The sequence below is a fragment of the Methylicorpusculum oleiharenae genome (genome assembly GCF_009828925.2).
Classification (GTDB): domain Bacteria; phylum Pseudomonadota; class Gammaproteobacteria; order Methylococcales; family Methylomonadaceae; genus Methylicorpusculum; species Methylicorpusculum oleiharenae.
This window is the reverse complement of record NZ_WUTY02000001.1, coordinates 3,343,466-3,458,808: the sequence shown is the minus strand read 5'-3', so window position 1 is coordinate 3,458,808 and position 115,343 is coordinate 3,343,466. Positions and strand designations below refer to the sequence as shown.

Below are 115,343 nucleotides of genomic sequence, written 5' to 3'. Positions count from 1 at the left end.
AAACAGAAGCGTTGTATCAAGATTTGCTGGCTGCGGGTATCGAAGTGCTGTTTGACGACCGTAAAGTGAGGGCCGGCTTTATGTTTTCGGATATGGAACTGATAGGGATACCGCATCGCATAGTCATCGGCGATCGCGGCCTGGATTCAGGACATGTCGAATATCAGGGCCGGACCGATCAGGCCAGTATCGAGGTACCGATGGAAGGTCTGGTCGACTGGCTTAAAAAGAAACTGGCCGATTAACTTGGAAGAGCATTGGGTCGGCGAACAACAAAAAGGATTTCGCCAAAAATCCCCCTTAAAAAAAGCTATTTTAGCGTTAGTAGTTGAAAGAACTTTAACGCCGTCATCCCGGCAGGGATTGCCGGGATCCAGGTCACAAGGATGTGAAAGTCCGACACCATCCATGGCTTCTGGCCCCCACCTTCTGCATTCATGCAGTCGTCTTTTATAAATGAGGGGGTGTCGATGACGACGTTTAGAGGTAATGTTTTTCCCGATATTTTTTCACTATCCAGCGATTAAACACAGTCTGTGCTAAATTTAGGACCATCAATCAATGAAGATACGGGTAATTGTTCTGACGGAGCAACAAAACAAAGGTGATGCAACGTGTAGGTTGCGGTTGGCGACAGCCAACCCAACATTTCACCTGATTAGCAAGCTGTTTCAGCTAAATCCATAAGCGCCCGTCATGCCCGTCGGGAAACGGGCATCCAGTGCCATGGATGGTAAGCTCCGAGCTATCCATGTGACCTGGATTCGCTAACGCGGTCTGACGGCTCCGGCAATCCCTGCCGGAATGACGCGTCCGAATAGTTAGCTGAAACAGCTTTATAATCAGGACATTTCAAGGCCATAGCGCTAATTGTTGGGTTGCGAAAAGCATTCAACCTACGCTGAATAATTACATGACAGGTAATATTCTTTTCGTATTTAACCAATAGAATAATTGATAGCTAACACAAACAGGTCGTTTATGATCACTGATACACAAATTTCTCTTAAATCTCAATACTCAAGTAGTGACCGGTGGTTATTAGGATTTGTAGCGATTCTCTTTATTTTAGTGTTTGCACCGACCCTGTCCTGGCTATGGGGTCGCTGGACAATGAGCGTCTGGCAAAATGGGCACGGCATACTCGTAACGCTGCTGGTGATTTATCTCGTCAGAGAGGAACTCATAAAACGCAAGGACTTACCCCAACATACCAGTGCCTGGGGGTTTGCCATACTGATTCCGGCCTTAATCATTCACATGCTGGATACTGGACTCAATTCACAATTGCTCTCGGCATTTGGGTTATTCATGTCACTGCCCGGATTGGCCTTGTTATTTCTGGGAATAGAGCGCAGCAAAGCGATTCTTTTCCCCCTGATCATCCTGATGATGACGCTGCCCATCCCGCTTGTTTTTACAGAGTCACTTCATATGGGACTGCGTATCATCGCCACCAAATCAGTCGCTTGGTTGCTTAAAACTCTGGGGGTTCCGGTTTATTCGACCGGCACCATACTTCAGGTAGAAAACGGGACTTTACAAGTCGCCGATGCCTGCAGTGGTTTTTCTACCCTGTACGCGGCGGTTACAATAGCGATTCTTACCGCCTATTTTTGCAACAGCACCAAACGCAGAATCCTTTTATTGATAATTGCCGCTCCGCTGGCTATCGCCGTGAATATTGCAAGAGTATTAATACTGACTCTACTGGTTAATTGGATAGGCCTGGATGTACTGGCCACAGCTGCCCACGAAATTTCAGGATTGATGACGTTCATGATCGCATTGCCGGTCATTTTCATGCTGGGCCAAAATCCCAAAGAACCCGAAAACCTGGCGAACGAGTCGCATCAATGATAGCTGCCCGATATTCAATACCCGTCATTGCGTTGTTGCTGGTAGCCTTGATCCCCACCGTGATTCACAATTACCTGGGACTTCAAGCAAAAGACGATGCACCTGTAGAGAGCATACCCATTACTTTAGATAACTTCGTTTCAAAGCCATCAAGCCGGCTTGCAATCTGGGGAAAGGAAACCTTTAATTGTCATGACTGGATGGAACGCATGTACACGGATGAGGACGGCCATGTAGTTCGCTTATTTGTCGGAAAATCGTTCGATCACAAACGCCTGTATCATCATCCGGAACTGGCGCTGTCTTACGGAAATAATATGGTGAGCGAGGGTATTCAATGGCTTCAAGAGAACCCAAAAATACCTGTCAATGTGTTGCGCAATAATAATAAGCCAGGCTTGGCGGCTTATGTGCTTTGGTATGACGGACAATTTATAGAAAACCCAATTCAACATCAGATACAGGATACTTTAAAGCTGCTGATCAGCCCAAAAAAGCCGCTGATTTTGTTTTATATTTCAGATAATCACAGCAAAAGCACATTAAACTTTAGGGAGACAAATACCGCTCAGCTTTTGTTGAAAGCCATACAAAATTTTGAACAAATCTGAGGATACCGCCAAGGAAATAGTTAGCTTAATTTATATAAAAATCTATCCTTTCATTAGAGAGAGCAGCATTTTAAAGCTTTTAAATGACGGATACTCAAATAGTGAAGGTAAAAAAACCTTCAAAGCCCCAAAGTAATTGCCGTTTTTAAGTAAAGATACAGACCAGTCATATCGATGATTCAATAAAACTTTCAAAAAACCTTCCTTAATTGGCGATGCAGCTTTATACATTTCTTGCTTTAGAGATAATAATGTATCAACGGCTTTAGATTGTGATTGAACGCCGATAGATCGCATTAATCCATTATCATGAATACAATAAAACGCCATGGGTTTGCATACTACACCAACCCTATTGCTTCTAGCACATAAACGAATTAACAAATGTAAATCTTCGCCTATGCTAAATGACTCTGAATATCCGCCTAAATCCATAAAGGTTTTTCGCGGAAGAGTAAAAGTTGTTGTGTGTCCAAAATAAGAGGGAATTAATGATCCTAAACCTGCTTTATCCAGGAAAATAGTCCCATTATTGTCAACAGCATCAAGTAATTGTTGTCCAAATGAAGTGTCATTCATAGATCGATTTATTACCTTGCCCTCTTCTGTTCCTAAATGATAGTCGCCAATCAGAAAGTCAACATCAGAGTTCGCAGAAATTATCTCGGCATGCCATTGCAGGCGATCAGGGTAGTACCAATCATCGGCATCAAGAAATGTAATCCAATTCCCGCTTGATTTCATCACGCCATGATTTCGAGCAGCAGACACCCCAGCGTTATCTTGAAAAAAATAGTGTACATTATCACCATATTGGGCCACTACCTTAGCAGTGTCATCCTTTGATCCGTCGTCGATTACAATTATTTCAAATCGAACATAAGTCTGTTTTTGAATTGAATCAATAGCTCTAGGAAGAGTTTTTGCACTATTAAAAGACGCAATAATCACAGAAAAAGTAGGTTCATTCAATAAATGCAACACATGACACTCCTAATTGAGTTAATTTTTTTACTTAATTTTAAGCTTTGTCTAAACTATATCCATATTACTTAAGTATCTAATTATTTTTAAATTGTCTTCAGTTCTGGGGCGCTGACAATTTTTGATATTATACGTTACTCGGGATCAACAGAATTTACATAGCGGGAATTTGAAAAAGAGCCGATGCAAGTTGAGCAACGATTGTCTGAAGAGCGCGTAGTGATGAAGTTGCAGTCTTATACCCATTAGGCAAGAGCTGAAAAATACGTAAAGCATGTCGTACATCAATGTAAACCATATAATGACTAAAACACTGAAAGCCAATTGAGCTTCATATAAAAATAGGTTATCGCTAAGTAAATATGCCAAATACCATATCAGACGTTATTCGCATCAGCAAAGCCATTGCAACAAATATTTTTGCTGGATTAGCACCCTATTCTTACGTGCGCTTTACGAATGAAACGGGCAGAGGATTAAAGGAAGAGCACTTTGGAGATGTTTCAGAATATTTTTTTGACTGCTATAGCGACTATTTGCAATATCTTAATATTTCAGAACAATATATAAATGATTACCTTAAAAATAAACTGTTATTGGAATATGGCCCCGGAGATCTTCCTGGCTTAGCATTAATCTTTTACGCTAAAGGCGCCAAAAAAGTTTTTTGTGTTGACAGATTTCCCCTTCTGTCCCTTTCTGAATTTAATATAAAAACGATTAATTCGATCATTGAAAAACTATCACCAGATGAGCAGCATCGAGCTAAAGAAAGCTTCAATAAATTTGGCGAACCTTCTTCAGGTTTTCGAACTGAATGTATTGAATATTTGATCACAAAAAAAGGCCTGTCTAATCTGAACAATACAATCGATTTTGTTTATTCACGAGCCGTTTTAGAACATGTTAATAATTTAAGGTCTACATTTGATGACATGTATCGTGCATTAAGAACATCTGGAATTGCTCTACACAAAGTAGATTTGAAAAGTCACGGTTTACATCAGGATAACCCACTCGATTTTCTGAAATGGCCTGATTATCTTTGGGCTGTTATGTATTGCAACAAAGGCGTTCCAAACAGATATCGACTCAATAAATACAAAGAAATAATAGAGTCAACAGCTTTTAAAATTGAACGATTAGATGTTGTGGAAGAATGTGAAGATATTGTCGTAGATCAAATAAGACCTAAGCTTAATCACAAATTTAGAGATATCAGAACTAAAGATTTAAAATGCCTTAGTTTCTGGGTAGTGTTAAAAAAATAGCAGTGACAAAAAATCAGTATCAAATCTAATATTGCCCAACACCACATAAACAAATACTACTTTTTATAAAATATATGCCCCCCCTTCCTGCTCAAAAACGTATTTTATATGTTGAAAATGGCATCGGCTACGGTGGTGCGATCATCTGCTTGCGACATTTAATTAGAAATCTGGACCGAAGTAAATTTACCCCGATGGTTGTTACAGGCAAAACTGGCGCCCACTATAAAGAAATAGCACAAGAGGCCCTTTGGCGGCACATACCCGATCGATATGTAAATGTGGTGGGTGCAAACCGAAAATTTGATCATATTAAATGGCTCAATAAAATTCCTGGATTACGTGTTGCAATTGACCAAATACTAGCTAGAACCGATGATATCGCTAACTTTTTGCCGTTTTTTATCAGACTGCTCTGGACTGCTTGGCGCTTTAAAGCTGATTTAATTCATGCCAATAATGAGCCTTTATGCAATCGTGCCGCCCTAATTGTCGGAAAGGTTTTAAAAATTCCTACGGTGTGTCATGTGCGTGGCGATCAAGATGGGTCTCACCTAATGAAATGGACCTATACTTTACCCAACCACTTCATATCAGTATCGCACTGGGTTGCCAAAAGTATGTCAAATAAACTCCAAGTGCCTGCTGAAAAAATAGACGTCATATACGATGGTATCGAACTCGAAAAACTGAATTTCAACGCTAATCCTCACGAATTTAGAAAAATATTTAATATTGATGAAAACGATTTTTCTGTAGGTCTCATCGGACTCTTGATTCCCTGGAAAGGCCAGGAGATTTTTCTGGATGCTGCAAAAACTTTAAGGGACAAAATACCTAACTTAAAAATGATGATTATTGGCGGAACTCCAGATGAATGCAAACCTTACGAAATAGCTTTACGGAAACGGGTAATAAACGAAAGACTTGAAAATATTATTATCTTAACAGGACATTTATCACAAATGGAGCCCGTTTATAACGGCTTGGATGTAGTCGTGTCAGCCTCAACCAGCCCCGAACCACTCGGGACTATGGTTATCGAATGCATGGCGATGGGCAGACCGCTAATCGGACCTAACCATGGAGGTGCGGCCGAAATGATGGAACACAATAAAACAGGGCTCCTTTTTACACCACAAGACGCGCTTTCATTGGCTGCGGAAATAGAGAAATACTATCAAAGCAAAGAACTTCGTCTGACAATGGGGAGAAACGCCCGCGCACATGCGCTAAAGACTTTTTCAGTAGAAACACACGCTAACAAAATTCAAGTTTTATACGAGCGCATGCTTTACTAATTAAACGACTCCATAATTCCATGCCATTCCATATAGATCATTTAGTTCAATCATGCTCAACTTTAGTAACTTGGAATAGAGAAAAAAACATAATCGAAAGATCTTTTTTATCTAACATAACACTCTGTAATTAAACAGCTAATCCTGTCTTAAAATTTAAGCTCTGATTAAACAATGATCACTTTTACAAAAAATTTATTTAAATACCGAGAACTCATCTCTGCTCTTGCCTGGAAGAATATAGTCATCCGCTACAAGCAAGCCTATCTTGGTATTTTGTGGGCAGTGCTCAAACCCGTCATGCTGATGCTAATTTTTACTTTAGTCAGAAGTTTTGTCGGCATCGAGAGCGGTGAGGTGCCCTACCCTATCCTTACTTTTGCAGCCTTGCTCCCTTGGGTATTCTTTCAGGAATCAGCGTCCGAAGGCGTCAACAGCGTCACTTCGAATGCCGCATTAATAAAAAAAATCTACTTTCCTCGTGAAGTATTCCCTCTGACAGCCATGGTTACCAAGTTAGTCGAATTGGCTATTAGTTTCGTAATACTGGCCGGCATGATGGTCTATTATAAGATGATGCCAACTATTTATGCTTTTTGGGTACCTGCCATTATCTTTTACACAATGATCGTAGCGCTGACGATCAGTTTTTTCGGAGCCGCGTTAAATGTTTATTACCGCGATGTATCCCAGGCTTTACCTGTTGCACTTTCGCTTTTAATGTACGGCTCACCCGTTATTTACCCGCTTAGCCTTGTACACAAAAAACTGATCGTAGAGCAAGCCGCTGGGGAATGGTCTGAAAGACTTTATACGCTTTACACATTGAATCCCATGGCAGGGATAATTGACGCATTTCAAAACGTCATGCTCAAAGGCCTGCCACCTGATTTCGATGCATTGTATCCCGGCGCCATCCTGACCCTCGTCATTCTGCCTTTTAGCTACTGGTATTTTAAACGCGCGGAAAACTGGTTTGCAGATGTTATTTGACAACACGAGCATTGTTTTCGAAAGATGAGAACAGACAGTCTCTTTTACCGGCTCTTTAAAAATGCGCCAGAACTGTTATTGGAGTTGGCAGGACTGGACTTTGATAGTACTCAGAAGTATGACTTCCGTTCCGAAGAAATCAAACAGACCGCTTTTCGCCTCGACGGCATTATGACGCCACCTGTTGAAAAGAACGAGTTGCCGTTTATTTTCGTAGAGGTACAATTCCAACGTGATCCGTATTTTTACAGCCGTTTCTTTTGTGAGATTTTTTTCTTTCTCCATCAGAACAAACCCCAGCACCCCTGGCAAGCAGTCGTTATTTATCCGGCTCGCCAAATAGAAACGGATGGCAGCTTGCATTATGCAAGCTTACTCGAAAGCAATAGCATCAAACGCATCTATTTAGAAGATTTTTCTAATCCACCCGAAGAGCGAATCGGGCTGCAATTAATATGAATAATAGTGATCGATGCAGAACAAGCCGTAAGTGCTGCCCAAAACCTAGTAAACCGTATTAAAATTCAAATCGATCAACAAACCGTAGCGCATTGGCTAGAATGGGTAGAAACGATTCTTGTTTATAAATTACCCAGTCTCAGCCGAGAGGAGATACAAAAAATGTTAGGCTACAACGATATAGAACTTAAACAATCACGTTTTTACCAAGATGTCTTCGCTGAAGGCTTACAAGAAGGCAGGCGAGATGGACTGCACGAAGGCGAAGCTAAGATCCTGATACGCCATTTCAAGCGATTGTTCGGCACACTTTCTGCTCAAACAATTGACAGCATTAAACAACTAAATAACGAACAACTTGAAAGCCGGGCCGACCATCTGTTCGAAATAAAAAAAACCAATGATCTGGAAGACTGGCTAACAAAGCATCTAAACGCTTAATTTTATTGAACGTAACCAGTATCTGATGCCATGAGGTTAGGCTCAATCTCTACGTTTATCTACCCATATGCCAAAACACTCAATAGCTAATAAACCATGCCGATTATAGAAGTTAATCATCTGACCAAAGAGTATCAGCTCGGCCACTTGACCAGCCTGAAAGAAACTGCGTTAAACGCTTTAAGACATCTGACATTTCGCCCCGTACAAGAGCGAGAGCGTTTTAAAGCGCTTGATGATGTTAATTTTTTTATTGAGGAAGGCGAAGTAGTTGGCATTATTGGTCATAACGGCGCAGGAAAAAGCACCTTGCTGAAACACTTGGCCAACATCAGTAAACCAACTGCAGGAAAAGTCATTGTGCGTGGCAGTATCGCGCCATTGATCGAAGTGGGCGCGGGGGTAAATCCGGAGCTTAGCGGACGGGAAAATATATTTTTAAATGGTGCCATACTTGGGATACCAAAAAAAATTATCCAACAAAAATTGGATGAAATTATTGAGTTTTCGGAATTGGAACAATTTATTGATACACCTGTAAAGCGCTATAGCTCAGGCATGACGGTTAAACTCGGTTTTTCCATTGCGACCAGCATGGATGCGGACATTTTGATTATTGATGAAGTGCTCTCTGTCGGTGATTTAGCATTTCAGCGGAAGTGTTTTGATAGGATGGAGAGATTGATTAAAAAACAAGGTAAAACTGTTTTAATAGTTAGTCACAATATTAGGCAAATGGAACGTATTTGCGAAAGACTCATTTGGCTTGACCATGGAAGAATTATGTCTGATGGAAGTCCTTCAACGATAGTAAATGAATTTATTTGCAAAAGTAATGAACAAATAAAAACCCAAGCGTCAAAGCGTGCAATTTGTCACCAAAAGCCTGATGAATTAACCAACATAAAAACAGCCTTATTTGATGAAATAGGCAATGAAGTTGAAAAAATTCGCTGCCTTTCTTCTTGTCGATTTCAAGTAACATTTAAAACAACTATCTTTTTAAAAAACATTACATTTTACTTTGGAATCCATTCAACAGACTTTGTATATATTACAGCAAACAACACTGCCTATAATGCTGTTAATATAGAGCCCGGTGAACATAAAGTTGAGCTAAATATTGAGCGCTTAACTTTATTACCTGGATCATTTAGTTTTTTAGTATGGATTGGCAATTCTGAAGGCTTTGCGTATTATCACGAGGAAGGAATTCATCCTTTTGTTATTTATTCAGAAGAATATGAAATAACTCGTCAAAGTGAACGGGGGCTTTTGTATTTAAACGGAACTTGGAAACTGGACAATCATTTTATAGTAAAAGAATTATGAACCATTTTAAAAACTTTATTAAAAATCTCCCATACTTAAAAGAAATTATCGAAGAGCGTGATAAACTTTTTCAATTAAATAATAAATTAACGATTGATCTTAATGTATGGAAAAAAGGGTTTGTTCCACCTGGTCATTTTTATTCCCCCTTACCTGACATTGATTTGATTAATCAATGTCAAAAGGAAGTTTTTAGTAAAACAGATTCAATACCATTGAGTATTAATTTAAATGAAAATGACCAATTAGATTTGCTCTCTAATTTTGCTGAATTTTACTCAGAATTTCCTTTTAAGAAATACTCAACAGATAACTACCGATACTATTTAGACAATGATTTTTATGCTTACTCAGATGGGGTATGCTTATATTCAATGATGAGATATCTAAAACCAAAGAAATTCATCGAAGTAGGATCTGGATTCTCATCTTGTGCGGCACTTGACACAGCTGAACTATTCTTCAAAGAATTACCTGAATTTACATTTATAGAACCATTTCCTGAGCGCCTGCTTGGGCTTCTAAAGCCTTCAGATTTGAATAATCAGAAAATAAATATTTGTCAGTCAATAGTACAGGACATATCATTAAAAACATTCGAGTCTCTTGAAAAAAACGACATTCTTTTTATTGATTCTAGCCATGTATGTAAAACAGGCAGTGATGTAAATTTTCTTTTTTTTGAAGTTTTCCCAAGATTGAAACCAGGTGTTCATATACACATACATGATATTTTCTTTCCCTTTGAATACCCTTTATCTTGGATGTTGGAAGGTAGATCATGGAATGAAATATACTTATTACGTTCTTTTCTTGAGTATAATGATAGTTTCAAAATAGTTTACTTCAATAATTATATGGAAGTTATACATAAAGATGAGGTTTTAGCTAATATACCTTTATGTTTAACTAACCCAACTAATAAGACTACCATACCAGGAAGTATATGGCTAAAAAAGGAATAAATTCCTATTATTAGGATGTTTAAAAGTAATATAATTGATAATAAATTACGCGCTAATTATGAAAATAATAATAATTTCTAGCCAACTTCCAATGCCAGATAGAGCCTCAGGCGACCTGCGTTTTTTTACCATTTTAAAAGTACTGGCAAAAAATAACGATATAACTATCGCAACGTATTCATCAGAGCATCAAAAAGTAACATTAGGCGATGAAGCTTATAAAACATATATTAATCAATTAGAAAACTTATCCATTACTGTATCCACAAACTGCATTGACATTATAAGAGAATCACAATTTGATGTTGTATGGTTCGAATTTTATGATTCAACTGATGGCTTGATTGATTTAGTACGCTTTCACCATCCAAATGCTTATATAATAATAGATTCGGTGGATGTGCATTTTAATCGTTTGGAGGCGAAAGCTAAACTAACACAATTAAAAGAAGACTTCATTCTTGCTGAAAATATCAAAAAAGAAGAATTACAAGCTTATAAAAATGCTGATATGGTAATTGCAGTCACTGAAGCTGACAAAAAGTTAATTAGCGAAACTTGCCCGGAAATTAAAATTAGTGTCATTCCAAATATCCATAATATACCTGACTTTATTGTCAAAGTACCAGGCAAAAAGATTAACTTACTTTTTGTTGGCTATTTTAAACATTCGCCTAACGTAGATGCTGTTTGTTTCTTTTGTACCGAGGTAATGCCTTTATTACGCAATAAATATCCCGATATACACTTAAATATAGTCGGCAGCTCACCTTCACAAGAAGTACTAGATCTTGCAAAAAATGATATTACTATATTTGGCTATGTACCTGACTTAGTGCCCTACTATAGAAATGCAGATATTGTTATTGCACCGCTACGTTATGGTGGCGGCATGAAGGGGAAAGTTGGTGAAGCTTTAAGTTTTAGCACGCCGATCGTAACAACGGACTTTGGTGCAGAGGGTTTTGGAATAAAACCCGATATACATTATTTGTTAGCCAATAAACCTGATGAGTTTGTCAATGAAATTCTTAAATTAATTAATGACAATGAGGCTTACAAAAGAATATCAGAAAATGGCTGGCAATTTATCAAAGACAATTATTCGTATAATGCTATTGAAACAGTAATAAATAATACCATTAATAATTTATATACTTTAAAAACAAAGAAGCTAAGCTTTTCCAAGTGGGTATATTTATCTATAAAACGATTTATAAACCGTAATATTTTATGGCGCCTTTCTATTTCATCTAATGCTTAATTTAGCAATGAGACCTTCTATTAGCGTTATAATCCCGACTTATAACGGCCAGAAATATATTAAACAAGCTATTGACAGCACATTAGTACAAACATTTCCTGCGCTTGAAATAATCATTGTAGATGATGACTCTAATGATGAAACGGAAAATATCATTAATCGTTACGGTGATCAGTTTTTTTACATGTGCCAAAATAATAAAGGACCTGCATGCGATTATAACACTGGAATATCACCAGCTAGTTATCGATACAACCAACTCTATTAAAAGAAAGAATTAAAGTAAAAATCCAATCTTTTTTAAATCGATATTTCTTATGGCGTTTTAATAAAAATTAGTTTAAGTTTTTCCATGGAAAAAATACACACAAAAACAGTTGTTTGCATGACCACCTATGACCGAATTGACTGCGCGCGAATCAATCAAGAAATAATAAAGCTAAATTATAAAAGGCCCCTTCCAATTGTGCACACTTGTTCGAGTAAAGCTTATCAAAAACATATAGAGGATGTTTTTTTAGCGCGAGAGCCATTATCTTTGCAATATGGTGCTCTAGATTTATTAAACCAATCGCTTAAATTAGCCCAGAGTACGTTTTCGCCGGAATATATTATTCATTTGGAGGGTGACACATGGATTATGAATGAACATGTCATTTATAATTTGATTACAAAGATGGAGCAAAATAAAGACTTGATGATATGCACATCTGCCTGGGACGAAGATTTACTCGCGTTTAAATATTTAAAAAAACCAAGCTTAAAATTAAAACTGCAACAATTGGTCGCTGCGACAGGGCGCAAATTTGGGTTTACATATCAACTAGCTTGCAGAGATAGTCTTGCAACCCAATTTTTTATTATAAGGGCTAAACAGGAGGTAATAGACTGTTTTTTGTCTTGCGAACCGATTCCAGGCATTGATCTGGAACAAGCGCTTTATCGTAATTTTTTAAAAAAATTTACAGAAAAAAATATATTACGAATGAAAGAGCGCGAGCCCATTCATCCATTCAACAGGTACGTTACTGAGAAGTTAACTCTTTTTTCTCAGCATTGGCCGGCTCGTGGCACTGCTAATGACCAACGAGAACCGACCCATCCACGTTATATTTCACCAAATTTTGATGGTAAACTCGAAACACTCCAACGTTTTCCCAACATGCGAAAAGGGGAATACTTACAAAAATTACTTAACGCGGAATCACTTGATTATTATAATCCTGGCGCCTCCCGCACCTAATTGATTGTTTAATCAATGTATTCTTAACCCATAAAATTGTTAATGATTATAGAAAATCTAAAATGCAATGACCACATTGAACCTCACAGACTTATTTAATCCTGCTGATCTTATTGAAGCCATAGAAATTGATCGGGCAAAAAGATTAATTTTCGAGACTGATAATGGACATTTTTTGATTGATCGCTTTAATGAGGTTGAATCGCTTTTTATCCGAATCCCAACTAACGCGACAATCAGCTTAGTATGTGAGCACGCCTATACGTTTGAACAAACAGACTACGGCGGTTATTTGGGCAAGCCATTTGATCCCCAGCACCCCCAACTGTGGGTACCTCTCCCACCCATTGAGCGTTGCATTAATTCAGATAGCCAAATTTTATCTGAACATACATCGTCTTTACTCAGTTTCTCATGGAATGAGCAGAATGGGGTCTTTAAATTAAAAGCTTCTAATAACGGATGCCTTGACTTAATTATTTGGCGTTTCCCAAATCGCTCATCTGATTTTTTTGATAAGCGGATAAGTAAAGACGACTCTTTTGAGTTACAAAACTGTTTTCTATGGGGCTCCCACAAAAGCATTAATAAACCCGCTGATTTATACCGCCATTTAATTAATGGCTACGTATATGATCTTCGTTATTCCTGGCCAAATAACAAAAAGTGCTTTTCCGAAAATGAGGCCCATGCCCTCTATACAGTTTATTCAGGGCTAGAAAAAGCAACTGGCAAAGCAATTTATAGGCATTTTCAGCTGCAACTGGTTCTGTCAATCGTGCAGCGTCAAGCTGAGGATGGCGGCTGGTATCACGGCATGTGGACGGATAGTTCAGAATGCCATTACCGTCTTCATACCAGTGGTGTGCATCTATTGATGGATGAATACGCCAGAACTGGCTGTCCCAATGTGAAAGTAGCGCTAGAAAAAGCGGTTGTATTTTTATCAAAAACAACCGATCAATTATCGTGTGGTGCTTGGTTTTTACATGATTCCCTGGAATTAAGCAAAGAGGCGATGGATAAGGGGCCGTTTAAATGGATACCTAATACAACGTTGGGTAAGCGGATCTCCAACATGCTGGTATTAAATACTCATTTGGATTCCACCATTGCAATGAATCGTTATGCTCAGTTAACAAAAGATCACCAGTTTGATGAATTGATTGTATCCGCTTTAAACAGTACCAAAGTCGTATTGTCATTAAAAAAAGCGGAATGGCTTTACAAACCACTTTTTTGGGCAATTGGATTGACTATGTTGCCGACGGAACAGGCTATGCGATTACCCTTAGCCCTTCGTGCAATAAAACGATTTGCTTCGGATTATTTAATAAAAAAAGTACCTGATATTAAGGCAAAGTTCCCCAGACTGGCCATGCCAAATGGCTATATAGATAGAGAATTATCTCTACGGACCTGGGCGATTGACTATCAAACCATTAATCTGATGGATTTAGCTAGACATGCTTATTCTTTTCCTCAAGCTTTTGACGAAATCATTCTGGATAAAGCCATGGAATTTACGCAAACGAGTGGTCTGATCAAACGTTATCGAGAGTTAACGCCCGATAAACGTTATTCTGTCGGATTTTGGTCTGAAGCCCTTTATTACCGGTGTTTAGCTAAACCTGATATCAAGTATCGTCAGTGGCTGGCTGAAGCCATTTTGGAATGTCATGATCTTGATTTTGGCCTTTCACCTTCACTGCTGGGCACCAATGGTGAAGCAATGCATTATGATCAACAGGTTAGCATGCCATTAACAGATAATCCGGAATTACTCATGGCTAATTTATCTGTTGGTCAGAATAAAGAATTTATTATGGTGAATTCAAGTGATTCTCCTGTAACCGTTGCTTGGACATCGAAACCTGATTTCGGCCTCACTTGGCTCGACTCTAAAGGAAAAAAGCTGAGCAATAGAGCATTGATTGTAAATAATCGCGATTGGATTATGGGTATTCATCAAAATCATCAAGGCTAATTATGCACATCGGTATTGTTACTTCTGAGTTCCCCCCAGATATTGGCGGCGTTGAAACGTATGCAGTTGAGTTTGCTCAAACACTAGTAAAATCAGGGCACCAGGTCAGTGTATTTGTGCATACTCAACACCAGATTGATTTATTAAGACATGGCATTACTTTATATCCGGTTTTAAAATTTTGTAGACGACTAGATCGGAATGTTTTGAAGCATTATGAGGTTGATGCCTGGCATGTCATGAATGCCGCTCACAGTTGGCTGTCACTGGAAACCGATAAACCAGTAGCGGTTTCCATACATGGAAATGATTTTCTAAATCCATATCCTTTGACTGGTACACCTGCCTTGGCTAACTGGGGTCCGCTCTGGCGTTGTTCAAGCATTTTAGACCCATTCGATCGCTGGCTAGGCAAGTGTTTAACACCACTTTTTATGCGCAGAGCTTTGCCTAAATCGCGCATTATTCTTGCTAATAGTCAGTATACTAAACAGGTGTTTTTAACAAATTTTCCTGAATGTAATGGCAAAACATTGGTTGCACAAGTTGGTGTCGGAGACATCTTTTTATCATCGTTACTAACTTCAAAGAAAAACCCTATACCTCAGTTGCTAACCGTTTCTCGTCTGTCAGAACCCAGAAAAAATGTCGACAGAGTTATCGAGGCATTGTCGCAGTTAAATCCTAGCACTGATTTTCGTTATACAATTATTGGGGACGGTACTTATAGGCAACAACTTGAAGCTCTGGTAAATAATCTGAACCTTGAAAACAAGATCAACTTTATGGGCCGACAGCCAACAGAGCAGGTAATCGAGGCTATGCATCAAGCGGATTTATTTGTCTTGCCGTCATCAACTTTGTCAGATAGCCACGAAGGCTTTGGCATCGTTTATCTGGAAGCGGCTGCCTGCGGCACACCTTCGTTAGCAACGCGACAAGCAGGTGCAATTGAGGCTATTAGCGATGGAGAAAGTGGCTTCTTTGTTGACGATCCCACTGTCGACAATATCAAAAATGCTTTGCAAAGCTTTCTTAATGGCCAAATTAGCTTTAATAATCAAGCTTGCAGAGCTTTTGCCAAACAATTTACTTGGCATAAAGTGGTTGAAAAAGCCCTGCCTTTCTATCTACAGGAAAAAAGCATATGAACAGACCAATTATCTCTGTCATCATGCCTTGTTATAATGCTGAGCATTATGTAGAACAAACTGTAGTCAATGTATTTGAGCAGTCATACGGCAACGTCGAACTGATTGTCGTTGATGACGGATCTACTGATAACAGTCAGACAATACTTAAGGAAGCAGCAGTAAAATTTCCAAATTTACTATTATTAAACCAGCATAATAAAGGCCCCTACCCTTCACGTAATCTGGCATTACAATATGCCAAAGGGGATTTCATTGCTTTTCTTGATGCCGATGATTATTGGTCTATTAACTGTTTGGAAAAACTCTATAACGCTTTAATAAAAGCCAATGCTGACTTAAGTTATTGTGGCTGGCAAAATATCGTTGAAAACGGACAAGATGGCCCCCTTTATTTACCCCCAGCCTACGAGAAAGGCAACATTCATGAAGTATTTTTAAGTGGATGTCCTTGGCCTATCCATGCGGCTTTAACTCGCAGATCGGTTGTCGATCAAGTTTGCGGATTTTCGACCCGCTGTTTTAGCGCAATGGATTATGACTTTTGGTTACGAATTTCTACCGTCACACAAAATATCGTTCTTGTTCCTGAAGTTTTGGCATTTTATCGTTGGCATAATCATGGTCAAATTTCTTCTGTGAAATGGCGTCAGGTATTAGATGCCTGGCAAGTAAGAAAGGATTTTATCGCGCAAAATCCTTCTTTTTTTAGTCAGCTTGAATCATCCGAGATAAGTGAATTGACCAATGGACAGGTTTTAAATCAAGCAATTGAAGCATTTTGGAAACGAGACTTGGTATCCGCGCAAAAATTATTTCGAGCTATACTGCTTACATCTTCCTGGCAGATAAACGATCTTAAATATTTACTGCCAGCGTTATTACCACTTGGTCTATATCGACAAGTAGTGCGTCTCTTAGAGAAAAGTTAAACCCAAGGTATTCATGAGTCGTTTTATTATTTTGATGTACCACATGATTTCTGAGCCCAAAACGGCAGCTGAAGTGCGATTTGCTTGCCCACCCAGGCAATTTGAAAAACATCTGCAATTACTTTTAAAAAAAGGATATACACCCGTCAGTATTAATCAAGTGAGCAATTACTATTCTCAAAACATACAACTGCCCGATAAGGCCGTTTTAATTACTTTGGATGATGGGTTTGAGGACAACTATTTAAACGCCTTACCTATTTTTGAACGTTACCAAATCCCTGCTGTAATTTATTTGGCGACGGGAGTTATGGCTAAGACTAATCAATGGATGGCCGTACCAACATTCTCTGAGCGTAAAATGCTATCTTGGCCGCAAATCCAGGAAATGGCTAATCATGGTATGGATTTTGGTTCGCACACAGTTTCACATCCGCGATTAAATGAGTTATCTAATGATAATGTTGAAGAAGAACTGATTGCGTCCAAAAAAACTATTGAAGATCATTTGGGTAAAGAATGTGCCCATTTCGCTTATCCTTACGGACTATTTACCCAAAGCACTCGGGATTTGGTAGAAAAAATAGGGTTTAAAACCGCATGCTCAACCCGTTCGGGATTTAATAATGCCGAGAGAGACCCGTTAATACTGCATCGCCTTGAAGTAAACGGTAATGATTCAACATGGAAATTAAACCAAAAAACAAAATTTGGAACCAACAATTCTAACTTATTATTTCCTCTGCAGTATTATTCTAAAAGGCTACTAGCAAGGTTGAGATAAACGTTATGGATATCAGTATTATTATTTGTACTTATAATCGTGCAGACAATCTACAAGACTGCTTAGATTGTCTTGACGCTCAGGAAATAAGCAGTGCATTTACATGGGAAGTTTTATTAATAGACAATAATTCCAGTGATCATACAAAAGAATTTATTGCTCAATATAAGGCGAACTGCCATTATCAACTACGTTATAGCTTTGAGAAAAAACAAGGGTTATCGCACGCAAGAAATAATGGAATAATAGAATCCAAAGGCAATATCTTGATTTTTATTGATGATGATATAAGAGTTAGCAAAAAATGGCTTCAGTCTATTTATCAAACGTTTATCACTTATCCTTGCGATGCAGTGGGAGGACGTATTCATATAGAAAGCCCGGCAAAATTACCCAAATGGATTACTCCTGACATGTACGGTTTCCTTGGGCATCAGGATTTTGGTGGCCAAACTCATCCTATGGATGGATATGAAGAATATCCATTTGGCGGCAATATGGCTGTCCGACGTTCAGTTTTTGAAAGAATTGGATTATTTGATACTGAACTAGGGCGTAAAGGCACCGGGTTAAAAAAAGAAGAATTATTCAAAGGTGAAGAAACTGATTTTTTTAATCGACTTGCGAATGTTGGAGGCAAGTTTTACTATCAGCCTGATGCATTAGTATTACACAAAATTTTACAACACCAATTAAAACCGGGTTTTTTTCTAACACTTCACAGCAATGCTGGAAAATTACAAGCTCAAAAAGATTCTTTAAATTATAAACGGACATTTGCAGGTATACCTTTATTTATTTTTATTCAATTTATTAATTCCATACATAAATATCTACATCAATCAATTAAATACGGTATTTATAATTCTTTTCGACAGTTAATGAACGTTTCATTTTTTTATGGAATGATTTGTGGTTATTATAAAAAGAAGGCTTAACTAAAATGAGAAAACCGGTGGATATTTTTCTAACTTTTTCTTTCCTGAAAATTTTTAATAAAGACCGATTATGAATGAAATCACATCAAAACAGCTATTACTAATATTAGTTATCTCATTACATTCTTCTGTTTCTTTTTCATTTGAACCCTATGAAATTTCTGCGAGCGAAGCCCAGCAATTACCTCCATTTTGCATGGGCTTATCAATAGGTAATTACCAAGATAATGCTAAATATTTAAGACGGGAAGTAAAATCACCAGCTGGCCACCATAATCAGCATTTTTGTCATGGCATGAAATCCATGATAAGAAAAGATTATAGTACGGCCATACAGGAATTTGAGTATGTTCAAACAAACAGTGGCGATCCTAAAAAACTACCTCAGACCTATTATTTAATACTAGCTGCGACCAGTCTCTATAAGGCAGAAGCCATGGCTAAACTAGGCAAACCAGGAGCTACTCAAGAATACAATAAAGCAATTAAACTAAGACCTAAATATCCACAGGCTTATTCTAAATTAGCGGATTATTACATCAAAAATAATATGAAAAGTGACGCTTTGGACACTCTTAAATTAGGCCTTAAATATTCACCTGATTCTAAGACTCTTAATAGAAAATTACAAAAGTTACAGTCTAAATAGATAATATTTTTAATATATAGTGTGTCATATTTATGAGTAATGTAACGGAAATATTCGATTTTATAAAAAAAAATATAAAAGAATTAATTTATTCAAATGGATATAGAATTGTTAAGGTAAAAAAAAGAAACTCAAAAAGAATTAAAACAGCTCTTGTCAATAAAAAACACCCAATACCTGCCAGATTTAATGATGAAAATGAATCTGAATTAGTTAAAATTAACAAATATTTCACTATAAATATAGAGGCAAAGCCAGGAATAAATCATTTGCGTGAGGCGTTGAATTGGTTAATAAGAGAGTCAGTTTCATTAAATAGAACGCCTATAGTATTTAAACCAGAATTCGATAGTTGCCATAATTATGGTATCGACGTTGATTCCACTTGGGACAAATATATTGATTTGGATAACATTAACATTAGCCATACGTCAGCTGGTAATAATATTATAATTCGCGCGATTAAAGAAAAAGATATCGGCAATTATGATGATTTATCTATTCTCTGGATTGAGCGTGATCACGTTATTACGGAGAAAGAAAATGAATACTTCGACCTTATTATAAGACATAATAGAACGGGGTTAGAAATTAACGGCATTCATAATGGTGTTAGAGGAATTATAGATTATTCGGTAAAGTTTTTGCCATCTAAGCTTGTTTTTGATATTTATACTCAAGTAAGTAATAAGATAGAAAACTATTGTGCAATACATGTAAGGCGCGGCGACATGTTGAAAATGGTAGATTTATATCCCAATCTAGATGATGACACCCAACCTGAAAAAATAAGATCTACCTTGTTAGATTTTCTACCTAAGCATTCTAAAATATACATACTTACCAACGAACAGGATAAAAACTATTTTAATCCATTAAAAACGGATTTTGAGGTCTTGCAGTATTTCGACTTTCCACAACTTAAAGATATAGTAGAAAACGAACAACCTGATAATTTTCTTTTATTTGAAATAGAAAAATTGTTATTTGATAATGCAAACACGAAGATTTATACCTTTACTCATCCTGAAGGCGGCATTCGAAAGAGCTTATCCCGAGATTTAGGATGGGCTTAAAACTTTTCTTTTAACGTCGGTAGTTAATAAAGCCATACAAAAGGCATATAAGCTCAAAGCCTCCAAGATTCTACGATATTTTAATAATGAAGGGCACTATGATTTTTGAAATAGGTAAGCAATGAAAAAAATAACTCTAATCACTACCGTTCTAAATGATGAAGAGGGCATTGTATATCTTTTTGATGCACTTCTCTGCCAAAGTCTACAACCCGATGAAGTTATCGTAGTGGATGGGGGATCAAAAGATAACACTCTAGCTAAACTCAAATCCTATCAGTCTAAATTCAACCAACTTAAAATTTTAGAAGCACTCAATACCAACATTTCAGAAGGCAGGAATATAGCTATTTTAAATGCTTCCAATCCAATTATTGCGGTCACTGATGCAGGTTGTAGGCCAGATCAAAACTGGTTATTCGAGATAACAAAAGCACTAAGAGACAATGATATTATTGATGCAGTTTCAGGAAAAGTAGTTCCAGAGACAAATACAGTTTTGGAACATTATAGTGGATTACTTTCTCTACCCGATCACTCTACAAAAGAACAAGAAAAATTATTTTACGGTCGTTGCTCGGCGTTCCGCAAATCTCTTTGGGAAAAAGTCGGTGGATACCCTGAATGGTTATATACTGCCGAGGACTCTTTGTTTGCTTTAGCTGCGAATAAACATGGATTTAATGTATCACATAATCCAAGCGCTATTATTTTTTGGCGTCCTCGTAGTAGTTTTCGAAAAATAGCTAAAATGTTTTATCTTTATGGCAAAGGAAATGGACGTATTAACTGGGGAGATATAAAAGGAACATTTTATTGGTTAAAATATCATGCATTATTTTGGCTAAGTATACTGTTGGGGTTTATTTATCCGCTAATATGGATAATAACATTTGTAATTGCTATATTTTTATATCAGCAAATTTCTTATCCTTCACTTGTCAAAATCCGCAAACTTGATAAGGATTGGCGAAGAGAGACTTTCGTTCCCCTTATCACTTATTTGCGCAACCTTTCTACTAATTTAGGTTTTTTGACCGGCTATCTTGAGTATAAAAAAAATCCAACTTTTAAAGATAAACTAGATAAATATCTTAATAATTAGTTTTATCGACTTTCTGAGTTTCTAGATTATACAAACAAAATGCGTGATATTGTCGTTCTAATTTTTCTAACTGGTTGCATCGTCGCCGCATTTAAAAAACCCTGGTGGGGAGTATTATCTCTCGCCATATTTAGTTATTTAAATCCTCATGCTTATGCTTGGGGATTCGTAAGAACTTTACCTGTATATTATATACTTTTTCTAATAGTAGCTTTTCGTACCTTCACAACTAAAGACAAACAGTCTATTCCTAAAGACTGGCGAGTTATATTTTTCGTATTCTTATGGTTATATTTCTTATTTACCACTACTCAAGCTTATATTCAAGATATTGCTTGGGATCGGTTTTGGTTTGTAACAAAAATTTACATACCGTTTTATTTTACTTTAGTACTAATCAATACGCGGCAAAAACTGTATTTGTTAATTGTTACTATCGGTATCGCCATTGGAATTGTTGCTCTGAAAGGTGGCATTTTTGCTTTATTATCAGGCTTTGGACACCGTGTTTATGGCCCTCCTCTTACTCAATTTGAAGATAATAATCAATTTGCTGTTGCCATGTTAATGATTATTCCGTTATTGCTTGTGTGGCAAAAAGGGTCTAATCATTTTTGGATTAAAAAGGGGGTTCTCTTATCTATACCGATTATTTTTGCGGCATCATTATCTTCTTGGTCAAGAGGAGCTTTATTAACTATGTCTGCGCTCATCTTAATGCTGATTTGGAATAGTAAGCATAAACTTTTGGCAATTCCATTAGTACTAGTGTCTGCTTTTTTTGTTGTCGATTATTTACCACAAGAATGGTTTGGTCGAATGGAAACACTAGAATCCTATCAAGAAGACGAATCTGCCATGGGACGAATAGAAGCTTGGACGGACGGTTGGCGTCATACTTTGGAACACCCTTTTACCGGGTCAGGATTTGAAGGCTGGATGTATGTTACTAATCGAGACTGGCACAGTTCTTATGTAGAAATGTTTGCTGAACATGGCTTTCTGGCCTTTGGAATTTGGATTTCGATGATCTTGGGCACAATTGTAAACCTAACATTTTTACCCAAAAAGACCAAAGAAATTGAAGGGATGGAATGGGTAGCCCATTATTGTTTTATGGTGAGAGCTTCACTGATTTGTTATATGCTTGGCACTGCATTTCTAGGCCTTGCTTATTGGGATTTACTTTATCATTTGATTTTTATTGCTGTTTTGATTAAAAAATTTGCAAATGAGGAATTAGCTATTAAACAGAAGCAAACGATTCCCAAAAGGCCTCTATCACCTATATTGAAGTAGTTACAAAAAGGCCAAGGTCATCTTCCAAACTAAAGTTCTTAGCAAAATGCACTATCTCATTTTTTTTCAAAGGAATGTTTACGATTCCGTTCACGAAAATCATATTCATGCCATTTCAAAGTTTCCCATTCGCTAATTAAATGTGTGATTCCGTCCTTTTGGTTTTTATCTGCCAATAATTCCTGCAGTGTTTTCCACTGTTTTAGCTCACTTAGATAAGCCTGCTCAGAACGAAAATCAAAAGTAATCCGCCCGCCACCGTATTTAACGTGTCCAATCAACGTTGGAAGCGACAAAGTACCCACTAATTGAAATACTGTTTTATCAGGTTTAAGCCATTGATTCGGCAACTCGAATGCGGAACGAATAGCCATTTCGGCAACATCGACCTGCCCTATTGCTTCTCGTATTTCTAAATTCGAGTCATTAAACACTAATGGAATGTGTGTTTGTGCTTCATTTATCGCGTGACCATGCCCCAAAAATCCATCTTCAAATAAGGACTCGCCATGGTCACCCAAAATGACGAGGGTTGTTTGATCATACAGATTATTTTTTTTGAGTGTATCTACCACTTGTCCGACAGCCCAATCGGCATTGGAGATTGCATTCCAATAGGAGGCGGCCACGCGATCCCGATTTTCTGGCACAATCTCGGAGCGAGGAATAAATTCTTTGATGAGCCTTTTTTGCATGTTCGGATGCGAATAAGGAAAATGAGCCGCCTGGAAATTTAAATACATAAATTGCGGCGTCTTTAGATCCAGTTCACTGAAGCGTTTTTGAAACTGCTCCACTACCCTTTCTTCGCTGAGTCTTAAACTTCCTGAATCTTTGCTCGGAAACACACGATCTTCAATCGCTGTGCGTGCATCAAAATAATTAACACCTTCTTTTGTCATACCGGTATTCAATGCTATATCACCGAAAGATTCGTCTTGCCCTGAAATAATTGATATGCCGTAACCTGAGGTCTGAAGAAAATCAATCAGCCTGATGCGATGATCATGTTGAATAAGTTCGCGGTTAAATAGCGCCATGAGGGAGGTTACAGTATACCCCGTATGACTATAAGCATATTCGGCTGAAGTCCCGGTTCGTGCAATTTCGCGCATAACCGGGGCAACATACTGACCGTTGATTTGTTGTTCTAACAAATCGACGCGTGCTGTTTCCAAAACGATCAAAATGATATGTTTGCCGGCACGCGGCTGAATTTCTTTCAAAGGATCGGGCGTGAGAGGCATTAATACCGCGTCACCTAATAAGCCATCTTCATCGATTTCATTACCGGGAATATCCAAAGCACCTGGGTAAATTCGATCATCAAATAAGGCTGAATCTTTTGGATAGCCAAATAAACCGTATCCATCGTCATCAAAGTCGGTCAGGGAGTCAAGCCCCGAGCTAATCAAACGGTAAGACGTTTTTTTTCTAGTCCGTAACGTAGAAAGTCGTTACCTGATACGGCATAGGTTAAAAATGGCGTGACGACTGACATGATAATCAGTGCCCACTTTAAGATCAGAGATTGAGGTAATTGTTGGTGATAATCTCTCGTGTACTCATGGTTTTTTAAATAACGGGCGATAAATATAAAAACGCCAATAATAATGACCATAATCCCGGTAAACAGCGCAATCTCATTAGATGCATAAAGTAATCCCTCCTTGATGCTACCGCCACCCAGATTGGCGATAATCTGATAATTGATGGTATCGTTAAAATAAGACAGTACTTTAAATTTTAGACCCAGCCAAATACCCATGACCAATAACATGAGTACAGTAAAACTGTAATAAGTCAGAATGCCGAATTTATTTAAACGATCGGCGAGACTAAACCAAAATATGCCTAAGATACCGAATAAAAGAAAGTCATACCATAGAGAAATCAGAATAAATAAAGCTCTTTCAGGGAATGACTTATATGCGTAAGGTTGTAAAAAACCACCTATAAAAATATCGTATTTGACCTGCAAAAGCGCGAGTTCAAATAATTGGACAGTTAATATTACGGCTAATACTGAAATAAGTCTCCGGTGATGCCATATGTATTTCTCCACTCTGGCGATCAGTAATTTTCCATTCACTAATTGTTTATATGAATTAATCACAAGATTTTAAGATTCCAGTTTTTTATAGCTAATTCTCAAATTAAAAAATTTGTAATTATTCAGCGTAGGTTGCATGCTTTTCGCAACCTAACAATTAACGTAATTGCCTTGAAATGTTGGGTTAGCTATCGCCAACCGCAACCTACTCGGTGCATCATCTTTGTTTTGCTGCTCTGCTCCGCAGAATAGTTACAAAAGGTTTTTATTTTTAATATCGTCTATCATCCAGGTGCTTTTTCTGGAAAATTGACGCGTTTTACCGCTTCTAGTTGCAGCGGAATCGGAGTTTTTCTCATATACAAGTGAGTTTTACCATTATGCTGGTGATGTAGATAAGTCTGTTTGAGTTGATAGGGAGAAGACGGATGCTTTAAAGCTGACAATATTAAGTCTGAATGGGCAAAATGAGGCTTAATAAATGGCCCTTCTGCGACAACTACAGCGCTGCTTGAGATATCATCCAACAAACTCAATACGGCTTCAGGTGTATTTACCCGAAGTGTGTAGCGATTGCCCATAAAATCTGATTTTGCCAACAGCTGCGAACTACGGACTACATAGCTTTTACGACCCAGATCACGTAACACAACTTCCGCCGTCAATGCGCCCTCCGCACCGGGGCTACCGTCTATGACAACAACCCGACTGCCAGACTGTTTATTTAACTGAGCGGCCACCAAATCCATGCGCAGATCAAATCTGTCGGGACGACTTTCTAGAAATAATAATCCAGGAATGCTAAATATGGCTATTGCAACCGTTAATACTGACCAAGGCCGACTATTAACCATCTGCCACCGCCGGACGCAAACCCAAACGCCAATAGCCATAAAAATAGCTAAAAAGGGAATGGCTGAAGACATATATCTCTGATCTAAATCGACCGGCACAATGGAATGAAACAGGAGGGTAGCAAGAACCATAGCAAGCCCTGTTCTTCCCATCTCTAATAATTCGGGCCGTTCCTTGACTGACAGACTCCCGGCAATGCCGACACATACCGCAATTACTCCAACAAGCCCCAAATTTGAATAAAGGGCTAACAGAAAAGTCGAGGTCGCCAAAATAAAATAATCAAGACCCCAAGCGTAGTTGAATCCATCACTAGATATTTTGAACGTGACTACTGTCCAGACACCAACAATTGATAATGCCAGAGTTCCTGCCACATAGGTTCTCCAATTAAAAAGTATCCGCCAATTTCCAGTCAATGCGATATGAAAAAATGGAAACACACCCAACAACCAGCCGTTCCCTTTGACCAGAATTGCGGTAGCGGTTATGGCTGCATAAGCCAAACCTCGCTTCAATGTGGGTTCCTTTGCGTAGGCACTCCATTGGAGCGCAGCAATTAGGCATAAGCATGTCAATGCCTGATCCAACATCAGGTATACCGTGTTATTTAGGGTGATGGGAATCAACACATATGTGAAAGCGGCTAATGCTGCCCATGGCAAACCAAGCGCTTGCCTTACCACCCTTGCAATCAGCAGGGCGGGAAGCGCTGCAACAAACAAATTGACGAGCATGAAGGGGAACGTAGCATGAGGAAGTAAAAAGAAGAAGCTAGCCAGAAATACATAATAAAGCGGGGGCCAATGCCCGATTGAAATTTTAGGGTAATGGATATAAAAGTCTGTAGCATAGGCCAATGGATTTTGTCCAAATGCCTCAGTCAAATAGGACCATATTAAGTAGCCATTGAGGAAATGAGATCCTTCGTCACTGCCAGAAAGCCCACTGTTTAGAGCGTTAAGAGAGATCATTGCCCCAGTCAAAACTGCTAACGCCGCAAGAAAAATACCTACGTCGTAGTACCAAGATTTACTCACAATTAATTCATTTGTTTCTGGGTTAATAGACTCTGGCTGTTGTGAATAGTCACTCGTCATTTTTATTTTGGCCACACTAAATACAAAATGGCGATAAGCGTGAAAACTAATTAAAGTCTGACCAGCAGTAGCCAAGGTTACAGCCGCTAGAGGCCACATTCCGAAACGTACAAGTAATAAATAAATTAAGTAGTTAATAATAGCCATCATCAACGCCACTATTGAATAATTCATGGCTTCACTAACTGTTCGGGCCTTATCAACTTTATATGTGAAGTACCTATTAGCGAGCCAAGTGAAGATCATGGCAAGTAATATGGCAGGAACACGAGCGAGCCAAGGTTTAATTGTCAGGTGAATCAAAAGATAGGTGAGGCCGGCATCGATGCAAAAACCGATCCCCCCGACCAGAATAAAGCGAATAAACATGTTTAGCAGCTTCTTATTTTTGAATATTTGTGTTGGCTACATACCACATACGCTTTTGCTCAAGACGACCTCGAGCGACACTATCAAGTATTAAGCCACTGATAGTGAATATACCCGCCATAAGAACAAGGCCCGTAGCCAAAATAGCCGTTGGAAACCTGGGTACCAAGCCTGTTTCCAAGTAGGTGAATAAGAGCGGTAAAGCCAGAGCTATTGCTAATACAAATAAACCGATAGCAAGCACGCCAAAAAAACGCGCAGGACGAATTTCTTTAAATAAAATCAAAAAGGTAAACATAATTCTAAGGGCATCACGAAATGTCCGAAGCTTGCTGACCGAACCTTCTTGTCTTGCGCCGTAGTCCGTTGCAATCTCAGCGATTGGCATACGAAGCTGACTTGCGTGGACTGACATTTCGGTCTCTATTTCAAAGCCACTGGATATGGCAGGAAAACTCTTTACAAACCGACGAGAAAATGCGCGATATCCCGAAAAAATGTCATTGAACAGTCGGCCAAAAAGGCTTCTATACATCCGGTTAAACAGACGATTACCTAAGCCGTGACCCATGCGGTGTGCATTTTGATAGACATTTCTTCGCGTACCCACAACCATGTCAAGATTTTCATTAATGAGGCATTGAATCATTTTTGGGGCAACGCTAGAGTCATAGGTTCCATCCCCGTCAGCCATGATGTAGATATCGGCGTCAATATCTGAAAACATTCGCCTGACAACATTTCCTTTCCCTGGCCATTGCTCAGTTCTTACTACTGCTCCTGCTGCTCGCGCCTCATCCTGAGTGTTGTCAGAAGAACGGTTATCATAGACATAAATTGTTGCATCAGGGAGTTCCTTTCGAAAATCCTCAACCACTTTTCGGATCGATAACCCCTCGTTGTAACAAGGTAAAAGTACTGCAATTTTTCCAATGTTGGGTTTATCTTGAAAGTTATCACTCATCATCGATTCCGTTTATTAATTTAATTTGTTCTGCCGGAGATTATCTACTTAAGCTCAAATCCACATAGAAATTCAGACCTTATATGTACTAATTGGATCATAGATAGAAAACAGGTCTTTATGTTCTGATTTTTCTTTATTACTGTAGTAAGCCTGAAATAACCGCTAATACTAAAATAAGTCTCCGGTGACACCATATAAATTTTTCAAATTTGACCGAAAACATTATCTAACCTAAGTAAATTAACTAGTTTTATTGTTATAATATAACAAATGCGCATTACAGGGCTTAAACTTCTTATTAACCAGCAAATGCGTTAGCTTAAAAACTCGAGCATATCTTCATTGTGTACACGGTAATAAATTGCCTCTACCGGTATCGTTAAGTTGATCGATTCAAAAGTTACCTGATCGCCTAAAAAATAATGTTTTGGCAGCCAGGCATCGCTTCGTCTTATGATCTGAATATCCACATAATCCTGCTCGATTAATACATATTCCTGCAAACTCGGAATGTTGAAATAGGACATCAACTTAATTGTTTCATCTGTTTTACGGGTTGTTTTTGATACTACTTCAACAATAATAATGGGTGTTTCAGTATAGTAAGGTTGCGCTTCATCAAAATTACAATCCACGATGACATCAGGATAAAAGTAATTAGAACCTGTTTTTACTTTCATATCCGAACCAAAAGGTTCGTAAGGTGAGCCTTCCAAATGATTTCCAAATTTTCTCGAAATATTTAAGCAAATTCGCTCGTGATTGGCAGACGCACCTGTCATCGCAAAAACAGAACCCTCGATAAGTTCATGCTTTACTTCGCTGGTTAATTCGCCCTGTAAATAATCTTCTTCACTTATATTTGAAGGCTTCGCTCTTAACACTTAAAAAAACTCCCGGCAGTGTTTTTTATACAAAAAAATGTAAGCGTACAGTCCCCCTCTTTCTCAAAGAGGGGTTAGGGGATATTTTTTAAAAAAATCCCCCTCAATCCCCCTTTTTCAAAGGGGGAGGCTAAAAATTACGCCTGAATTATGTCATCTGCCAACAGTAACTGAATGCTTACAAAAAATAGTGCTTCGGCTAAACTACTTTCTCGCACGTTCCCCACTATCGTTTTTTCGCTTGAAACCACTGCTCCAACATCATCAAAATCCAAATCAATTCACCGTAATACGCGGCATGGACGCTTTGATGCATCTTTATGGCATGATCAAGAAAATCACTGCGCAGATAGTCTCTTTTTTTTAGCGCGTTGATGCTGTCATAAGCCAGCTCTTTCAAGGGTTGATGGTCTTTTAACCAAATGCCGAAAGGAAGACCGAAGCCATGCTTTGATTTATTGATAATTTGATCAGGCAAATAATTGCGCATGGCTTCTTTATAAAACCATCTCAATTGCTGTCCTTTGAGTTTGTCGGATGAGGGTATTTGACACGACAAATCGATAATAGATTTATCCAATAATGGATAGCGAACTTCAACCCCCGCCATTTCGCACATCTTATTGACTTTAACCAGATCGTTATCATGTAAAGTCGTTTTCCAGTCCATATAAAGCATACGGTTTAACGCGCCAGCCTTGGCAGGCCGGTTATAACAATCGCGCAAGCTTTTTATCGGTGAATTGACATCAATAGCATCTAAAAAGTCGGCATTGAATATGTCATGCGCCGAATGCCGGTTCATGAAATTATAATCCTGCAGGCGATCGGGTAAGGGTATCTCGGCTTGTTCAACATAACGCTTGGCTTTAAAGATGATTTTATTCTTCAATAAAATCTGTGGCGCATGCGTTAAACCTGACTTAAGTAAGATTCTTGCCAAACCTGGAATTTGGTAATATTTATCGAAAAGTAACTGTTTTGCATAACGCTCATTACCTGCAAACAATTCATCACCACCATCTCCGGCCAACATGACATTTATTCCGCTATCTTTTGCCATTTTGGCGCAATAATAAGCAGCCAATGCGGATGAGTTACCGAAGGGTTCATCATAATAAGCTGCAATTTTAGGGATAGCCGCAACTGTGTCTTCGGGAGTCAGATAATATTCATTGGAACGGGTCTTGAATCGATCTACGGCGATGCGTGCATATTCGATTTCATCGTAACCCTCTACAGGAAAGCCCATCGTATAGGTTCTGGCCTGCCCCGGATAAACTTCCGATAAGGCGCCGGCGACACTGGAACTGTCCAACCCGCCGCTTAAAAAGGCCCCGGTTTGATCGGACCCTACCGCCGCCTGTCTAACCGCATCAATCAGTTTTTCTTTTAAAATCTTGCCGGCTTCTTCATTCGAAACTCGCCGGTTTTCTGAAAACTCCGGCACCCAGTAATAACTGAGTGTCACCTTGCCCTCTTTAAAAACCAGGAGTTGCCCGCCCTCTAATTTTTTAACCTGTTTGTAAATTGTATTGGGACTGGGACAGTGATGGAAATAAAGGTAATCATAGATCGTCTGTTGAGATACTTCATCACTCACCATGGGGTGAGCAATTACCGCATCAGCCGTTGATCCGAAAACGAGACCACCGGGTATTTGAGCGTAATAAAGATGAGTGAGCCCCAGAAAATCGGTCATCAACAGAAGTTCTTTTTTGGCTTGATTGAACATTAAGCCATTAAACGGGTATTCGGCTTGATTTAAAGATGAAGAACCTTTCTCGATAAAGCGTTCCGCCAGTTTTTGCAGTTGATCTTTAGCGAGATGATGACCGCCCTCATCCGCAATCACATAATGCGAACCGGCGATCAGGCTCTTATCGAAAGCCAAGTAAGATAACTCTCCAGCTTTGGACACATTCAGGTCATCACGAAAAAACTGCGGCGCCTGTTGTTTAATTCTTTGCAACCACTGTTCTGGTTGATTCTGGTTTGGCGTGTCCGTGAAACTACCGGCAATAAATCCCATATGCTTACCTATTCTTTTAATTCGACATGACTCACAACATAGCGGAATTTACCTGATTTTTCCTTCTCTATGTGGTCAACATAATCAATGTGTATCGCAACATCGCTACCCAAACGTTTTTTAAAGGTCTGTTGTATCGCTTCTTCGCAAGCAGGGTCATAACCCTGATCTCTTGCAATTTGAATACGGGTTTCGTCAAGACTGGTTTGTATAATCTTGAATCCTCCGATGCCCGGCAAATCTCGCAAAACATAGATTAAAGCCAAGCCATGTAAGACCGTGCCGTCTTTTGCGACGACAAAATCGGTAGTTCGTCCCTGAATATCTTTAAGCAAAGGTAACCCTCGCCCACAGACGCACAGATCATTACTCAGTTTGGCTATATCGCCGGTGCGGTAACGAATAAACGGAAAATCTGCAGTTGCCATATGCGTAATGACAATTTCCCCTTCTTCACCCACTGGCAATACCTGTCCCTGCTTATCGATGATTTCTACGATGATATCTTCAGCGGTTATGTGCATTCCTCCGGCCGGACATTGATGAGCAATAAATCCGGCATCCCTGCCACCATAACCATTGGCAACAGGGCAGCCAAAAGTTGTTTCAATCATCTCTCGCTGATGATCGTACAACCGTTCTGATGTCACGAAGGCGACTTTAATGCCAAGATCGTTCAGTTTTTTATTATGCTTTTGAGCGTGACGGGCAATGTGCGCGAGAGCTGAAGGATAGCCAAACAGCATTTTTGGCTTTAGCGTTTGTATGTGCTGAACAAATTCATCGAGTTTGGCTTCCGACATTTCAAATGCTGGCAACAAATGGGTTCTGAGCAGTTTGTCCCGGATTAATTTGATGCGGTCCTGTTTGCCTAATTCGATGGGTGATCCCCAAACGACTATTTCCGGATCACCGATATCGACGCCCCACCAGCGTGTTGCACGCCATTTTGCCGCCACATCGTGACTGACTCTGTTTTTTCCTATAAAGAAAACCAAAGGTTCACCGCTTGAACCTCCGGTATTAAAACGGCTGAGTCCGGTAGCATCGAGTGCCTTTAATTCGTTACTGTGCTGTCTGATAATTGATTTGTCAGTTAGCGGTAAATGACTTAATTCTTCAAGTGAATTTAAGTTATTCGGATCAAAGTTGAGCGTTTTGAATAAGTCCCGGTAATAAGGAACCCGCTGTTCAACTTCTTTTAAAAATGACTTGAGATTATCCAACTGGAGCTTTTTTAAATCAGATGCTGCTAGCCATTGAGTTTTTTCCATGTCTTTGCGAACAGCAACTGTCGTGTGTTTTTTCAACCATTCATGCACAGGAAAGACAACATGAGTCACCCACTTTGTATAACAATTCATTGTTTATCCTCAATCACACGTTGAAAAATAGTGACCAGTCGATCTACTCGCGTTTGCCACGCATTTTGTTTGGCGTAGTCGATGATTTTGTCTTTATTCCAGTTTTTGTTTAATGCCTTCGACAGCGCTTCTTGAAGTTCAGTCGGGTCACCAAAAGAAACTATCTCTCCCAGACTTTCGTCATTAACTACTTCCTTATTACCACCCACATCCGTTGTAACAACCGGAAGTCCACAGGCCATGGCTTCAAGAAAAACATTGGCCCAACCTTCGTTAGCGGTCGCCAAAACAAACACATCGGCAGCCGAGAGCGGATACTTGAGTTCATCCGAGGGCAAGGGACCTAAAAATCTGACGTGCTCAGACACATTCAACGAGGCGGCTTGCTGTTCCAAAAAGGGGCGATTATTCCCTTCTGGCGATGCGCCGCCGACAATGATATAGATCAAATCGGGAAACTCATTTAGTAAGGCGGGCAGAACTTCTATCACCCGATGATAGCCTTTTCTGTCAACCAAACCACCGACTGAAATAAGTACTTTAGCGTTTTCGGGCAACGCAAATCGCTCACGTGCTTTATGCCTGTCAACAGGGTGGAATTTATCCGTGTCGACACCGTTTCCTATCACTTCAATTTTATCGTTTTGAGCACCCAGTGAAACCACATGGCGCTTGAGCGAATCGGCAACCGAAAAAATTTTGGTTGCATTAGCCAACGCTTCAAGCAATCTCCTTTTCCTTCCGGGCATTTTAGATAAGGGAACTTCAGTGCCTCGCAACGTAATAGTCACCGGCACCTTAAACCATTTTCCCAACAAGGTTGCAGCATAGCCATCAGGATAAGCAAAATGCGCGTCAATGATATTAAACGTGAAGGATTTCTTCAGCTTATACAGAGTAAGCAGTGAACCCAATGCCATAAAAAAACCATCGAGATTTTTTAAGAACCCAGGCACGGAGAAGAAACGCGGGAAATAGACGTTTACACCTTGCTGATTTTCATAGCGCGGCGGTTGAGGTCTAAAACCCGGTTTAAAGCGACGCAGCAGCTGCTGAAAGGGAAACCAGGGAACCGGTGAAACCACCACAATCGGACAATGCTGACCGACTTTAAATAGCCGTTCTCGAATGAATACTCCGGCATTTGGCTGCACAGAACTCGGAAACAATGAACAATAAACTATCAGCCGCGGTTGCTGTGATTTCATGCGTTAACTCATTGACACAGCTTTGAATAAACGGCTTGATACCGGCCAACACTAGCCCCCCAATTTCTTTCCTGTTCAACAAAACGTCGTCCATTGACTCGTATTCTGTCCCAGTCAGCTCGATCATCAATGAGCGTAGTCAATGTCTGGGTCAAGTTATCGGCATTCCCCGCTTCGAATAAATAGCCTGTCTGACCCTTGTTAATGAGCTCCTTATGCCCGCCCACATCCGACGCGACAACCAACCTGCCCTGAGCCATTGCTTCCAGCGGTTTCAGCGGTGTGACCAATTCGGTCAAACGCATGGGCAAACGAGGGTAAACGAAAATATCAACCTGGTTATAATAATCCTGAACCTTATCATGCGGCACGCGCCCAGTAAAAATCACATGATCATTAAGATTCAGATCTTTTGTTTTTTGTTTGATTACACTTTCCTGTGGCCCCCCGCCTACCAGTAATAATCGGACATTGGGTCTTTTTTCAAGTAGGGCGGGCATCGCTTCCAGCAATAAAGGAATACCTTCGTATGCATAAAAAGAGCCGATAAAACCGAATACAATTTTATCGTTAAGTCCTAATTGGTCCCGTAAGTCCGGATCGGCTTTTGTATCAAAAGTGAATTTATCGATATCCACCGCATTGGGAATAACCGTAATTTTATCTTCGGCAATACCTCGGTCGATGATGTCTAGACGCAGTCCCTCGCAGATGGTGGTCACTGCATTTGCCCGTTTGAAAACATAGGTTTCCAGGGCATGGGTCAATCGGTAACGCAGACTTCCTTCTGTTGTACTGCCATGGTCGACAGCGGCATCTTCCCAGAATGCCCGGCATTCATAAACCAGGGGAATACCGAATTTCTTTGAGGCCTTTATTGCCGCCAAGCCATTTAAAGCCGGTGAATGTGCGTGCAGAATATCAGGTTTGATTTCAGGAATAATCTGATCCAGACGTTTAGCCAACGCATCAACAACAGCCCATTGGTTAACAATAGGTAATTGAGCCCTTAAACCCGTGACCGCCTGGGAGCGGTAAAACTTGAACCCATCCGCCCATTCGACCGGCTCTTTTACGCCTATCTGTTTTGGGGACGTAACATGATAAGTATCCCAGCCTAATAGCCGTTGCTGTTCCAAAATGGCTCTGGTCCGGAACGTATAGCCGCTATGCAACGGAATAGAATGATCAAGGATGTGTAAAACTTTCATGCTCAAACTTAAAAAGTAAAATCAGCTTGAAATTATAGCTGGTTATACGATTGAGCTAGGTTACTTTTTAGTGGGTTTTGATGAATTGGGTATAATCCCTTTAAAAATCGGAAAGAGGCGTCTTTGCACGGTGACTTTAACAGCAGTTTCATAAGCAAATATCCGGGGCAATTACGGTAAACTAAACTAGATTAACTAAGTAAACTCAGGGTGTTATCATGCAAACATACAATATACACGATGCCAAAACCCAGCTATCCCGACTGGTGGAGCAAGCCGCAAATGGTGAGCCATTCGTCATTACCAAGGCCGGTAAGCCGATGGTCAAAGTGATTGCGCTTAATGCGCCAGAGCCCTCTCAAAACAAACGGTTTGGTTTTATGGCTGGACAAACCCATGTGCCGGATGATTTCGACCGAATGGGCGAAGAGGAAATCGTGAAGATTTTTGAGGGTGACGCATGAATCTGCTGCTGTGGGCGGCGGAAGGTTTTGAGTAGTTGCCACCGAGTGCCCAGAAGCTGATGAGCGACCCTGAAAACGAACTGTTCTTCAGCGTCGCCAGTCTGTGGGAAGTCGTTATCAAATGCGGCTTAGGCCGCGAAGATTTCAAAGTGGCTATTTTTGCCCATCCCCTCGAATATGCTGAGCTCAGCATATTCGAGGATATGCGGAGTTCAGGAATATGGAAAGTGGCGAACGGAGGAGCCGAACAACATGGGTCGTTCGGCTCCGAACTACTCAGCATATTCTAGCCGCCTCGTAGAGAGGCAATCAACTGGTCCGGCGCACGGAACTGACCACGTTTAAGCGTAAGCGGGACCATCGCACTCATCGCCTCAAGTTTTTCGGTCGGATCAGCGCGTAGATAGACTTCGGTCGTCTGGATATCCCCATGTCCAAGCCACAACGATACCTTTCGGATATCGCCTGTTGCTTGCAATACCACCATCGCGGCGGTGTGACGTAGGACATGAGGAGATATCCGTTTTTTCTCAATAGATGGGCAACGTTTAGCAGCCACTTCCACATGTTTCTTCAGCACATACTCGAAGCCCGATCTGGTCATGGGTTCTCCGTGTGCATTTAGGAAGAGTTCTGTCGCAGCTGGTTGTCCTCGCACGGCAAGCCATGCACGCAGATCGGAAGCTGCCTGCTTCCAGAGTGGCAATAGACGTTCTCGACGCCCTTTACCGAAAATGCGTACATTGGGTGATGGTTGCCACTCCAGCGCCTGTAATGGGAGATGAACCAGTTCGGATACTCTCAGTCCTGCCGAAAAACAGAGGTGGATCATAGCTCGATCACGGATACCGTCGCGGCGTTTCAGATCCGGTACATTGAGCAGTGCCTGCATTTCGTCTAATGACAAATAATTGATTAGCCGTGTATCTGTTCGCTTTGCGGGAATGGCTAAGATACGTCGGCTCTGCTCTAAGAGAGCGGGTTCTCTATATTCCATAAAGCGCATAAATGACTTGATCGCAACGAGCCTAGCATTGCGTGTGCGCGGGCTGTTGTCGCGCTCCGTTTCCAGATATTGCAAGAAATCCATCACCAAAGCGGCATCGAGTTGCTCAAGGAAGAGCGCGGAGGGTGTCACATGCAACCGAGCGGCGGCAAATTGAAACAACAGTTGAAAAGCGTAGGCATAGCTGTCGCAGGTATGCTCGCTCGCGGCTCGTTGTAGCGGCAATCGTTCTTGTAGAAATGCGGTGATATGAGGGGCGATCGGAGTCATGGTGTATTTTCCTCGACGAAATGTTCGCAGGCGCGAACGATGTGATCCATTAAGAGCGGTGAACTTTCTAAATACCAAAACGTACTGTTTGGGCTGGCATGACCCAAGTACGTCATCAACGCCAGCGTGTGGCGACCGACCTGATCGCGACGATCCGGGCCGTCTACGAGTGCATTCGACGCGAAGGAATGACGAAAATCGATTAGCCTTGGTCGTGGCAGCCCAGATTGGCGAGGGAGACCGGCCATCTTCAGGAGCTCTTTGAATGTGGCATATACCGTCTGGCGGCACATCCCACGACGCCACTTCGAGATAAACAAATGATCATCAGTAGTGGCGAGTTTAGCGCGTTCGACAAGATACTCTTCCAGTGCTAAATGCGTCGTGGGATGGAGCGGCACTATCCGGCTTTTGCCAAATTTCGTTTTCCGAATCAGCAGCCCATCCGCCATAATGTCCTTAAAACACAAGCCGAGCGCCTCGGAAATACGCAATCCCGTAGACGCAAGTAACCCAATCAAGGTGCGATACATCAGTGGACGAAACGAATCTGCTGGCTCCAGCCGTGCTGCCGCACCCATCAATGCCTGAATCTCTGCTTCGGTATAGAGATAGGGAATTGGTCGATGACGTTGAAAGCAAAATACACCTTGTGGTGGAATTTCATGGCGGTTGTCGGCGGCATAGCTAAAGCGGGCAAAGCGAATAACCGCTTTCAAGCGGATAGCGCGCTGTGATTCAGTTCGTGCCTGTCCTGCCCAAGCGATAGCCGTCTGTGACTTTACATGCGTGTCTCCCTGGGCAGTGGCAAATCGAGCGAAGTGAAACAGATAAAACGCATCGTCTGTGAGCTTAAAGCCCGCAGCGCGGCGTACGGCCAAATAAGTATCGATGGCATCTTTTAGCATGATGCTCCTCCCGGCCACGAACGCGTGACCTGCTGCAACAAGGCTATGTCCACTTTCGCGTAATGAGCCGTAGTCTCAAGACAACTGTGCCGCAATACCTCGCCGATCACCTGGAGCGACGCTCCCTGACGCAGCATCCCTGTAGCAGCTGAATGACGCAGGACATGGGCGCCAAACGATGGTGCATTGATTCCAGCACGCCGTATCGCTTGAGCGGCAACTTGCTTGACAACATGCCGGGTTATTGGCATCCAGGGAGCGATTGCAGTGATGAAGACACGGTCAGTTTTAACCGATGGGCGTGCACTCTCAAGATATTCCAACAAGGCATCACCAACCTCCTGTGGCAAAGGTAGCTTCGCCTCTCGTCGGCTCTTGCCAATAACGGAAAATGTTCCCGCAGACCAATCGATATCAGGAAGCGCTAGTTCAGCGACTTCACTGGCTCGCAATCCCAATCGAGCCAGTAGTAAAAGGATTGCTTTGTCGCGGATGCCGATTGGCGTGGTACGATTAATATGGGCAAGGACACGATCAACCTCTTCTGGAAGTAAATAACGAGGCAACCGCGCAAGTGGCCATTCGGCAAGAGCCGGAATCGCTGCCTCAAGGCCTGGCTGGCAATGCCCCATTGTGATCAAAAACCGAATAAACATACGAACTGCCGTCACTCGCTTCTTAGCGAGTGCATGACTGCGCCCGAGAGCGTAGTTCAGGATAAAGGTATGCAACGCGTCTGCGGTGAACTGTTCAGGATGTTCGCCGAGCGTTGATAGCAGTTCAACGATATGCTGGCGGTAATTGCGTAGCGTTGAAGACTGCACTCCGTGGTGTGTTTGCATCCAGTGTTCAAATTGACGGAAGAGCTCCGGTTGTGTCGTCTTCGGTGATATCTCGGTGACGACGATTTTGTTCTGACTCTGGAGAAACTCGACAAAGTGATGTGCACCCAACCAGTATACCGAGTGCTGACCTTTTGAATAGCGCAATCGACCGCGTGTAGCGAGGTAATCGTGAAAATGATTAAGTGCGTTAACTGGAAATGAAGTCAGGTTGCCATAGGTGGCATCAACCCAGGCCGCAAACTCGCTGACGCCCGGAAGATATTGGCATATGACTTCATCGTGGAACCCGCACTGAGCTAACCAGTCAGTGAACTCATCCAAATATGGTCCAGCAGAGCTGGTGTAGTAAGTGGTAAGAGTAGTCTGGCGTTTAAGATATGTTGTAAGCATACTGACCTCCTTAAATCGGTGAGATGAAAGACGGCAATAATATGCGGATTAAATCAGTGGATCGAATGGCGCAAACGTGATGATTTTATGCGGTTACTGCCGTCCAGTGGCAATTATACTCGGCATATTCCTGAACTCCACATATCCTCGAAAAGGTAAATATTAGCAATAACTAATATTACTGCGTGTATCAGACACTAAACTAACCATCCATTTCGGTTGAAAACCACCATCAGTTCAGATACAAAACCGGCCATCGATTCCGATAGGATCGGATCAGCAGTTAATGACTGTTTTTGGAAATGATGAATAGACAATTTCCACCCTAACCAGATGGGGAGAATGGTTGAGAATTCACCACGAGGACGATGACTAAGGCTCCAGCACATTGGCGATCGGCGGGCTGTAATGATCATCAGGGGGCTGAATTCAGAAGTCTTGGAGGTAGACTGCTGCAGTCTCGAATGCTTCTTCGGGTGTCCCATGGAACGTCCCGTTATCAAATATACACGGCTCATATTTCTCGTTGCTGTAGGTATAGAAAGCCATGCTCCATCGGTCTTCATCTCCGAAAAAACGTAATCGGCACAAATGGAGTGGTACGTTACGACACCGCTGAAGGTACTGTTCGCGCGTTTCCTTCAAGGCAAGCAGCAGTGAATCAGTGGGTTCCATAGGCTCAGTGTAAGCATCGATGTAGCAGAACATACTGCGAAAGCGTAGCTCCAAGCGGGTAAACTTTCCACCGTAATGAGCGTCAGCATAAGAGCGAACCCGTCGTTCAACGCTTTGCTGAACTGCGGTGGGAATTTTTACACCTCCAGAGTGTGGATCGTAGACCCATGCATGCATGATATTCACCCGTTAAATTTTGTTATGCGGCCCTGAATTCAATTTTCTCGACAGCATCAAGATTGACTGTTTGCCTGGCATGCCAAAGATCATAGTTGTCCTGCATAGCCAGCCAGCTCTCTGGAGACCGTCCCAAGGCCTTCGACAGGCGAAGCGCCATTTCTGAGCTTAGTCCGCTGTTACCTTTTAGAATTCGGTTCAACGTAGAGGGCGAAACACCTAATTTCAGGGAAAGTTGCCGGCCAGTTATTCCGAACGGTTCCAAATAGACTTCCCGAATGAATTCCCCTGGATGCGGTGGATTATGCATAGTCATTAGTGGTAATCCTCATAATCGAGTACAAAGGCATGACCCTCTCGGAATTCAAATGTCACACGCCAGTTGCCATTCACCCAAACCGACCATCTGTCATGGTTTGCGCCCTTCAATGAGTGCAGTTTGAAGCCCGGGATATCCATATCGTCAATTGTTGAAGCAGTATCCAATGCCACAAGTTGCATTCTCAAGCGTTTCGCGTGCTGAGGCTGGATGCCTGCTACAGAACCTGAATCAAAGAACTTCTTGAGCCCTTTATGGCGAAACGACTTGATCATTTTAAAAATATAACATATTGCGCAATGCGCAACAATGGTTGCTTGACGATGCCATGATATTCATAAATCATAACATGAATAAACGCCGGCTCTTACCCGGACTCGGCATTCGAAATATGGTTGTGAATTTATTGAAACAGGTTAATGGATTTAAGTGTAATACCTTGTCGTTTTCACATTAACTCTCGTTATCCCCCGCCAAGGATTTACGCCAGAAAGTTGGATCGTTAAATCGTGCAGCAAGCGCTTCAATATTGATTATTGAGGGTTCTCCAGTAAAGTCCATATTACCGATTAGGTTAATATTCCGCCAGGCAACCGGTGAAACATCCTTGAGGAATTGAATGGCTTATTGGTCGCCAGCAGCCAGCTTTTCTCATAAACCCGCGATAGGAGCAACGTGTTGTAATAAATAATGGCGTTCGCTATGAGTCGGGAGCATTCATTCCATATTTGCTGCTCTGCTTCCGTCTTGACGCGGAACTAGCCGGAATTAACATAAGCAATCGCTCGCTGCAAGCGGTGATAAGCTTCACCGCGATTGAGCGCCTTCTGAATGTGTTGTCGATACAAATGATCATCGATGAAAGTCAGGAAATGTATGGATCGGCAAATATTTTCCAACTCCCATAGCGCTTTCTTCGTCTGGTTTTACCGAGTATAGCTGGTCAGCTTGCGCACAATGGTTGTCTGGGTCACTTCTTTTTGAGCCAGAGGAGCCAGAATACGTTGATTGATGGGTCACTCCTTAATGATCAATTTATCAAAAACCTTCCGCGAAGGCTTGATCAGCGTATTCCTATAGTGGCTCGGGTGATAGAACCCCACCAGCCCATACATTTTTTTGTGCAGATCACGATAACGCGGTGCGAATTGGTACTCGAATGCGAGCAGGATGAAGAAATTCACTTGGTTGGTGCCGTGCGTATCCGTCGAATGACGCTCTGGCTTGATATCAGTCGTATTGTTATGCAGGATGTCGAACACGAAATGTGATTCATGTTCGTGCGTACCGACTATCTTGGCATTGATCGGCATATGGTTCGCAGACAAGGTATAGGAGCTCACGCCTTTCTTCAGCCCGAAATACTTGTTGGCGTGCTGGGCGTTGATGGTGTTGATTTGCGTCTCGATACGCTGGCCATCGCTGCTTACCATATCCTGCATAGTGGTGTAGCCAGGGGCGACAATACGTTGGTTCGTCAGATACTTAAAGGCTTCGCGCAGGATAAAGACCGGATGTGTCGACAACATGGCGACACGCTGCGCTTTTTGCCCCAGTTCCGCTTTGGCTTCGCCGCCATAGATGCGGAAGTCGGACAATTGAAGGATGATCCGCTGTATATCCCGGTCCGGTGCAACAAGTCTAATTGTCGGCGAATATTGTTTACCTATAGCGCGCCGAATCGTTAAACGGCGCGGGATTTTCGAGTTCGACAGGCTGATACGAAGCATCTACTCGTTACTATTTACTGAAGTTTCCCAATAATTTCAAAAACGGACTCCCATTATGCTTGGGCTGCAGGAATTATCGATAGGGTCTGCATAAACGGCGGCTAACCCATTTAATAAAACACTCTTCGCGTTAGGCAGAGGCGTCATCCCGGCAGGGATTGCCGGGATCTAGAACACAAGGATGTGCTCCAGCCTATGCCATAAGTGGCTTCTGGGCTCACGCCGGGCTGTCCTGCCCGGCACCCTTCGGGCGAGTGCCAATCCGCTCCTCGCGGATTGGTCCGGAAATCCCTGCCGGAACGACGGTAACGTTTAACCTTATTATAAAGATGATCCAGCTCTAACTCTTTACCTGTATTCGAGCGCGTCATTCCGGCACGGATTGCCGGAATCCAGGTCACATGGATAGCTCGAAGCTTACCATCCATGGCACTGGATGCCCGTTTCCCGACGGGCATGACGGGCTTATGGATTTAGCTGAAACAGCTTGCTAATCAGGACGTTTAATGCAATAAAAGTTCTCTAACAAATCTCGGCAACCCTATAAAAACTGGGAAACTCCAGACTATTTACTCTAAAGGGTTTTAGCGAGATTTTTTAAGTAAACAGCGAAATCCTCTTTCAGTTCTTTATGTAATAAACCAAGTTCGACTGTAGCGGTAATAAATCCCAGTTTGGAACCGCAGTCATAACGCTTCCCTTCAAATTCAAACGCAAGAACCCGTTCATCAGAAAGCAGCGATGCAATGGCATCCGTCAATTGAATTTCGCCACCAGCTCCTCTTTGGGTATTCTTTATTTTGTCAAAAATAGCCGGAGTTAAGATGTACCGACCAACCACCGCGAGATTGGAGGGCGCCACTTCAGGTTTGGGTTTTTCAACAATCAAGTCAACCCGACCGAATGTTCCTGAATAATCTTCCGTTTTGACGATGCCGTAGCTGCCTGTCTCGGAGGGCGCCACTCGTTCTACACCCAGAATGCTGCAATGTTGTTGGTGATATAGCTCTACCATCTGCCGCATACAGCCGCGATTTTTATCATAGATCAGGTCATCCGCCAGTATCACGGCGAAAGGCTCATCACCAACAATCGGCCGTGCACAATAAACCGCATGACCCAAGCCCAAGGCTTCAGATTGGCGGATAAAAACACATGAGATATGCGGCGGTACAATATTTTGCAAAATTTTCAGGAGTTCAGTTTTATTTTTTGACTCCAGTTCTTTTTCAAGCTCGTACGCCTTGTCAAAGTGATCCATAATTGAATTTTTGGTTCGTCCCGTCACAAAAATCATGGTATCGATGCCGGCGGCTACGGCCTCTTCCACGGCATATTGAATCAGCGGTTTATCAACCACCGGCAACATTTCTTTAGGGCTTGCTTTGGTTGCAGGTAAAAATCGTGTGCCTAATCCTGCAACGGGGAAAACTGCTTTGGTGACTATTTGTTTCATTGTTTTTATTATCCTCTTTTAAATTCGGCCGTATTTATCTTCAAACCTGACAATATCATCTTCGCCTAGATAGGTTCCGGATTGGACTTCCACCATTTCAAGAGGAATGACACCTGGATTCTCCAGACTATGAACGGTACCTAATGGAATATAGATAGATTCGTTTTCTGCAATCAGAATTTGCTGATCACCTTTGGTTACCAGCGCGGTTCCTCTGACAACAATCCAATGCTCGGCGCGGTGATGATGTTTTTGTAAAGACAATTTAGCCCGTGGCTTGACCACAATTCGTTTGGTCTGGTGACGCTCGCCTTTGTCCACGGTATCGTAATGCCCCCAGGGCCTGAAGACTTTTCGGTGTGTATCGGCTTCAGGACGATTTTGGCTTTTTAATAGGTTAACTACGTCCTTGACATCCTGAACACGGCTCTTTGTTGCCACCAAAACAGCATCATCGGTTTCTATGATGACCAGATCTTCAACACCAATGGCGCTTACCAATTTATTTCTTGAATAAATGTATGAGTTTTTTGTGTCGATAGTGACCACGTCTCCGAATACCGCGTTGCCCGAGTCATCTTTTTGAGTCACATCCCACAATGCAGACCAGGAACCCACATCATTCCATTCGGCATCCAGCGGAATAACCACTGCCTTATCGGTTTTTTCCATCACGGCATAATCTATTGAATCGGAAGGACAAGCCGAAAAAGCGTCTTTATCAAGCCGGGTAAAGTCAAGATCGACTTTAGCGCCATTCAATGCGTTTTTGCAGGCCTGCAGCATTTCCGGGTTGAACTTTTGCAATTCATCCAAAAAGGTCTGGGCTTTAAAAGCAAACATGCCACTATTCCAGAAAAACTCGCCGCTGCTTACATAAGTTTCAGCGGTTTTTTGATCCGGCTTTTCTACAAAAGCGGCAACCTGATAGGCTTCACCGATGCGTGAAGATGAACGCTTAATGTAACCATAGCCGGTCTCCGGCTCAGTGGGTACAATGCCGAAGGTGACCAGTTGCCCCGCTTGTGCCAATTGGTTAGCGGCAATTGCTGCTTGGTGAAAGGCCGCCACATTGGCAATCACATGATCAGCGGGAAGAACCAGCAAAACGTCCTCCGGTTTGACGGACAAAGCCGCCATGGCCACTGCAGGCGCTGTATTTTTGCCCATGGGCTCAAGAATAATGGCTTGCGGTTTGCCGCCTATTTCCCATAATTGCTCGGCCATCATAAAGCGATGATCTTCATTGCACACCGCAATGGGCGCTTGAATCCCTTCAAGACCATTCAGTCTCAGCAAGGTTTCTTGCACCATCGTTTTGTCGGTGACCAACGGTAAAAACTGCTTAGGGTACTGACCGCGCGATAATGGCCATAAACGGGTGCCTGAACCGCCGGATAAAATGACAGGAATCATAGGTGTCCTTTAAATTAATAGGTGTTTACGAATAACATCAGCAATAGAAAAATTGCTCTGAAATGGATCGGGATGTTTATGCCCCTAATTATAGTGACAGATGCTGAGAATTTTCTTAAGGAATTTTGGGTCAGCCTCAGAATGTAGTCAAATTTACAAAATTTCTTCGTTAAGTATAAGTTCCAAGCTAGACTTTACCAACATCCTTACAACTTTATAACGCTATGCAATACGATGTATTTAACGGCGATGCCGATGGTATTTGTGCTCTTATTCAGCTTCGTTTGGCTGAACCTGTCAATTCAAGCCTGATTACCGGAGTAAAAAGAGATATTTCTTTACTCGAAGGGGTTACTGCCGAACCAGGGGACCGTATCGTCGTTCTGGATATATCACTTGAGAAAAACAGTGCCGCTTTAAATGCCGTGCTCAAACAGGGCGCATCCGTGTTCTACGTCGATCATCATCGGCCCGGTAAGACACCTGTCCATAGCAACCTGACAACCCTGATCGACACGGACACCAATATCTGTACCAGCTTATTGGTAGATCGGCATTTGCAGGGGCGTTTCCGCTTATGGGCTATTACAGCTGCTTTTGGAGATAATCTTGATGCTGTGGCTTTAAAGTTGGCGGCAGAATCTCATTTATCATCAGAACAAACCGGTCAGTTAAAACAACTCGGCGTTTGCATCAATTACAACAGTTACGGACATTCAATTGAAGACTTGCATCTGCCGCCCGACCAGCTTTATAAGGAAATGGTCAGTTACTTTTCCCCGTTCGAGTTTATTGCCAATAACCGGTTGATTCATCAGACGTTGATCAATGGCTTTGACGATGACATGAATAAAGCCTTACAGATCAAGCCCGAGTACAGCAACGAGGTCATTGCCGTGTATCACTTGCCTGATGAGACGTGGTCCAGGCGGATCAGTGGTGTATTTGCAAACGAACTGGCCAATGCGGCGCCCGATAGAGCTCATGCTATTGTCAGCCTTAATGAAAAAGGCGGATATTTAGTCAGCGTGAGAGCGCCTTTGAACAATAAATCCGGTGCCGATGAAATTTGCTCAGCCTTTCCCACCGGTGGTGGCCGTAAAGCGGCAGCCGGCATCAATCACTTGGAAAAGGCTAGCCTGCCAGCATTTATTAAACAATTTGAATCTTATTACGTTACTTAAAACCTAACAGCGACCGCCCTTTATGACTAAAAAAAGTTCAAACACCGTTTGGCATAATGCCACTATAACCCGTACCGACCGGGAACGGCTACATCGTCACAAAAGCGTGATTCTTTGGTTTACCGGATTATCTGGCTCCGGTAAGTCAACACTTGCGCACGCCGTAGAGGATTATCTTCATCGTTCGGAATGCTCTACCTTTGTGTTGGATGGCGATAATGTGCGTCATGGCTTATGCAGTGACCTGGGTTTTAACGATGAAGACCGGATTGAGAACATCCGAAGAATTGGTGAACTGGCCAAGTTAATGGTTGAAGCCGGGGTTATTACGCTGACGGCTTTCATATCGCCCTTCAGGTCTGATCGGAGTGCGGCCAGAAAGCTGGTTCCTCATGGTGATTTTATTGAAATTTACTGCCAATGCCCGCTTCAAACCTGCGAAGAACGGGACGTAAAAGGCTTATATAAGAAAGCGCGGGAAGGCAAAATCCCTTTCTTCACAGGTATTGGCTCTCCTTACGAAGAGCCCGAAAGGCCCGAACTGATTGTGAATACCCATCAGCAATCATTGGATGAATGTGTTCAATCCGTGATCAATCTATTGCTCAGCAGAGGACTGATCTCGCAAAATTTACTGGTCAAATAAAATACGGTGTAGGTTGCGTCGAGCTTTAAGACTAGGCGTAACCAGCAGGATTGTTACTTTGCCAACTCCAGGTATCTCTCATCATATCGTCGAGATTCTTGTCTGTTTGCCAACTCAATTCATCTGCAGAAAGTGAAGGATCGGCATAACATTCCGCTATATCGCCTTCCCGGCGATCAACAAACTGGTATTTAATGGCCAGTCCGGTTACACGGGAAAATGCATTCACCATATCCAGCACACTGTATCCTTTTCCCGTGCCCAAATTATAGGCCTTGCAAGAACGACTATCGTCATGGCAAGAAAACAAAGCCTCTAGCGCTTTAAGATGCCCTTTCGCCAAATCAACTACATGAATGTAGTCTCTTACTCCCGTACCGTCTTTTGTAGGATAGTCATTACCAAAAATCGATAACTGGCTAAGTTTGCCGACTGCAACCTGGGCGATGTAAGGCATCAAATTATTGGGAACTCCATTAGGGTCTTCACCTATCAAGCCGCTGTGATGAGCCCCTACCGGATTAAAATATCGCAGGATTGCGATATTCCAGGGCCTTTTCTTGGCCCCGAATGAATCGGCTTTCGATAAATCCCGCAAAATTTCCTCGATATGAAGCTTGGTTTTGCCATAAGGATTGGTGGCGGATAATGGAAAGTTTTCTTTGATTGGCACGGTATGAGGATCTCCATAAACCGTAGCCGAAGAGCTGAAAACCAGATCTGTTACGTTGAATTGTTCCATAACCTGCAGTAAAACCAACGTGCCATGCACATTGTTATCGTAATACGCTAACGGCTGTTGACAGGATTCTCCTACGGCCTTAAGTCCGGCAAAATGAATGACAGCATCAAAGTGATGCTGGTTAAAAACCGAAGCAAGCGCGTCTTTATCTCTTATATCAGCTTGATAAAATACGACCGTTTTTTCAGTAATTCGCTCGACGCGCTTTAACGCTTCGATTTTGCTGTTGGAAAGATTATCAACCACCACGATAGTAAAACCGGCATTTAATAACTCCACACAGGTGTGGCTGCCGATATACCCCGCGCCGCCTGTTACTAAAATCGTTTTATTCGTCAAAACAAAATCACCTTAAACTGAGTTAACAAGATTATTTTTACTGATCTTCCTATTGCCAAACTGATGTTATCTGGCACCTTTGCCCCATAAGACAATTTCGATCGTGTGCAAAATGATGCTCATATCGAGAAACATGCTGTAGTTTTTCACATAATAAAGGTCATATTCCAATTTTCTTACCGTATCTTCTTCGCTGGCGCCATAGGGATAACAAATTTGTGCCCAACCGGTGATGCCCGGTTTGACACGATGGCGTTCAGCATAGTAATCGATACGTTCAATAAATCCGTCTACAAATTCAGGGCGCTCGGGTCTGGGACCGACAAAGCTCATATCGCCGGTCAATACATTAAAAATCTGCGGCAATTCATCAATTCTTACTTTTCTGATGAAGGCACCTACCCGCGTAATTCTGTTGTCACGCAGTTTTGCCCATTGCGCGCCATTCTTTTCGGCATTGACGACCATGCTCCTAAATTTAATCACTTTAAAATGCTGGTTATTCTCCCCTACCCTGACCTGTTTATAAAAAAACGGAGCCTGTATGCCATCTTCCAGCTTGATAGCGATGATAGTCATCAACATGAAAGGCCAGGAAACGGCGAGTAAAACAACACTCATAACGATATCAAACACTCTTTTGGTCAGTGATCGAAAACCGCTTACCGCAAATCCGTCAGAGAATAAAAACCAGCTCGGGTAAACATTATTTAACGAGATAAGCCCTTGTTCGCGTTCATAAAAGGTGACCAAATCGATGATATCCAGACCGGACATTTTGCAATCCAGTAAGGTGCTGATCGGCATACTGCGCCGTCTATCATCAATGGCCAGCACAATTTCATCAATGTTCAACTTCTGACAGGTCTCGCACAACGAGGTATCAGAATTGATCAACAATGATTTATCGACCAGCACCTGCTCGTCCGGTAGAGCCAGAAAACCAGTGATATTGAAAGTTTTATGAATATAGCTGTCATTTAGCGTCACCAGCTCAACCGCTTTTTTTCCGCTGCCAACGACTAAAACCTGTTTTTTAATGCGCTCAATTTTGGCATAACGGTAAAAAAAATAGCGGATGATCATCATGCCCAAAAAGGCAATAATGACCGCAGCACCCAGCACACTTCGAGCGATCAGAAATTCAGGGAAAATATAATAAATGGAAACGACTGCCGCGATGGATATACCAAAACTGAAGCTTACCCTGGCAAGTAAATCATAATCGTGTGTTCCCAGATTACGCCGATATAAACCAAGAGAGATATTACACAAGGTCACGACGACGACAAAAACCAGACTTGCAGCAATGATGTCAGATTCTGAATACCAGCTCGCCTCATAGAGAAAACGGAGTTGGCTGCCAAGATACATGGAAAAATAGAATACAAAGGCTTCTAAAATAAGCAGCCACAGGAACGCACTTGAGATGTAATGGCGGAAAATCCTTATCATCGGGAGTTTTTAGAGTAAGTTAAAAATAAAAAACTGTTTATCAGCAAGAACCGGCTTATGAGAGTTGAATGAAGATGAAATTTTAACATCGGCAACCTAAAAGGTTTTTGTTTTCTATAGCAGCGATAACAATTGCTCAGGCATGTTGAAAAGCATAGCTCAAGAGTGGCTTTCAATCGACGTTATCTAATAATTTTTTCAAGTAGGTTACCGGCATGGCATAGGTTATGCCGCTGGGCTTTGTGATCGCCGACTCTTTTCCTTCCTGAACAAAAACCTTATTAATAATACCAATGACACTGCCTGTTTGCGGGTCATAAAGCGGGCTACCGCTGTTACCCGGATACGCCGTGGCATCCAGTTGAAATACATCATAGGGCTCTCGCAAGCGTTTCAGCATATCCGAGCTTAATAACTTCCCGCTTAACTGGGGAATGACTGTTGGCGAAATGGCCGAAATAATACCCTGATGTGTGACAGGATAAAGCCCTAAAACCATGCCGATTGGAAATCCGGTAAAGGCAATGTCTTGACCTTCTTTAACCTGACCGGCATCGCCCAGAACCATCGGGGTTAAACGGGCGTTGCCTGCCAATTTTAAAACTGCAATATCATGGACGGGATCCACTTTCAATTCAGTGGCAAAAGCCATTTCTTCTTTACCGTCTCTTCGAACGAATATCGCTAAAGCTTCTTTGTGGCTTAAATCTTTTTCTTTGGCAATAACATGAGCATTGGTCGCAATCAAAGTGCCGTCACCAATCGCAAAGCCGGTGCCTAAAAAAAGACCGCGAGGGGTGCGTGTTTTCTGAAATGAACCCACGACAACAATACTCGGTTTAACTCTGGTTATTGTCGCTGACAGCACTTCATCAGCTTGCGTTTGGCCAAATTGTAGCCATAAAATTAAAGCCGCGAAAAATCTTATTATGTGTAAGCGCATGATACTCTTGAAGAATAAAACAATGTCACGAGGACAAAGGTCATCATAAACTTTGATTCATTGGGTTATAAACAGAAGCCTATTCGAAATAATCAGCTAGCTGATATGATGATAAGGATAAATACACCAGAGTATCCATCGTTTAATCGCTGAATGAGCTTAAACAATTTTCATCCTGCCGTATCAGAATGGTTTAAAAACCATTTTTCAGCGCCTTCTGACGTTCAGTCGCTGGCTTGGCCAGCTATACAAGCCGGTCATGCTACGCTGATTGCTGCACCTACCGGCTCGGGTAAAACACTGGCCGCATTTTTGGCGGCAATCAACCAGCTTATTGTTCAAGGGATAGCATCACCTTTACCTGACGAAACGGTGATACTTTATATCTCACCTTTAAAAGCCCTGTCCAACGATATTCATAAAAATCTGGAATGGCCTCTGGACGGCATTCAGTTTGTGCTGTTGGAAAATGGTCTGCCGGATGTACCCATTCGTGTGCAAACGCGCACCGGCGACACCTCAACGTCAGAACGCAATGCCATGAAACGGTGCGCTCCGCACATCCTGGTTACCACGCCTGAATCGCTTTATGTTTTGCTCACGTCAGATTCCGGCCGCTTAATGCTTAGCACCGTTAAAACCGTCATTGTCGATGAAATTCACGCGCTTGCAGGTAATAAACGGGGTGCTCATCTGGCTTTGTCATTGGAGCGTTTGGACCAGTTAACCGCAGCGCCCGTGGTTCGAATCGGTCTGTCCGCCACACAAAAACCCATTGAAGACATGGCGAGATTCTTGACCGGAAATCGTAATACGGCCTGCCAGATCATTGACACAGGCCATAAGCGTCAGCGTGACCTTCAAATAGAAGTCCCCGGATCGCCTCTGGAATCGATCATGGCCAGCGAAGTATGGCAGGAAATTTATACTCGCCTGGTTGATTTAATCGAACAACACCGGACTACACTGATTTTTGTCAATACCAGAAGATTAGCTGAACGCCTTGCCGCAGGCCTGGCCGAGCGATTAGGAGAGGATCATGTAACCGCTCACCACGGCAGCCTTGCCAAAGAACATCGACTCAACGCTGAACAGCGTTTGAAACAAGGCAGCCTCAAAGCGCTGGTAGCGACAGCATCATTGGAGTTGGGCATTGATATTGGCGATGTCGATCTGGTCTGTCAAATCGGATCTCCGCGCAGCATCGCCGCCCTATTACAACGGGTCGGCCGGTCCGGTCACCGCCTGAGTGCTACCCCCAAAGGTAAGCTGTTTCCTTTATCGCGCGACGATTTAGTCGAATGTACGGCGATGCTTATCGCTATCAGTCATGACGAACTGGACAAAATCAAGCTGCCTGACCATCCTCTGGATGTTTTGGCTCAACAAATAGTGGCCGAAGTTGCTTGCCGAGAATGGCAGGAAAAAGCACTTTATGAAGCCTTTACCCAAGCCTGGCCTTATCACACTCTTGACTATGAGACCTTCGCGAAAGTGGTCAAAATGCTCAGTGAAGGTTACAGCACGCGAAGAGGCCGACGAGGTGCCTATTTGCACCGTGATGCCGTTCACGGCTTATTGAGAGCCAGAAAAGGCGCACGGTTGACTGCCATCGTAAACGGCGGCGCGATCCCTGATCAATTCGATTATGACGTCATTATGCAACCGGAGGGTTTATTCGTCGGCACGTTAAACGAAGACTTTGCTTTTGAAAGTATACCCGGTGATATTTTTCAGCTGGGAAATAACTCGTATCGGCTTTTAAAAGTCGAACAAGGCCGGGTTTATGTTGAAGATGCGCACGGTTTGCCGCCCAATATTCCGTTTTGGTTTGGCGAAGCGCCGGGGCGCACTGATGAACTCTCCAAGGCAGTGTCGGATCTGCGTGATGCTATCGATCATAAACTTGAGCAAGGCATTCAGCCTGCGCATCAGTATTTGACAGATTCGATCAGCCTCAATACTGCCGCTGCTGACCAATTAGTTCAGTATTTAGCATTGGCAAAAGCAGCGCTTTCTATCATCCCTACTCAGAAAACAATCGTATTCGAACGTTTTTTTGATGAAACCGGCGATATGCATTTCGTCATTCACTCGCCTTTCGGTTCACGCATCAACCGGGCGTGGGGACTGGCTTTGCGGAAACGCTTCTGCCGGACATTCAACTTTGAACTGCAGGCAGCCGCAGGTGAAGACGCTATTGTGCTGTCTTTGGGACCTACCCATAGTTTTCCACTGGAGGAACCGGCGCATTACCTTAAATCGGCGACAGTCAAAGCTATTTTGATTCAGGCCTTGCTTGCCGCCCCTATGTTTCCGACCCGCTGGCGGTGGGTTGCCAATACGGCCTTGGCAGTCCCCCGTAACCGTGCCGGAAAAAAAGTACCTGCCTATTTTCAGCGTAACGATGCTGAAGATCTGATTGCTGTCATTTTTCCGGATCAACTGGCCTGTCAGGAAAATATTGCCGGGGACCGGGCTATTCCTGATCACCCCTTAGTCAATCAAACGCTCTATGACTGTTTGCATGAACTGATGGATATCGATGGCTTGATTCGACTGTTGTCGGGAATCGAACAAAAAACCATACAGGTACTTGCCAAAGATCTAACCTCCCCCTCTCCGCTGGCCCTGGAAATATTGAATGCACGTCCTTACGCGTTTTTGGATGATGCACCGGCAGAAGAACGGCGAACGCTGGCGGTTCAGCAACGACGCTTTATCGACCCTCAAAGTGCGGGCGATTTAGGCCGGCTGAGTCCGGAAGCCATTGCCCGTGTAAAAATGGAAGCCTGGCCGCAGGCCAATTCGCCTGATGAACTTCATGACGCGTTGGTGGTGCTGGCTTTTATAACAGAAAATGAGGGGCAGAACGGCCACGAATCAATTAATCTGCCTGATCAATCATGGCCCGTATTGTTTAAAAGTCTTCAGCTAACACAACGGGCTACCTTAGTCACCCTGGATTCAGGAATAAGGCTGTGGGTCGCTGCTGAACGCTTGCAAACCCTGATGCAGGTATTTCCCAATGCCCGACTTGAACCTGTCATAAACGCCATCCCAGACGAAGTCGAAACACCGGAGAACAGTCTTGTAGATATCATACGCAGCCGGATGGAAGGTTTAGGCCCTGTAACCGCCAGCGCGCTGGCGGCATCAATCGGTATTGAAAACAAGACGGTTCAAGCGGCACTTGAAGCACTGCAGGTTGAAGGTTTTGCCATACAAGGTCAGTTTAGCCATCCTGGGTCAGATAGCATTGAATGGTGTGATCGCGGTTTATTGGCAAGAATTCATCGCTACACGCTAAAACAGTTGCGTAGCGAAATAGAACCGGTTCCGGCAGCTGACTTTATGCGCTTTTTATTCCACTGGCATCGCTTCGATGACAAAGGCGAAGGTGCCGGGGCTTTGCAGGAATCGCTATTGCAATTAGAGGGATTGGGGCTTCCAGCAGTCAGCTGGGAGGCCGACATATTACCTTCACGCATTCGCTGTTATCAGAAATCCGATCTTGATCAATTATGCAGCATGGGAAAGATTATTTGGTTACGTTTACAGCCGCCTCAAACTCAGAATCGCCGGAAAAATCCGGCCGGAAAAAGCACGTCCATCAGTTTTATCGCGCGGCCCCACATTGATCACTGGCGTGCTTATGCACCGCTATCAAGCCCTGATCTGGCAGCACTCTCCAGTCCGGCACAAAAAATCATCACGACCCTCAGGCAATGGGGTGCCAGTTTTTTTGAGGATTTGGCTGCCGAAACAGGCTTACTGAAAGCGCAAATTGAAGAAGGATTGGCTGAATTGGCGGCATGGGGGCTTATCACGGCAGACAGTTTTCAAGGATTACGCACCCTCATTACGACGCAAAAAATCCTGCACCGGCGCAGCAAGCGTTACCCGTCATACGATCCTTTTACTGCTGCCGGACGCTGGTCTCTCATCAGGCCAGGTTTGACTCAGGATAATGATCGCTATGAACACTGTGAACATGTCGCTAAAATTCTGCTCAGGCGCTATGGCGTCGTATTCAGAAAAGTGCTGGAAATGGAATCGATCATGCCATCATGGCGGGAGTTACTCTATGTATTTCGAAGAATGGAAGCACGCGGCGAATTACGTGGAGGACGGTTTGTACAGGGTTTTTCCGGCGAACAGTTTGCGTTGCCGCAAGCCGTTGACGGGTTAAGAGCCATCCGAAGAAACGCAAAACAGGATGATCTTGTGGTTATCAATGCCGCCGACCCGCTCAATTTGACCGGAGTCATTACCCCCGGTCAACGCATCCCGGCTTTAGCCAATCATAAAATTTTATACCGGAACGGCGTACCGATTGCAACAGGAGCTCAGAGTAAAATCAGCTTTCTTAAAGCCGTCGAACCCGAAGAGGAATGGCGCTTAAAAAATGTCTTGCTCAAAAAAGCATAATAATCAAAATAATTAAGTTTGCCCAAAATCTCAAAAAAGAACTGCCATTATGCATGGGAGAGCCGTCATCCCGGCAGATACCGTCTTGTCCTGCTAAAATCAAGCAATATTTAGATGGCATAGCTAGTAGTGTGCCAATGTTGTTTTGACGAACAATTAATGTAATCTATCAACTTCCTATAACAACATAATGAAATTGAATAGATTCCACTATGCCGGCCAAAAAATATCGCGTGAAATTGTCAGAGGTTAAACGCCAAGAATTAAAATGACTACTTAACAAAGGTCGACCAGGAGCTTGTCCGAGAATAGAAATCCTGAAAAATGAGGCACAATATGTAGTATATTTATTCAATTTTTAGCACTATATATTGTGATAAAAATATTGGAAATCGTAATCTCGGACAGCCTCCTAACTGCCCGAAAAAAAACCCATGCTCGAATTCTCTCGCAAGGTGATGGATCTGGCGCTATTCCAAATCAAAACAGATTAAGACATTGCGGAAGCTATAAATATACCTCTCGCTAATCAAATTTTGGTTTGGATATGGCAGATAACAAGCTGATTTATATATTATCAAGCTATGTCAAATTTCTACCACCTAACACCACAAGAAATCAATGAGCGGGAATATGAGCATCGCCACACCGTAATCGTTTAGCCCCCACCGCTAAAAAGTAGCCACCCAAGCAAAACATGAAAAGCTATAGGGCATGACACTGAGCGATCGAGATCTTAGTCAAATAGACACGGACTATCTGGATGAATTGTCAGAGGACGATCTGCGCCCGTTGAGTAAGCAGCTGTTGGCGGATCTCAAAGAAGCCCGGGAACGTCTCAAGCATCCCCGGAAACGAGTTCGCGCCCGCCGTCATCCCGAGAGCCATGGCAATCGAGCCCGCCCTGCGACGAGCCTTCGAAAGAAGCGCCGGCAACGGACGACTTATTAGCTCCGGACTCGACCGTGCCGTCGGCGGATGACTTACCCTGCCAGGACTCGGGCGAGGCGCTGACGAAGACAGATGGGGTGTAGCACTGAGCGAATGGCATCTGTTCGGCCCCCGGCTGGTAAGCTTTCTGGTCTATCTCGCCTTGTACCTGCGGGTATCGCGCAGCAAAATCCAAGCCTTTCTGCGGGATTGGCAGGGGATCGACCTCAGTACCAGCACCATCAATCAATGCCTTCATGAAGCGGGACGTGCCGTTGCACCTGTCGTCGACAAGCAGTTGCTTGCGGAACTCAAGGCCGCCGCCCTCCTGCATATCGATGAAACGCCCTGGAAAGAAGCCGGGCAGTTATTTTGGCTCTGGGTCTTTGTCAGCGCACAGACGGTGATTTATCAAGTAGGAAAACGCCACCGCCTGATCGTGAACCAGCTGTTAGGGGAAGCCTTCAGAGGCTTATTGATGAACGACGGTTACAGCTTTTACCGTGTCTTTCCGAAGCGCTTACGTTGTTGGGCGCACCTCGTCCGCAAGGCCCGGGCGCTGTCATAGTGCTTGGACAGTGAGGGGCAAGCCTTTGGTGAAGCCTTGTTATTGGCCATGATCCTGTTGATGCGCAACATTCATCGACTCCGCGAGACGCCGCAAGATCCCGATGCGTTGCGGATGCAGAATCAACAATTGCTGACCTTGCTGCGCTCGCTCTGCGAGACGCACCGAGACATCGGGCATGACGACAGCCGTAAATTGGCTGGCGAATTTCACAATGACTGGGCGGCTATCGTGCGCGTGATCGAAACACCGGCGCATCCGTTGACCAACAATTTGGTGGAACGCAGTTTGCGGCATTCGGTATTGCTGCGCAAAATCACCTTTGGTTCGCTGACCACACAAGGCAGTCGCGTGGTCGCCTTACTGGCGAGCGTAATTGATACTGCGCGTTTGAGAGAAGTTAATCCCTGGGGGTTTATTGCTGAGGTACTGGCCGAGCGCCGTAAAAACCAACCCGCCCCTCGTTTACCGATACCGGTTTTGGTGTGATGGGAACAGGGGGGGGGCTAAAAGATTACGCCACACCAGCGACAAGCGCAATGCGGACCGCCTTAAGGCCGTGTACCTGCTCGGCAGTGGCTGGCAAGTGAGTCAAGTCGCTCAAGCACTGATGATTGACCGCGAAAGTATGCGTAACAATTATAAGTGCATATTCTGGCCGACAAACTGGTTGAATGCCAGATAGTCGATTCGATCAGTGATGAAACGGTCAGGCTCACCTTAAAAAAAACGCGCTCAAGCCTTGGTTAAAGGAATGTTGGTGCATTCCACCCAAAGCTAATGCTGATTTTGTCTGTGCGATGGAGGATGTTTTAGACGTATATCAACGGACCTATGCCGATGACGAGGTTTTGGTCTGTATTGACGAAACCAGTAAACAACACATCAAGGAAACCCGAACGTCTTTGCCCGCCAGGCCGGGTGAGCCGGAAAAATATGATTTCGAATATGAACGTAATGGCGTCAGTAATCTGTTTATGCTGTCCGCACCCCTTGAAGGATGGCGTCACGTCAAAGTGACCGATCATCATACGAAAGAGGATTGGGCGCAAGTGATCAAAGAGTTAGTGGATGAACATTTCCCTGAAAGAAAGAAAATAGTCTTGGTGATGGATAACCTGAACACTCATAAGCTCGGATCACTTTATACCGCCTTCAAACCGGAAGAAGCGCGAAGAATCGCGGATCGTTTAGAAATTCACTATACCCCAAAACACGGTAGTTGGTTGGATATGGCAGAAATAGAAATCGGCATTATGGCTCGACAATGTCTTGACCGACGCATACCTGATCAAGATACCTTGAAGCGAGAAATAAAAGCTTGGCAGGATAAACGGAATCAGGAAGGCGTTTGTGTAAATTGGCGATTCACCACTCAGGATGCCAGAGTGAAATTAAAATCCCTGTATCCGACAATATGAATTTGGTGGACCACTAGGTATCAAATTAGGCACTAAATTAGGCACTAAATTAGGCACTAAATTAGGTACTAAATTAGGTACTAAATTAGGTACTAAATTAGGTACTAAATTAGGTATCAAATTAGGTACTAATTTAGGTATCAATTTAGGTACTAATATAGTACCTATATTTCCAGGTTAATACGCGTCAGTAATTTTTATTAATGACGCGTATTACTGACGCGTGTTACAGACTTGGATTTTTTAGTCAGTAACATACATATGGGAGATCGGCTTTTCATCTTTTACAAGGCACCCCAAATGTAGCCATTTTTAGGGGTCTCATTTAACGTTTTGACAGGCGAGTTTTACATGATTTTTACCCACAAAAAACACCTGATATTAATACCCATAAAGCACCTGTTATTTATGGCCTGTTTTTTACCCATTTTTGGGCGTGCTCAAACGCACCCAAACCAGCTAGTTAAAAGATGTGAATTTTTAGGCCAGCACTCCAATTTGTAAAAAAATCAAACACGGCGCGAATTTCGCTCTAGAAGTGTGCCAATTTTGTTTTGACGAACAATTAATGTAATCTATCAATTTCCTATAACAACATAATGAAAGTGAAAAAATTCCTCTATGCCGGCCAAAAATATCGCGTGAAATTGTCCGAGGTTGAACGTCAAGAATTAAAAGGACTACTTAACAAAAGTCGACTAGCGGCCCGGAAACAAAACCCATGCTCGAATTCTCTTGCAATGTGATGAATCTGGCGCTATTCCAATCAAAACAGATCATGACATTGCGGAAGCTCTAACTATAAGCACTCGAAGCATGGAACGAGTTCGGCAATGTTTTGTGGAAGAAGGCTTGGCGTCAGCCTTAAATCCAAAGGTACAGCTCCGTCATCGCCCCAAAAAGCTGGATGGTGCAGCGGAGCTTTTCTGGTTGCAACAGCCTGTATGGAGACACCCGAAGGACGAGCAGAGTGGACTATGCAGTTATTGGCCGACAAACTGGTTGAATGCCAGATAGTCGATTCGATCAGTGATGAAACGGTCAGGCTCACCTTAAAAAAAACGCGCTCAAGCCTTGATTAAAGGACTGTTGGTGCATTCCAACCAAAGCGAATGCTGATTTTGTGTGTGCGATGGAGGATGTTTAGACGTGTATCAACGGACCTATGCCGATGACGAGGTTTTGGTCTGTATGGACGAAACCAGTAAACAGCACATCATGGAAACCCGAACGCCTTTGCCTGCCAGTCCGGGTGAGCCGGAAAAATATGATTTCGAATATGCTTGAATTCATATAATAAATGCAACACCTCTTAAAAGGGCTAGATGGTATAGTTTCCGTCTACCAAAACAACAAACTAAAGAGGTGTCCAATGAGAACATTCAACCATCTAACCCAAGAAGAAAGTTTCCCTGGAAGAGATAGCCAAAGACATAGGCAGAAGTAAGTCTACTATTAGTCGAGAACTGTATCGAAATAAGGGTCAACGCGGGTACCGTTACCAGCAAGCGCAGATCAAAGCCGAACGGCGTCATGCCGACAAGCCCAAAGCGATCAAGCTGGATGAGGCGATGAAGCAGGCGATAACGCCACTGATCGAAGAGAAATGGAGTCCGGAGCAAATTTCAGGGCGCCTAAGACTACTGGATGAACCGACGGTTAGCCATGAAACGATTTATCGCTTTATCTTGGCGGACAAAGCCAAGGGTGGTGAGCTATACAAGCATTTGCGGCATCAAGCTAAGCCTTATCGTAAACGTTATGGTAAAAATGACTATCGCGGCAGCAATTCCCAATTTAAAACCCTGATAAAATAAGGGGCACTTAAAATCAATCAATCGCAACATTAATAAAGCCATCGGTAGATACAAATGGACTTGGAAATAATTGACCTGATACGCCGCACCTTCGAAGACTTACCGGACTCCCGTAAACCCGGCAACAATCAGAAATACAGGATAGAAGATGCCGTTCTGAGTGCCTTCTCGGTGTTTTTCACGCAAAGCCCGTCTTTTCTGGATTATCAGCGACGGATGGAAAAACTCCACAATCGAAATAACGCACAATCGATTTTTGGTGTTCATCAAATTCCTTCGACCAGCCAAATCGGCAACTTGCTGGATCCCATTGCACCGGAAACACTCTATCCGGTGTTGGCCGAAGTGGGTGACAGATTGTACACACAAGGTTGCCTGAAGCCGTTCGTGAGTGTTGGCAGTACTTTGTTGGTGGCGCTGGACGGCACCGATTCCTTCAGTTCGGAAAAAATTTCCTGTCCATGCTGTACCCAACAAACGCTGAAAAACGGTCAGACCTTATACCGTCACACGTTGGTGACACCGGTCATTGTGGCTCCCGGACAAAGCCAGGTAGTGCCTTTGCCGCCGGAATTTGTTCGCGTCCAAGATGGCGTGGACAAACAGGATTGCGAACTGGCGGCGGCCAAGCGCTGGCTGACGAATTGGGGGCCTCATTACGCGCCCCGCGGCATTACGGTGCTGGGTGACGATTTATATTGTCACCAGCCGTTTTGTGAGGCCGTGCGGGCGCAGAACATGGCTTTTCTGTTTGTCTGCAAGCCTGATTCGCATGAGCTATTGTACGAATGGCTCGACGATTTTACCCGAATCGGTGAGATTCAAACGCTCGAGAAAAGCCGTTGGAACGGAAAACAACGATTGACCGAACGCTATCGGTATTTCAATCAAGTCCCTCTCCGCAATAGCGACGATGCATTAATGGTTAATTGGTGCGAAGTGACGATCCTCAATGCCAAACAAGAAGTGGTCTACCGCAATGCCTGGGCAACGTCACACACTCTCGACGAACACAATGTGATCGAGATGGTCGCCGCGGGCCGCGCTCGTTGGAAAATAGAGAACGAAAACAACAATGTCCTCAAGAACCATGGCTATCATTTCGAGCATAACTTTGCCCACGGCAAACAGCAGTTGTCCAACTTCTTGGCAACCCTCAACTTATTGGCTTTCCTCACTCATACGGTGCTTGAATGGCTCGACGAGGCTTACCGTGCCGTCCGCAATGCCGCACCTTCCAGGCGGACATTCTTCGAACAATTCCGAACCTTACTTCAATTTATGCCTTTTGATAATTGGCAGCATTTGATGCGGTTCATGCTCTATGGAGAAAATCAAATACCTAGAAAAACGTAAGGTTTTAAAATGGGAATTGCTGCTATCGCGGCACCCTTCCTGGCCGCGTAGACATTGACGAGCGCCCTGCCATAGTGGCTGAAAAGACCCGCTTAGGTGATTGGGAAGCCGATACGGTCATAGGCAAAGGTCATAAAGGGGTTTTAGTCACTTTAACCGAACGAGTGTCCAAGCTGAACCTCGTCATTCCCATTATCCGCAAGGAGGCCGGGTTGGCCAAGGACGCAATTATTGAAGCCCTAAAGCCTTTCGCTGCTTTTGTCCACACCATCACTTTTGATAATGGTCGTGAATTTTGTCGGCATCTAGACATCGCTAAGGCATTGAATTGTGAAACCTATTTTGCCAAGCCCTATCATTCCTGGGAGCGCGGTTTAAATGAAAACCACAGCGGTTTATTGAGGCAATATTTTCCGAAAGCTAAGCCGCTGGATCAAGTAACCCAAGCCGATGCCAATAAAGCTTTAGCTGGGCTTAACCATAAACCTAGAAAAACCTTAAACTACCAAACACCTTGGGAGGTATTTTGTAAAATGGCGGGCTTGATACCTATAATTTGCTGGGTGTTGCATTTATGGGTTGAATTCGCCGCTTAAAAACCATGCGACAAAATCAGCAAAACCAACGGCGTCGTTGGTAAAGACTTTATGTTTAAATTTTCCTTCCAAAAGGCAAGCAACATCGAATTTCTTTTTGGCAATATCTGCGCCGATGACGATATTAAAATCTTTTTCAATCACAGCCTTATCCGTGTTTTTTAAATTTCAAAAAAAGTTATTGATCAAGATACACCGCTATGTTCAACCTTATGCATACAGGCTCTAGGCCTAAGATACCGTTCGAACTACATTAGCAAGTGCAGATAGTGGGGTACTCTATCTGCCGGACAGGCTTTTAGCCTCAGGGATTGCACGATTTCCCCACCACCCTCCCGATGATCAGTCAGGGATTCTCGCTTGTTTATTCGCCAGAATCAATATGTAGGTGTAGTTTCTTGATTTCATAATCGCAATTTCTTGCACTTATCCTTAATTTCCGTCTCGAATTAATTGATTTTATAAAATCACTTTTTCTCACATTAATTGCACCTGACTTAAAGCCGTCTCACATTAGGTGATTTTATCAGGCGGATTTTCTCACTTTAAATGAATTTATCCGGCATTTTCAAAATATGGTTGGTGTCAAAAACAACATTAAAAACGTTCGTTTTTACTGACTGCTTTTGTTAAAGAAAAGCACTGTGTTTTCAATCTTATTTTGGTTATTATAAAGATTGTTTTTAGGGTTTACTTTACCCTTAATAATTTTAAAGGTGTTTTGGTAAGATGATGGCACAGACTATTGGTTATCTGAGGGTATCGACCGCAGACCAGGATGTAGAGAAAAACAAAGCGGATATTTTGACGCTGGCCAATCACTATAACCTGGGACAAGTTAAATTCTTTGAAGAAAAGATCTCCGGTAAAATCTCCTGGCATAAACGCAAGATTGCCCAGATCATTGAAGACCTTAAAAAAGGCGATAGCCTGGTCGTTAGCGAAATGTCCAGGTTAGGGCGGAGTATGTTGGAATGCATGGAAATTTTATCGATTGCCATGGAACGGGGTATCCATGTCTATTCGGTGAAAGGCAATTGGCGGCTTGACCAAAGCATCCAAAGCAAGATCATTGCGATGGCGTTTTCGATGGCTGCCGAGATCGAACGGGATTTGATCTCGCAGCGTACGAAAGAAGCCTTACGCGCAAAGAAAGCCTCCGGAATGTCGCTAGGCCGTCCCAAAGGGCCCGGTAAGAGCAAGCTCGATCCGTTCCGCCCCGAAATCGAAGCCTTGCTGGCCAATGGTGCGACCCAGTTTTTTATCGCCGAGCGCTATGGCACTACCCCTGCCAATTTGCGCAACTGGATGAGCAAACACGGCATCACCCGGCCTAAACAGGAAAAGGTTCGTGCCGCGTAAACGTCTCCCTTTTGAAGTACTGATGGCACTTCAAAACCAATTGGATGCGTTGTCCCCACGAAACGCCAAACGCCAACAACTCATTGAGGAAACCTGCGAATCGTTTGGGGTTTCGGCATCAACAGTTCACCGGTTATTACGGAACCACCAGCTACCTTATTTAGCACTGCGCAGCGATTACAATCAACCAAGATGTATTCCCGAAGCAGACATGCGGCGTTATTGCGAATTGATTGCCGCGCTAAAACTTCGGACAACCAACAAAAAAGGACGGCACTTATCAACCAGAGCCTGTATCAACCTTCTGACCAAACATGGCATTGAAACCTCGGAAGGACTCATTAAGGTTGAACCCGGATTGCTCAAACTTAGCACGGTTAGCCGTTATTTAAAACAATGGGGTTATGACAAACGCACCTTGGCCATCGAGCCACCCTGGACGCCCTTCCAGGCCGTTCACAGTAACGAATGCTGGCAATTTGATTTCTCGCCGTCAGACTTTAAAAAACCGGCATTTGCAAATACAGAGTCAAAAGGTGATTCACACTATATGGCCTTGGCCGGTGTCACCGATGACCGAAGCGGGTTTTGTTATCAAGAATATCATCTGGTCAAAGGTGAAGATGCGATGACCGCGCTCCTGTTCCTGTTTAATGCAATGTCCCCCAAGAAAGACAAGAACTGCCCGTTCCAGGGTATCCCTGCGGTTATTTACATGGATGCCGGCCCGGTCTCGAAAAGCCGCGTCTTTCTATGGGTCATGAAGCAACTTGGCGTTGAAGTGAGGGTGCATATGCCAAAGGGCAGTGATGGCCGCCGCACTACCGCGCGCTCAAAGGGTAAGGTTGAACGCTCGTTTCTGACCATTAAATGCTCCTTGGAAACCCTGTATCATCTCCAGCAGCCGGAATCACTGGAAGAAGCCAACGCCTGGTTACACAAGTATTTACAGGAATATAACGCTATGGATCACCGGCATGAAGATCATTCCAGGCTGGACGATTGGCTGCTTAACCTGCCGTCGCAAGGTTTCCGGGAAATGTGCAGCTGGGAGCGTTTTCGCACCTTTGCCCGCGAGCCTGAACAGCGCAAAGCGGACAGCAACGGCTGTGTTGGTATTGACGGTATTCGCTATCAATTGAGCCATGAGATGGCGGGACAGGAAGTCACCCTGCTCTGGGGGCTGTTCGATAATGAGCTCTATGTCGAGTTTAATAACGAAAAACAGGGGCCTTTTTATCCGGAGGAAGGCCCCATTCCCTTCGGCAAGTTCCGTAAACACAAAAAGAGCAGCGTTGAAGTTAAGGCAGATCGGATTGGGCAACTGGCCAAAGCCATCAGCCTGCCGAGTTCCGCGTTATCCGACAGCAAAAGCAGTGATCAAGCTCTGTTGACCCAAGCCAATATCCTGCACCTGGAAAAACCGAATTCCACCCCGTTTGATGATAACCCTTTCCTGCAAACGGCCACGTTTAAAAACAAGCTGGATGCGAAGACGGCCATTGCCGACTATCTGGGCAAGCCGTTGTCCCGATTGACCGATCTGCAAATGGCAGCGATCAATACTATCCTCGATGAATCGCTGGATAAGAAAGCAGTACTGGAAAAAGTTCGTGCGTATTTTACTTTAAGCTCGGTTGAGCGCTCGGGAGGCGACTAATGTATGGTGAAATGATGCAATACTATGGCTTAGTGAAGGACTTCGATAAAACAGATTACTTTGAGACGGAAGCTTTTAAAGGCGTATTGGGCAGTCTTGAAATCGCGGTCTTATCAGGGGGAATAATCGCCCTGACCGGCATTGTCGGAGTCGGTAAGACGACCATTATCAGGCATTTCCAGGATAGCCTGAAAAAGAAGAACCAGGTTATCGTTGCCAAATCGTTGGCAACCGATAAACCCCGCGTCAATATCAACACCTTATATACCGCGTTGTTTGCCGACTTGCCGACGGCGAAAGAATTTAAGGTGCCAACCCAAGCTGAAATCAGGGAAAGGAAACTTCAGGAATTGATCCGTAAAATTAACAAACCGATCGCCTTCTTTATAGATGGCGCCCACGATCTTCATTGGCGGACGTTAATTGGCTTAAAACAGTTAATAGAAACGATTGAGGACGCTAAAGGTACATTGACCATTATCATGGTGGGTCACCCGAAACTGGGTAATGACCTCAACAGGCCGGCCATGGAAGAAATCGGCGCCCGAGCCAAATTGTTTAGCCTGGACAGTTGGGGACAACAGAAACAGCGGTATATCGAATGGGTATTGGAGCAGTGTAGCAAGCCTAAAACGCCAATTCATGACATCGTTGCACCGGATGCCATTAATCTATTAGCGGAACGATTAATTACCCCGTTACAAATCTGCCATTACCTGACGCTCGCTTTAATAAAGGGAGCCACCACAGGGACAAAACCAGTCAATGTCGAGATTATAGAAGCCGTGTTATCGCCAGATTTAAATACCTTGGAACCTAAATTAGCCCGGCAGGGCTATAACACAATGGCTTTATGCGAACATTTGAATGCCCGGAAAAGTGAAATCCGGGCGTATTTCAATGGGCAATTGCCAGCGGCCAGGGTTGATGAATTCAATAAAGAGATTCATAAACTCGGTATTTTATAAAAACTGAGGTCTCAGCTTGGGCGTCAGATAGAATCAAATAATGTGGGAAATTCTGATCGATAAAATCACTTAATGTGAGAAGACTAAAAGATAGGTGCAATTAATGTGAGAAAAACTGAATTTATAAAATCAGTTAATCTGAGATGAAAATGGTGAATAAGTGCAAGAAATGCCGATTATGAAATCAAGAAACTACATGTAGGGGACTGTCGGGATTCAGAATACAAGGACATGCTCCTGCCATTGACATCCATGCCATCTGGGTTGGCAATCCCAGCCTGAACAACAATTAATACAAATAGAGCCGCCTAAAAAGCCAGGACATCTCCATAAAAACGGGAAAACATCAATAAAATTCGCCAGATGGCGGCAACAATACAGTAAAAAATAGCCGGTTAAAAAAGGATTATTCCGGATTTAACTGCCTGAGCTGATAAACCAGGACTAACCATGCTCCTGAGACCCCTAATAAAGTGGATATCCCAAAAAGAACGATAACCTCTGTAAATCCCAGATAGAGGACGTTAAATATGCCGTCATAGAGCTTGGACAGTTCATCTACGGGTGTCTGTAATACCATCATCATCACCGTCACAATAAGCCAGGCTGTTATTCCGGATAATAAACCCAGCCAAAATCCGGTATAAAGAAAAGGCCGGCTGATAAAGCGGTCTGTAGCGCCGACCAGCTTGGCGATGATGACTTCTTCGCGGCGATTGTGTAATTCAAGACGAATGGTATTGCCGGTAATAAACAGGACGCCCATGCCGAATATTGTGCTCAATAACGTGACGCCTCGCTCAGCCAATGCCAAGATGGACTGCAATCGTTTGACCCACTCCAAATCCAGCTGAACCTGATCCACTTCAGGCAGTTGTGAAAGGGTATTACGAAGTTGTTCCAATTGTTGCTGCGTCATTGATTCAGACGAAGGCATCACCTGAATTACAGCAGGTAAAGGATTTTTGTCCAATGCATCAATGGCAGCTCCAAAGCCGCTGTATTCACGAAATTCCGTTAATGCTTGGGCTCTGGATATCAACTTTGTGTCTTGAATATTGCCATGTTTGCGCAGGGTCTCTGCTAATTTTGCACCCGTTTGATCACTGACTTGTTCTTTCAAAAATACGGACAGGTGATTACTGTCTTCAAAACTGTCGGTTAGTTGCTGAATATTTGCCACGAACAAATAAAACCCGGCCGATAAAGCAATGGCAATGGACATGACTGCAATGGTCATGATGGATGAAAACGGCGATCTAACCAAGCGCCCCAGACTGGAAAAAAAAGCATGGGCATGAATATCCATATAAGCATGTAATTTATCGCCCAGACTGGACGCCAGACTTTTTTTTCGAACCGGCGCTTTAGTTTTTCGGTAATACTCTTTTCTCATGTCTCAGCTCGCCACCATGCGGCCATGATCCAGCTTTAATACGCGATGACCCATTTTTTTGACCAGTGGAATGTCATGAGTGGCTATCAATATAGTCACGCCTACTTGCTGAAAATCCTCAAATAATTTCATTATTTCTGCAGAAAGCTCAGGATCGAGGTTACCCGTTGGTTCGTCGGCCAATATCAACGGCGGCTTGTTAACCACCGCTCGCGCGATACCGACCCGCTGTTGCTCACCCCCTGACAAGGTGAGAGGGTATTTTTTCTCTTTACCCAATAAACCGACTTTATCCAGTGACGCACGAACACGACGGCTGATTTCCTGATGGCCATGTCCGGCTATAACTAAAGGTAAAGCCACATTATCAAAAACAGTTCTGTCATTGAGCAATTTGAAATCCTGAAAAATCAGACCTAATTTCCTTCTTATATAAGGGATGTGCCTGTTTTTGGCTTTGTTCAAATTTTGTCCGTCCAGCAGCACATTACCCCGGTTGCATCGCTCCATCAGTGCGATCAATTTCAACAGGGTGCTTTTTCCTGCACCTGAGTGCCCTGTAAGAAATGCAAATTCACCGGGCTTTAAATGAAAAGTTACATCTGACAAGACGTCACCCACTTCAGGGTAACGCTTGCAGACATGATCAAATTTCAACATAGTCAGTTATCAGTCAGAAATAGGGCATCGACAAATTTTTCTGCATCGAAATCCTGCAAATCATCAATGCCTTCACCAATGCCAATATAGCGGATCGGAATAGCATGCTGTTTGGCTAGAGCAAAGATGATTCCGCCTTTCGCAGTCCCATCGAGTTTTGTCAAAGCAATGCCGGATAATTTTACCGTCTCATTGAATTGCCGTGCTTGTGACAACGCATTTTGCCCTGTGCCTGCATCCAAAACCAGCAGCACTTCGTGAGGGGCGTCCTCATCAAGTTTAGTCATAATCCGTTTTACTTTTTTTAATTCATCCATCAAATTGGATTTTGTATGCAGCCGGCCTGCAGTATCGGCAATCAATACGTCAACGCCTTTAGCCTGTGCCGATTGTAAACCGTCAAAAATGACGGATGCCGAATCGGCTCCGGTATGCTGCGCGACAACATGAATTTTATTACGTTCGCCCCAGGTTTGAAGCTGTTCGACTGCCGCAGCTCTGAAGGTATCCCCTGCGGCCAACATGACACTATGACCTTGAGCTTGAAGCCTCTTTGCCATCTTGCCGATGGTCGTTGTTTTACCAGCACCGTTTACCCCTACAACCAATATCACAAAAGGCTTTTCTTGCTTGGGAATAACCAGGGGTTCACAGCAGGGTTTCAGAATGGTCAATAATTCATGTTTTAGTACATCTGATAGCGTGCTGCCTTGCTTTATCTGTTCCTTAACAGCCGGGCTATTCAGTTTGTTGATGATAAAGGTGGTGACATCCATGCCCATATCCGCCATCAACAAATTAGCCTCAATCTCTTCCAGAACCTCATCATCAATCGTTTTCTGTCCTATCGGGATCGCATTCAACAAAGAGCCCAAACCGGTCCGGGTTCTCTGTAATTGTGATTTAAGCCTTGAATAAAGGGATTCCGGCTCCGGCTCTCTGTAGATGGCTTCGGAAGGCACAACTCTGACCGGTGGCGCTTTGTGTTCGCCCACAGGGGCTAATTTTGGCTGCACAAGATCAGTTTCGCCTTTAAATTCATAGCGGCTGTATAAACGGATGGCGAGCAGCGGCAACATGAGTAAAAAGGCCAGATTGCTGTGCATTGAAACCGCCCATAAAGGCAGGTTTGCAATCACCATAAAGGCTGCGGCCATCATTTGCAGCAATAAAAGAACAGCCAGACTCAGGCTCGCAATGCGTACTCTTTTAGCGTTATTTGAAGTGCTTGCCGCTCCGACAGCGCTACTCAAGACAATAAAACTGATCAGAGCGGTCATCCGATGTAACCAATTAATCGCGACTTGAGCTTCATTACCGGCAGACATTCCGCCAAGTACTTGCAATAGCACTTTGTAATCCGCTTCAGGCCACCATTTCCCATTGCAATGAGGGAAACCGGAGCAAGCCATCCCGGAGCCGGTGCCGGTTACCCAGATGCCGGACAGGATGAGTAGCAGCAACAATAGGATACCGAAGGTACTCAAAAAGTAAGCACTTGAGAATCCGGAAATTTCTGATTTTTCTAGATCAGGATGTGTTTTTAAACACAGCCAAAACAGCATCCAAACGGTAAAAAAACCCAGCACTAAATGAGCGCTGGCGATTTCCGGCATTACATTAAGACCCAAGTTAATCAAGCCGGTAAACGTTTGCAATGTCACCAGCAGCAGAATGCCGCTTGCTCCCAAAACTGCCGATAGCTTATGCCGGGTCTGAAACCATGCGCTGAGGAATAAAATAACGGCCAATACTGACACTATGCCGGAAAGGTAGAAATGCCCCAATTCTTTCCAGACTTTAATAATCTCATGCCCTTGAACGGGCTCATTGACTGGTAATTGTTGTTGAAAATCAAGATCATCTGGATTTACCAGCTGACTGTGACAACCTGGTCCTTCCGGGCAACCTAAACCGGCATCAGATAGCCGTTCATAAGTGCCGAATAACACGAGCAGCAAAGCGATAAAAAAACACAGAAATGTAATTTTTCTAAACATCGTCTATCCAATTTGTGAAATGCTGAGAAGTTTCCTAAGGTCGCTCTTGACCTTGTAAGGATCAAACCCGGATTGATAGTGCATCATCAGATTTCCAAGCGGATCCATTAATATCAACATGCCATGAGGTACTTTGCCCTGCTTTAATGCTTCTACTTTTTTTTGCAGCGCTTGATTCGGTTTCACTTTCAATAACCGGCTATCTTCAGACCACCAGGCGCCCTGTGTATCAACGGTAACCCCTTCAAAGACCATGACAGCTCTTCGGATTCTAGTTAAATCCTTGCCCATCATCAGTAGTAATTGTTTTGATTTGAATATCGATTCTTTACAGTCAAGATTGCAATCGGATGTCGGAATCAGATTAATCATGGCCCAGCGACCTTTAAGCTCATTCAGGTTGTCACTGGAGAACTGATCAAATCCGGTCAAATCAGTTCTTTCAGTCGTGATGGGTGGAATGATCAGTTCACCGTAATTGGTTCTGCCGGCCACAGTTTCAGGATGCTTGGCCAGATACCAGGCAATAATAAAAGGGATGACCGACATGCCAAAAATGGCGAGTATCAGTCGTTGATTTCTCTTTTGTTGATTATTCATTAGATTTTTTTAAGCTGTACCAAACAAATAAAACGGTGAGTGTCACGGCCAATCCGAACCATTGGATGGCATAAGCAATGTGTTTTTCCGGCGTTATTTCTACAGAAATATGCCACGACCGCTCATAGCCATCTGGAGATTCAGGCTGCAATTCAATCTGAAAATCCGCTAAAGGCCGATTAATCTTTTTTGCCAAAACCAGCGAGTCAATCAACTGCACCACCGATGGCCAGGTATCCGTAGGAATTTCCGCACCTTTCAGTTTTACGCCCAAACCGGGGAAATGATTAATTCTACCGGTAATAGTCATTTGATTTTCATGCACGGTGATATCAGGCAACTGATTTCTATCCGGATTTGCAGGAACCCATCCTCTATTCACTAAAATAGAAAGCGTTGAACCGTTCAGATAAAAAGGGGTCATGACAAAATAGCCTACCTTACCATGACGAACCTGGTTATCCAGTAAAAACTGATGTTGATCATCGTAATGCCCGGTAACTTCAACTGCTTGAAACCGCAATGACTTGGCTGTCTCAATCAAATCAGCTGTTAACGGGATTTTAGGTAGATCAGCATTCCGGTTTAATTCAGAGATATAGAGGGCTTTTTCTTTAGACCGCGTTAATTGCCAATTACCCAGCGACAGCAATAAGACCAAAAAACAAAGATAAGCGATTAATGGAACCGATTTAATGTAAAAGCCTTTTACACGAATCTTTCTGTTCATTGTTTTTTTAATACTCTATTGGCAAGACGGATTGAATAACTGAGAATATCCTTGTTTTTGACGTTTACACATATAATTTATGATTATCAAAATTCTTATCGGCATCGCATTTATAGGCATCATCTTAAGCTTAGGCTCAGCTCTCTTTCATTTAGTAAAACGCACTGAGGAAAATTCCACAAAAACAGTTAATGCGTTGACGGTAAGAATTACTCTATCAGTCTTATTGTTTATTTTTATATTTATCGCTGTGGTTACAGGACTTATTGAGCCCCATGGCATTGGCGCAAGACTGCATAATAAAACAAACCAGGAAGAAATTAAGCAGTAAGAACGAGATCCGGGCGATTGCTCTTTATAATATTGACGCACTCTTCCCAACCCTCTGAAAAGTCAGGCCGCTACAAAAAAAAAGCGCTGCGTAAAGCAGCGCTTTAATTACTGTGTTGCTGTTACTTTAGAGTAAATAGACAAACACAAATAAACCTAACCAAACGACGTCAACAAAATGCCAATACCAGGCGGCTGCTTCGAATGCAAAATGGTTTTCCGGCTTAAAATGACCTCTCCAGCTGCGAAACAGAACAACTGACAGGATAATGGCGCCCACGCAGACGTGAAAACCGTGAAAACCGGTCAACATGAAGAAAGTTGAACCGTAAATGCCCGAGCCGAGAGTCAAGCCCATTTCAGTGTAGGCTTCATGGTACTCAATAGCCTGAAATGCAACGAACATAAATCCAAGTGCTACGGTTGCAATCAAGCCTTTAATCAGCTGATCACGTTTTTGAGCTAAAAGGCCATGATGAGCCCATGTACACGTGACACCGCTGGTCAGCAGGATCAATGTATTCAGTAAAGGCAAACCCCATGCACCCATAGGTTCAAATTCACCACCGATTTCACCGGGACCGTTTGTCGGCCACTGCGCTGTAAAATTTTCCCACAACAAGTGTGACGAACGACCAGGACCGTCGCCCAAGCCTCCCAGCCAGGGTACTGACAAATTTCTGGTATACCACAATGTGCCGAAGAAAACGGCAAAAAACATAATCTCTGAAAAAATAAACCACATCATGCCCATGCGGTAAGAAATACCGACCTGAGTACTGTACATGCCGGACTCGCTTTCCGTTGCCTGCAAGCTGAACCAACCGGCCAACATAACAATAAACGTCATGAATCCCATGATCATCATGGTTGAACCGATGGATGATCCATTCAAGAAATTGGCAAAACCTGCCAAAGTTAACATAAGTCCGCCCGTGCCTATGATAGGCCACGTAGCTTTATGCGGTATGTAATAAGCAGTTGTGGACATAGCCTTCCCCTGTTGTTAGTTTTTTACTGATTTATCAGTATTATCAAAAAAAGTGTAAGAAAGTGTAATCGTTTTGTACTGTTCAGGCAGACCCGGCTCAACAACGAATCGAACCGGCATTGTCTTGCCCTCTCCGGGGTCAAAAACCTGTTCCGTAAAACAAAAACATTCGGTTTTTTTAAAATATTCCGATGCCAATCCGGGTGAAACACTGGGAATGGCCTGTGCCAGCATTTTTTTGTCAGTCAGATTTTCAGCATAAAAATTAACCGTGTAAAACTGGCCTGGATGAACCACAATCTTGTTGCTTTCGGCACGAAAAGTCATAGGCGCCGACTTATTGACCGAGGTCACAAACTCAACTTTGATTTCTCTGGATTTGTCGACTTGATATTGAGTTTCCAGGACTGCGTCAGTGTTGGTCTTGCCGTTCAATCCAGTGATGTCGCAAAACACATCGTAAATCGGGACCAGTGCATAACCAAAACCAAACATGGCAATCGCAATAAGCGCCAGCTTTGTAACTAATTTACGGTTTTTTGAATCTACGCCCTCACTCATTCTGCAATTGCTCTCATTACGGCAAACACATAGACAGCAACAACGAAAGCTGTCAAAACCAGTGCCGTTAAAATGTTTTTGCTCTTGGTCGTCATGAATTTCCCGAATATTTATGCATTTAGCACGTTTAATGCAGTGTTCAGTATTTAAACTCTGAATGGGCCACGGATAGATCATCTAATCCATGGCCTTGTTGGGAAGCGCCGCATTATTCAGCGCTTCTCCAAGTTGCCTGCATCAGGCTTTGTTAAAAATGCTCAGTTGGAACTATTTCCGGTGGTGTAGTAAACGTATGGTAAGGCGGTGGAGAAGGCAATGTCCATTCTAGGCCGTGCTTTCTTGCATCTTCCCAAACCTCGTCCGTTACTGCTTCGCCGGTTCCACCTTTAATGGTTTTAATAACAACCCAAAGGAACAGCAATTGGCTGAAGCCGAAAATGAACGCACCAATACTCGATACCATATTCCAATCCGCAAATTGCACGGCATAATCCGGAATACGTCTTGGCATACCAGCCAAGCCCAGGAAATGCTGAGGAAAGAACAGAATATTGACAGAGATGGCGGATAACCAGAAATGCAGTTTACCGATTTTTTCGTCATACATGTGGCCGGTCCATTTGGGCAGCCAAAAGTAACCGGCCGCCATCAAGATAAATATGGAAGCGGGTACCAATGTGTAATGAAAATGAGCAACAATAAAATAGGTGTCATGGTACTGAAAGTCTGAAGGTGCAACAGACATCATCAAACCGGTAAATCCACCCATCGTAAATAACACCACGAAGGCAATTGAAAACAACATCGGTGTTTCAAAGGTCATGGACCCTTTCCACATCGTGGCCGTCCAGTTGAACACTTTTACACCGGTGGGAATCGCAATCAGCATGGTGGCATACATAAAGTACAACTCACCGGCTATCGGCATGCCCACAGTAAACATGTGGTGAGCCCATACGATAAATGACAGGAAAGCAATGGCTGCAGTCGCATAAACCATAGAGCTGTAACCGAACAAAGGTTTGCGTGCAAACACCGGAATGATTGTGGATGCAACACCAAAAGTCGGCAAAATCATGACATAAACTTCAGGATGACCGAAAAACCAGAAAATATGTTGATACAGAACCGGATCACCGCCGCCTGCAGCATCAAAAAAGCTGGTGCCGAAGAATCGATCAGTTAACAGCATGGTTACCGCACCGGCAAACACAGGCATGATCGCAATCAGTAAAAACGCGGTAATCAGCCAGGTCCAGACGAAAAGCGGCATTTTCATCAAGGTCATCGCTGGAGCGCGCATGTTAAAAATGGTTGCGATAATGTTAATCGCGCCCATGATCGACGAAATACCCAGCAAATGCACCGAGAAGATTGCAAACGGTAACGCGGCACCGGTTTGTAAAACCAAAGGAGGATACAAAGTCCAGCCGGATGCCGGCGCGCCGCCTTCCATGAATAACGTGCTGGCCAGCATCAAAACACCGGCAACCAGCAACCAGAAACTCATGTTGTTCATTCTTGGCAACGCCATATCCGGGGCGCCAATCATCATGGGAATCATCCAGTTAGCAAGCCCCACAAACGCAGGCATTACCGCACCGAATACCATGACCAGTGCATGCATGGTCGTCATGGAATTGAAAAACTGAGGTTGCACAAACTGCAAACCGGGTTCAAACAATTCGGCACGGATAACCAATGCCATGGCTCCACCAACAAAAAACATTGCCAGTGCAAACAACAGATAAAGTGTTCCGATATCTTTATGGTTGGTGGTTATTAACCATCTTAAAAGGCCTTTACTGGGGCCGTGATCATGATCATGCTCATGATGATCATCATGTTCAGTGACTACCGCTGACATTGTGTTACCTCTATTTTTGTAAAAAAGATTTGAATTCAAACAAAGCAAACAGCTTGTTCAAAACACTACGTGTTTCCTTCGTCTTGATCATCCTCGTCTTTATCATCAGTTTGCGCAGGCGCCGATGATTTCAATGATTTAATGGCTGATGGTTGGACTGAATCACCTACTGCATTGCCAAGAGCATTACGGGTATAGGTAATGACGGCTGCGAAGTCGACTTCACTCAACATTTGACCAAACGCTGGCATCATTCCTTTACCTTTGTAAACCAGATCAATCTGACTGTTGATGTCACCATTGACCAGTTTGCTTCCGGTCAAAGCAGGAAATGCTCCGGCCATACCTGCTCCGTCCGCCATATGGCAAGAAGCGCAGTTATTTTGATAAACCGCCTCACCCTTGGCGATAAGTTCGTCTTTTGACCATTCTTTTTCAGCCGCAGCATTGGTCTCTGCAACCAGACCTTTTTGCTCTGCCACCCAGTTATCGTAATCGGCCTGCTCCATTGCAATCACTACGATAGGCATAAAGCCATGGTCTTTTCCGCACAGTTCTGTACATTGCCCACGGTAAGTGCCTGGTTTTTCGACATACGTCCAGGCCTCATTGATAAAACCGGGAATCGTATCTTTTTTCCAGCCTAAATCGGGCACCCACCAGGAGTGCAAAACATCGGCTGCTGTAAAAAGAAAACGGATTTTCTTCTTAACCGGGATTACCAGAGGGTGATCGACGTTAAGCAGGTAATGAGGAACTGATCTAGGATCTATGCCTGAACCCAATTGTCTGGCTCTATTACTGGCTTCATCCAGACTGCTAAAAAAATGCACGCCCGTGTCAAGATATTCATATTCCCATTTCCATTGCCAGCCCGTCACTTTGATGGACATATCGGCATCCTGCACATCATTCAGTTCCATCATGGTCTTGGTGGCTGGTATTGCCATGCCAACAAGAATCAGCGTAGGAATAATCGTCCACAAGATCTCTATCTTTGTGCTTTCATGGAATTGGGATGCGACATGTCCTCTCGATTTACGATGATAGTAAATCGAATAAAACATGGCCCCAAACACGGCAATTCCGATAAATACGCAAATCCACAGAATCAGCATGTGCAAATCATACACATCATGACTGATCTGAGTTACCCCTTGCATCAAATTAAGGTCGTATGCCGCGTGCGCAGATTCAAGGCCCATTGCCATTAGAATCACACATGCGATCAGTTGCTTTGCTTTCTTCACGGAGCAGCCTCCAGGTAGGTAGTTAGAAACTCTTGTATGCATTTTATTGATTGAATTTTAGATTGAGCACGTCCGTCTGCTCCATTTTAAAGGGTTAAATAACTTAAGAATTTTAACCCATGAAACGACACTAAGCCAGAAGAGCTTTTCCCGAATTGGCTTTCAGACAAAAAAAAGCCCGTGATGTTTCCATCACGGGCTAAATTAATCATCTGTTTGTAATACTTAACTCAATACAGAGGAATACCCTCTATCGAAAGTGGGAATGTGACTATCCAGCCAGCCTTTCACCATTTGACCGACTTCTTCGGTTACATCAGCCTCGCCGGCATGAAATTTTTTCTGTAAATCGGCGCATGTGGCGACCAGAGCCTGATGTTCTGCTTTATGGGCCTCTATGCCGGAAAATTGGGCCGCAGCCATTTCTTTTTCTTCGTGAGCAAAATGGCCCACCACATAGGCAATCAAGTCATCCAACTGCCCTCCAATTGCTGAGCGCTCAGCCCCGCCAGTAGCCAAGTCGTATAATTTATTCAACTTACCAAACAGGATTTGGTGTTCTTCATCAGCAAATCCTACGTTTGTTCCGTACTGATCTGCAGTCCAGTTAATCAAACTCATAGTAGCTCCCCTCAGTGTTATTGTTATCTTAAAACCACAAATTAAGTATGGATAATTTTAAGCCTAATTTCAATTACTTTTTATAGGGAAATTATCATCGCTTTGGCCAATTGAGCAAAATCAGGATTTTTCTGAAAAGGAAATACTCCCAGTAAGGGCGCGCTAATCCATGAAACCAGTGTTTGCAGTGTTTCTTCCGGCCGCAGCATGGTCTCATCAACACAGGCCGCTATCCAGCCTGCACAGGGAATCTCCGCATCGGTGATAACTTTGTGAGTCAGACGAGCATGGTTGATGCACCCCAATTTTAAAGCCACAACGATGATAACGGGAATGTTAAGGCGCAAGACCAGGTCACTCCAATCCTGATTCTTGCCCAAAGGAACCAGCCAACCGCCCGCTCCTTCGATTAAAACCACATCGGCCAGAGTCTGTAAGTGTTTATAGTTTGCATGTATCAAACCGATATCAATTAACTGGCCATTCGCCGCCAAATGCGGTGCAACAGGCTCTCTAAATGCATAAGGATTAATCAGCTCATAGGACACAGGAACAGACGCAAGTTCATGAAGTAACAAGGCATCCTCGTTTCTGAGTTTGCCTGAAATCTCCTCGCAACCCGAGGCGACTGGCTTCATGCCGATCACCGTATTACCTTTCATTTTAAAATGATGCATTAACGCAGCAGTTGACCAGGTCTTACCGGCACCGGTATCGGTTCCGGTAATAAAAAAGTTTTGTTTGCTCATTTAAAAAGAGGCCACCACATAAATAACTTCAAACGTAGCAAAAACACCGGGCACTTCGCTTATTCTCGGATAAGCAGCCAACAGTTTTTGCAATTCACTTTTTGTTGTTAACCGTCTCTTTCTGTCTTGAGCAACGTTGTGCGCACCCAAGCATTTTAATTCGGCCATTAATTCCAGCGCCGATTCATACGCAGATTTATAGACAACGGTTTCAATCTGAATTTTTTTTGATCCTGCCTCAGTTAACGCCTGAAATAAATCATCTTGCACAGCAAATTCATTAACATGCCGGAAATCGTCCACCGCTTTCCAGGCAAGCTTTAACTCGCTGAGTGTTTGAGGGCCAAAGGTTGAAAAAATCAACTGGCCTCCGGGTTTTACCAGTTTTTTAAAACTGAAAAAAGTTTCACTATTCAGGTTGCACCATTGCAAAGCAAGATTTGAGACTATTGAATCAAATTGCTGGTCCACGAACGGCAAAGACTCTGCATCTGCGCATACATACGCCACGCGGGAATGATCAACCAGTCTTAAGCGCGCCTGATGTAACATGGGTTGAGCAATATCCAGTGCGATGATGGTTTCTAGTGCTGAAAATTGTAAAAGGCGCTCCGTCAAAAATCCGGTTCCACAACCGACATCCAAAATTAACCCGGATAATCCATTGCCTGCGTATTGATTAACTAAATGAAGTCCAACCTGCTGTTGCAATCTGGCAGCACTGTCATAAGACAGACTCGCATTGCCAAAAGAAGTCTTGATTTTTTGCTTGTCCAGATCAAAAACAGCACTCATCGTTAATTCACAAAATCAGTAATCAATTCCAAAAGATCCGTTTCATGCGACAAAAAAGGCGCGTGAGCCGCTTTGTTCAACACATTAACCGTGATGGAAGGATTGAGCACTTGTAAAGCCGGACCTACACTGACCGGTACTAAAGAGTCTCTATCACCGAATATTGCAGCCATTGGCATTTTAAAATCTCTTATTGCAGGCCTTAAATCCTCGTTTTTTAACATCGTAAGCCCTTGTTGCAAAATATACGGTTCAGGTGAATCGGTTTCTTTTACAGCCGCTTTCATGGTTTTTGATAATGCTTTGAAATTCTCAAGCCCATTGATTTGCAGCGATAAAAATCTCAGCAATGTGGCCTGGCAATCAAGACTCAACTGTTCGGCAAAGCTCTCCAAAACCGGCTCTTTAATACCTGGCCAGTCGGTCTTCACTACAAAACAAGGGTTGCTCGCCAGCAATACAATAGCCTGGACTCTGTCAGGAAACAGGCGCGCCATTTCAACAGAGACCATACCGCCCAGCGACCAGCCTAACCAGACATATGGCTGTTTCGGCAATTGTTGTGCTAATGATTCACAAATGCGCGGCAACGAGAATTGCTCACAATGCCGGCTTAATCCATGACCCGGCAAATCCACACAGTACACCCGATAATGTGCAGCCAAACGGCGGGCAAACGATCGCCAGATCCCGGTATGCATGGCCCAGCCGTGAACCATAACCAGAGGCAGACCCTGACCGTAGGTTTCCACATGTAATGTCATAAATCGGTATGGCTCAAGGCATCAAGAAGTTGATCGATATGCTGCTCTTCATGCAGCGCTGAAAACGTGATTCGAAGCCGCGCCGAGCCTTTAGGTACAGTCGGAGGACGAATGGCGCTGACTAAATAACCGGCTTGCTCAAGTTGCCGGCTGACATGACTGGCTTTATGACTGTCGCCGATCAGGACGGGTTGAATGGGCGATTCATTCGGCTTTATCGCCAGACCTATTTGTCCGGCACCGCGTTGAAAACGTTTGATTAGCATTTTTAGCTTTTCACGCCGCCAGGTCTCAGCAATGATGATTTTCAAACTGGCGCGAGTCGCCTCTGCCAAAGCCGGTGGTGTCGCCGTGGTGTAGATATACGTTCTTGATTTTTGAATCAACGTTTCAATCAGCGCCTCGGAACCGGCAACAAAAGCGCCAAATGTGCCGAAAGCCTTACCCAGCGTGCCGACCAATACCGGCACTTCATGCTGACCGAGCCCATAATGTTCCAGCACGCCGCCTCCATTAGCCCCGATTACGCCCAGTCCATGAGCATCATCGACCATAAGCCAGGCATTTTTTTTGTGGGTGACTTTTGCCAGACCAGCCAGCGGAGCAAAATCCCCGTCCATACTGAATACACCGTCCGTCACGACCAAAGCCTTGCCCGCTGACATTTCCAGCTGGCGGTTTAAATGTTCAGTATCCGCATGAGTGTAACGTTTAAATCGGGCGCCCGATAACAAGCCGCCATCCAGTAAAGAAGCATGATTTAATCGATCTTCCAGCACGGTATCGCTAGGTCCGACCAATGCCGAGATCAGGCCCATGTTGGCCATATAGCCGGTTGAAAACAAAAGCGCACGAGAACGGCCGGTAAAATCGGCCAATTCTTCTTCAAGCGCATGATGTGCAAGGCTGTGACCGCATATCAGATGCGCAGAACCGCTGCCCACTCCGTAACGGTCGACCCCTTGTTTAAAGGCTTTGGCAATATCAGGATGACTGGCGAGACCCAGATAATCGTTACTGCAGAAATTAATAAACGGCTGACCCTTCAAGACCAAATGAACACCCTGCCCGGAGTCCAGCACCCGCCGAGAACGGTAAAGACCGTCCTGATGAATGCTTTCGAGCTGATCAGTTAATCCGGAAAAAGGGAGTGTCATTGAGCGTGACTTGATCCACCCGAATGAAGTCCCAAGCGTTTGAATAACGTTAAATCCTGATGGGTCATTGGATTATCAGTCGTCAATAATTTATCGCCATAAAAAATGGAATTGGCGCCGCCGAGAAAACACAGCGCCTGCATTTCATCACTCATTTCCTTTCGTCCCGCCGACAAGCGCACGCGGGATTTGGGCATCATGATCCGCGCAACGGCAATGGTTCTGACAAAAACCAGAGGATCCAATGATTCTGTACCCATCAATGGCGTACCTTGCACCTGAACCAGCATATTGATGGGCACACTCTCAGGATGTTTTGGCAAATTAGCCAGTTCGATCAGCAGCTTGGCTCTGTCTTGCTGGCCTTCTCCCATACCGATAATGCCGCCGCAACAGACATTGATACCGGCGTCTCTCACTCTTGCCAGTGTATCGAGCCGGTCCTGATAGGTTCTTGTCGTGATGACTTCTGAATAATAATCTTCCGAAGTGTCCAGATTATGATTGTAATAATCCAGACCGCCCGCTTTTAATTCTTCGGTTTGTTTATCGGTCAACATACCCAGCGTCACACAAGTCTCCATTCCCAGAGCCTTGACGCCTTTTATCATTTCAACAACACGTTCGATATCCTTATCTTTGGGTTGCCGCCAGGCCGCGCCCATGCAAAAACGGGAAGCACCATCGTCCTTGGCTCGCTGGGCTGCCTGCAACACTTCATCAACCGGCATTAAGGCTTCCGCTTTAAGATTGGAATCATACCTTGCACTCTGCGGGCAATAACCGCAATCTTCGGAACAGGCACCGGTTTTGATGCTTAACAAACTGCTGATTTGAACTTCGTTTGGATCAAAATTGGCACGGTGGACAGTCTGCGCTTGATAAATCAAATCGTTGAAAGGCAAATCAAATAGCGCCTGAACTTCATCCAGATGCCAATCATGGCGTAGCGATAGTTCAGGAACAAATGGGCGTATTGCAGGGTTTGCAGACATTCTGTTAATCTCCGGCCAATTAATTATTATTGATGGGGTCAAGTTGAGCAATCCTGTCAACTTCACATCATTAAAATGGTAAACAACTGGAGTATTATTATACAGAATTACCTGTTTCCGCCTACTTGTATCTTATGTGGTCATCCAGGGCAAAGTGAAAAAGACCTTTGCCTGTACTGCGAGAGCGGACTGATTCGAGCAACGGAGTGTTGTTACCGTTGCGGTGCGTTATTTGAAGAAACGTCAACAGCCCCTATGTTATGCGGCGCCTGCTTAAATAAAACCCCTTATTTCGACGAAACGCATGCCGTTTTTGTCTACACCGGTGCCATTCGCTATTTGCTCACCACGCTCAAGTTCGGCGGACAACTCAAACATGCCAGATTGATCGGTCAACTGATGGCTGAACAATTTTTGACTATTGTCGAAATACCCGAATGCCTGATTCCGGTGCCTTTGCATAGTGAGCGTTACCGCGAAAGAGGTTTTAATCAAGCCATAGAAATAGCGAAAACAATAGCCAAACGCATGGATATCCCCGTTGACCTGGACAGCATCATCCGTCAGCGCAGTACCGGACACCAGACTGAGCTGAGTGCAAAACAAAGGAAAAAAAATATGCTCAACGCTTTTGCAGTGAAAAAGAAACTACCTTTCAACCATGTTGCTATTGTTGACGATGTCATGACGACCGGCACTACCGTATCAGAATTAGCCAAAGCGCTAAAAAAATCGGGCGTTCATCGTGTCGATGTCTGGGTGTGTGCCAGGGCTTGACGGAACAAACACGATTCCCAATCGGGTCTGGTGATAGACTGTGCTACGATCAAGCCAACAATCAAACTTTAACGAGCGCTATGAATCATGCGATTACTTATTATCTGTTTATGTTTTATAAGTTTTAATCTGGCCGCCGAAACGCGTATCGCCATCCTGGATTTCGAATTGAAGGACTTGACGCTAGCACCCGGCATCCCTGCCGAAGTGAAACGCACCGCGTTGATCAAACCCTTGCTGGAACGTGAATTGCGCTCCGCGGGCTACCGGATAATCGAGATTCCTTTGACGGCTCAACATGCCGCAAATGGTGGCGAAGGCTACCTGTTTGATCATGCCGATCTTGCTGCAGAGCTGGGAAAGAATTTTGACGCAGATTATATTTTGGTCGGCAGATTACACAAACCCAGCTTCTTGTTCGCTTATTTGATGGGAAACCTGATCCGGGTCAGCGACGGTCAATTAGTGGATCAGATCATCTCGGAATCTAAAGGACCTAATATCGATCTAACCATCAAGGCGGTGGAGAGCCTGACGGTTAAAATCGACAAATTACTTGAGCGGCGATACGCCCCGCCCCCACCCTCAAAACTGATCAAACAACCGAAGTAAAAGTGCTTTTTCAACGCGCAGCAAATCAGCTTCGGTATCAACGCCGGCTTCTGGAGTTTTATCGACAGCTTTTACCAATATGGCATCTCCGTGCCATAAAATTCTTAATTGTTCCAAAGATTCTATCGCCTCAAGGGGTGAAGCCTCCCACTTACAATACCGGTTCAGAAAATCAACCGTATACGCATACAAACCGATATGACGGTGATAAAGACCATCAACTGGCACCGATTTAGAATCCTCTCCAAAATGCTTACGGTCCCAGGGAATGGGAGCCCGGCTAAAATACAAGGCATAACCTGCTTTATCGAGAACGACTTTAACCGAATTGGGATTGAAGATTTCGTCGATGCAGTCAATCCGTGCCGCCAGCGTTGCAATACCGGCATGATTCTGTGCGGCTAAAGCATAAGCTGCGTCACGAATGTATTGAGGGGGAATCAGCGGTTCATCGCCTTGAAGATTGACGATAAGGGTATCCCCTGACCACCCGGCCAATGTGGCGACTTCGGCAATACGCTCAGTTCCGCTTTGATGATCGGGACGTGTCATCACGGCTTTGATACCCAAACGAGTGACTGCCTCTGCAATACGCGTGTCATCGGTTGCAACCAGCACCTCATCCGCACCGGCTTCCTGCGCCCGTTCGCATACATGCACAATCATCGGTTTACCGGCAATGGGCAGCAGCGGCTTTCCCGGTAAACGGGTAGAACCGTAACGGGCAGGAATGACAACTTTAAACGCCGGACTCATTTGCGCAAGGCTTCTGCTTCTTCTTGGGTCAACACCCTAGCCTCATCTTCAAGCATGACAGGAATGCCGTCACGAATCGGAAATGCCAGGCGATCGGCAATCGAAATGAGTTCCTGCTTATCTTTGTCATAAATCAACGGTCCTTTGCTGACAGGACTGGCTAAAATTTCAAGCAGCTTTTTATCCATGATGTTTCTCTCCGAGTAAATGTAAAAAACGTTTGGCAAAATCCGGTTCAAGATTTGCCGTTACCGGCACATACCAGTAGTTATCCTTTGCAAAGGCCTGGCATTTGACCGCATCTTTTTCGGTCATCAGCACCGGCTTACCGTCATTGGGCAAATCCTTGGGGCTGTATTGATAATGATCAGGAAATTTGCGGGGAATAGGTGTAACGCCCTTGTTAGTGAGCATGTTAAAAAACCGGGCCGGATTGCCGATACCGGCAACAGCATAGCAGGGTGAAGCGGAGAAATCAGCTAGTGGAACCTTTGCACCTGAGACCAGATTCACAGCAACATCGCCGGCCACCCGCATGTTAAAATGAGCTTCATCAGATTTGACGCCATTGACGACAACCAAGTCGACTTCGCTCAATCGGTCTTGCGATTCCCTCAAAGGTCCTGCTGGCAGGCAATAACCGTTACCAAACCGTCTTTCGCCGTCGATCACCACAATTTCAATAGCTCTGGCCAAGGCGTAATGCTGCAAGCCATCGTCAGATAAAATGATGGTACAGGCAGAATTTTCAAGCAGCAGCCTGGCCGTTGCGACACGATCAGGTCCTACTGCAACCGGGCAACCGCTATGCTTGGCCAGCAAAACCGGCTCATCTCCAACCAGACGCGCATCCGAATTGAGGCCAACGATTTGCGGCCACGATTCTGATCGTCCGCCGTAACCGCGGCTGATAATTCCCGGCCGGTATCCGTTTTGCTGGAGCCATTGCGCCATCCAGATAATCAAGGGTGTTTTACCGGTACCGCCCACTGTCAGATTGCCAACGATAACGACCGGCACCGCTAATTTGTGTGTTTTAAGCAGGCCAATGCGATACAAAAAGCGTCTGAATCTGGCTATATCCCGATAAATAAAGCCCAGCGGCATCATAATCAGACCAAACAAGTCATCCTTGTACCAGATGAAATCCAGCACGGAAGCGCCAATTTTTTTTAAATTCATGGACTTTGCGTCTTTATTGCAGCGAAAGTAATGCGTTTAAAACCCACCTGTCCGGCAATATCCAACGCTCTGATGACTGCTTCATGTGGCGTTTTTGCATCGGCATTGATGACAAACGGCAAATTGATTGAAACTACCGCGAGCTTTTGCAATTCCCCTTTCAATGTTTCTCTCTTCTGATTAACCAGCTCACGGGGTAAGCCATCGTCGCCTGACAGATAATAAGTGCCCTGAGCATCAATGGTTAGGTTTATAACTTTGAGTTGCTGTTCAGGCTCCTCACCTTCAGCCTGAGGTAATTTGATATTGAGTGCTGATTCTTTATTGAACGTGGTGGTCACCATAAAAAAAATCAGCAACAGAAATACCACGTCAATCATTGGCGTGATCGATATTTCCAGCTTCTCTCTTTTCTTACGGTGAAAGTTCATTTCATTTCCTCGCGGTCACCGTGAATAATATCAATCAGCCTTAAAGCTTCCTCTTCCATATTCAAAACGTATTCTTCGACCAATCGCTCAAAATAGCGGTGAAAAATCAGACTGGGGATCGCTACTGTCAAACCCGCAGCGGTCGTGATCAAGGCCTCGGATATACCCCCTGCGAGAATACCCGGGTCACCTACACCATGTAACATGATGGCGGAGAAAACCTTTATCATCCCGACCACAGTCCCCAGCAATCCCAGCAAAGGTGCAATGGATGCAATGGTACCCAATGTATTTAGAAAACGTTCCAACTCATGAACGACTTGCCTGCCCACCTCCTCGATACTGACGCGCATCATTTCCCGTCCATGTGCGCTGTTGGCAAGCCCGGCCGCCAAGACCGCACCTAATGGCGAACTCACTTTAAGGCTGCGTATGGCGTTACTGTCCAGTTTGCGGTCCCGGTGCAGCTTCCAGATTTGAGGAATCAATTCAGGAGGCAGAATTTTGTTTTTGCGTAATGACCAGAACCGTTCTCCGATAATGGCCATTGCGGCTATTGAACAAAGAATGATTGGCAGCATCAGCCACCCACCGCTTTTAATTAACTCGATCACACTATTTCCTTAGGAACAAAATATTTAATTTCTATCAAGCAGCGAACTTACTTGGAGGGTGTATTTTACAAAAATCGTTGTCTCAAATATATCCAGGTTCAATACACTATAAAAACCTGATACAACTTTTGACTTTGTTTAACTCTGCACAAGGGCTTCCTGCGCATTATTCCGGCCCACCCAGACATAAGCGATGATCAGAGCAATGGCACAACTGACTGCGGCCAACGCATAGACCCGTTCAGGTCCCCAGGATTCCCATAAATATCCGCTGTATAAACTGCCCAGCATACCCCCCAAGCCAAAACTCATGCTGCTGTATAAAGCCTGACCTTTGCCTTGATGCTGGTGTCCGAAATAATGATCAACCAGATGAATGGCCGCCACATGAGTCGCGCCAAAAGTGGCGGCATGTAGCACTTGGGCCCCGATCAACAGACCGATGTGATCCGGAAAATAAGCAATCATATTCCAGCGAACGATGCTCAACACTAGGCTGGTCAGTAAAATTTTGCGCAAACTAAAGCGAGCCAGTATCTTTCGCATGAACAGGAATAAAATGATTTCTGCCACTACGCCTAAGGACCAGAGCACCCCGGTCATCGTTGATGAATAACCATGACTCTTCAGAAAGAGGGAGAAAAATACATAATAAGGGCCATGCGCAAGCTGAATCAGAAGATAAACTGTAAAAAAAGCGATTATTTCCGGTTTCATCAATAAATGCGAGATTCTGACCGTGCCCCGTTCACCCACTGTGGCCTTAGCCTCCGGTGTAATCAATGCCGCCAACCAAAGGACGATCAGCAATACGGTAATGACTTGCGGCAATATTTCAATCGTCAGGCTATCCAGTAACCAGCCCATAAAAACGACCGTCGCGATAAAGCCAACCGATCCCCACAGCCGGATTTCACTGTAACGATGCCGTTCGGATTTGAGATGAAACAAGGTTGCCGCTTCAAACTGAGGCAGGGCCGCATTCCAGAAAAAACTGAAAGCAACCGTAATTGCGGCAAACCAAAAATAGCCGCGCACCCAGAGGAAAGCAGCAAACAAGCACGCCGATAAAAAACACGCTATACGGATAATCCTTAAACTTTTACCGGTGTAATCTGCAATCCAGCCCCAAATATTGGGAGCAATGATCTTTGTGCCTACCAAAAAAGCCGAAAGTTCTCCAATTTCACCGGGATTGAAGCCGAGAGATTTAAGGTAGAGGCTCCAATACGGCAAAAAGCCGCCCAGCGTCGCAAAATAGAAAAAATAAAATCCTGACAATCGCCAGTAAGGTACCGACATTGAAGGAATCTTTTATCTTATTGCCGGTAATCCGGAATCAACTTCGGCATTTTGACCGCGATGTCTCAAAAAATGATCCATCAGCGTAATCGCCATCATCGCTTCTGCAATCGGTGTGGCGCGGATGCCGACACAAGGATCATGTCTGCCGTGCGTAACGACATCAATCGCTTCGCCGTGAATATCGATACTTTTTCCTGCTAAACGCAGACTGGAAGTCGGTTTTAAAGCAATACTGGCGACAACATCCTGACCGGTGGAGATTCCGCCTAAAACACCGCCCGCATGATTGCTTAAAAAGCCGTCCGGTGTGATTTCATCACGAAAAGCCGTTCCTTTGGTGTCCACGCAATCAAAACCGCCACCGATTTCCACACCTTTTACCGCATTGATACTCATCAGGGCATGGGCCAAATCGGCATCCAGTCGATCAAATATGGGTTCGCCCAAACCGGGCGGCACATGACTGGCTACGATTACAATTTTGGCGCCTATCGAATCGCCTTCTTTTCGCAGCGCATCCATATACTTTTCCATGGCTTCGACTTTGTCTTCATCAGGACAGAAAAACGGGTTGTTATCGACTACGGACCAGTCGACTTTATCGATTTTAATGGGCCCTAACTGTGATAAATAACCTCTTACTTCAATACCGGCAATGTGCTTGAGGTATTTTTTAGCAATGGCACCGGCAGCAACCCGCATGGCCGTCTCACGGGCAGAAGACCGCCCTCCGCCCCGGTAATCTCTGAAGCCGTATTTTTGATGATAAGCATAATCGGCATGGCCGGGCCTGAAACTTTCCGCAATTTTGGAATAATCTTTGGACCGCTGATCGGTATTTTCAATGATCATGCCAATGGGTGTCCCGGTGGTGACGCCTTCAAAAACACCGGAGAGAATTCTGACCTCATCGGCCTCCCGGCGTTGGGTAGTATGCCTGGATGTGCCGGGCTTGCGTCTGTCCAAATCGGTTTGAATATCAGCTTCGGAAAGCGGCATTCCGGGAGGGCAGCCATCAACGATACAGCCTAAGGCAGGACCGTGACTTTCACCAAACGTGGTTACGGTAAATAATTTTCCAAACGTGTTTCCGGACATAAATCTATTTTAAAGCTTGTTGAAAAAGAGGCGTGAACTGTTTGATTTGCTCTGCCGTCAATAAAAATACGCCATCACCACCGTGTTCAAAATCCAGCCAATAAAAAGGCACATCAGGGTATAGGCTTTGCAAGGTCTCGGCACTGCTGCCAACCTCAACAACCACTATTCCCTCAGCCGTCAGAAAATCATGCGCACGGGCCAAAATCCGCAGCACCAGATCCAATCCCGATTCACCGCCTAAAAAGCCCATGTCAGGTTCGGCATGAAATTCGGCCGGCAAGCCTTGCCACTCTGCCGTGCTGACATAGGGCGGATTACTGACAATTAGATCGTATTTATCGGGCGGTAATGCATCGAACAAATCGGAATGATACAGAGTGACCTGATCGGCGGCGTCATGTTTTTCCACATTAATTGCGGCAACCGCCAATGCATCGTCTGAAAGATCTACGGCATCGACTTTTGCTTCGGGATAGGCATAAGCACAGGCAATCGCAATACAGGCACTGCCGGTACACAAATCAAGCACGCGGTGCACCTGATCCACTTCCAGCCAGGGAGAGAACTGTTCGTTGATCAACTCTGCGATAGGGGAACGCGGCACCAAAACGCGTTCATCCACATAAAAAGGGAGCCCGGCAAATTGCACCTGGTTGGTTAAATAGGCGACCGGCTTGCGCTCGTTGATGCGTCTGTCAAATAAATCACTCACCGCTTGACGCTCTTCTTGAGTCAGCACGCTATCCATATAAACCGGTGACAAATCAAAAGGAAGTTTCAAGGTATGAAGCAGCAATGCTGCAGCTTCATCCAGGGCACTTGCTGCACCGTGGCCGAAAAAAATGTTGGCTTTATTAAAACGGGTTGCGCCCCAGCGGATGTAGTCACGTATTGTCGTTAACGTAACAAGCGCATCAGAAGAGTGATCAATCATGAATAAAAAATGAGAACTGTATCGACTAAACGGAAGATTTTAAACTAAACTCTGACGAAGTGCCTGATTATTAAACCCAGCCCCCCCGAACAAACCTTATGAGCGCACCCGCTGAAATAATCAATACAGCGTCTAATCTGGCAAAAAACCGCCTTTATCACGATTGCTATCATTTTATGCAGTCTGATAATTTGCAATTACCCACCATTCCTGATGTGGCCTTTAAAATTCGGCGCGCGATCAATGATGATAAAGCCAATAATGCCAAAATTGCCCGCGTTGTTCAGATTGATCCTTCTATCACGGCCCGATTGATCAGAATTGCCAACAGCCCCCTCTACCGCGGCCGAAGAAAAATTGAAAGCTGCCCGGAAGCCTTGACCCGGATCGGTTTAAAAGCAGCACAGGATATTATTACCTCATTTGCCATGAAAGCCGTTTTTTTGGCCAAATCGCCGGTGATAGCCCGTAAAATGACCGATCTATGGGCGCACAGCAGTTATGTGGCGGCTATCAGCGCTGTTTTCGCACACAAAATTCCCGGCTTTGATCCCGACAAAGCGATGCTCGCAGGGCTTATTCATGATATCGGGGTTGTCCCCATTCTAACCTATGCCGATAAGCACCCGGAAATCATTAACAATCCAAAAGATTTAGTGGAAACAGTCAGAAACTTGCGGATTGACATCGGCTTGCAAATTATTCGTAAGTGGGATTTTCCGGCTGATTTCGAAGATGTCATCATCCATGCTGAAGATTGGTACAAACACAATGACGGCCCAGCCGACTACAGCGATATTGTCATGATTGCTCAATTGCACAGCTACATCGGCAAAGTGGACGTCAAGAAAATGCCTCGTATCGACGAGTTGCCTGCGTTCAAAAAATTAGTCCAGGGGCATCTGGATCCCGATGCCGGTCTCTCAATTCTCGATTTGGCCAAAGATGAAATTGAACATATCAGGCAAATGTTGAAATAGGCCATGGCATTGGATATTCAGCCGCTTATCAATGCACTCGACACCCGAACGATCACCCGTCAAAATGAAAATTCACTGCAACTGAAAGTGGGTCAGCAGCTGGACGTTAAAGTCGGACAGTTATCCAGCGATCTTACCCGGATTACGCTGCAGATTGCGAAGCAAACACTGGAAGTTCAAAGCAATCTGACCGCGCCGCTGCAATCCGGCCAGTCACTCAAACTGGAAGTTATGCAATTGTCTCCTGCGCTGGTGCTGAGACTGGTGGAACCCAAGCTAACCGATGCCATACTCAGCTTTACCCAGTTGCCCGGCGCCAAAACGACGAACGCACCCAACCCATCATCACCTTTTATTTCGGCATCCGACAATAAGTCGCCGGAATCTCCTCTGCAAATAATGGCCCGCGTTGTAGGTATAAAAGAGCATTCTATCCAGCTGGAGTTGTTATCCAAACCTGCAGGAAGCAAAACGTCCCTGTTGGAGATCGCTTATAAAACAGAAGATCCAAGAGTAAAACCCGGGCAGCTGGTTACCCTGGAAGCGCTATCTTCAAATAAGCATCAGCTGTTTAAAATAATCAGCGCCGAAAGCGGGATAGCCGATTTTGTTAAACGCTTTTTGCCGAAAAATGATTCACCGGCGGCTTTCGTCAATCAACTGGTTAAAGACAATACCGGTTTGCAGACCAGTGAAACGGTTTCCTTGCCGTTGAAACAACTGGTCAGCGATATTTTACGTAATCTCCCCGGGCATAAAGATTTGATGCAAGACGGCCTGCTTAAAAACATATTCTCTGAATCCGGTTTATTTTTGGAAGCAAAGATTGCCCGCTTAATGAACCCCTCAGATGCCCCCCAAAAGGCACTTGCCGGACCTGAAACCGGAAATGTGCTGTTCAAGGATGATTTAAAAGCCCATTTACTTAAACTGATTCAGACACTACAAATGGAGACGGCGGGTGAAAGCGAACAAACCCAATCATCCCCTGCACTGGAGCAACTTAAAAACCTGTTACAAAAAAGCGAAAACAGTCTGGCCAGAATAATTCTTGATCAATTGGCCTCGGTCCCCAAGGAAGACTCTCCCAAACAACAATGGCTGATTGAAATTCCATTTTTAAATCAAGACCAAGCCGACAGTGTAAAAATAGAGATCAACAAAGATCAGCATGCCAAACAGGAAGGACAGAATCAAACCTGGTCGGTCACGGTGACACTTTCTCCACCCAATATAGGCCCGATACGCTGCAAAATTGCCTATTTTGACAATACCGTAAACACCCATTTTTTTGCGGAGAAACCGCAAACAACCGAATTAATCAAACATCATCTGGACTATCTAAAACAGCAATTGGAGCAAGCAGGCTTAAAGACCGGTCATATTGAGGCCAGCGAAGGTAGTGTGGAAGCCCTCCCCAATCGCTTGACGTCAGATTCGTTACTGGATGAAAAAGCCTGATGTTAAGCATATCACCGCATCGGCAAGTAATTTTTAGCTGGGCACCCGGCTGCATTTTGTTTAGTATTAACTCATAATAAAAAACTGATTTACGCGATTCAATTTGACGAGCCGCCAATCAGTAACGGGGCATCGTTAAACAACCCAATGAACGGCATATCATATTGGTTCATTGGCTGAAAATAGGGCTTAAGCATTCCGGAACAACTACTTTTTGGGAGTTGGCATTACAGGGCGGATGAGTACCTGCTGTTAAATTCCGGGAATAGGCCTTAAAACAGGTTTTTTGAGTGAAACATAATTTACCAAGCAACTTAATTAACCGGTAACGATACGATGAAGACGTTTTTAGAAACAGTCCTTGCGGAAGCAGACTACCAACCGGTCAGGCTGTTAAAAATATTACGAGCGGTACAAGCCCATTACCGGCATATTCCGGAAACGGCCATTGATATCCTGACTGATAAACTCAATATTCCTCGCACCCAGATCATTGCGGTGGTTGAGTTTTACAGCTTTCTGCATTCCACACCACAAGGCCGGTACGACATTTTGTTCAGCGACTCAATTACAGATCGCATGCAAAACAAAGAAAGCTTGCTGAGCTATGCAGCCGAAACCTTAAAAGTCAAAGTGGGCGAAGTCCGAAAGGATGAATTGGTCAGCCTTAATAATACTTCCTGCACCGGCATGTGTGATCAGGGACCGGCAGGCCTGATCAATGGCTATCCTCTGCCTCGGCTGGATCGACCCAAAATCGACACCATTGCAGCTTTGATTGAACAGGAAACACCTTTAATCGATTGGCCGGCAGAGTTATTCCAAGTTGAAGAAACCCTCTATAAACCCGGCCTGCTGTTGACTCAGCCCTTCAGTAATGGTGATGCGATAAAGGCGACTTTTAATCGAGGCTTGACTGAAACCTTGGCGGAAGTTGACTTATCCAATTTGCGAGGCCGGGGTGGTGCCGGATTCAAGACGGCATTGAAATGGCGCACCTGCGCTGTCCAGGCAGCTACGCCCCGCTATGTGATTTGTAATGCCGATGAAGGCGAGCCGGGTACGTTCAAAGACCGGATGTTACTCAACCTGTATGCAGATCAGGTATTCGAAGGCATGACACTGTGCGCGGCGATTATCGGATCCACTCAAGGCCTGGTCTATTTGCGAGCCGAATATTTATTCCTCTACGAAAAGCTCCAGAAAATTTTACAAAACCGCCGCGATCAGGGTTTGCTTGGGTCCAATATTCTTGGGCAAGCGGGCTTTGATTTCGACATCGAAATACGCATGGGTGCAGGTGCTTACATTTGCGGTGAGGCATCGGCGCAAATCGAATCGCTGGAGGGAAAGCCCGGAATTCCCCGCACTAAACCACCCAACTCGGTTATCTGCGGTTATCTGCGCAAACCGACGGTAGTCGACAATGTCGAAACTTTTTTCGCCACCACTCATATTGCGATAAAAGGCGGACAATGGTTTGCCGATGTCGGAACACCACAATCTACCGGCAGCAAATTACTCAGCATCAGTGGCGACTGTGCTCGGCCGGGTATTTACGAATACCCGTTTGGCACCCGCATCAGCGAGATATTGTCGGATTGTGGCGCCGAAGAGGTCATGGGCGTACAAATTGGCGGTCCATCGGGTACTTTTATTTCCAACCGGGAACTGGAACGCACACTTGCATTTGAAGACTTATCGTCTGCCGGCTCGTTCATGGTATTTAATAAAACGCGTAACATTTTTGATATCGTGCAGAACTTTACCGAATTTTTTGCTCATGAAAGCTGCGGCTTTTGCGCACCTTGCCGGGTCGGTACCTCGCTGTTGAAAAATCAGTTAAACAAGATCATTGACGGCCATGGTTCCGCTGTGGACATGGAAAAACTGAGTGAAATATGCCTGATCGTTAAAAACTTTAGCCATTGCGGCTTGGGAGAAACTGCCGCGAATCCGATTTTAACCACACTGGCAAGCTATCCCGAATTGTATGTAGAACAGTTAAAACGATCCGGCTTTTCACCCGGTTTTAATCTGGATGCGACATTAGCCATTGCCCGCCATTTAACGCAGCGCGACGATTCAGGTGCGCACTTATCGCAGCAAGTGGAGAATTGACATGAGCGGAACACTTACCATTGACGATCAAACCATCCCCTTCAGCGACGGTCAAACCATCATAGAAGCTGCCCGTACAGCAGGCGTATACATCCCCCATCTGTGTCATAGACCCGGCTACACACCACACGGGAGCTGCAAATTGTGTACCGTAAAAGTCAACGGCCGCACCTGTTCAGCGTGTACTTTTCCAGCCGCAGAAGGTCAGAAAGTCGTCAACAACAGTGAAGAATTGCAAGAAGCCCGTCTGCGCATCACTCAAATGCTGTTCGTGGAAGGCAATCATTTTTGCCCGACCTGTGAAAAATCGGGTAATTGCGAGTTGCAAGCAGTCGGCTATCATCTGAATATGCTGGACAACCACTTTCCGCATTTTTATGCGCATAGAAAAGTGGATGCCTCGCATCCCGATATATTGATTGACCATAACCGCTGCATTTTCTGCAATCTGTGTGTTCGGGCCAGCCGGGAGAGCGATGGAAAAGACGTATTCGGCATCGCCGGGCGCGGCATCCATAAACGCCTGATAGTGAATTCACCTACCGGGCAACTTAAAGACAGCAACATCAGTGTTGAAGACTGCGCCGTCCAGGTATGTCCTACCGGCGCGATCCTGGTCAAGAGAACCGGTTATAAGACACCGATCGGCGGGCGCATTTACGACCAGCATCCCATCAGCACAATTGCCTGCAAAAAAAGAGAAACCGATGCAACGTGATAACTTGGACTTATCGGTCCTGTAAGTGAAACTGAAGTTGTTTTTATAAGTTTTTACGGCTCTATGTAATTCGTAGAGGGTAATGCAATAATATAGCCATGAACAGTGAAACTTTATTCAGCATGGCTTTAGGCCTGCAACCCCCTTGGCAGGTCAAAGCCGTGACCTTTTCTACAGATGAATCGGCCCGTAGCGAACTTCATCTGCATATCGATTTTGTGACTGGCTCGCGCTTCTTAGACGACGCGAATAACCTCTGTCCAGTGCATGATACCGTAGAGCGGCAATGGCAACATTTGAGCTTTTTTGAACACACCTGTTACCTCCATTGTGCGGTGCCGCGCAATTACCACGACCGATGGTAAAGTCCGCACTGTTGACGTTCCTTGGGCACGGCCAGGCAGTGGTTTTACCTTGTTATTTGAAGCCTTGGCGCTAGCCTTGATCGGTTAGACGCTTACTCTTAAAGCATAAGTATCTACACGACTTATCGTAAATTTTGGCATGATGCCGCATGATTTTAAAAAAGCCTATCCGGCGTGGACTCACGCCTAAACGACCGCTACCAGCGCCTGGTGAGTGAACACATGAATTCAAGTGAACGCCTGAGTGCTGGATTAAAAGCGTTGCCTGACAAAATCAGCAGCTTTGCCAGCACACAAGCGGCGTGGCGCTTCTACCAAAACGAATCGGTCAGTCTATCGAAGCTCCAAGAACCGCTCACGGTCGCCGCGCACCAAGGCATCTTGGCTCATTGCATGAACTTCGCTTTATGCGTCCATGACTGGTCCCGATTGAGTTACAAACATGCCAACAAACCGGACACTTACGCGATCACCCATGACACCGACATCGGCTACGATCTGCAAACCAGCCTCATTATTAGCGACCAAACGGGGCAGCCCTTGGCGCCGGTAGCGCAGCGACTGGTTAGCAGCGAAGGGAGTTTCGCGACCTATCAGGAAGCCAATCCCCAGCCCATCGTCCAAAACCATTTGGATGAAGTCAGCGATTGCATTCAGTTTTTGGACGGACAAGGTTTTGCCAAGCCATTAGTCCACCTGATTGATCGAGAAGGCGATTCCATCGGCCATATCCGCCGCTGGGAAGCGACGGGTAGCCACTGGCTGGTACGCGTCAAGGATAATCCCAAAGTGGACTACCAGGCTAAGCCCATGGCTTGTAAAACCGTGGCGCAAAAGCTGGCGTTCAGCAAGACTCGGGAAGTCCGTTATCAGGGTCAGACTTATTGGCAGTGGGTGGCAGAAACCGATGTGACGCTAACCCGTCCCGCCAAACCGAGTCAGAAGAAAAGCAAAAAGCCGGCTATGCCTGGCATTCCTGTAGCGGCAAGGCTGGTGGTCAGTCGCCTCTTGTCCGACGAAGGTGATGTGTTGGCGGAATGGCTGCTATTGACCAATGTAAAAGATGTCGATGCTTCGACTATTGCGCTATGGTACTACTGGCGCTGGCAAATCGAGTGTTTCTTCAAACTGGTCAAATCGGCAGGTCACCACCTCGAATCGTGGCAACAGGAATCAGCCCTGGCCATTGCCAAACGCCTCTTGGTGGCTAGCATGGCCTGTGTTACGGTTTGGGCCATAGCCGCCGACAAAAGCAAGGAAGCGGCTGAATTAAGACTATTTCTGATCAAGCTCAGCGGCAGGCAAATGCGCCACAAAAAGGAGTTTACGAATCCAGCGCTGTTGTCGGGGTTGTGGGTCTTCCTCTCCATGCTTGAAATCATGGAGGCCTATTCTCAAGAAGAACTGGATAGTTTGAAGGCAACCGCTCAGCAATTTTTAGGAAAAGATGTGTAGATACTTATGCTCTTAAAGGGGAATTTGATATGTTTAAATGGCTAATGACTTCATTCATGGTAATGACCTTGTCCGGTTGCGGCTATAACACACTGCAATCAGGTGATGAAAACATCAAGGCTGCGTGGGCGGAAGTACTGAACCAATACCAGCGCCGTGCCGATCTGGTGCCTAATCTGGTAAACGTGGTGAAAGGCTACGCGGCGCACGAAAAGGATGTGCTGACCGAAGTGACCGAGGCGCGCGCCAGGGTTGGTGCGATGCAAGCCACGCCTGAACTGGTCAATGACGAGGAAGCCTTCAAGAAATTCATTGCTGCGCAGGGGCAAATGACCAGCGCCATTTCACGCTTGTTGCTGGTAGCGGAGAATTATCCGCAGCTGAAAGCTGATGGCTTGTTCCGCGACTTGCAGGCGCAACTGGAAGGCACGGAAAACCGCATTACCGTGGCACGCAACCGCTATATTGAAGCGGTAAAGGAATACAACATTACCGTGCGGTCTTTCCCCACCAATTTCACCGCAATGCTGTTTGGCCACAAGACCAAACCGAGTTTTACCGTAGAAAACGAACAGGCTATTGCGCAACCGCCAAAAGTCGATTTTAATGCGCCGGCATCGGCCGGGGCTCCAGGTAAGTAAGGTATCCCTGATGTTGCCTTCAGTGCGCTACGAATTCGGGTTATTGCTGCTGCTGGTTTTGGTAGCAGCTTGGGCGCAGGTTCCGGTTCCTGACTTATCGCAACGCGTCACCGATCTATCCGCCACGCTGAGCGTAGCGCAGGTGAACGCGCTGGAAACGAAGCTGGCGGCATTCGAAGCCAAACAGGGTAGCCAGATCGCGGTTCTGATCGTCCCTACGACCCAACCCGAAGATATAGCCCAGTTCGGCATACGGGTTGCCGACGCATGGAGGATCGGCCGGGAAAAGGTCGATGACGGTGTCATTCTGATCATAGCCAAAGACGATCGAAAACTGCGGCTGGAAGTCGGCTATGGCTTGGAAGGCGCTATCCCGGACGCGATCGCCAAACGGGTGATTGCCGAGACCATCACGCCGTATTTCAAAGCCGGCGATTTTGCGGGCGGCATTGATGCCGGGGTGATGAAACTCATGCGCCTGATCGAAGGCGAGGCTTTGCCGGCGCCACAGCAACAGCCGAACGATCGAGGAGACGATGGGGCTTTTATGTTCCTGCTGTTCGCCGGCATAATTACGGGTTTTGTGTTGTCCTCGATGCTGGGACGGGTAATGGGCGGAATGCTCGCAGGTTTGGGCAGCGGCATGGTGGGCGCTCTGCTGTTTGGCTTGGGTTTCGCAGCGGTCCTGATCGGGATAATGGTTTTTTTCATTATCGGTGTTCGTCACCGTGGTGGCGGTGGATGGTCTAGCGGTGGGGGTGGATTTGGCGGAAGCGGCGGCTCATGGGGAGGCGGCGGTGGTGGTTTTGGCGGAGGAGGAGCATCCGGATCATGGTAAACATTAAACGCTGGTTCATTCATGCGTTCATGCCGCCTTGGCGGTGGCGTGTGGCGTTTCCTGCGTCATTGCTCGGCGAGATTGATATGGCTGTAGAGCAGTCCGAATCTCTGCACCGGGGCGAACTTCGTTTTGCTATCGAAAATGCCCTTGCTCCCTCTTGGGTGTGGCAAGGTATGTCAGCGAGCCAGCGTGCAACCGAAGTCTTTTCAAATTTGCGGGTATGGGACACCGAAGAAAACAGCGGTGTGCTGATTTATCTGTTGCTGGCCGACCGGGAAGTCGATCTCGTTGTGGATCGAGGTATTGCCAAGCTTGTACCACAGGCTGAATGGGACACAATAGCCGAGGCCATGCAGAAAGAGTTTCACCGGGGCGATTTCCGGCGAGGGGCTTTGGAAGGCATCGAACGTATTACGAAGATTCTGGCTACCCATTTCCCTTCCGACGCAACCAATAAGAACGAACTTTCCAATACGCCGGTCATTGTTAAGCGATGAAAGCTCGGTAGAAAGAGGTCGGGATTCAGGCCTGCATGCTCAGATAAAGGCAAACGTAACCTTTTTGACCTTCAGCGTGCACCGTGTTTTTGCTGTTGGTATATTTCGGTCCTCGTCCTTCCCCTGAAGCTAAAATAAAATCGAAAAACAAACTCAATGGTTCTTTGTGAAATACATTGGACAACTTCTATTGCATATGCAATCTATTGTTTTAGCGAGGTTATATTTGTTTGAGAGGGAAACTTATTCGCTTCATTGTGAATTCAAACAAAGACCAGCTGTTAATCTATGCTGAAAATACTATTTAGTATCGCTTTTAATCCAAACTTATTTTTCACCTTAAATTGAATGAATCGACGATCTACAAAATAAAATCACTCCAGAGCGATTTCTCCTTCAATGCAGTAAATTAGGCCAATAGCGGGTATATTTAGAGTCATTTTTAGCTCTAATTGTTCTACGCCACTTATAGCTTTAGATTCAATCGCTTTCATGATTGCATGTTCAATTTCACGCTGGGATGTAACTCCCACATTTTTCAGATATTTTCTGATTTCCATGTTTAAGGTATCTTCATTCATATTGACCTCCGGAGCCGACAGCAGAACAAGCAATTAAAATTTATTTCATCTAAGGGCTTATTCATATTTGATAAACGATGTTACGCAGCCCGTAATTTCTGCAACTCTGCATAAGCTATCTGGTTAGCTTTTATGAAAAGTTTAGCCCGCATGGCGAAATGGTTGGTTTTATGTTTGATCTTCAAACATTCCAGCTTGAACACGGCATAGATGGTCATGAATATGTGGTTGTTTTGGGTGGTGACGGTGCGGGTAGGCGACTTTGCCAGCCCCGCATTGGATTTTAATGATTTATGGAACTCCTCGACCTTCCACCGTTTTTCATAGAGGGTTGAGGCTTGTCCGCCGTCGCACGCCAAATCGCTGCACACCAGATTCAACAAACCGGTGCTGCCGTCTTTGTTTGTAAAGACCCGCCGGACGAACAGCACTTCCTGGGGGAAGCCCTTCATCCAGCCGCGCACCGCCTGTTGATCCGTCAATTCCAGCTGACTGATCCGCACAAAGCGCCCTTCGTTCTTGTCTGTTTCGGTCAACGCCACCAAGCGGTTGTCCTTCAAGGCGCTGATGAAGTGTTTGCCTTTCTTGAGGATGAACTCGAAGTTCTCTTTCGACGCAAACCAGCTGTCGGTCAGGACATAGCGGAACTTGATGGCGTTCGCCACGCAGGTGGCGACCATTGACCGCATCAGTTCGTTCTTGGTGAACTCCGCCGCCCGCTTGACCTTGCGGGTTTTTATGTCGCAAAACTGATGGGGCTTCTTCACCACTTCGAAGGCGACCGGGATCGACACGTCCCCGCTGTGGTACAACGCATTCAACAGGTTGATGCCTTTGACCGAGCGGCCTTTGCAGTGGTCATAGTGCCAGCACATCATCTCGTTCTCGTCAGTAAACGCCTTCTCCTGGACGGTGTCGTCGAAGATCAGACAGCCGTCGTCCCGCTCGATCTGACGCACGGTGGGTTTGACATCAACCCACAGGTCTTTTGAGGTGTATAGCCTCGCGGACAGGTGGCGGGTTATTTGGTCATGACTCACTTCACCGTCGAGCATCGCCGACAGGCTGGTCGCCGTTGCCAAGCCTTGGTTGCAAATCAGGTAGTCTGTATAGAGCGCTGTTTTTTCTTTATCCATCCTGAAATGATACGCTTTTTGGGATGGGGCTGCGTAACATCAGTTTGATAAATTTGAATCGTGGATCATCATGTATTTCTCCTAATGCTTACATTTCTTTACCATACTGTCATATGAGCGGCTAACTTACCGATAAAAAAAGTAAGCAAGGTCTGGGGGGGTTAATTAATCGTCGCTGCGGCCAAGGACAAAGATATATTGATCACTCTCCCCCGTCCCTTTCCATCTGTCGATAATGCATCTGGAGTCGGATCGAAAGATACTCAAATGATGATGCAAAATTAACTTTTTGTAGGCGAAATCAAAAAGTTTTTAGCTCACTCTGATAAATCTCACTTCATCAGCCACCAACCACTTCTATAAAATTTAGTTACATAGGGATAACGATCATATTCCATGATCACACACCTCTCTAAAAGTTCATACCCCTTTTGTTTCGCAAATTCGCGATTCAGCTTTCACAAAGCGGCATATGGTCAACCAACAAATCAGCAGCATTGCCTTTACCAAGACGGATATAAGGTTTTGCCATGATGAAGCTCCTAAATTGAATGTTGAGGTTTAAATGACCGAACTCACCTGTCATTAAAGCGTAACTCGTCGATTTGTAACACTGAATGTTGAGTCTTAATAGGTTTAAACACAGTCTGCATTCTATTAAATTGAAGTATATCAGATTAAGATGTTACTCATTTACGAAGGAAACCTTACCGTCCCCGCAATGGCTGGAACGGCAACGCCAAAAACTTTAGGACCTTGCTGGTTATCAAACCTTGTGAGTTGAACCGTCTATTAAACCAAGCCAAAAAACGATTAAGCGCACCGATCCACGGATCAGTTTAGCCAAATAACCAACCCATAAATAGGATATAAATCATTCGCTTAATGTGAAAATGTTTATTTTTGTTTTTTCCTGTAAAGCTTAATGTAACAGCGACTGGCCAGCATCGACCAGCCTCATTTTGTTTCATCAGGAGAACTGTCATGAAATTTCATCTCAAAACATTTATCAGTGTATTTATCGCTACTTTTGTAGTTACCGTCAGCACCGTATTTCCACAAATGGCTACCGCCAAATGGACGCGGACTCACGCCTCAAGCTGTATGACATTGGGTGGCGCACCTATCGATACGAGCTACGCCATTTACAATAACTCAACCACAGCAGAAATGTATGCATTATGCGCCGTGGATGATTCCGATTATTTGTTAAAACAAAACCTTACCACACTCAATATCCATGGCTGGGATGGTAACAGTACACTTAAAGCTGCGGCAATGGCCTGTCGTTCGCTCTGGCATACCACCGGCGGTTCTTGCGGGACCTTGGTTGAAACCGCAGTGGGTAAGCAACACTTCACCCTTCAACCCAGCCGTAGCCAATGGAACAGTACCACAACAGCTGATTTTGGTTATATCTGGGTTAGATTGCCACGCAAAGAAACCACTGGCGGTATAAGCAGTCTTCGGGGCTTTTATACCTTTGGTAATTAACTACTTAGCATTGCCTGTTTGACAGAGAGGGCCGGACAGCCCTCTCTACACTGGCTCAAACCCCGTTCGGAGACCCCTTATGAAAACGTCTGTTAGCAATACCCTTTTACCTGTAGTATCCGGCGTCATTTCCGGGATTATTGTGGTTGTCGTGGGTTCCCTGTATTTAAAAAATGACTACAGTACAGAAAGCCAAGCACCCAATGCCGGACACTCGCCCACAATGTCGTCAAATAGTCGCACGTCTGTCAACCTTGCCGAGCAAAACCGTGAGGTATTAAAAGCTAATGACGAAAGAATGCGCAGTCTGGAGCAACGGCTAAGCATGTTAGCAACTAAAAATAATACTACCGATAACCCAGAACAAGACGAAATCAGCGCCGCAAATCAAGCCGATGCCGAGGTCGCCAACCAACTGTCACCTGAAGATGCGAAAGCGGCCGACTTGCAATGGTGGGAAGACAGCAAAGTTGCGTTTAAACGCGAACCCATCGATCGAAATTGGGCCGGCGCCACCCAAAGCCTATTCGAAGAAGACCTTGCGCAACTGGCTGCTAATCAAGGTGATTATTCGATTGTGAGTACCGAATGCCGCACAAACTCCTGTGCTATCGTCCTACGTTGGCCCTCTTACGGCGCGGCCTCAACCGGATTTACCGAATTGTTGCATCATGCCTATTCAACAAATTGCGCGAAAAGCACTCTACTGCCTGAACCGGGCGATGCCACTGATAATCAACCCTACGAGATGACGATTCTGTTTGATTGCTCTGAATCCAGACAGCAAAGCTAATCGTGGTCTTTGCTTTTTTTCTCATCCAAACGATCGGCAGGAGATAACGGGATTGCGCCCGTTATCTCTCCTTTACAATCGGGCATCCGGTTTTCCGCAGCCGTCCGTTGAACCCAGTAAATGATAATGCTTTAACATTTACGTTTCTTATTCGGAAACAATGACACAACGTCTTGGCGTCCTGCTCAATTTGCCGAGTATCGGTGTGATCGGCAATAGCAAAGCATCTGCCGTCATCCAACACCCGATGGAGTTCGTTGCTTATGGGGTTTATTCTGCATAAAGGTACGTAACGCACCAGTGGACATCAAACCCCATTATCAGGCACTTCATGGTTACCAAAAGGAAACATTCCTTGTTCCTAATAAATCTCCATTACTGCAAATAAACAGTATTGTTTGCGTCATCCGTTTTACGTCAGTTCTATTTTCAAAATAATTCCAGCCAATGGCGGCAATGTCAGATTGATCGAGTGGGCTTGGTGCCCTCTGTGTCAGGATAGTTGTCGCCTCTAAAATTTTATAGAGGTACAAAATGCAAACCCGTTATAGTGAAGAATTTAAACAGCAAGCCCTGAGTAAAGTATTGCAACGCGGTGATAAAAGCATTCAATCGATTGCCGATGAATTGACTATCAGTGTGTTTACTCTGAAAGGCTGGCTTAAACAGACACGATCCAAATCAACAACAAACACTATGAAACAACAACGTCCTAAAGACTGGACTCGGAAACAACGGTTTGAAGCCTTGCTAGTCAGCGCGAGCTTGGAAGGTGAAGCACTCAACGCCTTCTGCCGTGAACGAGGTTTGTTTACCCATCACCTGCAAACGTGGCAACAAGACTTTATTAAACCTCTTGAGGTCACCGAACCCAGCCAAGTCTCAAGGAAAGCCTTGAAACCCTTGGAGAACGAGATTGCACAACTGAAGAAAGACCTGCAACGCAAGGAGAAAGCCTTGGCAGAAGCCGCCGCTTTGTTGATCCTTCAAAAAAAGTGCCACGCGTTCTGGGAGGAAAAGGCGCCATGATCCCTCTTGCAGAACGCACCCATTTACTCACCTTATTTAACGAAGCGTTTGATCACGGAGCCCGTAAAGCCAAAGCTGCCGAGGTGATGGGCCTACCGCTGCGCACGTTACAACGTTGGCAACGTCCCGAAGCCGTGCCGGTTGACGGTCGCACGCGCCGTCAACACGTGCCTTGTAATCGTTTGAGTGACGAAGAACGCGCTCAGGTATTAGCCCTAGCCAACAGCGATGAGTTCAAAGACAAAACACCGCATCAGATCGTGCCGATGTTGGCCGAACGCGGTGAATATTATGCGTCGGAGTCGACGATTTACCGCATTTTTCGCGAGGCGAAACAAGTCAAACACCGTCATGCCTGCCGTCCATCGGTCGAGCGTAGTAAGCCGAAAGCCCTCACCGCGACGGCACCGAAACAACTGGTGAGTTGGGATATCACCTATTTGACCAGCCTCGTCAAAGGCCAGTTTTTCTATCTGTATCTGTTCATGGATATCTTCAGTCGCAAGATTGTCGGCTGGCAAGTTTATGAACAAGAAAACAGCGAACTGGCGGCCGATCTGATCACGGATCTCTGCCAACGAGAAGGGATTCCACCGCACCAGTTGGTGTTACATTCCGACAACGGCAGCCCGATGAAAGGGGCAACGCTGTTGGCAACCTTGCAGCAGCTTGGCGTCACACCCTCGCGGAGTCGCCCGGCGGTGAGTAATGACAACCCGTATTCCGAGTCGTTGTTCAAAACCCTAAAATACGACGCCCAGTATCCGACCCAACCGTTTGCCTCGGTCACCGCCGCCAGGGACTGGGTAACCGACTTTGTCGACTGGTACAACCATGAGCATCGGCACAGCGGCATTCAATTTGTAACGCCTGAGCAACGTCACACGGGTGAAGACCGGGCGATCCTGAGGCAACGCCAAGCTGTTTATGAGGCCGCTAAGGCCAAAAAACCGGAGCGCTGGAGTCGAAATATCCGAAACTGGGAATGGCAGGCAGAAGTCTGTTTAAATCCCGATAAACCGAGCGATAGTGCGGTAAAAAATACCGACACTACCGTTCATTAATTTTCAACTCATGCGACAACTACGTTGACATTTACCGGGTGCATCCAGGGTATGGGTTCAGAAACTACCTGGCCATTGGTAGTATTGCTGCCATCATACAAACGTGAATCAGAATTAAAAATCTCATGATAGGTGCCGGCTTCGGGCACGCCTATGCGGTAATTCTCTCTGACTACCGGGGTAAAATTGAGCACGACGATCAGCTCCTGATTACCACCTTTACGGCGATAACTGATGACGGATTGCTCGACATCATGGCAGTCTATCCATTCAAAGCCCTGGTAAACAAAGTCCTGTTTGAACAAAGCTGGCTGTACCTTGTAAACATTGTTTAACTCTTTTATCAGGGTCTGAATGCCTTTATGATGCGGGTAATCCACTACATACCAGTCCAACGACTGATCAGAATTCCATTGAGTACCCTGACCAAACTCACACCCCATGAACAGCAGCTTTTTACCTGGATAAGTGAACATCAACGTATAAAGCAGGCGAAGATTGGCAAACCGTTGCCATTCATCACCGGGCATTTTATTGAGAAGTGACCCTTTGCCATGCACGACTTCGTCATGTGAAAATGGTAACGTGAAGTTTTCAGTAAAAGCGTAAAGCATACCAAAGGTCAGTTGGTCATGATGAAAGCGTCTGTGGACAGGATCCACGCTCATATAAGCCAGAATGTCATTCATCCAGCCCATATTCCATTTCATGGAAAACCCCAGCCCTCCGACCCAGGTAGGCCTGGTAACCCCCGGCCACGCGGTTGATTCTTCGGCCATCATTACCGTTCCAGGAAACTGCTGATGGGTAATCGAGTTCAGTTCTCTAAAAAAAGCGATCGCTTCAAGATTTTCATTACCACCGTAGATGTTGGGAAGCCAGTCATTCTCTTCACGCGAATAATCCAGATAAAGCATCGAAGCGACGGCATCCACTCGCAAACCGTCAAGATGAAATTCTTCCATCCAAAAGACGGCACTGGCCAGTAGAAAATTTCTGACCTCATTACGGCCATAATTATAGATTAAGGTACCCCAGTCTCTGTGCTCGCCTTTCCTGGGGTCTTCATGTTCGTAAAGAGCGCTGCCGTCAAAACCCGCCAGCGCAAAGGAATCTTTGGGGAAATGGGCGGGTACCCAGTCCAGAATTACACCAATATTGTTCTGGTGACAGGTATCCATAAAATAACGAAAATCATCCGGTGAACCGTGACGACGGGTGGGAGCAAAGTAACCCGTGGTTTGGTAGCCCCAGGAGACATCCAGTGGATGTTCGGTAATGGGCATGAGTTCTATATGTGTAAAACCGAGCATTTTTACATACTCAACCAACTCAACAGCGAGGTCGCGATAGCTAAGAAAATTGCCGTGTGCGTCGCGTTTCCACGAGCCCAGATGAACTTCATAAATAGACATGGGTTCATGCAGCCAGTCATGACTGCTTCGACTTGACATCCACTGCTGATCTTGCCATGGGTAGGCGCTATCTTGCACCACAACAGATGAGGTATTGGGGCGCAACTCAAACTGTTGTCCATACGGGTCTGTTTTCACCAGCACGTGGTTGCTTTGCCGATTTAAGATTTCAAATTTGTATAAACAACCTGCGCTAAGTCCCGGTATAAACAGTTCCCAAATACCACTGCCGCCCAAGCTGCGCATGGGATTGCAACGACCATCCCAGCGGTTAAAGTCGCCGATTACGCTGACTCGTCCGGCGTTGGGTGCCCAGACGGTAAATAAAACGCCATCGATAGTGTCAACAGTATGCTGATGCGCGCCCATTTTCTGGTAAATGTGCCAGTGTTTGCCCTCAGCAAACAAATGCCGATCAAATTCTGGCAATTGGACGCCGAAGTCATAAGTATCGTAATTCGTGTGTTGACTGCCGTCTTTATCGATCCAGACTAATTGATAATGCTTTGGTAATTCGTTTGGTTGAGCGGTATATTCAAAAAAGTCCGATCCAATTATGCGAGGTATGTCGGGGCCATCGTTGGCAAAACGGACCGATTCCGCGTACGGTAAATAAACCTTAACATTGATTAGCTTGTCGTGTGGATGGCGACCCAAAACAGAAAAAGGATCGTGATGTTTTGCTTCAATGATTTTTATCGATTCACTGTCTAGCTTGTTCCTGGATTGATCTTTCACGTATGAGGCCTCTAGTAACTGGGATAGTGAGCTTGAATGTTAACAAATTAAACAACAATCTAATAACCTCTTCCGCTAGTTTAATGATCAAAAGGCTAACGCATATCTGTTATCCAGTACCCAGGGAGTTTCAGCATCGGATAAAAGAGGGCCTGGTGATTGCCAGCTTGTACGCAACGAAGTCGGGGCGGTTTTTCGGAACACCGGGTTCGTACCTTTTTGATACCAAGGGTGGAGTCGTCGCGCTCCGAGGGGTTGCCGGCATTCTCGCCGATTTTCCCGGGAATGGGACGGTGCGCCCGGTGTCGCCGACAAATAGCACATCGCCGGTAAACACACCCAGCATTTGTCACCGGCGGCCTTGACGAAAAGCGCGTAGGACATGCTCTTTTCACGCATGCCGCTGCCGCACCATTGGCAGGCTGCCTCGGTATGCGTGCACAGTGGATACTGGCTGCATCCAAAAAAACTGCCGTGTTTGCTGTCCCTGGCCACCCTATAATCGGTTTCGCATTCGCTGCACAGAATGTCGGCAATCTTGTCCTGAAAACCCTCTCCGGTAAATTCGTCAACGTTAATCTCGTAGCCCTGATCGACCAACTCGCGGACAAAATCAGAAGCCTTATCGGCATCACTTATCAAATACACATGATATCGCGCGCGAGTCAGTGCCACATAGAGCAAACGGCGTTCCTCGGCGTGAGCGAATTCTTCCGCTTTCGGCAAGAGCAATTCCAATAACGGATGCGTTGCTTTCTCCGAAAAAGTAAAAAAGTAAAAAAATTTATGCGGTTATGATTAATCCAGTCTGGTCGGAGTAAAGTCAAATTCCGGATATTGCATGTCATTGGAGCGCGGCCATGTGACCCTTCATCATATTTTAAGCTTTCTCGGGCCGAGCTCGGTTTGCTTCATGTTATCTTGCTTCAAAAAATCACATTTGACTGATTGCATAGAAGTTGACAGCGGTGAGTCGATCAACGTTACCTTACAATGAGCGAAAGGGGTCAATTTTTGCCTGCTAAATCAATGGTTTTTTGCTCATTGCACTGACGGTTGTCGTTATCATTGCTGAATTCACGGATAAATCCCGTGAAAACTTTAGTGCCATTTGTTAATTAGCACCCAAACGTTTAGAAACCCGCTGACATTACCCCAATAAAGAAAGAGGCGGAACTCCATTGGTATGGTAGAGGCCGCCTCCTTTTCGATAAGCTGAATTACGAGTAATTTGACCTATTTGTTCAGTTCCTTATGACCACGGATTGGCCATTTACCGGCAGAAGGTTTTGCCGCATCTTCAGCGGCTGGAGCCGATTCCGATTTAGGTTGAGCGGCCTTGATGTGTTCCACGGCTTCTTCGGCAGAAGGTGTAGCCATGTCTGCGTGATCCAATTTACCGTGTTCGATCGAATATTCCAGAACCTTGACCGCGGCTTCCAAATGCATTTTTTCCTCACCTTCTGCCGTTTCCAGCGCTTTCAATGTATGCTCTAGAGCCGCTTCGGCATGTTCGACCAGAATCGAAGCATGGCCCATCTTGCCGTGTTCGGCGGCGGCATGAGCCTGTTCTAATGCCACTGCAGTATGATCTTCGGCCAAAACCAACTGGCTGGCCCCTAATAACAATCCGATGGTCATCGTTTTCAATAGCTTCATGGTGAATATCCTCTTTGTGATGTCGTTATAGTAAGATTTTTTGAACGTAAACGCTTCAGTTTACCGATGTCACTGAGTCAGTGAAATAGGGAAAACTAAGGCGGAAAACCTCATCAAACCGTTATCCCTTCACCCGTTTTTCAGCGTCTTGTGACGCATGCCGGTACGCAACGCAACAACCTGTCCGAGATACTGCACATCCTCTGCAGGCAGGGGGCCCGTATGAGTACTATTCATGAAGATGCGGGTGACTTCAGATGCTGACCCGACAAGCCTTAACTTCTGAAACCCGGCTGGCTGCTGCACCGAATCGCTTTCGACTGGAGTCAAGGCGCAGGTAGTTGCGCTGACGCCGCTGTCCACCCAGGGCGGTACCGGGGACAGACCCAAACCCAACATCAACAATACCCCGCCAGGGCAGCGGCGGCTGTAGCACCAGCCAAGATAGCGCTCCACGACACTGCGCTTGCTGAAGTTTGTAAAGATATTGGGTATTCGTCAACGGACGAGTTAATAGAAAGGATCATAATCAGTCTCCATTCAGTTATGGGCGAAAATTATTAAATGAATTGCCAGCCTAGTCTGTACGCTTTCCAACATTCGGCTGAAAAAGTTGCCGCTTCAAAAGTCGTACGACATCCCTACAATACAAGATTGACTCGTCACTCCTTCTCATTCAACGAATGACCACCCACTTTACCTAACTACAAACGGCATCCTTAACCCGCTGTTGCTCGGAAAAGGAGTTTTCGCACGGGGTAATCTGTGTGATAGTCAGGCGACTGCTCATCAGAAGCTTAAACGAAAGTGGGCTCCGACAACTATCCTGACACAGAGAGCCAGTAAGGCGGCCACCGTCTCGGCGCTCAGCTGCTCGGTCAGTTCCGCGGTTTCGCGCGGAGCGACCATTCAACCGACGACATAGCGGAATATGTCTGATGATTGAATTAAGCGTTAATTACTTTTAGTTTCATGCCAATCGACTACGCAAAAATAATGAGCAACCATACTCCACCAAAATGAATTTCTATTGGGATTTCTGGTTAAGATTCGATGAGGGTAAGCAATGTACATTAATTGGATCGGCAGTCCTCATTGATGGACTAATTTGTAAATAATCATCCGCTAACCGTTCCGAACAATAAACCGACGCCTGCGGTAATGCCCATCGATAATATGCCCCAAAATATGACACGGGCGACTGCCGTTAAAACAGAAGCACCACCGGCTAAGGCAGATAGGCCGCCCAACAGCATCAGCGATAACAAAGAAATAGAACCTACTAGGGTTATCAGTGGCATGGTGTCCGATGCGGTTAAATTTATAATCATTTGATTGGCTTGTGCCAAAGGCAAATAAGGGAAAACCATCACCATCAACAGGGGTAACAATGCCCCCAAAGAAAACGTCAGGGCTGAAGTTAAGGCTGCTTGTAAGGGACGCGCCGTGGTAATTTCTGTTAGCCCTAATTCATCGCGCGCATGGGCTGCCAAAGCATCGTGGGCCATTAATTGTTCGGCAACCTGCTGCGCAAGTTCCGGTTTGAGGCCTCTGGCGATATAGATCACTTTTAGTTCATTTACTTCCTGATGGTGATTTTCCGTCAGTTCCTGCTCTTCCCGCTTTAAGTCAGCTTGCTCTGTATCAACTTGGGAGCTGACAGAGACATATTCACCGGCTGCCATAGACATGGCACCGGCTACCAATCCGGCTGTGCCGCTAACTAGTATGGCCTGGATGTCGGCGTGGGCAGCAGCGACGCCGATTACAAGACTCGCTGTTGAAACAATGCCGTCGTTAGCACCTAATACGGCGGCGCGTAACCAGCCGATACGATGGGCGCGATGAAATTCAGAATGTCTCAAAACAAGCACCTTTCTTTTAGAATATTGTCATGATAAACAGGGGCATTATTGATAAGTGCCATCGGTGTCTTTTTTCCAGTAACCAGGGCTTTGACTAATTTCTTATTATCAATGTGTAACGTCACTAACAATAGGTTCAGGTTTGTGCAAATCTCATGCAATTCTTCCCAAAACTCTTCTGCCTGTTTCGCGATCTCATTGATTCATCTTTCTCGGTCTGCGACGAAGGCTTGCTGGAGTGGGTCGTATTCTTCTTCGTAATACGTTCCAGAAAAATGGCGAGTATCAACTCAACAACTAGAACAAGCTACTCATGATAGCCTGGCTTTCATCGGTGATTTTGCCTTTGGCACACTGGTTCTCGAAGTCCGCTTTTAAGCGGCTGACTTCACTGCGAAACGAGGCTTTATCAAGAGTGGCCATCCAAGTTAATAGCGTAAGTTTGCGACAAACACATCATAGCATTGGTTTTTTCGGCCTTCGTTGGTCGCTTATGAGTGCTGTAAACCGAATTTTTGAGGCTGAACCCTTTGCGCAGCAAGAAACCCTCGCTACACGCACTGAGCCACCACTAAGGTCGCAATTAAATCAAGGCTACACAATTTCAATTTTTAGACACTAAAAAGCTGTCAAGCTTTTTTTGATTGTTTTATGGGGGGAGTAATTATCCGAAAATGGAATTCCAACCCCTTGATTGGTTTCGATGATATCGCCTTAGAGTCTTGATTCCAACCTCGTTTTTCACATAGCCAAAAAGACAAATAATTTTACTCTGGAGATGCTTTTTTAGCTTATGGCCCCGCCAGGGAAATTGGTGCCCAAAAATATATCTATTATACCGAAAAGTGATAATAGCCTTTACACACTTCATTATTACTAAAAGATAGTAAATATCGATTAAACTGTATGAATATTATACAAATCCCTATTGCTTTGACTTCAAACTGTCACAACGATTCAGCTGGTTCTTTTGCTTTAAACACCTAACGCGACACTTTTAAGTTATTTCCAAGCTGATCGTAAAGATCAAATCGCGGCTTGTAATTAACCGGTACGTCACCGGTCAATGACTCAAGAAAAGCAACAATTTTGTTTACGTCATAATCACTCAAAATTTTCCCAAGCTGAACTTCGGCCATAATGCGCACCGCCTCTTTAAGTTCAGCCACAGAGCCATCGTGAAAGAAAGGCCCGGTTTTAGCAATATTGCGCAGCATGGATACACGGAATGTATAAAGATCTGCCTCATTTTTGGTCAACTCAAAACGACCGGGATCTCGCTTTTCAGATTGAGTCGCTGACCAATAATCTTTGACAACACCAAACTTTTGAATTGAATTGCCTCCCAGCAGCGGGCCATTATGGCAGGAAGCACAACCGGTATCGATAAATAAAGCCAAGCCCTCTTTTTGCTGATGGGTCAGCGACGAATCATTCCCTGATAGAAAGTGATCGAAGGGCGCAGGCGTTAATAAAGTCGCCTGATAGGCTTGAAGCGCTTTGGCATAATTTGAGGAAGACAGAGGGACCGGCGTTTCCGGAAAAGCAGCCTTGAAAGACGCCTCATAATTCAGTGAGTCAAGAATCGGAACCACCGCATCGACCGAACTGAACCCCATGGAACCCGTTAGTGATTTTTCGGCCTGATGGGCCCCCGAGGTCCTATCCCCTGCCCAGCGTAAGGCCGGTTGCATCATTGCGTTAAACACTGTCTGCGCATTACGCGAAGTCAGCTTGCCCTTGGCGTCAGGTGAAAATGTCCGCCGATCTGCGCCCCAATCTTCAGCTTGATGGCAACTGGCACAAGCCGTCCTGCCATCTCCGGAAACCCGAACATCCCAAAATAAGGCCTGCCCTAACAAAACATCGGGGGTATCAGAGGTCACCGGCATGATGATGCCAAACAAGGCATTTGCTTGTGTTTTTAAATCCTTATTGGCGTCATCAGCCTGGCTAATGTCCGCTACCAAAATAAATACGGCAAATAAAACGGAAAAAAAATATTTGATCTCAATAAGCATAATGAATCCTACGCAGGTTTTTAAGGTCGACTGAGAAAGGTTTTAACATAGTACAGCCTGCCCGTTAGCTTGGATAAGCGTATAGCCGACATTCCTGTAAAAGAGGACTTAAGGCCTTCACTGCTATTTTTGCTCGGTTTAAACAGATGGATAGCGATGGGTCAATTGAGGTCATAGGGTCGTTGGGAGTTAATCATAAACAATCGGTATGCGCCAGTTAACGCTTGTCATGCATGAGTCTTTCGATACCACCCTGTCGCCTGGCTTGTGCCTCAGCGCAATAACAGCAGAGGCTTGAGGCTATGCGTCAACATTTTTACCGTAAAACTCCCCAACAACCAGTCGTGAATTCGGGTATGGCCGAATGCGCCCATCACGGTCATATCGATAGCTTTTTGCTCGTGATACTCGGATAAAGCCAGTTCTGGTTTGCCCACCAGTTTTTTGGCGATGACTTCAATGCCGCCTGCCAAGTGCAATTTGTTGGCGGCGATCTCAAGGAGTTGCCCTTTGCCTTCATCCTTGCTGACGCAGACCAGATGACATGTCAGGCCTTTATACAACGGACTGTTGGCAACCATGTCCAGGGCTTTTTCGGAAGCCTGGCTGCCGTCGTAAGCCAGCATGATACGTTCCGGCTCTTTAAATTCGGCGTTCACCACCAGAATCGGTTTGTGCAGCGAACGGATAATGGACTCCAGCTTGGCGCCGATCTTGTCCGGCTGATTTTCGTGTACCTTGCCGCGCACGCCAATCACCAGCACCCGCAAGTCGGATTCCAGTTCGATCAACGATTCGACCAAACTGCCGTGGCGTTGACTGGTGATCGGGTCGAGAACTCCGGCCTGCATTACCCGTTCCCTGGCAACTTGCAGAAATTGCTTGCCTTGCTGGAGCCGCAGCTTGCTGCGTTGCTGTTCAAGTTGGGTCAATTCATCCATTAAGTGGTCACGGCTATCGACGCCGATATTGCCAGTCAAATCAGTATGATCCGTTGCTTCGGGGTGATGATCGATGGTATGAAGCAGTTTTAAAGGGGCATCCGCTTTTTGAGCAAGCCAGGCAGCATAATCGCAAACAGCGTTGGTTAAAGATGAGCCATCGATGCCGGCCAATACCAGGTTTTGTGTTGTATTCATTAATGGCCTCCCATGACTTGTTCAATTTCTTCAGGGTTATCGTGTATCGCAAAGCGGTCGACGAGAGTGGTGGTGGCTTCATTCATACCGATCAATTCAACGTCTGCGCCTTCACGACGTAGCTTGATAACGACCTTATCGAGCGCGCTAACCGAGGTGATATCCCAGAAATGCGCGCGTTTCAGGTCGATGACTACAGTGTCCACCGCTTCCTTGAAATCGAAGCTGGCGACGAATTTGTCCGCCGAGTTGAAAAATATCTGGCCTACGACCTTATAAATGCGGGTACCGGTTGCTTCATCCAATTTAGATTCTACATACATGAAATGGCTGATCTTGTTGGCGAAGAATAAAGATGCCAGCAGCACGCCGACGAACACGCCGATCGCCAGGTTATGTGTCCAAACCACCACGACTACGGTGGCTATCATAACCATACTGGTGGACAGTGGATGCGATTTGAGGTTGAGAATCGAACGCCAGCTAAACGTACCGATGGAGACCATGATCATCACCGCCACCAGAGCGGCCATCGGGATCATCGAAATCCACTTATCCAAAAACACCACCATAACCAACAAAAATACACCCGCGCAGAGGGTCGATAGACGGCCACGGCCACCCGATTTGATATTGATGATGGATTGGCCGATCATCGCGCAACCGGCCATGCCACCCAGTAAGCCTGCGCCTATATTGGCAAACCCCTGGCCCTTGCATTCGCGGTTTTTATCGCTGGTCGTATCGGTTAAATCGTCGACGATGGTGGCCGTCATCATCGATTCCAACAAGCCCACCACAGCCAGAGGCACCGAGTAAGGCAGGATGATTTTCAAGGTGTCGAAATTTAACGGGACCTCTGGCCAGAGGAATATCGGCAAAGTGTCCGGGAGCTGGCCCATGTCGCCGACAGTGCGAATATCCAGCTTTAGATAAGCGGCGATGACGGTCAAGGCAATGATACAAATCAAGGGTGACGGTAAGGCTTTGCCGATTAGCGGAATATAAGGAAACAAATAGATGATGGCCAAACCGCCGGCGGTCATCGCATAGACGTGCCACGTCACGTTGATCAGTTCCGGTAACTGCGCTATGAAGATCAGAATTGCCAAGGCATTGACAAAGCCAGTCACCACGGAGCGGGACACAAAACGCATCAGGCTACCCAGTTCCAGGTAGCCGGCGATGATTTGCAAAACACCGGTCATTAATGTCGCGGCCAGCAGGTATTGCAGGCCGTGATCCTTGACTAACGTCACCATCAGCAAAGCCATCGCACCGGTCGCCGCCGAAATCATGCCGGGCCGACCGCCGATGAAAGCGGTGATTACGGCGATACAAAACGAGGCGTACAAGCCCACTTTGGGGTCGACCCCGGCAATGATGGAAAAGGCAATGGCTTCCGGAATCAGGGCCAATGCCACTACGGTTCCTGCCAGCACATCACCGCGGATGTTGCCTAGCCAGTCCTGTTTTTTCGATAAAAAGAGCATGTGTATCCTTTGAAACAAAAAAAGGCTATGCCTGGCATAGCCAAGGTAGGAGCGAGTAAAAAATAGGACGTGATGAATGAATCAAGGCGGACCGGATCGGTTATGCATGCGTTTGAGTTAAGTAGTAAAAAAATTAAGTAAGCTTTGTTACGTGACTATAGCGTCAACAGAAACAGGAGCAAGCCACTACCACTCGCGTAAGCGACTGAAACCAGTATTTTTTGCCGATGCGGCAAGCATAGCCATGCCTGTATTTTACGGTATTTGTAAGACTGCCAGACTGCCTGCAGGCGTTGCTGCCACCGCAAAGATAGAGCTGGCCAGCACTTAACCGCATAACTGATTCCGAATATGAACACCAGCACCATGCTATTGAAGATGATGATTTCGCTTTGATGGTGAGTAGTGTGCAACAGGTGCTCCAAAAGCTCTTCGAACAGGTGTTCGAAGACTTCGATCAGCAAATGCAGCAGTTCGAAAACAAGGTGCAAGCCATCGATCAACCCGTCCAACAAGGTGTCAAAAAATACGATCACTAAAAACGTTACAATTAACCGACAAGCGATGCGAGTCAGTAATTGGCGGTCGGTTTGTAAGTCGGTATTCGTGGGCTCTTCAGGCATATTCTCAGGTTTAAGCCGCAAATACTGCATAAATCATAAGCATAGGGTATTATATTGCAAATATAGCTGTTTTATCAAGCCCATACTCATTCTCGCCGTCTCTTCACGGCCAGCGCCGGCAACACCAGCAAACTGCAGATTATCGTCAAGGTAATGCCGACAGAAAACAGCAAACAAACCCATGCTCGCCGTACCTTGAAGGGTATTGAAAGCCAGACTGGTAAAACTGCTCAAGGTGTTCAGGACGCTAAAAAAAAGCGCCACGCGCCGAACTCAAATGCAACAACTCGCCGGCCTGATCCCGGCCTATGCAGTAAGCGCTGGACGATTTGTAGGCCGCTGTCTACTCCCATACCCAACAAGAGCGACAATTCTATTCAAGATTGGTCTGCTAAAGCTGCTGGAGCATGGTTTCTTGAACAAATGGCGGTGAACGGGTGAGGCCGTTTAATCGGTACTTTCGGCAATGCCGGCTTTGACCCGCTCTAGTAACGACACCATCATGTCCCTTTCCTCATCAGTTAAAGCCGCTAGGACTTTTGCCTCCACCGCATCGGCTATCGCCCAGAGTTCCTGCATCACCGCGCGAGCCTTATCGGTGACTTCCAGCCGGTAAGCCCTGCGGTCATCTGCATCCTTATTACGACGCACCAGGCCTGATTCTTCGAGTAAATCGATTTGTCTGGCCAGCGTGATCGGTTTTATCTCTAAAATCTCCGCCAGATCGATCTGACGGCAATTTTCGTTCTCGGACAAATGCACCAAGGCTCGCCATTGCGAATGGGTAAAGCCATTATGTTCAGCCTCTTTATTAAAACGTTGGCGGATAATGTGGCTGATTTCGTAACTGAGAAAACCGAATTTGGAATGCATATATGAGTTAAAGTGAAACAGGGATCGGAGGTGATGTAATCAATTGGCAATAAATATTATAAGTCATCTTATCAACTCAGGCATTTCAACCTGCAGCCTGTCCATTAGAGCATTATAAAATTAAGATAAAGCGCATTTGTCCAGGGCCTGTTCTGTTAAGATAACGGGTTTGAAACCGTCTGATTAAACTGCCAGCATGACTGATTCCCTAGATACCAAAGAACAACTTCGCCAACAATTTCATCAAGCCGCACTCGAATACCACAACCTGCCTGTACCAGGAAAAATCAGCGTAACTCCGACCAAGCAACTGACCAATCAGCATGATTTGGCTCTGGCCTACTCGCCGGGCGTCGCTATTGCCTGCAATGAAATCGTGGCAGATCCGGCAAATGTTGCCA

At 44.8% G+C, this 115,343-nt stretch carries 107 protein-coding genes and 6 pseudogenes (2 of these 113 running past the window's edge); 55 read left to right on the top strand and 58 right to left on the bottom strand.

Annotated features, from left to right (window positions below; translation table 11 throughout):
- The 3 genes from GO003_RS15675 to GO003_RS15665 all read left to right on the top strand — a co-directional run.
- Positions 1-245 carry the 3' end of a proline--tRNA ligase gene (locus tag GO003_RS15675; RefSeq protein WP_159652986.1) on the top strand. The gene continues 1,471 nt to the left of window position 1, outside the view, so 245 of the gene's 1,716 nt are visible here — the last part of the coding sequence; its start codon lies off the left edge, out of view; the stop codon is at positions 243-245.
- Between the two features lie 736 nt (positions 246-981).
- Complete coding sequence (locus GO003_RS15670) at positions 982-1,860, top strand: exosortase/archaeosortase family protein (protein ID WP_159652988.1); 879 nt, start codon at positions 982-984, stop codon at positions 1,858-1,860.
- The gene (locus GO003_RS15665; RefSeq protein ID WP_159652990.1) at positions 1,857-2,471 is read left to right on the top strand and encodes a hypothetical protein; all 615 of its coding nucleotides are present in this window, start codon (positions 1,857-1,859) and stop codon (positions 2,469-2,471) included. The genes GO003_RS15670 and GO003_RS15665 overlap by 4 nt, the downstream gene beginning before the upstream one ends.
- Positions 2,472-2,513: 42 nt before the next feature.
- On the opposite strand, the gene GO003_RS15660 is transcribed toward GO003_RS15665, so the two are convergent.
- On the bottom strand, positions 2,514-3,455 hold the full coding sequence (locus GO003_RS15660) for a glycosyltransferase family 2 protein (protein WP_159652992.1): 942 nt from the start codon (positions 3,453-3,455) through the stop codon (positions 2,514-2,516).
- Positions 3,456-3,817: 362 nt separating this feature from the next.
- Between GO003_RS15660 and GO003_RS15655 the strand changes: the two genes are divergently transcribed.
- From GO003_RS15655 to GO003_RS15570, 19 genes and pseudogenes are all read left to right on the top strand, one after another.
- Positions 3,818-4,726, top strand: a complete 909-nt coding sequence (locus tag GO003_RS15655; RefSeq protein WP_159653003.1) for a methyltransferase domain-containing protein — start codon at positions 3,818-3,820, stop codon at positions 4,724-4,726.
- A gap of 74 nt (positions 4,727-4,800) precedes the next feature.
- Positions 4,801-6,027 carry a glycosyltransferase family 4 protein gene (locus tag GO003_RS15650; protein WP_159653005.1) on the top strand — a complete coding sequence of 409 codons (1,227 nt, stop codon included), beginning with the start codon at positions 4,801-4,803 and terminating at the stop codon, positions 6,025-6,027.
- Between the two features lie 174 nt (positions 6,028-6,201).
- The gene (locus GO003_RS15645) at positions 6,202-7,020 is read left to right on the top strand and encodes an ABC transporter permease (RefSeq protein WP_159653007.1); all 819 of its coding nucleotides are present in this window, start codon (positions 6,202-6,204) and stop codon (positions 7,018-7,020) included.
- 24 nt (positions 7,021-7,044) lie between these two features.
- A pseudogene (locus GO003_RS15640) lies at positions 7,045-7,635 on the top strand (Rpn family recombination-promoting nuclease/putative transposase); the annotation flags it as partial.
- Positions 7,636-7,641: 6 nt separating this feature from the next.
- Positions 7,642-7,920 carry a DUF4351 domain-containing protein gene (locus tag GO003_RS15635; RefSeq protein WP_231089207.1) on the top strand — a complete coding sequence of 93 codons (279 nt, stop codon included), beginning with the start codon at positions 7,642-7,644 and terminating at the stop codon, positions 7,918-7,920.
- A gap of 96 nt (positions 7,921-8,016) precedes the next feature.
- Positions 8,017-9,252, top strand: a complete 1,236-nt coding sequence (locus GO003_RS15630; RefSeq protein ID WP_159653013.1) for an ABC transporter ATP-binding protein — start codon at positions 8,017-8,019, stop codon at positions 9,250-9,252.
- The gene (locus GO003_RS15625; protein WP_159653015.1) at positions 9,249-10,217 is read left to right on the top strand and encodes a class I SAM-dependent methyltransferase; all 969 of its coding nucleotides are present in this window, start codon (positions 9,249-9,251) and stop codon (positions 10,215-10,217) included. The genes GO003_RS15630 and GO003_RS15625 overlap by 4 nt, the downstream gene beginning before the upstream one ends.
- A 58-nt stretch (positions 10,218-10,275) precedes the next feature.
- On the top strand, positions 10,276-11,481 hold the full coding sequence (locus GO003_RS15620) for a glycosyltransferase family 4 protein (protein ID WP_159653017.1): 1,206 nt from the start codon (positions 10,276-10,278) through the stop codon (positions 11,479-11,481).
- Positions 11,474-11,749 carry a glycosyltransferase family 2 protein gene (locus GO003_RS26610; protein WP_407942103.1) on the top strand — a complete coding sequence of 92 codons (276 nt, stop codon included), beginning with the start codon at positions 11,474-11,476 and terminating at the stop codon, positions 11,747-11,749. The genes GO003_RS15620 and GO003_RS26610 overlap by 8 nt, the downstream gene beginning before the upstream one ends.
- Before the next feature lie 84 nt (positions 11,750-11,833).
- Complete coding sequence (locus tag GO003_RS15615; RefSeq protein WP_159653020.1) at positions 11,834-12,724, top strand: hypothetical protein; 891 nt, start codon at positions 11,834-11,836, stop codon at positions 12,722-12,724.
- 67 nt (positions 12,725-12,791) lie between these two features.
- Positions 12,792-14,711 (top strand): hypothetical protein, encoded by a 1,920-nt coding sequence (locus GO003_RS15610; RefSeq protein WP_159653021.1) that lies wholly within the window; start codon positions 12,792-12,794, stop codon positions 14,709-14,711.
- A 2-nt stretch (positions 14,712-14,713) separates the two neighbouring features.
- The gene (locus GO003_RS15605; protein WP_159653022.1) at positions 14,714-15,862 is read left to right on the top strand and encodes a glycosyltransferase family 4 protein; all 1,149 of its coding nucleotides are present in this window, start codon (positions 14,714-14,716) and stop codon (positions 15,860-15,862) included.
- Positions 15,859-16,794: a glycosyltransferase family 2 protein gene (locus tag GO003_RS15600; protein WP_206444591.1), complete on the top strand. Its 936-nt coding sequence runs from the start codon at positions 15,859-15,861 to the stop codon at positions 16,792-16,794. Before GO003_RS15605 ends, GO003_RS15600 begins: the two co-directional genes overlap by 4 nt.
- A gap of 13 nt (positions 16,795-16,807) precedes the next feature.
- Positions 16,808-17,578: a polysaccharide deacetylase family protein gene (locus GO003_RS15595; RefSeq protein ID WP_159653023.1), complete on the top strand. Its 771-nt coding sequence runs from the start codon at positions 16,808-16,810 to the stop codon at positions 17,576-17,578.
- A gap of 5 nt (positions 17,579-17,583) precedes the next feature.
- Positions 17,584-18,516: a glycosyltransferase gene (locus GO003_RS15590; protein ID WP_159653024.1), complete on the top strand. Its 933-nt coding sequence runs from the start codon at positions 17,584-17,586 to the stop codon at positions 18,514-18,516.
- A gap of 70 nt (positions 18,517-18,586) precedes the next feature.
- Positions 18,587-19,165, top strand: coding sequence for a tetratricopeptide repeat protein (locus GO003_RS15585; protein ID WP_159653025.1), 579 nt, complete (start codon positions 18,587-18,589; stop codon positions 19,163-19,165).
- A 32-nt stretch (positions 19,166-19,197) separates the two neighbouring features.
- Positions 19,198-20,241 carry a hypothetical protein gene (locus tag GO003_RS15580; RefSeq protein WP_159653026.1) on the top strand — a complete coding sequence of 348 codons (1,044 nt, stop codon included), beginning with the start codon at positions 19,198-19,200 and terminating at the stop codon, positions 20,239-20,241.
- A 121-nt stretch (positions 20,242-20,362) separates the two neighbouring features.
- Positions 20,363-21,346, top strand: a complete 984-nt coding sequence (locus GO003_RS15575) for a glycosyltransferase (RefSeq protein ID WP_159653027.1) — start codon at positions 20,363-20,365, stop codon at positions 21,344-21,346.
- A gap of 39 nt (positions 21,347-21,385) precedes the next feature.
- Positions 21,386-22,645, top strand: coding sequence for a putative O-glycosylation ligase, exosortase A system-associated (locus tag GO003_RS15570; protein WP_159653028.1), 1,260 nt, complete (start codon positions 21,386-21,388; stop codon positions 22,643-22,645).
- 56 nt (positions 22,646-22,701) lie between these two features.
- On the opposite strand, the gene GO003_RS15565 is transcribed toward GO003_RS15570, so the two are convergent.
- The 9 genes from GO003_RS15565 to GO003_RS15525 all read right to left on the bottom strand — a co-directional run bounded on the left by GO003_RS15565 (position 22,702) and on the right by GO003_RS15525 (position 34,688).
- Complete coding sequence (locus GO003_RS15565) at positions 22,702-23,802, bottom strand: sulfatase-like hydrolase/transferase (RefSeq protein WP_231089023.1); 1,101 nt, start codon at positions 23,800-23,802, stop codon at positions 22,702-22,704.
- A gap of 254 nt (positions 23,803-24,056) precedes the next feature.
- Complete coding sequence (locus GO003_RS15560) at positions 24,057-24,737, bottom strand: hypothetical protein (RefSeq protein ID WP_231089022.1); 681 nt, start codon at positions 24,735-24,737, stop codon at positions 24,057-24,059.
- 245 nt (positions 24,738-24,982) lie between these two features.
- Positions 24,983-27,022: a GtrA family protein gene (locus GO003_RS15555; RefSeq protein WP_159657974.1), complete on the bottom strand. Its 2,040-nt coding sequence runs from the start codon at positions 27,020-27,022 to the stop codon at positions 24,983-24,985.
- A gap of 13 nt (positions 27,023-27,035) precedes the next feature.
- Positions 27,036-27,989 carry a glycosyltransferase gene (locus GO003_RS15550; protein ID WP_206444720.1) on the bottom strand — a complete coding sequence of 318 codons (954 nt, stop codon included), beginning with the start codon at positions 27,987-27,989 and terminating at the stop codon, positions 27,036-27,038.
- A gap of 314 nt (positions 27,990-28,303) precedes the next feature.
- Positions 28,304-28,873 (bottom strand): Uma2 family endonuclease, encoded by a 570-nt coding sequence (locus tag GO003_RS15545; protein WP_159657976.1) that lies wholly within the window; start codon positions 28,871-28,873, stop codon positions 28,304-28,306.
- A gap of 226 nt (positions 28,874-29,099) precedes the next feature.
- Positions 29,100-30,905, bottom strand: a complete 1,806-nt coding sequence (locus GO003_RS15540; RefSeq protein ID WP_159657977.1) for an asparagine synthetase B family protein — start codon at positions 30,903-30,905, stop codon at positions 29,100-29,102.
- 8 nt (positions 30,906-30,913) lie between these two features.
- On the bottom strand, positions 30,914-32,269 hold the full coding sequence (locus GO003_RS15535) for a phenylacetate--CoA ligase family protein (protein WP_159657978.1): 1,356 nt from the start codon (positions 32,267-32,269) through the stop codon (positions 30,914-30,916).
- The gene (locus tag GO003_RS15530) at positions 32,266-33,477 is read right to left on the bottom strand and encodes a glycosyltransferase (protein ID WP_159657979.1); all 1,212 of its coding nucleotides are present in this window, start codon (positions 33,475-33,477) and stop codon (positions 32,266-32,268) included. Before GO003_RS15530 ends, GO003_RS15535 begins: the two co-directional genes overlap by 4 nt.
- Before the next feature lie 8 nt (positions 33,478-33,485).
- A complete protein-coding gene (locus GO003_RS15525) occupies positions 33,486-34,688 on the bottom strand; it encodes a TIGR04063 family PEP-CTERM/XrtA system glycosyltransferase (RefSeq protein WP_159657980.1) in 1,203 nt (400 codons plus the stop codon).
- Positions 34,689-34,906: 218 nt separating this feature from the next.
- Between GO003_RS15525 and GO003_RS15520 the strand changes: the two genes are divergently transcribed.
- On the top strand, positions 34,907-35,152 hold the full coding sequence (locus GO003_RS15520; protein WP_159657981.1) for a type II toxin-antitoxin system Phd/YefM family antitoxin: 246 nt from the start codon (positions 34,907-34,909) through the stop codon (positions 35,150-35,152).
- Between the two features lie 35 nt (positions 35,153-35,187).
- Positions 35,188-35,442, top strand: coding sequence for a PIN domain-containing protein (locus GO003_RS15515; protein WP_231089021.1), 255 nt, complete (start codon positions 35,188-35,190; stop codon positions 35,440-35,442).
- On the opposite strand, the gene GO003_RS15510 is transcribed toward GO003_RS15515, so the two are convergent.
- The 9 genes and pseudogenes from GO003_RS15510 to GO003_RS15470 form a co-directional block, all read right to left on the bottom strand.
- On the bottom strand, positions 35,439-36,428 hold the full coding sequence (locus GO003_RS15510; RefSeq protein ID WP_159652056.1) for a tyrosine-type recombinase/integrase: 990 nt from the start codon (positions 36,426-36,428) through the stop codon (positions 35,439-35,441). The two genes, GO003_RS15515 and GO003_RS15510, sit on opposite strands and share 4 nt — an antisense overlap.
- Positions 36,425-37,336 carry a tyrosine-type recombinase/integrase gene (locus GO003_RS15505; protein WP_159652058.1) on the bottom strand — a complete coding sequence of 304 codons (912 nt, stop codon included), beginning with the start codon at positions 37,334-37,336 and terminating at the stop codon, positions 36,425-36,427. The genes GO003_RS15510 and GO003_RS15505 overlap by 4 nt, the downstream gene beginning before the upstream one ends.
- Positions 37,330-38,571, bottom strand: a complete 1,242-nt coding sequence (locus GO003_RS15500; RefSeq protein WP_159652060.1) for a tyrosine-type recombinase/integrase — start codon at positions 38,569-38,571, stop codon at positions 37,330-37,332. Before GO003_RS15500 ends, GO003_RS15505 begins: the two co-directional genes overlap by 7 nt.
- An 874-nt stretch (positions 38,572-39,445) precedes the next feature.
- Positions 39,446-39,739: a HigA family addiction module antitoxin gene (locus tag GO003_RS15495; RefSeq protein ID WP_159654763.1), complete on the bottom strand. Its 294-nt coding sequence runs from the start codon at positions 39,737-39,739 to the stop codon at positions 39,446-39,448.
- Positions 39,739-40,017 carry a type II toxin-antitoxin system RelE/ParE family toxin gene (locus tag GO003_RS15490; protein ID WP_159654761.1) on the bottom strand — a complete coding sequence of 93 codons (279 nt, stop codon included), beginning with the start codon at positions 40,015-40,017 and terminating at the stop codon, positions 39,739-39,741. The genes GO003_RS15495 and GO003_RS15490 overlap by 1 nt, the downstream gene beginning before the upstream one ends.
- Positions 40,018-40,311: 294 nt before the next feature.
- Positions 40,312-41,361, bottom strand: a pseudogene (locus GO003_RS15485) (Tn3 family transposase).
- A 254-nt stretch (positions 41,362-41,615) separates the two neighbouring features.
- The gene (locus GO003_RS15480; RefSeq protein WP_231089020.1) at positions 41,616-41,900 is read right to left on the bottom strand and encodes a hypothetical protein; all 285 of its coding nucleotides are present in this window, start codon (positions 41,898-41,900) and stop codon (positions 41,616-41,618) included.
- Between the two features lie 146 nt (positions 41,901-42,046).
- Complete coding sequence (galU, locus tag GO003_RS15475) at positions 42,047-42,928, bottom strand: UTP--glucose-1-phosphate uridylyltransferase GalU (RefSeq protein WP_159654757.1); 882 nt, start codon at positions 42,926-42,928, stop codon at positions 42,047-42,049.
- An 18-nt stretch (positions 42,929-42,946) separates the two neighbouring features.
- A complete protein-coding gene (locus tag GO003_RS15470; RefSeq protein ID WP_159654755.1) occupies positions 42,947-44,344 on the bottom strand; it encodes a mannose-1-phosphate guanylyltransferase/mannose-6-phosphate isomerase in 1,398 nt (465 codons plus the stop codon).
- A 224-nt stretch (positions 44,345-44,568) separates the two neighbouring features.
- Between GO003_RS15470 and GO003_RS15465 the strand changes: the two genes are divergently transcribed.
- Positions 44,569-45,528, top strand: coding sequence for a DHH family phosphoesterase (locus tag GO003_RS15465; RefSeq protein WP_159654753.1), 960 nt, complete (start codon positions 44,569-44,571; stop codon positions 45,526-45,528).
- Positions 45,529-45,550: 22 nt separating this feature from the next.
- On the top strand, positions 45,551-46,174 hold the full coding sequence (gene cysC / locus GO003_RS15460) for an adenylyl-sulfate kinase (protein WP_159654751.1): 624 nt from the start codon (positions 45,551-45,553) through the stop codon (positions 46,172-46,174).
- A 31-nt stretch (positions 46,175-46,205) separates the two neighbouring features.
- Here cysC and galE read toward each other — a convergent pair whose 3' ends face one another.
- From galE to GO003_RS15445, 3 genes are all read right to left on the bottom strand, one after another.
- The gene (galE, locus tag GO003_RS15455; RefSeq protein WP_159654749.1) at positions 46,206-47,255 is read right to left on the bottom strand and encodes a UDP-glucose 4-epimerase GalE; all 1,050 of its coding nucleotides are present in this window, start codon (positions 47,253-47,255) and stop codon (positions 46,206-46,208) included.
- A 66-nt stretch (positions 47,256-47,321) separates the two neighbouring features.
- Positions 47,322-48,710, bottom strand: coding sequence for a TIGR03013 family XrtA/PEP-CTERM system glycosyltransferase (locus GO003_RS15450; protein ID WP_159654747.1), 1,389 nt, complete (start codon positions 48,708-48,710; stop codon positions 47,322-47,324).
- Positions 48,711-48,882: 172 nt separating this feature from the next.
- Complete coding sequence (locus tag GO003_RS15445) at positions 48,883-49,653, bottom strand: S1 family peptidase (protein WP_159654745.1); 771 nt, start codon at positions 49,651-49,653, stop codon at positions 48,883-48,885.
- Positions 49,654-49,806: 153 nt separating this feature from the next.
- Here GO003_RS15445 and GO003_RS15440 point away from each other — a divergent pair, with 153 nt between their 5' ends.
- The 8 genes and pseudogenes from GO003_RS15440 to GO003_RS15405 form a co-directional block, all read left to right on the top strand.
- Positions 49,807-54,084: a DEAD/DEAH box helicase gene (locus GO003_RS15440; protein WP_159654743.1), complete on the top strand. Its 4,278-nt coding sequence runs from the start codon at positions 49,807-49,809 to the stop codon at positions 54,082-54,084.
- 988 nt (positions 54,085-55,072) lie between these two features.
- Positions 55,073-56,071: pseudogene (gene tnpC, locus GO003_RS15435) on the top strand (IS66 family transposase).
- A gap of 239 nt (positions 56,072-56,310) precedes the next feature.
- Positions 56,311-57,003, top strand: a pseudogene (locus tag GO003_RS15430) (IS630 family transposase); the annotation flags it as partial.
- A 944-nt stretch (positions 57,004-57,947) separates the two neighbouring features.
- Complete coding sequence (locus tag GO003_RS15425; protein WP_231089019.1) at positions 57,948-58,085, top strand: hypothetical protein; 138 nt, start codon at positions 57,948-57,950, stop codon at positions 58,083-58,085.
- Between the two features lie 67 nt (positions 58,086-58,152).
- Positions 58,153-58,290, top strand: coding sequence for a hypothetical protein (locus tag GO003_RS15420; protein WP_159658033.1), 138 nt, complete (start codon positions 58,153-58,155; stop codon positions 58,288-58,290).
- Between the two features lie 125 nt (positions 58,291-58,415).
- Positions 58,416-58,820 carry an IS30 family transposase gene (locus GO003_RS15415; RefSeq protein WP_159658034.1) on the top strand — a complete coding sequence of 135 codons (405 nt, stop codon included), beginning with the start codon at positions 58,416-58,418 and terminating at the stop codon, positions 58,818-58,820.
- Between the two features lie 66 nt (positions 58,821-58,886).
- Positions 58,887-60,176: an ISNCY family transposase gene (locus GO003_RS15410; RefSeq protein WP_407942112.1), complete on the top strand. Its 1,290-nt coding sequence runs from the start codon at positions 58,887-58,889 to the stop codon at positions 60,174-60,176.
- A 38-nt stretch (positions 60,177-60,214) separates the two neighbouring features.
- A pseudogene (locus GO003_RS15405) lies at positions 60,215-60,772 on the top strand (IS30 family transposase); the annotation flags it as partial.
- On the opposite strand, the gene GO003_RS15400 reads toward GO003_RS15405, so the two are convergent.
- Entirely contained in the window at positions 60,749-60,916 is a 168-nt protein-coding gene (locus GO003_RS15400; RefSeq protein WP_206444702.1) for a hypothetical protein, read from the bottom strand. The pseudogene GO003_RS15405 and the gene GO003_RS15400 overlap by 24 nt on opposite strands.
- 585 nt (positions 60,917-61,501) lie before the next feature.
- Here GO003_RS15400 and GO003_RS15395 point away from each other — a divergent pair.
- The 3 genes from GO003_RS15395 to GO003_RS15385 are packed head-to-tail and all read left to right on the top strand — an operon-like array spanning position 61,502 to position 64,762.
- Positions 61,502-62,134, top strand: coding sequence for a recombinase family protein (locus GO003_RS15395; protein WP_206444703.1), 633 nt, complete (start codon positions 61,502-61,504; stop codon positions 62,132-62,134).
- A 22-nt stretch (positions 62,135-62,156) separates the two neighbouring features.
- On the top strand, positions 62,157-63,794 hold the full coding sequence (locus tag GO003_RS15390) for an IS481 family transposase (RefSeq protein WP_206444705.1): 1,638 nt from the start codon (positions 62,157-62,159) through the stop codon (positions 63,792-63,794).
- Positions 63,794-64,762, top strand: coding sequence for an ExeA family protein (locus GO003_RS15385; protein WP_159657538.1), 969 nt, complete (start codon positions 63,794-63,796; stop codon positions 64,760-64,762). Before GO003_RS15390 ends, GO003_RS15385 begins: the two co-directional genes overlap by 1 nt.
- 406 nt (positions 64,763-65,168) lie before the next feature.
- On the opposite strand, the gene ftsX is transcribed toward GO003_RS15385, so the two are convergent.
- From ftsX to GO003_RS15360, 5 genes are read right to left on the bottom strand one after another with little or no spacing between them, the layout of a single operon-like run.
- On the bottom strand, positions 65,169-66,158 hold the full coding sequence (gene ftsX, locus GO003_RS15380; RefSeq protein WP_159657540.1) for a permease-like cell division protein FtsX: 990 nt from the start codon (positions 66,156-66,158) through the stop codon (positions 65,169-65,171).
- 3 nt (positions 66,159-66,161) lie between these two features.
- Entirely contained in the window at positions 66,162-66,818 is a 657-nt protein-coding gene (gene ftsE, locus GO003_RS15375; RefSeq protein WP_159657542.1) for a cell division ATP-binding protein FtsE, read from the bottom strand.
- Between the two features lie 2 nt (positions 66,819-66,820).
- Positions 66,821-68,818, bottom strand: a complete 1,998-nt coding sequence (ftsY, locus tag GO003_RS15370; RefSeq protein ID WP_159657544.1) for a signal recognition particle-docking protein FtsY — start codon at positions 68,816-68,818, stop codon at positions 66,821-66,823.
- A gap of 3 nt (positions 68,819-68,821) precedes the next feature.
- Complete coding sequence (locus GO003_RS15365) at positions 68,822-69,418, bottom strand: hypothetical protein (protein WP_159657546.1); 597 nt, start codon at positions 69,416-69,418, stop codon at positions 68,822-68,824.
- Positions 69,411-70,148 (bottom strand): SURF1 family protein, encoded by a 738-nt coding sequence (locus GO003_RS15360; protein WP_159657549.1) that lies wholly within the window; start codon positions 70,146-70,148, stop codon positions 69,411-69,413. The genes GO003_RS15365 and GO003_RS15360 overlap by 8 nt, the downstream gene beginning before the upstream one ends.
- Positions 70,149-70,227: 79 nt before the next feature.
- Between GO003_RS15360 and GO003_RS15355 the strand changes: the two genes are divergently transcribed.
- Positions 70,228-70,479: a twin transmembrane helix small protein gene (locus GO003_RS15355; RefSeq protein ID WP_159657551.1), complete on the top strand. Its 252-nt coding sequence runs from the start codon at positions 70,228-70,230 to the stop codon at positions 70,477-70,479.
- A 126-nt stretch (positions 70,480-70,605) separates the two neighbouring features.
- On the opposite strand, the gene GO003_RS15350 is transcribed toward GO003_RS15355, so the two are convergent.
- The 10 genes from GO003_RS15350 to bioB all read right to left on the bottom strand — a co-directional run bounded on the left by GO003_RS15350 (position 70,606) and on the right by bioB (position 80,228).
- Entirely contained in the window at positions 70,606-71,469 is an 864-nt protein-coding gene (locus GO003_RS15350) for a cytochrome c oxidase subunit 3 (protein WP_159657553.1), read from the bottom strand.
- 15 nt (positions 71,470-71,484) lie between these two features.
- The gene (locus tag GO003_RS15345; RefSeq protein WP_159657555.1) at positions 71,485-72,030 is read right to left on the bottom strand and encodes a cytochrome c oxidase assembly protein; all 546 of its coding nucleotides are present in this window, start codon (positions 72,028-72,030) and stop codon (positions 71,485-71,487) included.
- A gap of 247 nt (positions 72,031-72,277) precedes the next feature.
- Positions 72,278-73,897, bottom strand: coding sequence for a cytochrome c oxidase subunit I (ctaD, locus tag GO003_RS15340; RefSeq protein WP_159657557.1), 1,620 nt, complete (start codon positions 73,895-73,897; stop codon positions 72,278-72,280).
- 65 nt (positions 73,898-73,962) lie between these two features.
- Positions 73,963-75,147 (bottom strand): cytochrome c oxidase subunit II, encoded by a 1,185-nt coding sequence (gene coxB / locus GO003_RS15335; protein ID WP_159657559.1) that lies wholly within the window; start codon positions 75,145-75,147, stop codon positions 73,963-73,965.
- A 225-nt stretch (positions 75,148-75,372) separates the two neighbouring features.
- Positions 75,373-75,768 carry a bacteriohemerythrin gene (locus GO003_RS15330; protein ID WP_159657561.1) on the bottom strand — a complete coding sequence of 132 codons (396 nt, stop codon included), beginning with the start codon at positions 75,766-75,768 and terminating at the stop codon, positions 75,373-75,375.
- Between the two features lie 80 nt (positions 75,769-75,848).
- Positions 75,849-76,517 (bottom strand): dethiobiotin synthase, encoded by a 669-nt coding sequence (bioD, locus tag GO003_RS15325; protein ID WP_159657563.1) that lies wholly within the window; start codon positions 76,515-76,517, stop codon positions 75,849-75,851.
- Entirely contained in the window at positions 76,518-77,312 is a 795-nt protein-coding gene (gene bioC / locus GO003_RS15320; protein ID WP_159657565.1) for a malonyl-ACP O-methyltransferase BioC, read from the bottom strand.
- A gap of 2 nt (positions 77,313-77,314) precedes the next feature.
- On the bottom strand, positions 77,315-78,076 hold the full coding sequence (gene bioH / locus GO003_RS15315) for a pimeloyl-ACP methyl ester esterase BioH (RefSeq protein WP_159657567.1): 762 nt from the start codon (positions 78,074-78,076) through the stop codon (positions 77,315-77,317).
- A complete protein-coding gene (bioF, locus tag GO003_RS15310; protein WP_159657568.1) occupies positions 78,073-79,233 on the bottom strand; it encodes an 8-amino-7-oxononanoate synthase in 1,161 nt (386 codons plus the stop codon). Before bioF ends, bioH begins: the two co-directional genes overlap by 4 nt.
- The gene (gene bioB / locus GO003_RS15305; protein ID WP_159657570.1) at positions 79,230-80,228 is read right to left on the bottom strand and encodes a biotin synthase BioB; all 999 of its coding nucleotides are present in this window, start codon (positions 80,226-80,228) and stop codon (positions 79,230-79,232) included. Before bioB ends, bioF begins: the two co-directional genes overlap by 4 nt.
- 75 nt (positions 80,229-80,303) lie before the next feature.
- Between bioB and GO003_RS15300 the strand changes: the two genes are divergently transcribed.
- Entirely contained in the window at positions 80,304-81,005 is a 702-nt protein-coding gene (locus GO003_RS15300) for a ComF family protein (RefSeq protein WP_159657572.1), read from the top strand.
- Between the two features lie 87 nt (positions 81,006-81,092).
- Complete coding sequence (locus tag GO003_RS15295) at positions 81,093-81,617, top strand: DUF2380 domain-containing protein (protein ID WP_159657574.1); 525 nt, start codon at positions 81,093-81,095, stop codon at positions 81,615-81,617.
- Here the strand turns inward: GO003_RS15295 and kdsB are convergent.
- The 8 genes from kdsB to prmB form a co-directional block, all read right to left on the bottom strand.
- Positions 81,591-82,373: a 3-deoxy-manno-octulosonate cytidylyltransferase gene (gene kdsB / locus GO003_RS15290; protein WP_159657576.1), complete on the bottom strand. Its 783-nt coding sequence runs from the start codon at positions 82,371-82,373 to the stop codon at positions 81,591-81,593. The two genes, GO003_RS15295 and kdsB, sit on opposite strands and share 27 nt — an antisense overlap.
- The gene (locus GO003_RS15285) at positions 82,370-82,561 is read right to left on the bottom strand and encodes a Trm112 family protein (RefSeq protein ID WP_159657578.1); all 192 of its coding nucleotides are present in this window, start codon (positions 82,559-82,561) and stop codon (positions 82,370-82,372) included. The genes kdsB and GO003_RS15285 overlap by 4 nt, the downstream gene beginning before the upstream one ends.
- Entirely contained in the window at positions 82,554-83,555 is a 1,002-nt protein-coding gene (lpxK, locus tag GO003_RS15280) for a tetraacyldisaccharide 4'-kinase (protein ID WP_159657580.1), read from the bottom strand. Before lpxK ends, GO003_RS15285 begins: the two co-directional genes overlap by 8 nt.
- A complete protein-coding gene (locus tag GO003_RS15275; RefSeq protein ID WP_159657582.1) occupies positions 83,552-83,986 on the bottom strand; it encodes an ExbD/TolR family protein in 435 nt (144 codons plus the stop codon). Before GO003_RS15275 ends, lpxK begins: the two co-directional genes overlap by 4 nt.
- Positions 83,983-84,600: a MotA/TolQ/ExbB proton channel family protein gene (locus tag GO003_RS15270; protein ID WP_159657584.1), complete on the bottom strand. Its 618-nt coding sequence runs from the start codon at positions 84,598-84,600 to the stop codon at positions 83,983-83,985. The genes GO003_RS15275 and GO003_RS15270 overlap by 4 nt, the downstream gene beginning before the upstream one ends.
- Before the next feature lie 138 nt (positions 84,601-84,738).
- Positions 84,739-85,902 carry an MFS transporter gene (locus tag GO003_RS15265; RefSeq protein ID WP_159657586.1) on the bottom strand — a complete coding sequence of 388 codons (1,164 nt, stop codon included), beginning with the start codon at positions 85,900-85,902 and terminating at the stop codon, positions 84,739-84,741.
- 12 nt (positions 85,903-85,914) lie between these two features.
- Positions 85,915-87,003 (bottom strand): chorismate synthase, encoded by a 1,089-nt coding sequence (gene aroC / locus GO003_RS15260; protein WP_159657588.1) that lies wholly within the window; start codon positions 87,001-87,003, stop codon positions 85,915-85,917.
- 4 nt (positions 87,004-87,007) lie between these two features.
- Positions 87,008-87,940, bottom strand: coding sequence for a 50S ribosomal protein L3 N(5)-glutamine methyltransferase (prmB, locus tag GO003_RS15255; protein WP_159657590.1), 933 nt, complete (start codon positions 87,938-87,940; stop codon positions 87,008-87,010).
- Between the two features lie 98 nt (positions 87,941-88,038).
- Here prmB and GO003_RS15250 point away from each other — a divergent pair, with 98 nt between their 5' ends.
- The 9 genes and pseudogenes from GO003_RS15250 to GO003_RS15210 all read left to right on the top strand — a co-directional run bounded on the left by GO003_RS15250 (position 88,039) and on the right by GO003_RS15210 (position 97,019).
- A complete protein-coding gene (locus GO003_RS15250) occupies positions 88,039-88,920 on the top strand; it encodes an HDOD domain-containing protein (RefSeq protein WP_159657592.1) in 882 nt (293 codons plus the stop codon).
- A gap of 3 nt (positions 88,921-88,923) precedes the next feature.
- Entirely contained in the window at positions 88,924-90,381 is a 1,458-nt protein-coding gene (locus GO003_RS15245; RefSeq protein WP_159657594.1) for a flagellar hook-length control protein FliK, read from the top strand.
- Positions 90,382-90,717: 336 nt separating this feature from the next.
- On the top strand, positions 90,718-92,502 hold the full coding sequence (locus GO003_RS15240; RefSeq protein ID WP_159657596.1) for an NAD(P)H-dependent oxidoreductase subunit E: 1,785 nt from the start codon (positions 90,718-90,720) through the stop codon (positions 92,500-92,502).
- A 1-nt stretch (position 92,503) separates the two neighbouring features.
- Positions 92,504-93,220, top strand: a complete 717-nt coding sequence (locus tag GO003_RS15235; protein ID WP_159657598.1) for a 2Fe-2S iron-sulfur cluster-binding protein — start codon at positions 92,504-92,506, stop codon at positions 93,218-93,220.
- 98 nt (positions 93,221-93,318) lie between these two features.
- Positions 93,319-93,667, top strand: a pseudogene (locus GO003_RS15230) (ISL3 family transposase); the annotation flags it as partial.
- A 92-nt stretch (positions 93,668-93,759) separates the two neighbouring features.
- Entirely contained in the window at positions 93,760-95,040 is a 1,281-nt protein-coding gene (locus GO003_RS15225; protein ID WP_231089017.1) for a transposase, read from the top strand.
- A gap of 29 nt (positions 95,041-95,069) precedes the next feature.
- Positions 95,070-95,681: a LemA family protein gene (locus GO003_RS15220; protein WP_159658762.1), complete on the top strand. Its 612-nt coding sequence runs from the start codon at positions 95,070-95,072 to the stop codon at positions 95,679-95,681.
- On the top strand, positions 95,647-96,519 hold the full coding sequence (locus GO003_RS15215) for a TPM domain-containing protein (protein WP_231089016.1): 873 nt from the start codon (positions 95,647-95,649) through the stop codon (positions 96,517-96,519). The genes GO003_RS15220 and GO003_RS15215 overlap by 35 nt, the downstream gene beginning before the upstream one ends.
- The gene (locus tag GO003_RS15210) at positions 96,513-97,019 is read left to right on the top strand and encodes a TPM domain-containing protein (RefSeq protein ID WP_159658761.1); all 507 of its coding nucleotides are present in this window, start codon (positions 96,513-96,515) and stop codon (positions 97,017-97,019) included. Before GO003_RS15215 ends, GO003_RS15210 begins: the two co-directional genes overlap by 7 nt.
- A gap of 374 nt (positions 97,020-97,393) precedes the next feature.
- On the opposite strand, the gene GO003_RS15205 is transcribed toward GO003_RS15210, so the two are convergent.
- From GO003_RS15205 to GO003_RS26220, 3 genes are all read right to left on the bottom strand, one after another.
- Positions 97,394-97,600: a DUF6494 family protein gene (locus GO003_RS15205; protein ID WP_159658760.1), complete on the bottom strand. Its 207-nt coding sequence runs from the start codon at positions 97,598-97,600 to the stop codon at positions 97,394-97,396.
- An 80-nt stretch (positions 97,601-97,680) separates the two neighbouring features.
- Positions 97,681-98,736, bottom strand: coding sequence for an IS701 family transposase (locus GO003_RS15200; RefSeq protein ID WP_159655360.1), 1,056 nt, complete (start codon positions 98,734-98,736; stop codon positions 97,681-97,683).
- 451 nt (positions 98,737-99,187) lie between these two features.
- Positions 99,188-99,322 (bottom strand): hypothetical protein, encoded by a 135-nt coding sequence (locus tag GO003_RS26220; protein ID WP_269144405.1) that lies wholly within the window; start codon positions 99,320-99,322, stop codon positions 99,188-99,190.
- A 398-nt stretch (positions 99,323-99,720) separates the two neighbouring features.
- On the opposite strand from GO003_RS26220, the gene GO003_RS15195 reads away from it, so the two are divergent.
- The 4 genes from GO003_RS15195 to GO003_RS15185 all read left to right on the top strand — a co-directional run bounded on the left by GO003_RS15195 (position 99,721) and on the right by GO003_RS15185 (position 103,116).
- Positions 99,721-100,230 carry a hypothetical protein gene (locus GO003_RS15195; protein WP_159658917.1) on the top strand — a complete coding sequence of 170 codons (510 nt, stop codon included), beginning with the start codon at positions 99,721-99,723 and terminating at the stop codon, positions 100,228-100,230.
- A 79-nt stretch (positions 100,231-100,309) separates the two neighbouring features.
- Entirely contained in the window at positions 100,310-101,023 is a 714-nt protein-coding gene (locus tag GO003_RS15190; protein ID WP_159658918.1) for a hypothetical protein, read from the top strand.
- 160 nt (positions 101,024-101,183) lie between these two features.
- Complete coding sequence (locus tag GO003_RS26215; RefSeq protein WP_269144404.1) at positions 101,184-101,306, top strand: hypothetical protein; 123 nt, start codon at positions 101,184-101,186, stop codon at positions 101,304-101,306.
- A gap of 251 nt (positions 101,307-101,557) precedes the next feature.
- A protein-coding gene (locus GO003_RS15185) for an IS3 family transposase (RefSeq protein WP_231088785.1) occupies positions 101,558-103,116 on the top strand; the annotation gives its coding sequence in 2 pieces (ribosomal slippage) (positions 101,558-102,020 and positions 102,020-103,116; 1,560 coding nt in all).
- Positions 103,117-103,124: 8 nt separating this feature from the next.
- On the opposite strand, the gene glgB is transcribed toward GO003_RS15185, so the two are convergent.
- The 8 genes from glgB to GO003_RS15145 form a co-directional block, all read right to left on the bottom strand.
- Positions 103,125-105,269 carry a 1,4-alpha-glucan branching protein GlgB gene (gene glgB / locus GO003_RS15180; RefSeq protein ID WP_159655777.1) on the bottom strand — a complete coding sequence of 715 codons (2,145 nt, stop codon included), beginning with the start codon at positions 105,267-105,269 and terminating at the stop codon, positions 103,125-103,127.
- Between the two features lie 87 nt (positions 105,270-105,356).
- A complete protein-coding gene (locus GO003_RS15175; protein WP_231089015.1) occupies positions 105,357-105,995 on the bottom strand; it encodes a topoisomerase DNA-binding C4 zinc finger domain-containing protein in 639 nt (212 codons plus the stop codon).
- 510 nt (positions 105,996-106,505) lie between these two features.
- Positions 106,506-106,928, bottom strand: a complete 423-nt coding sequence (smbP, locus tag GO003_RS15170) for a small metal-binding protein SmbP (protein WP_159655773.1) — start codon at positions 106,926-106,928, stop codon at positions 106,506-106,508.
- Positions 106,929-108,046: 1,118 nt separating this feature from the next.
- A complete protein-coding gene (locus tag GO003_RS15165) occupies positions 108,047-108,793 on the bottom strand; it encodes a VIT1/CCC1 transporter family protein (RefSeq protein ID WP_159655771.1) in 747 nt (248 codons plus the stop codon).
- Between the two features lie 983 nt (positions 108,794-109,776).
- A complete protein-coding gene (locus tag GO003_RS15160; protein WP_159655769.1) occupies positions 109,777-110,814 on the bottom strand; it encodes a cytochrome-c peroxidase in 1,038 nt (345 codons plus the stop codon).
- Positions 110,815-111,086: 272 nt separating this feature from the next.
- The gene (locus GO003_RS15155; RefSeq protein WP_159655767.1) at positions 111,087-111,953 is read right to left on the bottom strand and encodes a universal stress protein; all 867 of its coding nucleotides are present in this window, start codon (positions 111,951-111,953) and stop codon (positions 111,087-111,089) included.
- The gene (locus GO003_RS15150) at positions 111,953-113,446 is read right to left on the bottom strand and encodes a SulP family inorganic anion transporter (RefSeq protein ID WP_159655765.1); all 1,494 of its coding nucleotides are present in this window, start codon (positions 113,444-113,446) and stop codon (positions 111,953-111,955) included. The genes GO003_RS15155 and GO003_RS15150 overlap by 1 nt, the downstream gene beginning before the upstream one ends.
- Positions 113,447-113,601: 155 nt before the next feature.
- Positions 113,602-114,069: a hypothetical protein gene (locus GO003_RS15145; protein ID WP_159655763.1), complete on the bottom strand. Its 468-nt coding sequence runs from the start codon at positions 114,067-114,069 to the stop codon at positions 113,602-113,604.
- 153 nt (positions 114,070-114,222) lie between these two features.
- Here GO003_RS15145 and GO003_RS15140 point away from each other — a divergent pair, with 153 nt between their 5' ends.
- On the top strand, positions 114,223-114,510 hold the full coding sequence (locus GO003_RS15140; protein ID WP_159655761.1) for a hypothetical protein: 288 nt from the start codon (positions 114,223-114,225) through the stop codon (positions 114,508-114,510).
- A 6-nt stretch (positions 114,511-114,516) separates the two neighbouring features.
- Here GO003_RS15140 and GO003_RS15135 read toward each other — a convergent pair whose 3' ends face one another.
- Positions 114,517-114,942, bottom strand: a complete 426-nt coding sequence (locus tag GO003_RS15135) for a MarR family winged helix-turn-helix transcriptional regulator (RefSeq protein ID WP_159655759.1) — start codon at positions 114,940-114,942, stop codon at positions 114,517-114,519.
- Between the two features lie 196 nt (positions 114,943-115,138).
- Here GO003_RS15135 and GO003_RS15130 point away from each other — a divergent pair, with 196 nt between their 5' ends.
- Positions 115,139-115,343, top strand: partial view of an NADP-dependent malic enzyme gene (locus GO003_RS15130; protein WP_159655757.1) — the 5' portion only. The gene runs 2,102 nt beyond the window's last position; 205 of the gene's 2,307 nt are visible here — the first part of the coding sequence; it begins with the start codon at positions 115,139-115,141; its stop codon lies beyond the right edge, outside the window.

Excerpts from the sequence above, each read along its gene's own strand:
- ftsX (WP_159657540.1), bottom strand. The coding sequence starts at position 66,158 with ATGAGAAAAGAGTATTACCGAAAAACTAAAGCGCCGGTTCGAAAAAAA.
- GO003_RS15395 (WP_206444703.1), top strand. The coding sequence starts at position 61,502 with ATGATGGCACAGACTATTGGTTATCTGAGGGTATCGACCGCAGACCAG.
- GO003_RS15300 (WP_159657572.1), top strand. The coding sequence starts at position 80,304 with ATGGTAAACAACTGGAGTATTATTATACAGAATTACCTGTTTCCGCCT.
- GO003_RS15285 (WP_159657578.1), bottom strand. The coding sequence starts at position 82,561 with ATGGATAAAAAGCTGCTTGAAATTTTAGCCAGTCCTGTCAGCAAAGGA.
- GO003_RS15580 (WP_159653026.1), top strand. The coding sequence starts at position 19,198 with ATGAGTAATGTAACGGAAATATTCGATTTTATAAAAAAAAATATAAAA.
- GO003_RS15590 (WP_159653024.1), top strand. The coding sequence starts at position 17,584 with ATGGATATCAGTATTATTATTTGTACTTATAATCGTGCAGACAATCTA.
- GO003_RS15635 (WP_231089207.1), top strand. The coding sequence starts at position 7,642 with ATGTTAGGCTACAACGATATAGAACTTAAACAATCACGTTTTTACCAA.
- aroC (WP_159657588.1), bottom strand. The coding sequence starts at position 87,003 with ATGTCCGGAAACACGTTTGGAAAATTATTTACCGTAACCACGTTTGGT.
- GO003_RS15505 (WP_159652058.1), bottom strand. The coding sequence starts at position 37,336 with ATGCTAAAAGATGCCATCGATACTTATTTGGCCGTACGCCGCGCTGCG.
- GO003_RS15595 (WP_159653023.1), top strand. The coding sequence starts at position 16,808 with ATGAGTCGTTTTATTATTTTGATGTACCACATGATTTCTGAGCCCAAA.
- GO003_RS15615 (WP_159653020.1), top strand. The coding sequence starts at position 11,834 with ATGGAAAAAATACACACAAAAACAGTTGTTTGCATGACCACCTATGAC.
- lpxK (WP_159657580.1), bottom strand. The coding sequence starts at position 83,555 with ATGAATTTAAAAAAAATTGGCGCTTCCGTGCTGGATTTCATCTGGTAC.
- GO003_RS15200 (WP_159655360.1), bottom strand. The coding sequence starts at position 98,736 with ATGGATAAAGAAAAAACAGCGCTCTATACAGACTACCTGATTTGCAAC.
- GO003_RS15355 (WP_159657551.1), top strand. The coding sequence starts at position 70,228 with ATGATTATCAAAATTCTTATCGGCATCGCATTTATAGGCATCATCTTA.
- GO003_RS26215 (WP_269144404.1), top strand. The coding sequence starts at position 101,184 with ATGACACAACGTCTTGGCGTCCTGCTCAATTTGCCGAGTATCGGTGTG.
- cysC (WP_159654751.1), top strand. The coding sequence starts at position 45,551 with ATGACTAAAAAAAGTTCAAACACCGTTTGGCATAATGCCACTATAACC.
- GO003_RS15480 (WP_231089020.1), bottom strand. The coding sequence starts at position 41,900 with ATGGATGGTAAGCTTCGAGCTATCCATGTGACCTGGATTCCGGCAATC.
- GO003_RS15140 (WP_159655761.1), top strand. The coding sequence starts at position 114,223 with ATGCCGACAGAAAACAGCAAACAAACCCATGCTCGCCGTACCTTGAAG.
- GO003_RS15500 (WP_159652060.1), bottom strand. The coding sequence starts at position 38,571 with ATGCTTACAACATATCTTAAACGCCAGACTACTCTTACCACTTACTAC.
- GO003_RS15655 (WP_159653003.1), top strand. The coding sequence starts at position 3,818 with ATGCCAAATACCATATCAGACGTTATTCGCATCAGCAAAGCCATTGCA.
- GO003_RS15605 (WP_159653022.1), top strand. The coding sequence starts at position 14,714 with ATGCACATCGGTATTGTTACTTCTGAGTTCCCCCCAGATATTGGCGGC.
- ctaD (WP_159657557.1), bottom strand. The coding sequence starts at position 73,897 with ATGTCAGCGGTAGTCACTGAACATGATGATCATCATGAGCATGATCAT.
- GO003_RS15450 (WP_159654747.1), bottom strand. The coding sequence starts at position 48,710 with ATGATAAGGATTTTCCGCCATTACATCTCAAGTGCGTTCCTGTGGCTG.
- GO003_RS15220 (WP_159658762.1), top strand. The coding sequence starts at position 95,070 with ATGTTTAAATGGCTAATGACTTCATTCATGGTAATGACCTTGTCCGGT.
- GO003_RS15645 (WP_159653007.1), top strand. The coding sequence starts at position 6,202 with ATGATCACTTTTACAAAAAATTTATTTAAATACCGAGAACTCATCTCT.
- GO003_RS15470 (WP_159654755.1), bottom strand. The coding sequence starts at position 44,344 with ATGATTCCTGTCATTTTATCCGGCGGTTCAGGCACCCGTTTATGGCCA.
- GO003_RS15150 (WP_159655765.1), bottom strand. The coding sequence starts at position 113,446 with ATGCTCTTTTTATCGAAAAAACAGGACTGGCTAGGCAACATCCGCGGT.
- GO003_RS15510 (WP_159652056.1), bottom strand. The coding sequence starts at position 36,428 with ATGACTCCGATCGCCCCTCATATCACCGCATTTCTACAAGAACGATTG.
- GO003_RS15160 (WP_159655769.1), bottom strand. The coding sequence starts at position 110,814 with ATGCTTATTGAGATCAAATATTTTTTTTCCGTTTTATTTGCCGTATTT.
- GO003_RS15365 (WP_159657546.1), bottom strand. The coding sequence starts at position 69,418 with ATGAATAATCAACAAAAGAGAAATCAACGACTGATACTCGCCATTTTT.
- GO003_RS15585 (WP_159653025.1), top strand. The coding sequence starts at position 18,587 with ATGAATGAAATCACATCAAAACAGCTATTACTAATATTAGTTATCTCA.
- GO003_RS15345 (WP_159657555.1), bottom strand. The coding sequence starts at position 72,030 with ATGAGTGAGGGCGTAGATTCAAAAAACCGTAAATTAGTTACAAAGCTG.
- GO003_RS15195 (WP_159658917.1), top strand. The coding sequence starts at position 99,721 with ATGAAATTTCATCTCAAAACATTTATCAGTGTATTTATCGCTACTTTT.
- GO003_RS15570 (WP_159653028.1), top strand. The coding sequence starts at position 21,386 with ATGCGTGATATTGTCGTTCTAATTTTTCTAACTGGTTGCATCGTCGCC.
- GO003_RS15190 (WP_159658918.1), top strand. The coding sequence starts at position 100,310 with ATGAAAACGTCTGTTAGCAATACCCTTTTACCTGTAGTATCCGGCGTC.
- GO003_RS15520 (WP_159657981.1), top strand. The coding sequence starts at position 34,907 with ATGCAAACATACAATATACACGATGCCAAAACCCAGCTATCCCGACTG.
- GO003_RS15205 (WP_159658760.1), bottom strand. The coding sequence starts at position 97,600 with ATGAATGAAGATACCTTAAACATGGAAATCAGAAAATATCTGAAAAAT.
- GO003_RS26220 (WP_269144405.1), bottom strand. The coding sequence starts at position 99,322 with ATGACAGGTGAGTTCGGTCATTTAAACCTCAACATTCAATTTAGGAGC.
- GO003_RS15665 (WP_159652990.1), top strand. The coding sequence starts at position 1,857 with ATGATAGCTGCCCGATATTCAATACCCGTCATTGCGTTGTTGCTGGTA.
- GO003_RS15525 (WP_159657980.1), bottom strand. The coding sequence starts at position 34,688 with ATGAAAGTTTTACACATCCTTGATCATTCTATTCCGTTGCATAGCGGC.
- ftsY (WP_159657544.1), bottom strand. The coding sequence starts at position 68,818 with ATGTTTAGAAAAATTACATTTCTGTGTTTTTTTATCGCTTTGCTGCTC.
- bioH (WP_159657567.1), bottom strand. The coding sequence starts at position 78,076 with ATGACATTACATGTGGAAACCTACGGTCAGGGTCTGCCTCTGGTTATG.
- GO003_RS26610 (WP_407942103.1), top strand. The coding sequence starts at position 11,474 with ATGCTTAATTTAGCAATGAGACCTTCTATTAGCGTTATAATCCCGACT.
- kdsB (WP_159657576.1), bottom strand. The coding sequence starts at position 82,373 with ATGAGTCCGGCGTTTAAAGTTGTCATTCCTGCCCGTTACGGTTCTACC.
- GO003_RS15360 (WP_159657549.1), bottom strand. The coding sequence starts at position 70,148 with ATGAACAGAAAGATTCGTGTAAAAGGCTTTTACATTAAATCGGTTCCA.
- GO003_RS15530 (WP_159657979.1), bottom strand. The coding sequence starts at position 33,477 with ATGAAATCACAGCAACCGCGGCTGATAGTTTATTGTTCATTGTTTCCG.
- GO003_RS15610 (WP_159653021.1), top strand. The coding sequence starts at position 12,792 with ATGACCACATTGAACCTCACAGACTTATTTAATCCTGCTGATCTTATT.
- GO003_RS15670 (WP_159652988.1), top strand. The coding sequence starts at position 982 with ATGATCACTGATACACAAATTTCTCTTAAATCTCAATACTCAAGTAGT.
- GO003_RS15495 (WP_159654763.1), bottom strand. The coding sequence starts at position 39,739 with ATGACTATGCATAATCCACCGCATCCAGGGGAATTCATTCGGGAAGTC.
- GO003_RS15445 (WP_159654745.1), bottom strand. The coding sequence starts at position 49,653 with ATGCGCTTACACATAATAAGATTTTTCGCGGCTTTAATTTTATGGCTA.
- GO003_RS15630 (WP_159653013.1), top strand. The coding sequence starts at position 8,017 with ATGCCGATTATAGAAGTTAATCATCTGACCAAAGAGTATCAGCTCGGC.
- GO003_RS15135 (WP_159655759.1), bottom strand. The coding sequence starts at position 114,942 with ATGCATTCCAAATTCGGTTTTCTCAGTTACGAAATCAGCCACATTATC.
- GO003_RS15550 (WP_206444720.1), bottom strand. The coding sequence starts at position 27,989 with ATGATGAGTGATAACTTTCAAGATAAACCCAACATTGGAAAAATTGCA.
- GO003_RS15210 (WP_159658761.1), top strand. The coding sequence starts at position 96,513 with ATGGTAAACATTAAACGCTGGTTCATTCATGCGTTCATGCCGCCTTGG.
- GO003_RS15465 (WP_159654753.1), top strand. The coding sequence starts at position 44,569 with ATGCAATACGATGTATTTAACGGCGATGCCGATGGTATTTGTGCTCTT.
- GO003_RS15275 (WP_159657582.1), bottom strand. The coding sequence starts at position 83,986 with ATGAACTTTCACCGTAAGAAAAGAGAGAAGCTGGAAATATCGATCACG.
- GO003_RS15265 (WP_159657586.1), bottom strand. The coding sequence starts at position 85,902 with ATGTCGGTACCTTACTGGCGATTGTCAGGATTTTATTTTTTCTATTTT.
- GO003_RS15390 (WP_206444705.1), top strand. The coding sequence starts at position 62,157 with ATGGCACTTCAAAACCAATTGGATGCGTTGTCCCCACGAAACGCCAAA.
- GO003_RS15575 (WP_159653027.1), top strand. The coding sequence starts at position 20,363 with ATGAAAAAAATAACTCTAATCACTACCGTTCTAAATGATGAAGAGGGC.
- GO003_RS15425 (WP_231089019.1), top strand. The coding sequence starts at position 57,948 with ATGGAGACACCCGAAGGACGAGCAGAGTGGACTATGCAGTTATTGGCC.
- GO003_RS15535 (WP_159657978.1), bottom strand. The coding sequence starts at position 32,269 with ATGAATTGTTATACAAAGTGGGTGACTCATGTTGTCTTTCCTGTGCAT.
- GO003_RS15555 (WP_159657974.1), bottom strand. The coding sequence starts at position 27,022 with ATGTTTATTCGCTTTATTCTGGTCGGGGGGATCGGTTTTTGCATCGAT.
- GO003_RS15145 (WP_159655763.1), bottom strand. The coding sequence starts at position 114,069 with ATGCCTGAAGAGCCCACGAATACCGACTTACAAACCGACCGCCAATTA.
- GO003_RS15600 (WP_206444591.1), top strand. The coding sequence starts at position 15,859 with ATGAACAGACCAATTATCTCTGTCATCATGCCTTGTTATAATGCTGAG.
- GO003_RS15490 (WP_159654761.1), bottom strand. The coding sequence starts at position 40,017 with ATGATCAAGTCGTTTCGCCATAAAGGGCTCAAGAAGTTCTTTGATTCA.
- GO003_RS15440 (WP_159654743.1), top strand. The coding sequence starts at position 49,807 with ATGAGCTTAAACAATTTTCATCCTGCCGTATCAGAATGGTTTAAAAAC.
- bioC (WP_159657565.1), bottom strand. The coding sequence starts at position 77,312 with ATGAGTGCTGTTTTTGATCTGGACAAGCAAAAAATCAAGACTTCTTTT.
- bioD (WP_159657563.1), bottom strand. The coding sequence starts at position 76,517 with ATGAGCAAACAAAACTTTTTTATTACCGGAACCGATACCGGTGCCGGT.
- GO003_RS15215 (WP_231089016.1), top strand. The coding sequence starts at position 95,647 with ATGCGCCGGCATCGGCCGGGGCTCCAGGTAAGTAAGGTATCCCTGATG.
- GO003_RS15350 (WP_159657553.1), bottom strand. The coding sequence starts at position 71,469 with ATGTCCACAACTGCTTATTACATACCGCATAAAGCTACGTGGCCTATC.
- GO003_RS15240 (WP_159657596.1), top strand. The coding sequence starts at position 90,718 with ATGAAGACGTTTTTAGAAACAGTCCTTGCGGAAGCAGACTACCAACCG.
- GO003_RS15540 (WP_159657977.1), bottom strand. The coding sequence starts at position 30,905 with ATGGGATTTATTGCCGGTAGTTTCACGGACACGCCAAACCAGAATCAA.
- smbP (WP_159655773.1), bottom strand. The coding sequence starts at position 106,928 with ATGAAGCTATTGAAAACGATGACCATCGGATTGTTATTAGGGGCCAGC.
- GO003_RS15385 (WP_159657538.1), top strand. The coding sequence starts at position 63,794 with ATGTATGGTGAAATGATGCAATACTATGGCTTAGTGAAGGACTTCGAT.
- GO003_RS15620 (WP_159653017.1), top strand. The coding sequence starts at position 10,276 with ATGAAAATAATAATAATTTCTAGCCAACTTCCAATGCCAGATAGAGCC.
- GO003_RS15330 (WP_159657561.1), bottom strand. The coding sequence starts at position 75,768 with ATGAGTTTGATTAACTGGACTGCAGATCAGTACGGAACAAACGTAGGA.
- bioF (WP_159657568.1), bottom strand. The coding sequence starts at position 79,233 with ATGACACTCCCTTTTTCCGGATTAACTGATCAGCTCGAAAGCATTCAT.
- GO003_RS15155 (WP_159655767.1), bottom strand. The coding sequence starts at position 111,953 with ATGAATACAACACAAAACCTGGTATTGGCCGGCATCGATGGCTCATCT.
- ftsE (WP_159657542.1), bottom strand. The coding sequence starts at position 66,818 with ATGTTGAAATTTGATCATGTCTGCAAGCGTTACCCTGAAGTGGGTGAC.
- GO003_RS15245 (WP_159657594.1), top strand. The coding sequence starts at position 88,924 with ATGGCATTGGATATTCAGCCGCTTATCAATGCACTCGACACCCGAACG.
- prmB (WP_159657590.1), bottom strand. The coding sequence starts at position 87,940 with ATGATTGATCACTCTTCTGATGCGCTTGTTACGTTAACGACAATACGT.
- GO003_RS15235 (WP_159657598.1), top strand. The coding sequence starts at position 92,504 with ATGAGCGGAACACTTACCATTGACGATCAAACCATCCCCTTCAGCGAC.
- GO003_RS15295 (WP_159657574.1), top strand. The coding sequence starts at position 81,093 with ATGCGATTACTTATTATCTGTTTATGTTTTATAAGTTTTAATCTGGCC.
- GO003_RS15650 (WP_159653005.1), top strand. The coding sequence starts at position 4,801 with ATGCCCCCCCTTCCTGCTCAAAAACGTATTTTATATGTTGAAAATGGC.
- bioB (WP_159657570.1), bottom strand. The coding sequence starts at position 80,228 with ATGTCTGCAAACCCTGCAATACGCCCATTTGTTCCTGAACTATCGCTA.
- galU (WP_159654757.1), bottom strand. The coding sequence starts at position 42,928 with ATGAAACAAATAGTCACCAAAGCAGTTTTCCCCGTTGCAGGATTAGGC.
- GO003_RS15625 (WP_159653015.1), top strand. The coding sequence starts at position 9,249 with ATGAACCATTTTAAAAACTTTATTAAAAATCTCCCATACTTAAAAGAA.
- GO003_RS15250 (WP_159657592.1), top strand. The coding sequence starts at position 88,039 with ATGAGCGCACCCGCTGAAATAATCAATACAGCGTCTAATCTGGCAAAA.